This is a genomic window from Massilia sp. (genome assembly GCF_046293535.1).
GTDB lineage: Bacteria > Pseudomonadota > Gammaproteobacteria > Burkholderiales > Burkholderiaceae_D > Telluria.
This window is the reverse complement of the sequence record NZ_JBKBOV010000003.1, coordinates 57,672-169,859: the sequence shown is the minus strand read 5'-3', so window position 1 is coordinate 169,859 and position 112,188 is coordinate 57,672. Positions and strand designations below refer to the sequence as shown.

General features: G+C 66.6%; 102 protein-coding genes, 1 tRNA gene and 1 pseudogene (2 of these 104 running past the window's edge). 63 read left to right on the top strand and 41 right to left on the bottom strand.

Features of this window, described 5'->3' with window-relative positions; translation table 11 throughout:
• On the top strand, positions 1–1,223 hold the end of the coding sequence (locus ACK4S9_RS03240; RefSeq protein ID WP_409721352.1) for an EAL domain-containing protein. The gene continues 1,426 nt to the left of window position 1, outside the view; only the last 1,223 of its 2,649 coding nucleotides appear in the window; its start codon lies off the left edge, out of view; the stop codon is at positions 1,221–1,223.
• Positions 1,224–1,319: 96 nt separating this feature from the next.
• Here ACK4S9_RS03240 and thiL read toward each other — a convergent pair whose 3' ends face one another.
• Positions 1,320–2,282, bottom strand: coding sequence for a thiamine-phosphate kinase (gene thiL, locus ACK4S9_RS03235; RefSeq protein WP_409721349.1), 963 nt, complete (start codon positions 2,280–2,282; stop codon positions 1,320–1,322).
• Positions 2,283–2,452: 170 nt separating this feature from the next.
• Here thiL and ACK4S9_RS03230 point away from each other — a divergent pair, with 170 nt between their 5' ends.
• From ACK4S9_RS03230 to ACK4S9_RS03210, 5 genes are all read left to right on the top strand, one after another.
• Positions 2,453–4,765, top strand: coding sequence for an NADP-dependent malic enzyme (locus ACK4S9_RS03230; RefSeq protein WP_409721348.1), 2,313 nt, complete (start codon positions 2,453–2,455; stop codon positions 4,763–4,765).
• Positions 4,766–5,049: 284 nt separating this feature from the next.
• Positions 5,050–6,093 carry a GDP-mannose 4,6-dehydratase gene (gene gmd, locus ACK4S9_RS03225; protein ID WP_409721345.1) on the top strand — a complete coding sequence of 348 codons (1,044 nt, stop codon included), beginning with the start codon at positions 5,050–5,052 and terminating at the stop codon, positions 6,091–6,093.
• Between the two features lie 4 nt (positions 6,094–6,097).
• Positions 6,098–7,039, top strand: coding sequence for a GDP-mannose 4,6-dehydratase (locus ACK4S9_RS03220; protein ID WP_409721342.1), 942 nt, complete (start codon positions 6,098–6,100; stop codon positions 7,037–7,039).
• Positions 7,040–7,074: 35 nt separating this feature from the next.
• Complete coding sequence (locus ACK4S9_RS03215) at positions 7,075–8,175, top strand: glycosyltransferase family 4 protein (RefSeq protein WP_409721339.1); 1,101 nt, start codon at positions 7,075–7,077, stop codon at positions 8,173–8,175.
• Positions 8,176–8,184: 9 nt separating this feature from the next.
• A complete protein-coding gene (locus ACK4S9_RS03210; RefSeq protein WP_409721336.1) occupies positions 8,185–9,354 on the top strand; it encodes a glycosyltransferase family 4 protein in 1,170 nt (389 codons plus the stop codon).
• A 165-nt stretch (positions 9,355–9,519) separates the two neighbouring features.
• Here the strand turns inward: ACK4S9_RS03210 and ACK4S9_RS03205 are convergent, their stop codons facing one another.
• Complete coding sequence (locus tag ACK4S9_RS03205) at positions 9,520–10,512, bottom strand: two-component system response regulator (protein ID WP_409721333.1); 993 nt, start codon at positions 10,510–10,512, stop codon at positions 9,520–9,522.
• Between the two features lie 19 nt (positions 10,513–10,531).
• Entirely contained in the window at positions 10,532–13,855 is a 3,324-nt protein-coding gene (locus ACK4S9_RS03200; protein WP_409721330.1) for an MHYT domain-containing protein, read from the bottom strand.
• Between the two features lie 262 nt (positions 13,856–14,117).
• On the opposite strand from ACK4S9_RS03200, the gene ACK4S9_RS03195 reads away from it, so the two are divergent.
• A complete protein-coding gene (locus ACK4S9_RS03195; RefSeq protein ID WP_409721327.1) occupies positions 14,118–14,882 on the top strand; it encodes a substrate-binding periplasmic protein in 765 nt (254 codons plus the stop codon).
• Between the two features lie 113 nt (positions 14,883–14,995).
• Here ACK4S9_RS03195 and ACK4S9_RS03190 read toward each other — a convergent pair.
• From ACK4S9_RS03190 to hutC, 8 genes are all read right to left on the bottom strand, one after another.
• Positions 14,996–15,080: transfer RNA gene (locus ACK4S9_RS03190), tRNA-Leu, on the bottom strand.
• Positions 15,081–15,197: 117 nt separating this feature from the next.
• Entirely contained in the window at positions 15,198–15,665 is a 468-nt protein-coding gene (locus ACK4S9_RS03185; protein ID WP_409721324.1) for a hypothetical protein, read from the bottom strand.
• A gap of 249 nt (positions 15,666–15,914) precedes the next feature.
• Positions 15,915–17,636, bottom strand: coding sequence for an ArnT family glycosyltransferase (locus tag ACK4S9_RS03180; RefSeq protein WP_409721322.1), 1,722 nt, complete (start codon positions 17,634–17,636; stop codon positions 15,915–15,917).
• 126 nt (positions 17,637–17,762) lie between these two features.
• Positions 17,763–18,032 carry a type B 50S ribosomal protein L31 gene (locus ACK4S9_RS03175; protein ID WP_409721319.1) on the bottom strand — a complete coding sequence of 90 codons (270 nt, stop codon included), beginning with the start codon at positions 18,030–18,032 and terminating at the stop codon, positions 17,763–17,765.
• Between the two features lie 372 nt (positions 18,033–18,404).
• Positions 18,405–19,667: a transcription termination factor Rho gene (gene rho, locus ACK4S9_RS03170; protein ID WP_005665081.1), complete on the bottom strand. Its 1,263-nt coding sequence runs from the start codon at positions 19,665–19,667 to the stop codon at positions 18,405–18,407.
• Positions 19,668–19,811: 144 nt separating this feature from the next.
• On the bottom strand, positions 19,812–20,138 hold the full coding sequence (trxA, locus tag ACK4S9_RS03165; protein ID WP_409721316.1) for a thioredoxin TrxA: 327 nt from the start codon (positions 20,136–20,138) through the stop codon (positions 19,812–19,814).
• Between the two features lie 242 nt (positions 20,139–20,380).
• Complete coding sequence (locus ACK4S9_RS03160) at positions 20,381–20,800, bottom strand: response regulator (protein WP_409721313.1); 420 nt, start codon at positions 20,798–20,800, stop codon at positions 20,381–20,383.
• A gap of 82 nt (positions 20,801–20,882) precedes the next feature.
• A complete protein-coding gene (gene hutC / locus ACK4S9_RS03155) occupies positions 20,883–21,629 on the bottom strand; it encodes a histidine utilization repressor (protein ID WP_409721310.1) in 747 nt (248 codons plus the stop codon).
• A 111-nt stretch (positions 21,630–21,740) separates the two neighbouring features.
• Between hutC and ada the strand changes: the two genes are divergently transcribed.
• The 9 genes from ada (at position 21,741) to hutI (ending at position 32,746) form a co-directional block, all read left to right on the top strand.
• Positions 21,741–22,805 (top strand): bifunctional DNA-binding transcriptional regulator/O6-methylguanine-DNA methyltransferase Ada, encoded by a 1,065-nt coding sequence (gene ada, locus ACK4S9_RS03150; RefSeq protein ID WP_409721307.1) that lies wholly within the window; start codon positions 21,741–21,743, stop codon positions 22,803–22,805.
• A complete protein-coding gene (locus ACK4S9_RS03145; protein WP_409721304.1) occupies positions 22,805–23,503 on the top strand; it encodes a 2OG-Fe(II) oxygenase in 699 nt (232 codons plus the stop codon). Before ada ends, ACK4S9_RS03145 begins: the two co-directional genes overlap by 1 nt.
• Before the next feature lie 92 nt (positions 23,504–23,595).
• Positions 23,596–25,266: an amidohydrolase gene (locus tag ACK4S9_RS03140; protein WP_409721301.1), complete on the top strand. Its 1,671-nt coding sequence runs from the start codon at positions 23,596–23,598 to the stop codon at positions 25,264–25,266.
• A gap of 183 nt (positions 25,267–25,449) precedes the next feature.
• Positions 25,450–27,153 (top strand): urocanate hydratase, encoded by a 1,704-nt coding sequence (gene hutU, locus ACK4S9_RS03135; protein ID WP_409721298.1) that lies wholly within the window; start codon positions 25,450–25,452, stop codon positions 27,151–27,153.
• Positions 27,154–27,164: 11 nt separating this feature from the next.
• A complete protein-coding gene (hutH, locus tag ACK4S9_RS03130; protein WP_409721296.1) occupies positions 27,165–28,727 on the top strand; it encodes a histidine ammonia-lyase in 1,563 nt (520 codons plus the stop codon).
• 21 nt (positions 28,728–28,748) lie between these two features.
• The gene (hutG, locus tag ACK4S9_RS03125) at positions 28,749–29,537 is read left to right on the top strand and encodes an N-formylglutamate deformylase (protein WP_409721293.1); all 789 of its coding nucleotides are present in this window, start codon (positions 28,749–28,751) and stop codon (positions 29,535–29,537) included.
• Positions 29,534–30,919: a formimidoylglutamate deiminase gene (locus tag ACK4S9_RS03120; protein ID WP_409721290.1), complete on the top strand. Its 1,386-nt coding sequence runs from the start codon at positions 29,534–29,536 to the stop codon at positions 30,917–30,919. Before hutG ends, ACK4S9_RS03120 begins: the two co-directional genes overlap by 4 nt.
• The gene (locus tag ACK4S9_RS03115; protein WP_409721288.1) at positions 30,916–31,521 is read left to right on the top strand and encodes a HutD family protein; all 606 of its coding nucleotides are present in this window, start codon (positions 30,916–30,918) and stop codon (positions 31,519–31,521) included. Before ACK4S9_RS03120 ends, ACK4S9_RS03115 begins: the two co-directional genes overlap by 4 nt.
• The gene (gene hutI, locus ACK4S9_RS03110) at positions 31,514–32,746 is read left to right on the top strand and encodes an imidazolonepropionase (protein ID WP_409721285.1); all 1,233 of its coding nucleotides are present in this window, start codon (positions 31,514–31,516) and stop codon (positions 32,744–32,746) included. Before ACK4S9_RS03115 ends, hutI begins: the two co-directional genes overlap by 8 nt.
• 305 nt (positions 32,747–33,051) lie before the next feature.
• Here the strand turns inward: hutI and ACK4S9_RS03105 are convergent, their stop codons facing one another.
• The 4 genes from ACK4S9_RS03105 to ACK4S9_RS03090 form a co-directional block, all read right to left on the bottom strand.
• Entirely contained in the window at positions 33,052–33,540 is a 489-nt protein-coding gene (locus tag ACK4S9_RS03105) for an N-acetyltransferase family protein (RefSeq protein WP_409721282.1), read from the bottom strand.
• Entirely contained in the window at positions 33,537–34,475 is a 939-nt protein-coding gene (locus ACK4S9_RS03100; protein WP_409721279.1) for a DMT family transporter, read from the bottom strand. Before ACK4S9_RS03100 ends, ACK4S9_RS03105 begins: the two co-directional genes overlap by 4 nt.
• A 169-nt stretch (positions 34,476–34,644) precedes the next feature.
• Entirely contained in the window at positions 34,645–35,091 is a 447-nt protein-coding gene (locus tag ACK4S9_RS03095; protein ID WP_409721276.1) for a DUF962 domain-containing protein, read from the bottom strand.
• Between the two features lie 35 nt (positions 35,092–35,126).
• A complete protein-coding gene (locus ACK4S9_RS03090) occupies positions 35,127–36,077 on the bottom strand; it encodes a LysR substrate-binding domain-containing protein (RefSeq protein WP_409721273.1) in 951 nt (316 codons plus the stop codon).
• A 134-nt stretch (positions 36,078–36,211) separates the two neighbouring features.
• On the opposite strand from ACK4S9_RS03090, the gene ACK4S9_RS03085 reads away from it, so the two are divergent.
• The 8 genes and pseudogenes from ACK4S9_RS03085 (at position 36,212) to ACK4S9_RS03050 (ending at position 46,321) form a co-directional block, all read left to right on the top strand.
• Positions 36,212–36,439: a hypothetical protein gene (locus tag ACK4S9_RS03085; protein ID WP_409721271.1), complete on the top strand. Its 228-nt coding sequence runs from the start codon at positions 36,212–36,214 to the stop codon at positions 36,437–36,439.
• Complete coding sequence (locus ACK4S9_RS03080) at positions 36,436–37,290, top strand: alpha/beta hydrolase (RefSeq protein WP_409721268.1); 855 nt, start codon at positions 36,436–36,438, stop codon at positions 37,288–37,290. The genes ACK4S9_RS03085 and ACK4S9_RS03080 overlap by 4 nt, the downstream gene beginning before the upstream one ends.
• A 324-nt stretch (positions 37,291–37,614) precedes the next feature.
• Positions 37,615–38,814: pseudogene (locus ACK4S9_RS03075) on the top strand (efflux RND transporter periplasmic adaptor subunit).
• A gap of 4 nt (positions 38,815–38,818) precedes the next feature.
• Positions 38,819–42,004 (top strand): efflux RND transporter permease subunit, encoded by a 3,186-nt coding sequence (locus tag ACK4S9_RS03070; protein ID WP_409721265.1) that lies wholly within the window; start codon positions 38,819–38,821, stop codon positions 42,002–42,004.
• 1 nt (position 42,005) lies between these two features.
• Entirely contained in the window at positions 42,006–43,487 is a 1,482-nt protein-coding gene (locus tag ACK4S9_RS03065) for an efflux transporter outer membrane subunit (protein WP_409721263.1), read from the top strand.
• A gap of 273 nt (positions 43,488–43,760) precedes the next feature.
• The gene (locus ACK4S9_RS03060) at positions 43,761–45,035 is read left to right on the top strand and encodes a glucan 1,4-alpha-maltotetraohydrolase domain-containing protein (protein WP_409721259.1); all 1,275 of its coding nucleotides are present in this window, start codon (positions 43,761–43,763) and stop codon (positions 45,033–45,035) included.
• A gap of 52 nt (positions 45,036–45,087) precedes the next feature.
• Entirely contained in the window at positions 45,088–45,630 is a 543-nt protein-coding gene (locus ACK4S9_RS03055; RefSeq protein WP_409721256.1) for a DNA-deoxyinosine glycosylase, read from the top strand.
• A 124-nt stretch (positions 45,631–45,754) separates the two neighbouring features.
• The gene (locus ACK4S9_RS03050) at positions 45,755–46,321 is read left to right on the top strand and encodes a hypothetical protein (protein WP_409721254.1); all 567 of its coding nucleotides are present in this window, start codon (positions 45,755–45,757) and stop codon (positions 46,319–46,321) included.
• A gap of 34 nt (positions 46,322–46,355) precedes the next feature.
• Here ACK4S9_RS03050 and ACK4S9_RS03045 read toward each other — a convergent pair whose 3' ends face one another.
• Together ACK4S9_RS03045 and ACK4S9_RS03040 are read right to left on the bottom strand one after the other, a co-directional pair.
• Entirely contained in the window at positions 46,356–47,534 is a 1,179-nt protein-coding gene (locus ACK4S9_RS03045) for a tetratricopeptide repeat protein (protein ID WP_409721251.1), read from the bottom strand.
• An 85-nt stretch (positions 47,535–47,619) separates the two neighbouring features.
• On the bottom strand, positions 47,620–48,477 hold the full coding sequence (locus ACK4S9_RS03040; RefSeq protein ID WP_409721248.1) for an HDOD domain-containing protein: 858 nt from the start codon (positions 48,475–48,477) through the stop codon (positions 47,620–47,622).
• Between the two features lie 166 nt (positions 48,478–48,643).
• Here ACK4S9_RS03040 and ACK4S9_RS03035 point away from each other — a divergent pair, with 166 nt between their 5' ends.
• Entirely contained in the window at positions 48,644–49,216 is a 573-nt protein-coding gene (locus ACK4S9_RS03035) for a DNA-3-methyladenine glycosylase (RefSeq protein WP_409721245.1), read from the top strand.
• On the opposite strand, the gene ACK4S9_RS03030 is transcribed toward ACK4S9_RS03035, so the two are convergent.
• Together ACK4S9_RS03030 and ACK4S9_RS03025 are read right to left on the bottom strand one after the other, a co-directional pair.
• Positions 49,213–50,940 carry a methyl-accepting chemotaxis protein gene (locus ACK4S9_RS03030; RefSeq protein WP_409721242.1) on the bottom strand — a complete coding sequence of 576 codons (1,728 nt, stop codon included), beginning with the start codon at positions 50,938–50,940 and terminating at the stop codon, positions 49,213–49,215. The genes ACK4S9_RS03035 and ACK4S9_RS03030 overlap by 4 nt on opposite strands.
• Before the next feature lie 36 nt (positions 50,941–50,976).
• Positions 50,977–51,432, bottom strand: coding sequence for a cache domain-containing protein (locus ACK4S9_RS03025; protein WP_409721239.1), 456 nt, complete (start codon positions 51,430–51,432; stop codon positions 50,977–50,979).
• A gap of 276 nt (positions 51,433–51,708) precedes the next feature.
• Here ACK4S9_RS03025 and ACK4S9_RS03020 point away from each other — a divergent pair, with 276 nt between their 5' ends.
• From ACK4S9_RS03020 to ACK4S9_RS03005, 4 genes are all read left to right on the top strand, one after another.
• Positions 51,709–53,679, top strand: a complete 1,971-nt coding sequence (locus ACK4S9_RS03020) for an acyltransferase family protein (protein ID WP_409721237.1) — start codon at positions 51,709–51,711, stop codon at positions 53,677–53,679.
• A gap of 217 nt (positions 53,680–53,896) precedes the next feature.
• On the top strand, positions 53,897–55,288 hold the full coding sequence (locus tag ACK4S9_RS03015) for a KamA family radical SAM protein (protein ID WP_409721427.1): 1,392 nt from the start codon (positions 53,897–53,899) through the stop codon (positions 55,286–55,288).
• 44 nt (positions 55,289–55,332) lie between these two features.
• Positions 55,333–56,628: an MFS transporter gene (locus tag ACK4S9_RS03010; RefSeq protein WP_409721234.1), complete on the top strand. Its 1,296-nt coding sequence runs from the start codon at positions 55,333–55,335 to the stop codon at positions 56,626–56,628.
• 82 nt (positions 56,629–56,710) lie between these two features.
• Complete coding sequence (locus ACK4S9_RS03005; protein WP_409721231.1) at positions 56,711–58,027, top strand: PQQ-dependent sugar dehydrogenase; 1,317 nt, start codon at positions 56,711–56,713, stop codon at positions 58,025–58,027.
• Positions 58,028–58,041: 14 nt separating this feature from the next.
• On the opposite strand, the gene ACK4S9_RS03000 is transcribed toward ACK4S9_RS03005, so the two are convergent.
• The 4 genes from ACK4S9_RS03000 to ACK4S9_RS02985 are packed head-to-tail and all read right to left on the bottom strand — an operon-like array spanning position 58,042 to position 62,196.
• Positions 58,042–58,371, bottom strand: a complete 330-nt coding sequence (locus ACK4S9_RS03000) for a hypothetical protein (protein ID WP_409721229.1) — start codon at positions 58,369–58,371, stop codon at positions 58,042–58,044.
• A gap of 3 nt (positions 58,372–58,374) precedes the next feature.
• The gene (gene ctaD, locus ACK4S9_RS02995) at positions 58,375–60,903 is read right to left on the bottom strand and encodes a cytochrome c oxidase subunit I (protein ID WP_409721226.1); all 2,529 of its coding nucleotides are present in this window, start codon (positions 60,901–60,903) and stop codon (positions 58,375–58,377) included.
• On the bottom strand, positions 60,900–61,841 hold the full coding sequence (gene coxB / locus ACK4S9_RS02990; protein ID WP_409721223.1) for a cytochrome c oxidase subunit II: 942 nt from the start codon (positions 61,839–61,841) through the stop codon (positions 60,900–60,902). Before coxB ends, ctaD begins: the two co-directional genes overlap by 4 nt.
• A 4-nt stretch (positions 61,842–61,845) precedes the next feature.
• Positions 61,846–62,196 (bottom strand): c-type cytochrome, encoded by a 351-nt coding sequence (locus ACK4S9_RS02985; RefSeq protein ID WP_409721220.1) that lies wholly within the window; start codon positions 62,194–62,196, stop codon positions 61,846–61,848.
• A gap of 143 nt (positions 62,197–62,339) precedes the next feature.
• Here ACK4S9_RS02985 and ACK4S9_RS02980 point away from each other — a divergent pair, with 143 nt between their 5' ends.
• The 3 genes from ACK4S9_RS02980 (at position 62,340) to ACK4S9_RS02970 (ending at position 64,192) form a co-directional block, all read left to right on the top strand.
• Positions 62,340–62,906 carry a c-type cytochrome gene (locus tag ACK4S9_RS02980; protein ID WP_409721217.1) on the top strand — a complete coding sequence of 189 codons (567 nt, stop codon included), beginning with the start codon at positions 62,340–62,342 and terminating at the stop codon, positions 62,904–62,906.
• Entirely contained in the window at positions 62,903–63,262 is a 360-nt protein-coding gene (locus ACK4S9_RS02975; protein WP_409721215.1) for a c-type cytochrome, read from the top strand. Before ACK4S9_RS02980 ends, ACK4S9_RS02975 begins: the two co-directional genes overlap by 4 nt.
• A gap of 81 nt (positions 63,263–63,343) precedes the next feature.
• Entirely contained in the window at positions 63,344–64,192 is an 849-nt protein-coding gene (locus ACK4S9_RS02970) for a fumarylacetoacetate hydrolase family protein (RefSeq protein WP_409721213.1), read from the top strand.
• A gap of 162 nt (positions 64,193–64,354) precedes the next feature.
• Here the strand turns inward: ACK4S9_RS02970 and ACK4S9_RS02965 are convergent, their stop codons facing one another.
• Positions 64,355–64,909, bottom strand: a complete 555-nt coding sequence (locus ACK4S9_RS02965) for a carboxymuconolactone decarboxylase family protein (RefSeq protein WP_409721212.1) — start codon at positions 64,907–64,909, stop codon at positions 64,355–64,357.
• A gap of 126 nt (positions 64,910–65,035) precedes the next feature.
• Between ACK4S9_RS02965 and ACK4S9_RS02960 the strand changes: the two genes are divergently transcribed.
• Positions 65,036–66,361 (top strand): aspartate aminotransferase family protein, encoded by a 1,326-nt coding sequence (locus ACK4S9_RS02960; RefSeq protein WP_409721210.1) that lies wholly within the window; start codon positions 65,036–65,038, stop codon positions 66,359–66,361.
• Between the two features lie 152 nt (positions 66,362–66,513).
• Here the strand turns inward: ACK4S9_RS02960 and ACK4S9_RS02955 are convergent, their stop codons facing one another.
• Genes ACK4S9_RS02955 through yjgA form a run of 3 tightly spaced genes read right to left on the bottom strand, consistent with a single transcriptional unit; the run spans position 66,514 to position 68,403 of the window.
• On the bottom strand, positions 66,514–67,179 hold the full coding sequence (locus tag ACK4S9_RS02955; RefSeq protein WP_409721208.1) for an alpha/beta hydrolase: 666 nt from the start codon (positions 67,177–67,179) through the stop codon (positions 66,514–66,516).
• A gap of 26 nt (positions 67,180–67,205) precedes the next feature.
• Positions 67,206–67,826 carry a molybdopterin adenylyltransferase gene (gene mog, locus ACK4S9_RS02950; RefSeq protein ID WP_409721206.1) on the bottom strand — a complete coding sequence of 207 codons (621 nt, stop codon included), beginning with the start codon at positions 67,824–67,826 and terminating at the stop codon, positions 67,206–67,208.
• Complete coding sequence (yjgA, locus tag ACK4S9_RS02945) at positions 67,804–68,403, bottom strand: ribosome biogenesis factor YjgA (protein ID WP_409721204.1); 600 nt, start codon at positions 68,401–68,403, stop codon at positions 67,804–67,806. Before yjgA ends, mog begins: the two co-directional genes overlap by 23 nt.
• A 106-nt stretch (positions 68,404–68,509) precedes the next feature.
• On the opposite strand from yjgA, the gene pmbA reads away from it, so the two are divergent.
• Genes pmbA through ACK4S9_RS02925 form a run of 4 tightly spaced genes read left to right on the top strand, consistent with a single transcriptional unit; the run spans position 68,510 to position 71,525 of the window.
• A complete protein-coding gene (gene pmbA / locus ACK4S9_RS02940) occupies positions 68,510–69,874 on the top strand; it encodes a metalloprotease PmbA (protein ID WP_409721201.1) in 1,365 nt (454 codons plus the stop codon).
• A 17-nt stretch (positions 69,875–69,891) separates the two neighbouring features.
• Positions 69,892–70,131, top strand: a complete 240-nt coding sequence (locus tag ACK4S9_RS02935; protein ID WP_409721199.1) for a hypothetical protein — start codon at positions 69,892–69,894, stop codon at positions 70,129–70,131.
• A 16-nt stretch (positions 70,132–70,147) separates the two neighbouring features.
• The gene (locus ACK4S9_RS02930) at positions 70,148–71,116 is read left to right on the top strand and encodes a DUF4214 domain-containing protein (RefSeq protein WP_409721197.1); all 969 of its coding nucleotides are present in this window, start codon (positions 70,148–70,150) and stop codon (positions 71,114–71,116) included.
• Complete coding sequence (locus ACK4S9_RS02925; protein WP_409721195.1) at positions 71,109–71,525, top strand: DUF1801 domain-containing protein; 417 nt, start codon at positions 71,109–71,111, stop codon at positions 71,523–71,525. The genes ACK4S9_RS02930 and ACK4S9_RS02925 overlap by 8 nt, the downstream gene beginning before the upstream one ends.
• A gap of 54 nt (positions 71,526–71,579) precedes the next feature.
• On the opposite strand, the gene ACK4S9_RS02920 is transcribed toward ACK4S9_RS02925, so the two are convergent.
• The 3 genes from ACK4S9_RS02920 to paaX are packed head-to-tail and all read right to left on the bottom strand — an operon-like array spanning position 71,580 to position 73,935.
• Positions 71,580–71,816, bottom strand: coding sequence for a hypothetical protein (locus ACK4S9_RS02920; protein ID WP_409721193.1), 237 nt, complete (start codon positions 71,814–71,816; stop codon positions 71,580–71,582).
• A gap of 3 nt (positions 71,817–71,819) precedes the next feature.
• A complete protein-coding gene (locus tag ACK4S9_RS02915) occupies positions 71,820–72,965 on the bottom strand; it encodes a M14-type cytosolic carboxypeptidase (protein WP_409721191.1) in 1,146 nt (381 codons plus the stop codon).
• A 52-nt stretch (positions 72,966–73,017) separates the two neighbouring features.
• Positions 73,018–73,935, bottom strand: a complete 918-nt coding sequence (gene paaX, locus ACK4S9_RS02910; RefSeq protein WP_409721188.1) for a phenylacetic acid degradation operon negative regulatory protein PaaX — start codon at positions 73,933–73,935, stop codon at positions 73,018–73,020.
• A gap of 91 nt (positions 73,936–74,026) precedes the next feature.
• Between paaX and paaA the strand changes: the two genes are divergently transcribed.
• The 13 genes from paaA (at position 74,027) to ACK4S9_RS02845 (ending at position 86,549) form a co-directional block, all read left to right on the top strand.
• Positions 74,027–75,016 carry a 1,2-phenylacetyl-CoA epoxidase subunit PaaA gene (gene paaA / locus ACK4S9_RS02905; protein ID WP_409721185.1) on the top strand — a complete coding sequence of 330 codons (990 nt, stop codon included), beginning with the start codon at positions 74,027–74,029 and terminating at the stop codon, positions 75,014–75,016.
• An 84-nt stretch (positions 75,017–75,100) separates the two neighbouring features.
• Entirely contained in the window at positions 75,101–75,385 is a 285-nt protein-coding gene (paaB, locus tag ACK4S9_RS02900; protein ID WP_409721183.1) for a 1,2-phenylacetyl-CoA epoxidase subunit PaaB, read from the top strand.
• Positions 75,386–75,393: 8 nt separating this feature from the next.
• On the top strand, positions 75,394–76,146 hold the full coding sequence (gene paaC / locus ACK4S9_RS02895; protein WP_409721179.1) for a 1,2-phenylacetyl-CoA epoxidase subunit PaaC: 753 nt from the start codon (positions 75,394–75,396) through the stop codon (positions 76,144–76,146).
• Positions 76,146–76,658, top strand: a complete 513-nt coding sequence (gene paaD, locus ACK4S9_RS02890; protein WP_409721176.1) for a 1,2-phenylacetyl-CoA epoxidase subunit PaaD — start codon at positions 76,146–76,148, stop codon at positions 76,656–76,658. Before paaC ends, paaD begins: the two co-directional genes overlap by 1 nt.
• 1 nt (position 76,659) lies before the next feature.
• Positions 76,660–77,736 (top strand): 1,2-phenylacetyl-CoA epoxidase subunit PaaE, encoded by a 1,077-nt coding sequence (paaE, locus tag ACK4S9_RS02885; protein ID WP_409721173.1) that lies wholly within the window; start codon positions 76,660–76,662, stop codon positions 77,734–77,736.
• A gap of 156 nt (positions 77,737–77,892) precedes the next feature.
• Positions 77,893–78,684: a 2-(1,2-epoxy-1,2-dihydrophenyl)acetyl-CoA isomerase PaaG gene (paaG, locus tag ACK4S9_RS02880; protein WP_409721170.1), complete on the top strand. Its 792-nt coding sequence runs from the start codon at positions 77,893–77,895 to the stop codon at positions 78,682–78,684.
• Between the two features lie 4 nt (positions 78,685–78,688).
• On the top strand, positions 78,689–80,227 hold the full coding sequence (paaH, locus tag ACK4S9_RS02875) for a 3-hydroxyacyl-CoA dehydrogenase PaaH (RefSeq protein WP_409721168.1): 1,539 nt from the start codon (positions 78,689–78,691) through the stop codon (positions 80,225–80,227).
• Positions 80,220–80,663, top strand: coding sequence for a hydroxyphenylacetyl-CoA thioesterase PaaI (gene paaI / locus ACK4S9_RS02870; RefSeq protein ID WP_409721165.1), 444 nt, complete (start codon positions 80,220–80,222; stop codon positions 80,661–80,663). Before paaH ends, paaI begins: the two co-directional genes overlap by 8 nt.
• A 30-nt stretch (positions 80,664–80,693) precedes the next feature.
• Complete coding sequence (gene paaK, locus ACK4S9_RS02865; protein WP_409721163.1) at positions 80,694–82,007, top strand: phenylacetate--CoA ligase PaaK; 1,314 nt, start codon at positions 80,694–80,696, stop codon at positions 82,005–82,007.
• 16 nt (positions 82,008–82,023) lie between these two features.
• Positions 82,024–83,226 carry a 3-oxoadipyl-CoA thiolase gene (gene pcaF, locus ACK4S9_RS02860; protein ID WP_409721161.1) on the top strand — a complete coding sequence of 401 codons (1,203 nt, stop codon included), beginning with the start codon at positions 82,024–82,026 and terminating at the stop codon, positions 83,224–83,226.
• A gap of 2 nt (positions 83,227–83,228) precedes the next feature.
• Positions 83,229–83,828 carry a phenylacetic acid degradation protein PaaY gene (gene paaY, locus ACK4S9_RS02855; protein ID WP_409721158.1) on the top strand — a complete coding sequence of 200 codons (600 nt, stop codon included), beginning with the start codon at positions 83,229–83,231 and terminating at the stop codon, positions 83,826–83,828.
• A 152-nt stretch (positions 83,829–83,980) separates the two neighbouring features.
• Positions 83,981–86,032, top strand: coding sequence for a phenylacetic acid degradation bifunctional protein PaaZ (paaZ, locus tag ACK4S9_RS02850; protein ID WP_409721155.1), 2,052 nt, complete (start codon positions 83,981–83,983; stop codon positions 86,030–86,032).
• A 52-nt stretch (positions 86,033–86,084) separates the two neighbouring features.
• Entirely contained in the window at positions 86,085–86,549 is a 465-nt protein-coding gene (locus ACK4S9_RS02845; RefSeq protein ID WP_409721152.1) for a cupin domain-containing protein, read from the top strand.
• 3 nt (positions 86,550–86,552) lie between these two features.
• On the opposite strand, the gene ACK4S9_RS02840 is transcribed toward ACK4S9_RS02845, so the two are convergent.
• The 3 genes from ACK4S9_RS02840 to argH form a co-directional block, all read right to left on the bottom strand.
• On the bottom strand, positions 86,553–86,780 hold the full coding sequence (locus ACK4S9_RS02840) for a hypothetical protein (RefSeq protein WP_409721149.1): 228 nt from the start codon (positions 86,778–86,780) through the stop codon (positions 86,553–86,555).
• A 67-nt stretch (positions 86,781–86,847) separates the two neighbouring features.
• Positions 86,848–87,531 (bottom strand): HAD-IA family hydrolase, encoded by a 684-nt coding sequence (locus tag ACK4S9_RS02835; protein ID WP_409721146.1) that lies wholly within the window; start codon positions 87,529–87,531, stop codon positions 86,848–86,850.
• Positions 87,532–87,748: 217 nt separating this feature from the next.
• A complete protein-coding gene (gene argH / locus ACK4S9_RS02830) occupies positions 87,749–89,146 on the bottom strand; it encodes an argininosuccinate lyase (RefSeq protein WP_409721143.1) in 1,398 nt (465 codons plus the stop codon).
• A gap of 132 nt (positions 89,147–89,278) precedes the next feature.
• On the opposite strand from argH, the gene ACK4S9_RS02825 reads away from it, so the two are divergent.
• From ACK4S9_RS02825 to ACK4S9_RS02805, 5 genes are all read left to right on the top strand, one after another.
• Positions 89,279–89,866, top strand: coding sequence for a hypothetical protein (locus ACK4S9_RS02825; RefSeq protein ID WP_409721140.1), 588 nt, complete (start codon positions 89,279–89,281; stop codon positions 89,864–89,866).
• Positions 89,867–89,964: 98 nt separating this feature from the next.
• Complete coding sequence (locus ACK4S9_RS02820) at positions 89,965–90,402, top strand: GNAT family N-acetyltransferase (protein ID WP_409721138.1); 438 nt, start codon at positions 89,965–89,967, stop codon at positions 90,400–90,402.
• A gap of 67 nt (positions 90,403–90,469) precedes the next feature.
• On the top strand, positions 90,470–91,759 hold the full coding sequence (locus tag ACK4S9_RS02815; RefSeq protein WP_409721136.1) for a cyanophycinase: 1,290 nt from the start codon (positions 90,470–90,472) through the stop codon (positions 91,757–91,759).
• Positions 91,760–91,833: 74 nt separating this feature from the next.
• Complete coding sequence (locus ACK4S9_RS02810; RefSeq protein WP_409721133.1) at positions 91,834–93,261, top strand: M64 family metallopeptidase; 1,428 nt, start codon at positions 91,834–91,836, stop codon at positions 93,259–93,261.
• 143 nt (positions 93,262–93,404) lie between these two features.
• Positions 93,405–93,893, top strand: coding sequence for a hypothetical protein (locus ACK4S9_RS02805; RefSeq protein WP_409721130.1), 489 nt, complete (start codon positions 93,405–93,407; stop codon positions 93,891–93,893).
• Between the two features lie 242 nt (positions 93,894–94,135).
• Here ACK4S9_RS02805 and parC read toward each other — a convergent pair whose 3' ends face one another.
• Both parC and ACK4S9_RS02795 read right to left on the bottom strand, forming a co-directional pair.
• Positions 94,136–96,460: a DNA topoisomerase IV subunit A gene (gene parC / locus ACK4S9_RS02800; protein WP_409721127.1), complete on the bottom strand. Its 2,325-nt coding sequence runs from the start codon at positions 96,458–96,460 to the stop codon at positions 94,136–94,138.
• Between the two features lie 158 nt (positions 96,461–96,618).
• On the bottom strand, positions 96,619–98,616 hold the full coding sequence (locus ACK4S9_RS02795) for a DNA topoisomerase IV subunit B (RefSeq protein ID WP_409721124.1): 1,998 nt from the start codon (positions 98,614–98,616) through the stop codon (positions 96,619–96,621).
• A gap of 156 nt (positions 98,617–98,772) precedes the next feature.
• Here ACK4S9_RS02795 and ACK4S9_RS02790 point away from each other — a divergent pair, with 156 nt between their 5' ends.
• From ACK4S9_RS02790 to ACK4S9_RS02780, 3 genes are all read left to right on the top strand, one after another.
• Positions 98,773–99,708, top strand: a complete 936-nt coding sequence (locus tag ACK4S9_RS02790) for a two-component system response regulator (RefSeq protein WP_409721121.1) — start codon at positions 98,773–98,775, stop codon at positions 99,706–99,708.
• Between the two features lie 145 nt (positions 99,709–99,853).
• Positions 99,854–100,855, top strand: coding sequence for a gamma-glutamyl-gamma-aminobutyrate hydrolase family protein (locus ACK4S9_RS02785; RefSeq protein WP_409721118.1), 1,002 nt, complete (start codon positions 99,854–99,856; stop codon positions 100,853–100,855).
• An 81-nt stretch (positions 100,856–100,936) separates the two neighbouring features.
• Positions 100,937–101,254, top strand: a complete 318-nt coding sequence (locus ACK4S9_RS02780; protein ID WP_409721115.1) for a hypothetical protein — start codon at positions 100,937–100,939, stop codon at positions 101,252–101,254.
• Between the two features lie 253 nt (positions 101,255–101,507).
• Here ACK4S9_RS02780 and ACK4S9_RS02775 read toward each other — a convergent pair whose 3' ends face one another.
• The 5 genes from ACK4S9_RS02775 to ACK4S9_RS02755 all read right to left on the bottom strand — a co-directional run bounded on the left by ACK4S9_RS02775 (position 101,508) and on the right by ACK4S9_RS02755 (position 106,564).
• The gene (locus ACK4S9_RS02775) at positions 101,508–102,650 is read right to left on the bottom strand and encodes a YbdK family carboxylate-amine ligase (protein ID WP_409721112.1); all 1,143 of its coding nucleotides are present in this window, start codon (positions 102,648–102,650) and stop codon (positions 101,508–101,510) included.
• Positions 102,640–103,830 (bottom strand): cation:proton antiporter, encoded by a 1,191-nt coding sequence (locus ACK4S9_RS02770; RefSeq protein WP_409721109.1) that lies wholly within the window; start codon positions 103,828–103,830, stop codon positions 102,640–102,642. Before ACK4S9_RS02770 ends, ACK4S9_RS02775 begins: the two co-directional genes overlap by 11 nt.
• Positions 103,831–103,948: 118 nt before the next feature.
• Positions 103,949–105,118 (bottom strand): vWA domain-containing protein, encoded by a 1,170-nt coding sequence (locus ACK4S9_RS02765; protein ID WP_409721106.1) that lies wholly within the window; start codon positions 105,116–105,118, stop codon positions 103,949–103,951.
• A 4-nt stretch (positions 105,119–105,122) separates the two neighbouring features.
• On the bottom strand, positions 105,123–105,713 hold the full coding sequence (locus ACK4S9_RS02760) for a GNAT family N-acetyltransferase (RefSeq protein ID WP_409721104.1): 591 nt from the start codon (positions 105,711–105,713) through the stop codon (positions 105,123–105,125).
• Positions 105,710–106,564, bottom strand: a complete 855-nt coding sequence (locus ACK4S9_RS02755) for an AAA family ATPase (protein WP_409721101.1) — start codon at positions 106,562–106,564, stop codon at positions 105,710–105,712. The genes ACK4S9_RS02760 and ACK4S9_RS02755 overlap by 4 nt, the downstream gene beginning before the upstream one ends.
• Positions 106,565–106,743: 179 nt before the next feature.
• On the opposite strand from ACK4S9_RS02755, the gene ACK4S9_RS02750 reads away from it, so the two are divergent.
• From ACK4S9_RS02750 to ACK4S9_RS02730, 5 genes are all read left to right on the top strand, one after another.
• A complete protein-coding gene (locus ACK4S9_RS02750; protein WP_285374986.1) occupies positions 106,744–107,082 on the top strand; it encodes a c-type cytochrome in 339 nt (112 codons plus the stop codon).
• A gap of 10 nt (positions 107,083–107,092) precedes the next feature.
• On the top strand, positions 107,093–107,434 hold the full coding sequence (locus ACK4S9_RS02745; protein WP_409721098.1) for a c-type cytochrome: 342 nt from the start codon (positions 107,093–107,095) through the stop codon (positions 107,432–107,434).
• A gap of 274 nt (positions 107,435–107,708) precedes the next feature.
• Positions 107,709–109,229, top strand: coding sequence for a SulP family inorganic anion transporter (locus ACK4S9_RS02740; RefSeq protein ID WP_409721095.1), 1,521 nt, complete (start codon positions 107,709–107,711; stop codon positions 109,227–109,229).
• A 40-nt stretch (positions 109,230–109,269) separates the two neighbouring features.
• On the top strand, positions 109,270–110,388 hold the full coding sequence (locus tag ACK4S9_RS02735) for a helix-turn-helix domain-containing protein (protein WP_409721093.1): 1,119 nt from the start codon (positions 109,270–109,272) through the stop codon (positions 110,386–110,388).
• Positions 110,389–110,477: 89 nt separating this feature from the next.
• On the top strand, positions 110,478–111,950 hold the full coding sequence (locus ACK4S9_RS02730; protein ID WP_409721090.1) for an amidohydrolase family protein: 1,473 nt from the start codon (positions 110,478–110,480) through the stop codon (positions 111,948–111,950).
• Here ACK4S9_RS02730 and ACK4S9_RS02725 read toward each other — a convergent pair whose 3' ends face one another.
• Positions 111,951–112,188: the 3' end of an aspartyl protease family protein gene (locus tag ACK4S9_RS02725; RefSeq protein ID WP_409721088.1), read on the bottom strand. It continues 1,277 nt past the right edge of the window; the window shows 238 of its 1,515 coding nt (coding positions 1,278–1,515); its start codon lies off the right edge, out of view — the gene reads right to left on this strand; it ends in the stop codon at positions 111,951–111,953. It abuts the gene before it with no gap.

The following is a 112,188-nucleotide window of genomic DNA, read 5'->3' as shown; positions in this document are numbered from 1 at the left end:
AACTGGCGCTGCGCAGCGCGCTCGAGGGCAACCAGTTCGTGCTGTACTACCAGCCCAAGCTGGAGCTGAACACCGGCCGCATCTCGGGCGTGGAAGCGCTGCTGCGCTGGAACCGTCCCGGCTTCGGGCTGGTCTATCCGGCCGAATTCGTGCCGCTGATGGAGGAAACCGGGCTGGTGGTGCGGGTCGGCGAATGGATCGTCGACGAGGCCTGCCGCCAGATCGCGGCCTGGAATGCCAGTGGAGTGCGCGACGTGCGGGTGGCGGTGAACGTGTCGAGCCGCCAGTTCGTCGAGGGCGACCTGGAAGGCGTGATCCGCGCGGCGCTCGAGCGCCACGGGGTCGAGCCCGGCCTGCTGGAGCTGGAACTGACGGAAAGCGCGCTGATGTCGAATGCCGAGCACACCATCGCCGTGCTGGGGCGGCTGAAGGAACTCGGCATCCGCATCGCGATCGACGACTTCGGCACCGGCTATTCGAGCCTGGCCTACCTCAAGCGCTTCCCGATCGACAAGCTGAAGATCGACATCGCCTTCGTGCGCGACATCGTCACCAACCCGGACGACGCGGCGATCGCGCTGGCCATCATCAGCATGGCGCACAGCCTGCACATGCAGGTGATCGCGGAGGGCGTGGAGACGCGCGCCCAGATGGCCTACCTGCGGCGCAACCGCTGCGACGAGATCCAGGGCTTCCATTTCTCGCGCGCGCTACCCGCCGACGAGCTGGCGCGGCTGGTGCAGGACAACCGCGCCCAGCCCGACAAGCCGAAGGAGCAGGACGACAAGCTGCAAACGCTGCTCATCGTGGACGACGACGTCAACGTGCTGACCGCGTTGTACCGCCTGTTCAGGCGCGACAACTACCGGGTGCTGACGGCGTCCACCCCGAGCGAGGGTTTCGAATTGCTGGCGCTGTACCGGGTGCAGGTGATCCTGTGCGACCAGCGCATGCCCGTCATGAGCGGCACCGAGTTCCTCAGCAAGGTGAAGGAGATGTATCCGGAGACCATTCGCATCATCCTGTCGGGCGATACCGGCGTGGAGACGGTGCTCGATTCGATCAACCGCGGGGCGATCTACCGCTTCTATACCAAGCCGTGGAACGACTTGCAGCTGAGGGAGAACATCCGGCTGGCGTTCCGCCATTACTGGCTCACCTACGGGCCCTACGACGACCGCAAGACGCCGCGCGAGGATGCAGAAAAATCAAACGTCGCTTGACCGCGTGGGCGTAATTCCGGGCATTGCCCGAACTTACCCTGCCCACCCGACGAAAACCGGTCTATCGTAGGGTGGGCGGGTCTCCCGCCCACGCGGTCAGCTGAAATGATCCCAGCCGCTCAGCCTGAGGTCGAGCGGCGCGCCGTCCGCGCCGACGAAACGCAGGCCCGGCTCGGCCTCGATCCGTCCGACCCGGGTCACCGCCGTCCCGCTTTGTCGTCCGGCTTCCAGCACCGCTTCCCGGCTCGCCGCCGGCGCCGTGAAACACAGCTCGTAATCGTCGCCACCCGCCAGCGTGAACCTGCGCCGCAGTTCAAGCGATTGCCGCGCCAGCACCGGCCCGGCCGGCAGCGCGTCCACGTCCAGCGTGGCGCCGACCTTCGAGGCTGCCAGGATATGCCCCAGGTCTCCCACCAGCCCGTCCGAGATGTCGAGCGCCGCATGCGCGACCGGCCGCGCCGCCAGGGCCAGCCCCAGGGCCACGCGCGGTGCCGGCATGTGCATGCGTTGCCCGGCCTGCGCGAGTTCCGCGTCAGGCAGCGCCACTTCCTTGCAGTACCCGGCCAGGGCCAGGCGCGCATCGCCCAGCGTCCCCGAGACCCACAGGTCGTCCCCCGGGCGCGCGGCGTCGCGCCGCAAGGCGTGTCCCGGAGCGAGTTCGCCGAACACCGTGATGCAGATGTTCAGCGGCCCCTTGGTGGTGTCGCCGCCGACCAGCTCGCAGCCGTGCGCATCGGCCAGCGCGAACAGCCCGCGCGAGAAGCTTTCCAGCCAGACCGGGTCCGCGGCGGGCAGCGCCAGGGCCAGCGTGAAGGCCACCGGGCGGGCGCCCATCGCCGCCAGGTCGGACAGGTTCACCGCCAGGCTCTTGTGGCCAAGCATGAAAGGCTCGGCGCCGGCGAAGAAATGGCGGTCCTCGACCAGCATGTCGCTCGAGATCGCCAGCTGGCGGCCGGGGGCGATCGCCAGCAGCGCGCAGTCGTCGCCGATGCCGAGTTCGGCCCGGCCGGGACGGTCGCGCTTGAAGAATTGTTTGATCAGGTCGAATTCGGAAAGCATCCGCGCATTGTAAACCGCCGGCTTATTTAGAAGCCCGGCTAATAGCTGGTGTTAATTTATTGGCAAATCTTATAAATCATTCTACTGCTTGTTGAAAATACGTAGCCTTTGTCAACTGTTCGTCTGATAAAATTGGAGGTTCCCCTCTAGTTTCAGGAAGGCTGCCCGGCATGGACTCGTCATCGGACAAGAAAGAAGAATTGCGTCAACAACTGCGTGCAGCGGCACTCGAATACCACCAGATCCCTCGCCCCGGCAAGATCAGCGTCACCCCGACCAAGGGCCTGCTGAACCAGCGCGACCTGGCGCTGGCGTATTCGCCCGGCGTTGCCGCGCCTTGCGAGGAAATCGTTAAGGACCCGGCCAACTCGTACAAGTACACCGCGCGCGGCAACCTGGTCGCCGTGATCTCCAACGGCACCGCCGTGCTCGGGCTGGGCAACATCGGCCCGCTGGCCTCGAAGCCCGTCATGGAAGGCAAGGGCGTGCTGTTCAAGAAGTTCGCCGCGATCGACGTGTTCGACATCGAGATCAACGAGAACGACCCGGACAAGCTGGTCGACATCATCGCGTCGCTCGAGCCTACTTTTGGCGGCATCAACCTCGAGGACATCAAGGCGCCCGAGTGCTTCTACATCGAGCGCAAGTTGCGCGAGCGCATGAAGATCCCGGTCTTCCACGACGACCAGCACGGCACCGCCATCATCGTCGGCGCCGCCATCCTGAACGGCCTGAAGGTGGTCGGCAAGGATATTAAAAGCTGCAAGCTGGTGGTCTCGGGCGCCGGCGCGGCCGCGCTGGCCTGCCTCGACCTGATCGTCGACCTCGGCTTCCCGCTCGAGAACATTTTTGTCACCGACCTGGCCGGCGTGGTCTACAAGGGCCGCACCGAGCTGATGGACGAGGACAAGGCGCGCTTCGCCCAGGATACCGAGCACCGCTCGCTGCGCGACGTCATCCCCGGCGCCGACATCTTCCTGGGCCTGTCGGCAGGCGGCGTCCTGAAGCAGGACATGGTCGCCCAGATGGCGCCCAATCCCCTGATCCTGGCGCTGGCCAACCCGAACCCGGAAATCCTGCCGGAAGACGTCAAGGCGGTGCGCAGCGACGCCATCATCGCCACCGGCCGTTCGGACTACCCGAACCAGGTCAACAACGTCCTGTGCTTCCCCTACATGTTCCGCGGCGCGCTGGACTGCGGCGCGACCACCATCACCCGCGACATGGAAATCGCGGTGGTGCGTGCGATCGCCGACCTGGCCCACGCCGAGCAGTCGGACATCGTGGCCTCGGCCTACGGCATCGCCAACCTGTCCTTCGGCCCGGAATACCTGATCCCGATGCCTTTCGATCCGCGCCTGCTCACCCACATCGCCCCGGCGGTGGCCAAGGCGGCGCAGGACGGCGGCGTCGCCACCCGTCCGATCGAAGACCTGGCCGCCTACGCCGAGAGCCTGCAGCAGTTCGTGTACCGCAGCGGCACCTTCATGAAGCCGCTGTTCGCGGTGGCCAAGGCCGCGCCGCTGGAAGCCAAGCGCATCGTCTACGCCGAAGGCGAGGACGAACGCGTGCTGCGCGCGGTGCAGGTGGTGGTCGACGAGAAACTGGCGCGCCCGATCCTGGTCGGCCGTCCGGCGGTGCTGGAAAAGCGCATCGAGAAGTTCGGCCTGCGCCTGAAACTGGGCCAGAACGTCGACGTCATCAACCCCGACTTCGACGAGCGCTACCGCGACTACTGGCAGACCTACTACGAGATGGCCAAGCGCAAGGGCGTGACCATCGACCTGGCCAAGATCGAAATGCGCCGCCGCCATACCCTGATCGGCGCCATGATGGTCCACAAGGGCGACGCCGACGGCCTGATCTGCGGCACCTACGGCACCACCTGGATGCACCTGCACTACATCGACCAGGTGCTGGGCAAGCGCCCGGGCTCGAACGTGTACGCGGCGATGAACTTCCTGATCACCCCGGACCGCCAGCTGGCCATGGTCGACACCCACGTCAACGAGAACCCGAGCGCTGAGGAACTGGCCGAGATCACCGTCATGGCGGCCGAGGAGATGGAGCGCTTCGGCATGCATCCGCGCGCGGCCCTGCTGTCGCACTCGAACTTCGGGACCGCCAACAGCGCCTCGGCCCAGAAGATGCGCGCGGTCTTGCCGTTGGTGCAGCAGGCCAAGCCGAACCTGGAAATCGACGGCGAGATGCATGGCGACACCGCGATCGAAGCCAAGGTGCGCGCCAAGATCATGCCGAACTCGGCCCTGACCGGCGACGCCAACCTGCTGGTGATGCCGAACATCGATGCCGCCAACATCTCGTACAACCTGGTCAAGAGCGCCGCCGGCAACGGCATCGCGATCGGCCCGGTCCTGCTGGGCTGCGCACATCCAGTGCACATCCTGACGCCGTCGTCGACGGTGCGCCGCATCGTCAACATGACGGCCCTGTGCGTGGTGGACGCGGTGTCGCAACGCTAAGTAAGTACTAACGCACGTTGACATCCAAGCCTGACGCAGCCCCTTGAGCTGCGTCAGGCTTTTTTGTCTCGGAATTTCACAATTTGTCTTCGCACAAATACAACGGTAACAAACCGTAAGCGGGCACCGGTCGCTACCCTTTTCAGGGCATAATGTTGAGATAAAGTGTTGCAATTATTGCAGCAGCCTCTACCGTGTCAAGGTAGACAAGACCTCCTCTCTGATACAATCCCGGCTTTCCTGAGTCTGGCTGCCTGCAAGACCATCTTCAAGAACCCAAGAACATGCAAACAACGAAAAGAGCCCTGATCACTGGTATTACCGGCCAGGATGGCGCCTACTTAGCGCAGATTCTCCTGGAGAAGGGTTACCACGTGACCGGCACCTTCCGTCGCTCCAGTTCGGTCAACTTCTGGCGCATCGAAGAGCTCGGCATCGACAAGCACCCGAACCTGGCGCTGGTCGAGTACGATCTCACCGACCTGTCTTCGAGCATCCGCCTGGTCGAAAGCAGCCAGCCCGACGAGGTCTACAACCTGGCGGCGCAGAGCTTCGTCGGCGTGTCCTTCGAACAGCCGGTCACCACCGCCTCGATCACCGGCCTGGGCGCGGTCAACCTGCTCGAAGCCATCCGCATCGTCAATCCGAAGATCCGCTTCTACCAGGCATCCACCTCCGAAATGTTCGGCAAGGTGCAGTCCATCCCGCAGGTCGAGGAAACGCCTTTCTACCCGCGCAGCCCCTACGGCGTCGCCAAGCTGTACGCCCACTGGATGACCGTCAACTACCGCGAGTCCTACGGCATCTACGGTTCCTCGGGCATCCTGTTCAACCACGAGTCGCCGCTGCGCGGCCGCGAGTTCGTCACCCGCAAGATCACCGACTCGGTCGCCAAGATCGTGCTGAACAAGCTCGACGTGCTCGAACTGGGCAACCTCGACGCCAAGCGCGACTGGGGCTACGCCAAGGAATACGTCGAAGGCATGTGGCGCATCCTGCAGGCCGACGAGCCCGACACCTTCGTGCTGGCCACCAAGCGCACCGAGACCGTGCGCGACTTCGTCACCATGGCCTTCAAGGGTGCGAACATCGACATCGAGTTCAGCGGCGAAGGCGAGAACGAAGTCGGTCATTGCGCCCGTACCGGCAAGGCCCTGGTGCGCGTGTCGCCGAAGTTCTACCGCCCGGCCGAGGTCGACCTGCTCATCGGCGATCCGGCCAAGGCCAGGCGCGTGCTCGGCTGGGAGCCGAAGACCACGCTCGAGGAACTGTGCCAGATGATGGTCGACGCCGACCTGCGTCGCAACGAAATCGGATTCTCGTTCTAAGATCATGGAACGCATGGCCACGGACGACATCCCGGCCTTCATCGGCGGGAGGGAAGGCGAGGGACGCCGCGCGCTCATCACGGGCCTGCGCGGCTTCACCGGTCATTACATGGCGCAGGAGCTCACGGCGGCCGGTTACCGTGTCTACGGCACCGTGATGCCGGGCGAAGAGCTCGGTCCCGACATCCATCCGGTCGACCTGTGCGACCGCCAGGCCGTGGCGCGCATGGTCGACGAGGTCGCACCCGACGTGGTCGCCCACCTGGCCGGCATCGCCTTCGTGGCCCACTCCGATGTCGAACTGATGTACCGCGTCAACGTGGTCGGCACGCGCAACCTGCTCGAGGCGCTGGCCGCCGGCAAGCATCGCCCCACCAGCGTGCTGCTGGCCTCCTCGGCCAACATCTACGGCAATGCCAGCGTGCCCGTCATCGACGAGAACGTGGCGCCGTCCCCGGCCAACGACTATGCCGTCAGCAAGCTGGCCATGGAATACATGGCGCGCCTGTGGATGGACAAGCTGCCGATCACCATCGCGCGCCCGTTCAACTACACCGGCATCGGCCAGGCCGAGAACTTCCTGCTGCCGAAGATCGTCTCCCACTTCCGCCGCAACGAGAAGCGCATCGAACTGGGCAACCTGGCGATCGCGCGCGACTTCTCCGACGTGCGCATGGTGGCGCGCGCCTACCGCCGCCTGCTGGCCGTGGCGCCCGCCGGCGAAGCCTTCAATGTCTGCTCGGGCAGTTCGCACTCGCTGGCCAACCTGATCGACATGATGAGCGAGATCGCCGGCTACCACATCGACGTGCACGTCAACCCGGCGTTTGTCCGCGCCAACGACGTGCTCACGCTGTCGGGCAGCAACAGCAAGCTCACCGCAGTCATCGGCCAACTCGACCCGACGCCGCTGTCCGAGACGCTGCGCTGGATGTACCTGGCGTGAGGGCCGGCGGTCTCACCGTCGGGCTCGGAACGACCATGATCGAACCGGGCCTGACCGGCGGCCGCCTGGACGGCATCGGCGTCTATACCCGCGCACTGATGCGCCACCTGCCGCGTACCGGTTGCACCGTCGCGCCGTATTCCTGGCCGCGCATCCGTTCGCAGGGTCAGGGCATCAGCATCGGCCAGCCCATGCCGCAATCCTTCGAAACCGCCTCGCTGGTCGACCTGGCCACCCCTGCCGCGCACCGCGTCCACATGCCGGCGGACCTGTTCCACGCCACCGATTACCGCATCGTGCGCATGGACTGCCCGGTGGTGGCGACCCTGCACGACGCCCTGCCGATCAAGTACCCCGAGTGGTGCAACCCGCGCCTGCGCAGCCTCAAGAACTGGCTGCAGCGCAAGGCCGCCGCCAAGGCCGACCACGTCATCGCGCTGTCGCATTTCGCGATCGACGAACTGGTCGAATGCTTCGGCGTGAACCCGAACCGGGTTTCGGTCGTCCATTGCGGCGTGGACGAGGAATGGCTCGAGGCGCCCGACGGGGCGGCGCTGGCGGCCACGCTCGCGCAATACAAACTGCGCCCCGGCTACTTTCTCACGGTCGGCACCCTGCAGCCCCGCAAGAACGTCGGCCGCCTGCTCGATGCCTGGCTGACGCTGCCGAAGTCGTTGCGCGACGAGCGCGCGCTGGTGGTGGTCGGCGCGCGCGGCTGGCGCTGCGAAGCGCTGGTCGCCCAGCTCGAAGCGGCGCAGGCGAATGGCGAGAACGTGGTCTGGCTCGACAAGCTCACCGACGCGCAGCAGCTGCGCCACCTGTATGCGGGCGCCGGCGTGTTCGCCTTTCCTTCGCTGTATGAGGGCTTCGGCATCCCGGTGGTCGAGGCCTTCGCCTCGCGCGTGCCGGTGGTGGCCTCGAACGCCAGCTCGCTGCCCGAAGTGACGCAAGGCGCCGCACTCGAGGTCGATCCGCTCGACACCGGCCTGCTGGCCGAGGCGCTGCAGACCCTGGCTATGGATGCCCACGAGCGCGCGCGCTGCATCGCGGCCGGCCGCCAACGGGCCGAACAACTCACCTGGCACGCGACCGCACGGCAAACTGCCGAGGTGTACCGTGCGCTACTTTCGCAGTAAGCTTCCAACATGCGTGTCCTTCATTTCTACAAGACGTACTTCCCGGACTCGGTCGGCGGCATCGAACAGGTGATCCGCCAGCTGTGCGTCGGCACGTCGCGCCTGGGCGTGACCAATACCGTGCTGTCGCTGTCGCGCCAGAAGAACCTGGCCCCGATCCAGTTCGACGGCCACGTCGTGCACCGGGTGCCGCAGAACTTCGAGATCGCCTCGAACGCCTGCTCGCTGCAGGCGATCGGCGAACTGGCGCGCTTGGCGCGCGAGGCCGACGTGGTCCATTACCACTTCCCCTGGCCCTTCATGGACCTGGCGCACTTCATGGCGCGCGTGAACAAGCCGACCGTGGTCAGCTACCACGCCGACATCGTGCGCCAGAAGCGCTGGCTGCGCCTGTACCAGCCGCTCAAGTTCCGCTTCTTCGACAGCGTCGATACCGTGGTCGCGGCGTCGCCCAACTACCTGGCCTCCTCAAACGTGCTGCAGCGCTACCGCGACAAGACCCGCGTCATCACCTACGGCCTGGACAAATCCACCTATCCGCAGGTCGATCCATGCCGCCTGGCGCACTGGCGCGCCAGGGTCGGCCCGAAGTTCTTCCTGTTCGTCGGCGTGCTGCGCTATTACAAGGGCCTGCACGTGCTGCTCGAGGCGGCGCGGGGGCTCGACTATCCGATCGTGATCGTCGGCACCGGCCCGGAAGAGCAGGCATTGCGCGAGCAGGCGGCGCGCCTCGGCCTGAAGCACGTGATGTTCACCGGGGGAGTCGACGACGCCGACAAGGCGGCGCTCCTGAGCCTGTGCCATGCGATGGCCTTCCCCTCGCACCTGCGGGCCGAATCCTTCGGCATCTCGCTGCTCGAAGCGGCGATGTACGGCAAGCCGATGATCTCCTGCGAGATCGGCAGCGGCACCACCTACATCAACCAGCACGGCGAGACCGGGCTGGTGGTGCCGCCCTCCGACGCCGCGGCGCTGCGCGGCGCGCTGCAGGCGCTGTGGAACGATACCGACATGGCGCGCCGCATGGGCGCGCGCGCGGAACAGCGCTATCACGAGCTGTTCACGTCGGAGCAGATGGCGGCCAGCTACACCGACCTGTACAAGGAACTGGTGGCGCGCAAGGCCACCGCGAACGCGCCCGGCAGCGTGGGGCTGGCGGGCGTGCCGCCGACGCGATAATCGTAGGGTGGGCGGGGGAAAATAGTCCGGTGGACTATTTTCCCGCCCACGCGTTCAACTATCGCTTGAAATGACGTCGCGTTTGCTCGGCCATTGTTTGAACGCGTGGGCGGCAAAGCCGCCCACGCTACGGAAAGCCGGGCGAATTCGCATTAACGATAACCCTTACGCTTCCGCCCAGCGCTCCTGCACCGCCCGCACCGCCGGCATCTGCTCGATGAACAGGTCCACCAGCGCCGGATCGAAATGGCGCCCTTTCTGCTCGCGCAGGAAGTCCAGCGCTTCCTGCTCGGTCCAGGCCCGCTTGTAGGGCCGCTTCGAGGTCAGCGCGTCGAACACGTCGGCGATCGCCACGATGCGCCCCACCAGCGGGATCCCATCGCCGCGCAGGCCGCGCGGGTAGCCGCTGCCGTCGTACTTTTCGTGGTGGGTGAGCGCGATCTGCGCCGCCAGCGCCAGCATGCCGCCTTCATGCTCGCCGATGATCTCGGCGCCGATGGTCACGTGGCTCTGCATGATCTTCCATTCGTCCGGGTCGAGCGGCCCGGGCTTCTGCAGGATGCGGTCCGGGATGCCGATCTTGCCCACATCGTGCATCGGCGCGGCGTGCAGCAGGTCGTCCGCCTCCACCTCGCCCATGCCGGCGGCGATGCCGAGGATGCGCGAGAAGTGGCTCATGCGGATCACGTGCAGGCCGGTCTCGTTGTCCTTGTACTCGGCGGCCAGGCCGAGGCGCTGAACGATCTCCAAGCGCGTCGCGCGTAGCTCTTCCATGCGCACCAGCGACAGGTGGGTGCGCACGCGCGCACGCACGATCGGCGGGCTCACCGGCTTGGTGATGTAGTCGACCGCGCCGGCCTCGAAGCCTTCCAGCTCGTCGGCGGTGTCGGTGAGGGCGGTCACGAAGATCACGGGGATGGCCGCCGTGACCGGTTCCGCCTTGAGCGATGCGCACACTTCGTAGCCGGACATCCCCGGCATCATCACGTCCAGCAGCACCAGGTCGGGGCTTTCCTGGCGCGCCAGCTCGAGCGCGCGCGCGCCGTCCTTGGCGAACAGCAGGCGGTAGTGGTCTTGCAGGATCTGGCGCAGCAGCTGCAGGTTGCTGGCCTCGTCGTCGACCGCGAGGATCAGCGGCCGGTTGTTCGGTTGGGTCATGCTCGTGAATCCTGAAAAACTATTCCTGTTCGCCCAGCGTGGCCATCACGGCCTCCAGCTGTTCCAGGGCGGAGTCGAATTCGAAGTCGCCGATCGCGCCCTGGATCTGGGCCACGCGCGGCGCCACCGGATGGCCGGCCAGCGCCGCCGCCAGGCCGGACAGGGCGGCGTCGTCGAGGGCGCCGCGGCGCAGGGCCTGCAACAGCACGCCGCCGGCACGGCGCGCGCGCGCCAGGTCGAAGGGCGCGGCCTCGGGCGCCACGGTCGGCTGCGGGCTGCCGGCGCGGATCGCGGCCAGCGCAACGCCCAGCGCGGCGGTCGCGCTCTCCAGCGCCTGGGCGGCCTCGCGCTCGTCGGTCGGCACGGTGTTGGTGGCCTGCTCGAGCTTGGACAGCGCGTCCGACAGCTGTTCCAGGCCGACGTTGGCGGCCACGCCGCGCACCTTGTGCGCCAGCATGCGCAGTTGCTGGTGCGAGCCGCCCGCCGCGTGCATCTTCAGCGTGGTGGCGAGGTCGCCGTACTGGCGGCCGAAATGCTCGAGCGCCTCGGCGTACACGTCCGCCTTGTCGGCCCAGCGGTGCAGGCCGGCGCGCCGGTTCAGCACCTCGCGCGCCAGGGCCGGCACCGCGATCGCATCCTTGTCGGCCTGCTGCTGGTCCAGGCCCAGCACGCGGGCGATCTCGTGCGACAGCGTGAACCAGTCGACCGGCTTGGTGGCGAAGCCGTCCATGCCCACTTCCACGCTGGCGCGGCGGTGCTCGGCCAGCACGCTGGCGGTCATCGCGATCACCGGCGTGCGGCGTTTGCCGGTGGCCGCCTCGTGGGCGCGCAGCGCGCGCGTGGCGCTCAAACCGTCGAGCGTGGGCATCTGGAAGTCCATCAGCACCAGGTCGAAGTCGCCGTCCCTGGCCTGTTCCAGCACCGCGGCGCCATCCGCCACGGCGGTGAGCGAGTGGCCGCGGCGCGCCATCAGGAGCTGCAGCAGCTCCAGGTTCTGCGGCACGTCGTCGGCGGCCAGCACGCGCAGCGGCGGCAGCACGGCGGCGCTGCGCACGCGCGGCGCCTGCTGCGCGAAACGCGCCAGCACCAGCGGCAGGTGCACGTGGAAGCTGGTGCCCTTGCCGAGTTCGCTCTCGGCCCAGATCTTCCCGCCCATCAGCTCGACCAGTTGCTTGCTGATGGTGGTGCCCAGGCCGGTGCCGCCGAAGCGGCGCGTCATCGAGGCGTCGGCCTGGGTAAAGGGATCGAAGATCGCCTGCAGGCGCTCGGGGGCGATGCCGATGCCGGTGTCGCTGACGATGATGCACAGCTGGTCGCCCTCGGCGCGCACGCGCAGGGTGACCGTGCCTTTCTCGGTGAACTTGATCGCGTTGTCGAGCAGGTTGGTGAGCACCTGGCGCACGCGCAGCTCGTCGCCGCGCAGGCCGGTCGGCAGCGCCGGATCGTAGTGGATGTCGAGGTGCAGGCCCTTGGCGCGCGCATTCGCGGCCAGCGTGGAAGAGAGCTCGTCGATCAGCGACAGCAGGTTGTAGTCGTTCTGCTCCAGCTCCACCGCGCCCTTTTCCAGCTTGGCGGTGTCGAGGATCTCGTTGAGCAGGCGCAGCAGCGCGCGGCCGGCGCTGCGGATGGTGTCGAGGTGGCGCCGCTGTTCCTTGTTCAACTCGCCGTCGAGCAGGACGTCGGTGAAGCCGAGGATCGAATTCATCGGCGTGCGAATCTCGTGGCTCATGTTGGCGACAAAGGTCGCGCGCGCGGCGGCGGCCTGTTCGGCCTTGTCCTTGGCGTCGCGCAGCGCGTCTTCCATCTGGCGGCGTTCGGTGATGTCGAGGATGACGCCGTCGAGCCAGGTCACGGTGCCCTCCTCGTCGCGCACGCCGCTGCCGTTTTCCCACAGCCAGCGCACGCTGCCGTCCCGGTGCAGCAGGCGGTATTCGACCAGGTAGGGGCGGTCCTCGCGCAGCGCGGCTTCCAGTTCCTCGTTCACGCGCACGCGGTCGGTCGCATGGATCAGGGTGCCGAACAGGCGGCGTGGCTGGTCGCCCAGGAAGTCGGCGGCCGGGTAGCCGGTGACGCGTTCGACCGCGTCGCTGATGAAGACCATCGGCCATTGGCCGTCCAGCGTGCAGCGGAAGGAAATGCCGGGGATGTTGGCGATCAGGGAGCGGAACTGCGCTTCGCTGGCATGCAGCGCCTGCATGATCGCGCGGCGCTCGCTGATGTCGGTGATGAAGCAGACGAACAGGTCCTGCTTGTCCAGGCGCGCGTGTCCGATGGCGCGGCGGATCGGCACCAGGCTGCCGTCCTTGCGCTTGCCCATGATTTCGCTGCTGCCCGACATCGCCGGGGTGTAGCCTTCGGTGATCAGGCCCAGCAGGCCGTCGTGCGTGGCCGCGTCGTCATCGGCGACCAGCAGGCTGGCGCTGCGGCCGACGATCTCCTCGCGCCGCCAGCCGAAGATGCGCTCGGCCGAGGCGTTGAATTCGGTGATGGTGCCGTCGCGCGCGATCGTGATCACGCCGTCCACCGTGGTGGTGAGCAGGGCGCGCATCCAGGCTTCGCTGCGGCGCAGTTCGAGGAACATCATGCGGTAGCGCAGCAGGCCGTTGGCTGCGACCACCAGGCCGGTGAAGACCACGGTGGTGAGCGAGATGGCCAGGGCCAGGAAGTCGCTGTTCGAGGAAGCGACGCCTCCCGGCTCGACCTGGCCGACGAAGCGCGCGGCGGCCATGCCGGTGTAGTGCATGCCGGCGATGGCGCAGCCCATCACGATGGCGGCCAGTAGCAGGCGGCGCGATTCGCTCAGCGAGCGGAAGCGCTTCAGTCCGAAGCGTACGCCCAGCGCCAGCGTGGCCAGCACCACGGCCACCACGATAGACAGGGCGAACATGGCCGGGTCATAGCGCAACTGCAGGCCCATCTGCATGCCGGCCATGCCGGAATAATGCATGGCGCCGATGCCGGCGCCGACCAGCACGCCGCCGACCAGCAGGCCGACCGGGCCGAGGCGCTGGCGCGAGATCAGCGACAGTGCCACCGCCGAGGCGCCGATGCTGGGCAGCGCCGACAGGATGGTGGTCATCGGATCATAGGTGATCGGCGTGCACAGGTTAAACGCCAGCATGCCGATGAAGTGCATGGCCCAGACCCCGGCCCCCAGGGCGAGGCTGCCGCTGGCGAGCACGAGCGCCCGGTGGCTGCGGCTGGCGGCCGCCTGTCCTGCGATCTGCAGGCCCATCCAGGAAGAGAAAATCGCGATCAGGACCGAGAGCAGGACGAAGCGCGGTTCATAGGCGCCAAAGGTGAGCAGCGACGGATCGTCCGGAACTGAAAATAATTGCAGCATGGGGCGGCTTTTGCGGTGATTGGGCAGGGAAAAGCGCCCGAGAAAGGTCTCAGCAGTATCGCATTTTCGTAAGGGAAAGTCTCGTTGAAGGCAGGAATCATGCGGGTTTGACCCACTTTTCTGTCGCGCAGGCGCCACCCCGATCGCATGTGTAACGACATGCATTGCAGAAAAAATCCTTGTGATGCTACTCTGCATTGGTAAACCAACACGAAGCGCGTTTGGATAGCGCCAATGCAGGCGATCCAGCCAGGGAAGAACCTTGCGTACTAGAATTCTCGCGATCGCATTCGCTGCCGCCAGCGGCGTCGTCTGCGCGGCAGAGGCGGCGGCGCCCGCCGCCAGGCCGCGGCTCACCATCACGACCGAAACCTCGGCGCCGTCGAGCATGCTGGAGGGCACGCGCGTGACCGGCATCGCCACCGACAAAGTGCGCGAAGCCATGCAGCGCGCCGGCGTCGATTACAGCATCGAACTGCTGCCCTGGAAGCGCGCCTACCTTGCCGCGCAGCAGCGTCCGGATGCCTGCGTGTACTCGACCTCGCGGACGCCGGAACGGGAAAACTTGTTCAAATGGGTGGGGCCGACGGCGGTCGCCGAATGGGTGATGCTGGCGCGCGCCGACCGCAAGCTGCTACTACGCAGCCTCGAGGATGCGCGCGGCCTGCGCATCGGCACCTACAACGGCGACGCCCGCGACGCCTACCTGCGCTCACGCGGCTTTCGCGTCGACGCCGCCAATGAGGATCTGGCCAATGCCGGCAAGCTGCTGCTTGACCGCATCGACCTGTGGGCCGCCAGCCTGCGCACCGGCACCACCATCCTGAGCCGCTACGGCTACGACAAGAAGATCGTGCCGCTGCTGGTGTTCAACCGCATCGAGCTCTACCTGGCCTGCAACCCCGGGGTGCCGGATGCCGTGGTGGCGCGCCTGAACGCGGCTTTCGCATCGATGGAACGGGATGGGACGGCGCGGCGGATCGAGCGCCGTTACGAGAATTGGGGTGAGCGGCTCAGGCAGCCGTAATGCTCGCGTGCATGGACTGGCCAGCGCTAGAGGTGTTGGGGGGTGTAAATTATTCCGACGGAAATGTCGGGGCAAATCGAGGGGCAGATCAATGTCACTGCCATGCTGGTGGGTGGTGCCTCCGGCCGGAATCGAACCGGCACGCCTTTCGGCGCTTGATTTTGAGTCAAGTGCGTCTACCAATTCCGCCACAGAGGCCCAATAGCAGGCGCGCATCTTAGCACATCGATTGCACGGATGACCAGCACCGGTGAAAGTATTGCGCCGAAGACGCTTGTCACGGGCCGGCGAAGGCCCGTGTCGGCGCCGCCGCCTTCAGCAGGCGATGCGCTGCTGCAGTAGCCGCAGGCTGCCCACCGGGCCGATCACCTGCAGGATGTGCGGCTGCACCGCCACCTCGATCGAGCCCTCGCGGCCGCGCAGCCAGGGCAGCGGGCGGAAGTAGCTGATGCGGTCGGCATCGGACCTGGTGCGCCGGTAGCCCAGCGATACCAGCGCCTCGTCGAGCGTGGTGATCATGTGGTGGGCGTCGAAGCGGGTGCGCATCTCGAAGCTTCCCGGCCCCATCATGGCCACCGGCAGCAGGCCGCCGACCAGCGCCGGCAGCACGATGAAGGGCAGCGGGGTGCCCGGGTCGATGAGGTGCAGCGCCAGCATCAGCAGCGGCAGGCCGACTGCCATGGTGAGAGCCCAGGGAAACAGCTGCCGCCAGGTGCCGGGACGACGCAGGAAATAAGGCCGTTCTCGAACACGGACAATTTCCGAAAAGGTAACGCTTTTCATGGTATCTCCTCGCAGCGCTGCTCGATCGGTTGCGCCCGCATGGCAACAAAAAACGACCTGTTTTATTGTGCCGGTCTAGCTTACGGGGCAGTTGACTCCGCTCAAAGCGCGCTATCTTGCATACATAGGTTCTCACATCAGGCTGGTGTGCTGCGCACTGGTGAAAAATATGCAGGAATCGTGCCAGGACCAAAAAAGCCGCCGGCTGGGGTGCCGGCGGCCTGCGGAAATGGCGTCTGCGAGGAAAAATCAGCGGCTGCGCTGGAACAGCCGGAAGCGCTCGTCGCGGTCGGAGGCGCGCCGGCCTTCCCACAGCACTTTGCTGCCGCGCACGCCATAGCGGCGCGCCAGTTTGTCGTCGTCGCGGTTCCTGATGCTGTCCTGGAGCAGGACGTAGCGGCAAGTGCCGCCCGCCAGGGTGGTGAAGGGCAGACGGCCGAAGTAGGCGAACGAGGCGCGCTGGGCCGGGTTCACGTTGGTTTCGATGCAGTCGGCGTCATGCGGCAGCGTTGCGGCGATCTGCTGGGCCACGCCGGCGTAGCTCTTGCTGTAGTTCAGGTCCGGCAGGAACAGGGTCATCAGGAGCACCCACAGCAGGATCAGCCCGCCCGAAGACAGGACCACCGCGCGCCACAGCACCGAAGGCTGGCGCGACAGGCGCCAGTGGACCAGCATGATCCAGCCGATGCTGGCCGCGGCCGCCACCAGGAAGGCGATGATGCCGACTTCCGGCTTGAAGCCAGGCACCAGCTTGAGCGCATTCTTGGCCAACTGGGCCGGCCAGCCGGTGAGCTTGGCGATCCAGAACAGCCAGATCAGCGCGCCCAGCATGGTCAGCACCATCACCGAGAACCAGTCGATCGCATTGATCGCGCCGCGCTTCATGGTCGGCAAGCCAAAAGCGGCCATCAGCGCCAGCGGCGCCAGCATCTTGAGGAAGTCGCTGTTTTCCGGCTCCGGGTCGCACAGCAGCAGCAGCGCGAGGGCGACGAAGAACACCACCGGCATCACGATGTGCAGCAGGTGCTGCTGGCGGCGCCAGGCCCAGATCGCCCACAGGGCGAACGGCCAGGCCGGCCAGAAGAACCACACGCCGATGCGGAAGAAGCCCTTCAGCGACGCCAGGCCGGGCAGGGCGAGCTGGCCGGCATTCCAGTCCAGCCAGGTGCCGACCGGCGACAGGCCATAGGGCCGGACCGTTGCTGCCGGCACGACCCAGGCCAGGGTGATAAGAAATCCGACGCCGGCCGCGATGGCCACGTGGCGCAGGGTGTCGCGGGTGGTCAGCTTCAGGTAGCTGGTGCAGGCGTACAGGGCCAGCACCAGCACCGCCGGCACCACGATGCCGCGCGTGAGCGCCAGCGCGCCCAGCGACAGGCCGACCAGCACGGCATTGCGCGTCGAGGCGGTCTCGACATAACGCACCGCGCGGTACAGGAAATAGGCGAGCAGGGCGCCCTGCAGGGTAGCAGCGAGGGTCAGGTGGCTCTGCACCAACAGGCCCAGGCAGCCGAGGTAGATCAGCACCGCGGTGTCACCCAGGGTGCGGCCGTAGTCGTCGGGCTCGGGTTGGCCGCCGAAGGCCAGGCGCAGCGGCTGCGCCTCGGCGCGGCGTCCCAGGTGGAAGGCGGTGTACCAAAGCGACATGGCGCCGGTGACGAAGATGCCGATGGTGGAGACGCGCGCGGCCAGCACGTCGCCCAGGATCCAGCCGAACAGCTTGATGCACAGCGCCCCGAGCCAGAAGGCCAGCGGGCCTTCCTCGGCGGCCGGCAGGCCGGCGATGTTCGGGTACAGCCAGTCGTCGATGCCACCGTGCGCCATCGTCCACATGATACCGAAGGGGCCGGCGTCTTCCTTCCATGGGTGGCGGCCGATCAGGCCCGGCAGGATGTACAGCATGCCCAGCGCGAGCAGGGCCCAGCGGGGCAGCGCCAGTGTGGCGGCAGCGGGAAGGCGGACGGGTTTCATCGTTCAGTGCAGCGGGAAAGAATAGTCGCGTAGTATAGCCGCGAAAAAAAAGAAGCCGGGGAACCGGCTTCTTTTTCGGCAACTTCGGGCGCTGTGGGCCCGGAGCTTGCGTGGTGCCTGGGCGAATTAGCCGTTGGCGACCGAGGTCTTCGAGCCGACCGCGCCGAACTTCTGGCGGAACTTCTCGACGCGACCAGCGGTGTCGACGATCTTGTGCTTGCCGGTGTAGAACGGGTGCGATTCAGCCGAGACTTCGATCTTGACCAGCGGGTATTCCTTACCTTCGTAGGTAGCGGTTTCGCGGGTGTTGATGGTCGAACGGGTGATGAACTTGAAGTCGCAGGACACGTCGTGGAACAGGACTTCGCGGTAATCCGGATGGATATCGGTCTTCATGGTTTTGCTTTCTCTATATTGGTAGCCAAACGGCACTTCGTCGGTCGTCCTGCTTCTTGACCCGATTGCCGATCACTTGCCAGGGTTGGACTGAACCGGCGATTATAGAGTGGTTTGGCATGGGAGGCAACCTGGGTGTGGTGCAAGGACACCAAGAGGTGTGCATGGAAAATTGGTCCCGGCCTGCGCCGGGATGACGGGCTTAGGTGCGTTGTCGAAGTCGGGCTGCCTCTATTCCGGCACTCTAACCAACGTCGTCCCGACGTAGGCCGGGATCCAGGTTCCAAGCGCACTGACAGCTTCCTTTCCTCACCGGCCAAAAGAAAAGGCGGCCCGCAGGCCGCCTCATTCGCGCGATTGCAGCGTCGGCGATTAGCCGCCGCGGCGCATCATGTCAAAGAATTCGACATTGTTCTTGGTCGCGCGCATCTTGTCGAGGATGAACTCCATCGCCTCGATCTCGTCCATCGAGTACAAGAGCTTGCGCAGGATCCAGATTTTCTGCAGCTGGTCCGGCTTGATCAGGAGCTCTTCGCGGCGGGTGCCCGACTTGTTCAGGTTGATCGCCGGGTAGACGCGCTTCTCGGCCAGGCGGCGCTCGAGGTGCACTTCCATGTTGCCGGTGCCCTTGAATTCTTCGTAGATGACGTCGTCCATGCGCGAGCCGGTCTCGATCAGGGCGGTGGCGACGATGGTCAGCGAACCGCCTTCCTCGACGTTGCGCGCCGCGCCGAAGAAGCGCTTCGGGCGCTGCAGGGCGTTGGCATCCACGCCGCCGGTCAGCACCTTGCCCGAGGCCGGGATCACGGTGTTGTAGGCGCGCGCCAGGCGGGTGATCGAGTCCAGCAGGATCACGACGTCCTTCTTCATCTCGACCAGGCGCTTGGCCTTTTCCAGCACCATCTCGGCGACCTGCACGTGGCGGGTGGCCGGTTCGTCGAAGGTCGAGGCGACCACTTCGCCGCGCACCGAGCGCTGCATCTCGGTCACTTCTTCCGGACGCTCGTCGATCAGCAGGACGATCAGGGTCACGTCAGGGTGGTTGGCGGTGATCGCGTGGGCGATGTGCTGCAGCATGACCGACTTGCCCGACTTCGGCGAAGCGACCAGCAGGCCGCGCTGGCCCTTGCCGATCGGCGAGATCAGGTCGACGATGCGGCCGGTGATGTTCTCGGCGCCGTTCATGTCGCGCTCGAGACGCAGCGGCTCGTTCGGGTGCAGCGGGGTCAGGTTTTCGAACAGGATGCGGTGCTTCGAGGCTTCCGGCGATTCGCCGTTGACCTTGTCCACCTTCACCAGCGCGAAGTAGCGCTCGCCGTCCTTCGGCGTACGCACTTCGCCTTCGATCGAGTCACCCGTATGCAAGTTGAACCGGCGGATCTGCGACGGCGAGATGTAGATGTCGTCGGTCGAGGCCATGTAGCTGGCGTCCGGCGAGCGCAGGAAGCCGAAGCCGTCCGGCAGGACTTCGAGGGCGCCGTCGCCGAAGATTTGTTCGCCCTGCTTGGCGCGCTTCTTCAGGATCGCGAACATCAGTTCCTGTTTGCGCAGGCGGGCTGCGTTGTCGATGTCGAGGCCGATGGCCATCTCCAGCAGCGCGGAGACGTGCATTGCCTTCAGTTCAGATAAATGCATGTTTGTGTGGGTGTCCCGTGACGGGAAAGTAAAGGTAGGGGAGGGAACTACGTGGGTTTATGTAAGCTGGGAAGCACCGGAGCCGGTCAGCTTCCCGACAATGACGGCAACGCGGGCGCGCTGCCGTCGCTCATGTTAACGATATCAGATGTTGCCGTCGATAAACTGAACCAGCTGGCCCTTGGCCATGGCGCCGACTTTCTGCGCAGCCGCTTCACCGTTCTTGAACAGGATCAGGGTCGGGATGCCGCGGATACCGAACTGGGCCGGCACGGCCTGGTTGGCGTCGACGTCGACCTTGGCCACCACCAGCTTGCCAGCATATTGCTGGGCGACTTCTTCCAGGATCGGTGCAATCATCTTGCACGGGCCGCACCACTCAGCCCAGAAATCGACCAGGACCGGGAGCTCGGACTTGAGCACTTCGGCATCGAAGCTTGCATCGGTGATGTGTTTAATGTTTTCGCTCATTATGTTCCTCAAAAGAGGTAAGGATCAATTAACGCCTGTGACCAGTGCCAACACCTGCATGGTCCTGGCCGGTTTTTCGCGTACTGCGCATCGTGCAGTCTTATCAAATAATTAGCTGCTACACAATGGTGGAGGCACTGTGTGCAAAATTCAATATGGAAAGACGGCAGGGGGTGTCAGGCGGGGATGTGCCGAATAATACCCCATTTTTTCAAAAAGTGTGGACCGGCTTGTACAAAATCTCAACATTGCACCGCCAGGCGCAGCTGCTCGATCGCCAGCGGCTTGCGGAAAGTTCCCGCCACCCGCAGCCCGAGGGCGCGCGCCAGCTCGGTGGCGGCGTCGCGCACGCCGTCTTCCAGCGCCGACACCAGGATCACCCGGCCGCTGAAGCCCTGGCCGGCCGCGGCCTGCAGGAATTCGATGCCGTCCATCTCGGGCATCGCCAGGTCGCAGATCAGGAGATCGGGCGCATGGCGCGGCAGGGCCGCCAGCGCGCGCCGCGCGTCGGATTCGGCATGGACGTCGAAGCGGCCGCCGGCGCCGCTCTCGTCGACCATGTCGAGCATCTCGCGCAGCACGTCGAGCATGAAGCGGTCGTCGTCGAGCAGCAGCACGCGGCGGGGCGCGGCATGCGATGCGGGCGAGGAGGGCGGCTTCATGCGGGAAGAACGGGCAGCGTGTGGAAGGAAGCCATTATGGCGAAATTTTCCAGTTCCGTGCAGATATTGAACAGCTTCCGCGTCAAACGCTGCCGGTAAACCGCGCCAAGTGGCCAGGATGCCACATCGTGGCCACCGAGGCCACCTTCCCGCCCGAGGTGGTGCGGCGGTGCAGCACCAGGCAGGGCTGGCCTACGCCGATCGCCAGCATCGCCGCCGCTTCGCCCGGCGCCGGCTGGGCTTCGATGGTGTAGCTCGCGCCCTGCAGCGGCGCGGCGGCCATCAGGTGCTCGTTCGGGGTGATGGCGCTGAAGTCCTGGTCGAGGTAGTTCGGCGCACAGTCCGGGTTGACCCAGCGGTCTTCGACCTGGATCGGCACGTCGTTCTCGAAATGGACGATGATCGAATGGTAGAGCGTGGCGCCGGGCGCCAGCTCGAACTCGGCCGCCACCTCGTCGGTGGCGATCTCCGCGCGCAGCAGGCGCAGGTGGCTGCGGTGGGCGCGGCCGCGCGCGCGGATCTCGTCGGCGATGTTGCGGATCTCGACCAGGGTGGCCTGGTACTTCTGCGGCGCCACATAGGTGCCCGAGCCCTGGCGCCGGGTCAGCACCTGCTCGGCGGTGAGCTCGCGCACCGCGCGGTTGACGGTCATGCGCGAGACGCCGAACTGGCGCACCAGCGCCTGCTCGGAGGGCACCAGGTCGCCTTCCTTCCAGCGGCCGGAGGCGATCTCGCCGACCAGGTAATCCTTGATGCGCTGGAAAATGGGGGTGCTGTCTTGCGTGATCGGTTCTTCCAAACTACTCTCCGGGAAGGTTTGAAGCGGCATGCAGCCGCCGACACCAAATTCTAGCATCGCAATTCGAAAGCAATACCCGGAGTGCCCCGCGACCGCCAGGCGGCTAGGCTGGCCCTATACTTAACCAACGGGGATTTCATCATGACCGCCATGACCAGCATCTTTGATACCGACGAGGCGCGCTGGGCCGCCGTGCAGCGCCGCGACCGCGACGCCGACGGCCAGTTCACCTATTCCGTGCGCAGCACCGGGGTGTACTGCCGGCCCTCCTGCCCCTCGCGCGGCGCGCTGCGCGCCAACGTCGCCTTCCACGCCAGTGCGCTCGATGCCGAGGCCGCGGGCTTCCGTCCCTGCCGGCGCTGCCGGCCGGACGAGCCGCCGCTGGCGCAGCGCCAGGCGGCCGCGGTGGCGCAGGCCTGCCGCCTGATCGACGCGTCCGAAGAAGCGCCCGACCTCGACAGCCTGGCGCTGGCGGTGGGCATGAGCCGCTTCCATTTTCACCGCATCTTCAAGGCGCATACGGGCGTCACGCCGAAAGCCTATGCCAGCGCGCGCCGCGGCGCGCGCCTGCGGCAGGGGCTGGGGTCGGCGCCGAGCGTGACCGAGGCGCTGTACGAGGCCGGATTCAATTCGAGCGGGCGCTTCTACGACGCCAGTGCCGGGCTGCTGGGCATGACGCCCGGCCGCTACCGCGCGGGCGGGCAGGGCGAGCGCATCCGCTTCGCCGTCGCGCAGTGTTCGCTCGGCGCCATCCTGGTGGCGAGTACGGAGCGCGGCATCTGCGCGATCCTGATCGGCGACGAGCCGGAACCGCTGGTGCACGACCTCGAGGCGCGCTTCCCGCAGGCCGAACTGCTGGGCGCGCAAGCCGATTTCGAGCGCACCGTGGCCCAGGTGATCGGCTTCGTGGAAGCGCCGCGCCTGGGCCTGGACCTGCCGCTCGACGTGCGCGGCACGGCCTTCCAGCGCCGCGTATGGGAGGCGTTGCGCGCCATTCCCGCCGGCTCCACCGTCAGCTACAGCGAACTGGCCGAGCGCCTGGGCATGCCGACGGCCGCGCGCGCGGTCGCGGGGGCCTGCGCGGCCAACCCGGTGGCGGTGGCGATTCCCTGCCACCGCGTGGTGCGGACGGACGGCGCCCTGTCCGGCTACCGCTGGGGGATCGAGCGCAAGCGCACGCTGCTCGACCGCGAGGCGGCACAGTAATGCCGACCTCGAGCGAGATCGATTGGGAGCGTGTGGCCGCAGAGCTCGATGCCTTCGGCTGCGCCGTGCTTCCCGGCTTGCTGGCGCCACAGGACTGCGAGGCCGCCAGCGCGCTGTACGAGCGGCCGGCGCTGTTTCGCAGCCGCGTCCTGATGCAGCAGCACGGTTTCGGGCGCGGCGAGTACCGGTATTTCGCCTATCCGCTGCCGGCGCCGCTGGACGCCTTGCGCAGCGCCCTGTATCCGCCGCTGGCGGGCATCGCCAACCGCTGGCACGCCGTGCTCGGCATCGATACCCGTTTCCCGGCGCTGCACGCGGACTACCTGGCGCGCTGCCACGCGGCGGGCCAGGACAAACCCACGCCGCTGCTGCTGCGCTACCGCGAAGGCGACTACAACTGCCTGCACCAGGACCTGTACGGCGAACTGGTGTTCCCGCTGCAGGTGGCGGTGCTGCTGTCGCGGCCGGGCGTCGACTTCGAGGGCGGGGAGTTCGTATTGACGGAGCAGCGCCCGCGCATGCAGTCGCGGGCCGAGGTGGTGCCCCTGGGGCAGGGCGACGCGGTCGTGTTCGCGGTGAACCAGCGCCCGGTGCAGGGCACGCGCGGCGTGTACCGGGTGGCGATGCGCCATGGCGTGAGCCGGCTGCGGCGCGGCATGCGGCATACGCTGGGGATCATCTTCCACGACGCAGGCTAGGCGGCTATGCCCGTGCCTTGATTTTCTATACACTTCTCCGTGCCGCGGCCATCAGCTGCGGTCACCCATATAAAAACGGAGAAATCATCAGCATGCGCGCGCGCCAGATCCCCCTGTGTTCCATGATCGTCCTCGCCGGCCTCGGCGTCCTTTCGTCGGCCCACGCCGACACCGTCATCACCAACGCCAACGGCTACACCCTGAACGCCAAGGGCGACCTGGTGCAGTTCAGCGCGCTGGCCTTCGACGACCGCGGACGCATCCTTGCCGTCGGCAGCAATGCCGAGGTGGGCGCCAAGGTGAAAAACGCACGCCAGGTGGACATGCGGGGCCGCACCGTGCTGCCGGGCCTGATCGACGCCCACGGCCACGTGTTCGGCCTGGGCCAGCAGCTGACCCAGCTCGATTTGTCCGCCACCACCTCGCTCGACGGCGCCATCAAGGCGATCGCCGGCTATGCCAAGGCCAATGCCGACCACGCCTGGATCCGCGGGCGCGGCTGGAACCAGGAAAACTGGAAGCTGGGCCGCTTCCCGACCGCCGCCGAACTCGACGCCGTCGTGTCCGATCGTCCGGTCTGGCTGGAGCGCGTCGACGGCCACGCCGGCTGGGCCAACAGCCGCACGCTGGCGCTGGCCGGCATTACGAAGACGACGCCGGATCCGGCCGGCGGCAAGATCATGCGTGATGCAAATGGCGAAGCCACCGGCGTGCTGGTGGACGCGGCGCAGGAACTGGTGACCAAGGTCATGCCGGCCCAGACCGAGGCGGAAGGCCGCGCCATGCTCGATAAATCGCTGCAGGAGATCGCGCGCATGGGCCTGACCAGCGTGCACGACGCCGGCATCGGTGCGGCGGAAGATCGCCTGTACCGCGACTACGCGGACAAGAAGAAACTCACCACCCGTGTCTACGCCATGATCGGCGGCACCGGCGAGGATTTTGACCAGTTGGCAAAAAATGGCCCGCTGAAGGACTACGCGGACGGCATGTACGCGCTGCGCTCGGTCAAGCTGTACTCGGACGGCGCGCTGGGCAGCCGCGGCGCCGCCCTGCTCAAGCCCTACAGCGACGAGCCGCATTCGCACGGCCTGCTGTTCTTCAAGCAGGCGCAGATGGACGCCATGATGACCAAGGCCATGCGCAAGGGCTACCAGCTCAACGTGCACGCGATCGGCGACGCCGGCAACAAGCAGTTGCTGGACATCTACCAGAAGCGCGTCGCGGACACGAAGAGCGCAGGTCAGCGCCACCGCATCGAGCACGCGCAGGTCGTGGCGCCCGCCGACATCCCGCGCTTCAAGAGCATCGGCATCATTCCCTCGATGCAGCCGACCCACGCCACCTCGGACAAGAACATGGCCGAGACCCGCGTCGGCCCGGAGCGCATCAAGGGCGCCTACGCCTGGCGCAGCTTCCTGCACCAGGGCTCGCGCATCGCCTGCGGCTCGGACTTCCCGGTGGAGTCGCCGAATCCCTTCTTCGGCATCCACGCCGCCGTCACCCGCATGGACCATGCCGGCCAGCCGGTGGCGGGCTGGTATCCGAACCAGGCGATGTCGCTGAAGGAGGCCTTCCGCTGCTTCACCCTCGATGCGGCCTATGCCGGCCACCAGGAAAACAGCCTGGGTTCGCTGGAGCCGGGCAAGCACGCCGACTTCATCGTGATCGACCGCGACCTGTTCCGCATGCCGACCTACGACATCTTCAAGACCGGCGTGCTGGAGACCTGGGTGGGTGGCAAGCAGGTGTTCAAGAAATAAGGTGAATCGTAGGGTGGGCGGGTCTCCCGCCCGCGCGTTCAGAGTAGAGGCAGCGTGGCCGTTCACAACGAAGTTGAACGCGCGGACGGCGAAGCCGTCCACCCTACAAACGCAACATCAAAATTGGTTGACTTGGTTGTATAGACAACCTAGACTCATCGCAGATTCCAACCAGGAGCCGCCATGAACTCACCGATGCCCATTGATCCCCGCTTCGACCCCTCCCGCGTCATCCGCGCCCCGCGCGGCAGCGAACTCTCCTGCAAGAGCTGGCTCACCGAAGCCGCCTACCGCATGATCCAGAACAACCTCGACGCCGAGGTCGCGGAAAACCCGCAGGCGCTGGTCGTCTACGGCGGCATCGGGCGCGCGGCGCGCAACTGGGAGTGCTACGACCAGATCCTCGCCTCGCTGCGCGAACTGGAAGACGACCAGACCCTCCTGATCCAGTCCGGCAAGCCGGTCGGCGTGTTCCGCACCCATGCGGACGCCCCGCGCGTGCTGCTGGCGAACTCCAACTTGGTGCCGAAATGGGCCAACTGGGAACACTTCAATGAACTCGACCGCAAGGGCCTGTTCATGTACGGCCAGATGACCGCCGGCAGCTGGATCTACATCGGCACCCAGGGCATCGTGCAGGGCACCTACGAGACCTTCGCCGAAGCCGGGCGCCAGCACTTCGGCGGCGACATGGCCGGGCGCTGGATCCTCACCGCCGGCCTGGGCGGCATGGGTGGCGCCCAGCCGCTGGCCGCCACCTTCGCCGGCGCCGTGTCGCTCAACATCGAATGCCAGCAGAGCAGCATCGACTTCCGCCTGCGCACCCGCTACCTCGACAAGCAGGCACGCGATATCGACGAGGCGCTGGCGATGGTCAAGGAATACACCGCCAAGCGCGAAGCCGTCTCCATCGGCCTGCTCGGCAATGCCGCCGACGTGCTGCCGGAACTGGTGCGGCGTGCACGCGCGGGCGGCCTGGTGCCCGACATGGTCACCGACCAGACCTCGGCCCACGACCTGATCAACGGCTACCTGCCTTCCGGCTGGACGGTGGAAGAGTGGAAGGCCGCCCAGCAGGACCCGTCCCAGCACGCGCGCCTCAAGAGCGCGGCAGCCGCATCCTGCGCCGTGCACGTGCGCGCCATCCTCGACTTCAAGGCCATGGGTTCGTATGCTGTCGACTACGGCAACAACATCCGCCAGGTGGCCAAGGACGAGGGCGTCGCGGACGCCTTCGACTTCCCCGGCTTCGTGCCGGCCTACATCCGTCCCCAGTTCTGCGAGGGCCGCGGCCCGTTCCGCTGGGTGGCGCTGTCGGGCGACCCGGAAGACATCTATAAAACCGACGCCAAGATCAAGGAACTGTTCCCACAGCACGCACGGGTGCACCGCTGGCTCGACATGGCGCGCAGCAGGATCGCCTTCCAGGGCCTGCCGGCGCGCATCTGCTGGCTGGGCCTGGGCGAGCGCCACCTGGCGGGCCTGGCCTTCAACGAGATGGTGCGAACGGGCGAGCTGAAGGCGCCGATCGTCATTGGACGCGACCACCTCGATACCGGCTCGGTGGCCAGCCCCAACCGCGAGACCGAAGCCATGCGCGACGGCACCGACGCGGTGTCCGACTGGCCGCTGCTGAACGCCCTGCTGAACACGGCCGGCGGCGCCACCTGGGTCTCGCTGCACCATGGCGGCGGCGTGGGCATGGGCTACTCGCAGCACTCGGGCGTGGTCATCGTGGCCGACGGTACCGAGGCGGCAGCCAAGCGCCTGGCGCGCGTGCTGGTCAACGACAGCGGCTCGGGCGTGATGCGTCACGCCGACGCCGGCTATGAAAGCGCAATCGAGACGGCCAAGCGCAATGGCCTGAATCTTCCGATGATCAAATAAGGCAGTACATCATGAACGACTCGCATCACATTCTTACCCTGCAGCCGGGCGAACTGGCGCTCAGCGACCTGCGCGCCGTCTGGGCCGCCCACGTGCCCCTGCAACTGGCGCCGGAAGCCTGGCAGGCGGTGAACGCCTCCTGCGCCCTGGTCCAGCAAATCACCGCCAAGGGCGACCCGGCCTACGGCATCAACACCGGCTTCGGCATCCTGGCCAAGGCCCACATCCCGAACGACCAGCTGGAAGCGCTGCAGCGCAACCTGATCCTGTCGCACGCGGTGGGCACCGGCGAACTCATCGCCGATAACATCGTGCGCCTGATCGTGCTGACCAAGATCGGCAGCCTGGCGCGCGGCTATTCCGGCGTACGTCCCCTGATCATCGAGACCCTGATCGCCCTGTACAACGCGGGCATCATGCCGGCGATTCCCTCGCAAGGTTCGGTCGGCGCCTCGGGCGACCTGGCGCCGCTGGCCCACATGACCCTGGCCATGCTGGGCGTCGGCCCGGTGCGCTACAAAGGCGAACTGATGGATGCGAAGCAGGCCCTGGGCGCCGCCGGCATCGAGCCGGTGACCCTGGCGGCGAAAGAGGGCCTGGCCCTGATCAATGGCACCCAGGTCTCGACCGCGCTGGCCCTGCACGGCCTGTTCATGGCCGAGCGCGTGCTGGAAGCGGGCATGGTGGCCGGCGCCCTGTCGGTCGACGCCGCACGCGGCAGCGATGCGCCCTTCGATGCGCGCATCCACGCGGTGCGCGGCCAGCCGGGCCAGATCGCCGCCGCCGCCATCTACCGCGAGCTGGTGGCGGGCAGCGCCATCCGCGCCTCGCACCTGGTGGGCGACGAACGCGTGCAGGACCCGTACAGCCTGCGCTGCCAGCCGCAGGTGATGGGCGCGGCCATGGACCTGATCGCCAATGCCGGCCGTACCCTGCTGATCGAGGCGAACGCCGTCACCGACAACCCATTGCTGTTCCCCGCGGCGGGCGATCCCGACGACGGTGCGATCCTCTCGGGCGGTAACTTCCACGCCGAGCCGGTGGCCTTTGCCGCCGACACGCTGGCGCTGGCCATCGCCGAAGTCGGCGCGCTGTCGGAACGCCGCATCGCGCTGCTGATCGATGCCAACCTGTCCGGCTTGCCGGCCTTCCTGGTGAAGGAACCGGGCCTGAACTCGGGCTTCATGATCGCCCACGTCACCGCCGCCGCGCTGGCCTCGGAAAACAAGTCGCTGGCTCATCCGGCCAGCGTCGACAGCCTGCCGACCTCGGCCAACCAGGAAGACCACGTCAGCATGGCCACCTTCGCGGCGCGCCGTCTGGACCAGATGGCGCACAATACCTCGGTGATCGTCGGCATCGAGCTGCTGGCGGCGGCGCAGGGCATCGAATTCCACCGCCCCTTGAAGAGCTCCGAGCGCCTCGAGCACGTGCACGCCCAGCTGCGCGCACGGGTGGCGCCCTACGATGCGGACCGCTTCTTCGCCCCGGACATCGAGGCCGCGCGCCTGATGGTCGTGAACGGCGAGCTGTCGGCGTCGTGCAAGGAACTGTTCACCGTACTGCACCCTTAACAACTTCATTCAGGAGAGGCAATGGATTTCCGGTTCAAGGCAGGCAGGCTCCCCATGCTCGTGTCGATGCCCCATGCGGGCACCGACATCCCGGACGAGGTAGCAAGCACCATGGCGCCCTGCGCCGCGGCGCGCGCGGACACCGACTGGCACCTGCCGGAACTCTACGGCTTCCTGGAAGAGATGGGCGTGTCGACCATCTCGGCGCGCTGGTCGCGCTACCTGATCGACCTGAACCGTCCACCCGAGAACACCAACCTGTATCCCGGAATGGACACCACGGGGCTGTGCCCGGTCGACACCTTCGGCCGGGAAAGCCTCTACCTGCCTGGCCGCACGCCGGACGAAGCGGAAGTGCGGCGCCGCCTGGAGCGCTACTGGATGCCCTATCACGAGCAGCTGCGCGCGGAGCTGGATCGCCTGAAACGCGAGTTCGGCAGCGTGGTGCTGTGGGACGCGCATTCGATCGCCTCAAGCGTGCCGCGCTTTTTCGAGGGCCGCCTGCCGGACCTGAATTTCGGCACCGCCGACGGCAAGTCCTGCGCCCCCGGCCTGGAAGCGGCGGTGGTGGGCGTCGCCCGCGCCCAGGACCGGTTCAGCATCGCGGTCAACGGCCGCTTCAAGGGCGGCCACATCACGCGCAAGTACGGCCAGCCGGAGCAGGGCGTGCACGCGATCCAGCTCGAGATGTGCCAGTGCCTGTACATGAACGAACAGGCTCCGTTCGAATATCGCCCCGAGGTGGCGGCGCACGTCCAGCCGCTGCTGAAGGACATGATCGCTGTCTCGGTGAACTGGGTGCGCACATGAGAGCCCTGTTCGCCCGCCATGCGCTGCTGCCCGAGGGCTGGCGGCGCGACGTGCTGATCGAATGGGATGCGCAGGGCGACCTGAGCCGCGTCGAGGCGCAGGCCGCGCCGCCCCTGGGCGTGGCGCGCGCCGACTACGTGTTGCCGGGCATGGTTAACCTGCACTCGCACGCCTTCCAGCGCGCGCTGGGCGGACTGACCGAGCGCGCCGGTGAGGGCCCCGACAGCTTCTGGACCTGGCGCGACCTGATGTACCGCTTTGCCGCGCGCATCACGCCCGAACAGATCGAGGCCATCGCCGCCCAGCTGTTCGTGGAATGCCTGCGCCACGGCTATACCTCGCTGTGCGAGTTCCACTACCTGCAGCGCGCACCAAGCGGCGAAGCCTATGCGCGCCCGGCCGAAACCGCCGAGCGGGTGGCCGGCGCCGGTCACGCCACCGGCATGGGCCTGACCCTGCTGCCGGTGCTGTACAGCCATGCCGGCTTCGGCGAGCAGCCGCTGCGTCCCGAGCAGCGGCGCTTCCGCACCGGCGTCGACGATGTGTTCAAGATCGTCGAGGCGCTGCAGCCCCTGCGTGGCGGCCAGTTGGAAGTCGGCGCCGCGCCGCATTCGCTGCGCGCGGCCGGCGTCGCGCAGATACGCGAGCTGGCGGCCGCCCTGCCGGCCGGGCGGCCGCTGCACATCCACATCGCCGAGCAGATGCCCGAGGTCGAGCAGAGCATCGCGTTCAGCGGCCGGCGGCCGGTCGAGTACATGGCCGAGCAGGTCGGGCTCGACGAACGCTGGTGCCTGGTGCATGCGACCCACCTGAACGATGCCGAGGTGGCGGCGATCGCGAACAGCGGCGCCGTCGCCGGCCTGTGCCCGACCACCGAAGCCAATCTCGGCGACGGCCTGTTTCCCTTGCAGGCCTTTATCGAGCTGGGCGGCCGTTTCGGCATCGGCAGCGACAGCCACGTAGCGCAAAGCCCGGTCGAGGAACTGCGCTGGCTGGAATACGGCCAGCGGCTGGCCCACCAGCGCCGCAACATCGCTTTCACACGCCAACAGCGCGACGTCGGCCAGTACTTGTGGCAGACTGCCCTGCGCGGCGGCGCCCAGGCGGCCGGTCGCAAGGTGGGCGCGCTCGCGCAAGGACTGCGCGCCGACCTCCTGGTGCTGGACGGGAGCCATCCGAACCTGGACGGCGTGGCGGACGAGGATGTGCTCGGCCGCTTCCTGTTCTGCGGTAACGACAACCTGGTGCGCGACGTGCTGTGCGGCGGGCGCTGGGTGGTGCAGGGCGGACGCCACGTGGCGCAGGAGGCGGTTGCGCAGCGCTACCGCCAGGCCTTGAGTGAACTGCGCGAGTTGCGCGAATCGAGTGAGGTGGGCCAATGACCGTACTGATCCCATTCGCAGGACTGTCGCCGGTGCCGTGGAAGAACGGCACCGGCAGCACGACCGAAATCGCCATCGGCCCGCCGGACTCCGGCTTCGAGGACTTCGATTGGCGCGTGAGCCTGGCGACCATCGAAAAGGATGGCGCCTTTTCAAACTTCCCCGGCGTGGACCGCACGCTGGCCCTGGTCGAGGGCCACGGCATGCTGCTCGAGATCGACGGCGAGCCGACCCTGGTCACCGATGCCGAGCCGGTGGTGGCCTTCGACGGCAGCTCCGAGGTCATCGCGAAACTCAGCCGCGGCGGCAGCACCGACTTCAACGCCATGACGCGCAGCGAACGCTGCTACCACACCTTCGGCCGGCGCCGGCTGTCGGGCGATTCCACCTTTGTTGCGCGCGCCGACGTCACCGTGCTGTTCCTGGCCGAGGGCGACGCCCTCGAACTGCGCAACGAAAAGGAGCGCATCGGCATGGTGCGCTACGACGCGGTGGTGCTGGAGCCGGGCTCGGTGTGGAAGCTCGAGGCGGGGCAGGGCATGATCTACATCGTGGACGTCTGGTACCACGAGGACGAAGAGGACGAAGAAAGCGATGAGTGACGTGGCCGACCTGCTGTTCACCAACGTGAATCTGGCAACGATGGTGCCTACCGCCGCGGATGGCTACGGCGAGATGCTCGACGCCGCACTCAGCGTGAAGGATGGCCGCATCGCCTGGATCGGCGCGCGCCGCGACGCCCCGCCCGCCGCCGCGCAGCACGACTGCGGGGGCGCCTGGATGACGCCGGGCCTGGTGGATTGCCACACCCACGTCGTCCACGCCGGCAACCGCAGCAACGAGTGGGAGGCGCGCCTGAACGGCGCCAGCTACGAGGACATCGCGCGCCAGGGCGGCGGCATCATGTCCACCGTGCGCGCCACCCGCGAGGCCGACGTCGAGGCGCTGCTGGCGCAAAGCCTGCCGCGCGTGGCCAGGCTCTTGTCCGAGGGCGTGACAACGCTCGAGATCAAGTCCGGCTATGGCCTGGCGCTGGAAGCCGAGGCGCGCATGCTGCGCGCCGCGCGCGAGGTGGCACGCCGTCTGCCGGTGCGCGTCGCCACGACTTTTCTCGGCGCCCATGCGCTGCCGCCGGAATTCGCGGGCCGGGCCGACGACTACGTGGATGAAGTGTGCGAACGCATGCTGCCGCAACTGGCGCAAGAGGGGCTGGTCGATGCGGTGGACGCCTTCTGCGAACGGATCGGCTTCACCAATGCCCAGACCGAGCGCATCTTCCTTGCCGCGCGTCTGCTGAACCTGCCAGTCAAGCTGCATGCCGAACAGCTGTCGGACCAGCAGGGCGCCGAACTGGTGGCGCGCCATGGCGGCCTGTCGGCCGACCACCTCGAATACCTGAGCCAGGCCGGCATCGATGCGATGGCACGCGCGGGCACGGTGGCCGTGCTGCTGCCGGGCGCCTATTACTTCCTGCGCGAGACGAGGCAGCCGCCGACCGGCGCCCTGCGCGAAGCGAAGGTAGCGATGGCGGTGGCCACCGATTGCAATCCCGGCACCTCGCCGATGACTTCCCTGCTGCTGGCCATGAACATGGCCTGCACCCTGTGGCGCCTGACGCCCCAGGAAGCCTTGCTGGGCGCCACCCTCCACGCGGCGCGTGCCCTCGGCCTGCATGGCGAGATCGGGTCGCTGGAAGTGGGGAAACGGGCCGACCTGGCCCTGTGGGATATTGCCCGCCCGGCCGACCTGGCCTATGCGATGGGCTCGAATCCTTGCCGCACGGTGGTCAACGACGGTGTCCTGCGGCCGGCACACGTTCCAATGTGATGCGTAAGCGGTACAGCTTGGCCCCTTATTCCTTAGGCATGCACAAGCGACTCTGTTCTCAATCTCTTCTGCTTGACTAGCGTCAAACCGGCGAATTCCAGCTCGGGAATTATTACTGCAACGGCGGCAGAAACCAGCTTCGTAACAAGGGTAAGCGAATGTAAGCCCTAATTGAATATTAAGAATCCACACTTATAGTGCAAGCGTGTGATTCACCATCTCCCCTCCCCATTTGACGAAAATGGGTTCGCCCACGGCGCCTCCCGGCCCCGTGGGTTTTTCTTTGTGCGTGCTTGTCGAGCGCCTCAGGCGCGACGCTCGGCCAGTGCCGCCAGGGTGTCGCCGGTGAGGCGGCAGGTGCGCCAGTCGGGCAGGATGTCGGCGCCCATCTGCTGGTAGAACCGGATCGCCGGCTCGTTCCAGTCCAGCACCGACCACTCGAAGCGGCCGCAGTTGCGCTCGACCGCGATTTGCGCGAGGCGGGTCAGCATCCTGGTGCCATAGCCCTTGCCGCGGTGCGACTGGCGCACGTACAGGTCCTCCAGGTACAGGCCCTTTTTGGTCAGGAAGGTCGAGAAGTTATGGAAGAACAGCGCGAAGCAGACCACTTCGCCGTCCTCCTCGCCCATGATGGCTTCGCACGACGGGCGCGAGCCGAACAGGGCCTCGTGCAGCAGGTCTTCGGTGGCCACCACCAGGTGCTCGAGTTTCTCGAACACGGCCAGCTCCACGATCATGGCATGGATGTGGGTGACATCGGTTGGTTGGGCGGGACGGATGGTAAAAGTGCTCATGGCGTTTCGAGTGGATTGTTCAGGTTTGCGGATTGCACGGGTTTGGCCGCGGGCGCGCGCAAGGCCCAGGCCACGCTGGCCAGGCACAGGACCATGCCGGCGAATTCGACCGGGCCGGGACGGTAGCCTTCGAGCTTGATCGACAGCAGCACCGACAGCACCGGCGTGATCACGCCGATGTAGACGGTCTTCTGCGCGCCGATGCGCCCGATCAGGGTGAAGTAGGCGAAGAAGGCGATGACCGAGCCGAAGATCGACAGGTAGACCAGGCCGGCCCAGTAGGTGGCGCTGCTCGGGATGACGAAGCGGTCGCCGTTGGCCAGCGACCACACCGTGACCAGGCAGGCGCCCCAGAACATCGACCAGGCCATGGTCAGCGGCAGGTTCTCGCATTGTTCCTTCACCTTGGTGACCACGATGCTGCCGGCGGAACTGGCGATGGTCGCGGCCAGGGCGAGGACCACGCCGGCGATGAAGGCCGGGCTACCGCCGTTCTGGTAGTCGCGCCAGGCGGTGCCGATCGAATGCCAGAACAGCAGGGCGACGCCGGCGATCGCGACCACGCCGCAGGCGATGGTGCGGCGGCTGATCGTGGTGCCGAAGAACAGGCTGCTCAGGAGCGGCGTCCAGAACACCATCAGCGCGAACACCACCGCCACCAGTCCCGAGACCACGTACTGCTCCGATTGATAGGTGCAGAGGTAGGAGATGCAGAAGGTGAGCACGCCCTGCAGCGCCATCCAGCCATGGGTGCGTAGCGGCAGGCGCAGGCTGTCGCGGCGTACCAGGCAGATGAGGAACAGGGTGGCGGCCGCCAGGAAGAAGCGGTAGGCCACCGACACGGCGGGCGGGGCTTCGCCCAGCTGCAGGGTGATGGCGAAGAAGGTCGAACCCCAGATCAGGGAGGCGACGGTGAAGAGGACGGAAGAGGGCATCGCGCGAGTATACGTGCTCCGCCAATTTATTGCAGTGGTAGGGTGGACGGCTATGCCGTCCGCGCGTTCAAACCACCGTAAGGCTGCCCGCGCGACTATTCATACGCTAACTACCACCGCGTGGGGTTTTTTGGACCTGTGCACAAAAACACGAGCCGCCCACCCTACGTTAGTACGCGAGGTTCATGCGGCGGTACAGGAAAGACAGCACGAACAGCGGCCCAATCAGGAGGAAGCGCAGGTCCTCGAAGAAGGAGGGCTTCTTGCCCTCGATCTTGTGGCCGACGAACTGCCCGATCCAGGCCACCACGAAGATCGCGATCGACACCGGCAGCACCGTCATGTCGGGCATCAGCGCCAGAAGTCCCAGCATGACGGCGCTCATCACGCCCATGCCGACGGCGAAGCCGCGCGAAAGCTTGGCGTAGTAGTAGAGCGAGGCGAGGGTCGCCGCGATCGCCACCACCGGGTGGATCGCCCACAGGATGCCGAGCAAACTCAGGACGATCAGCGGGATGCACACGAAGTGGATGATCTCGTTGGTGTGGTTGCGGTGGCTTTCGGCGTAGCGCGCCAGCAGCAGGTCGATGTTGCGGGGGGAAGTGCTGTGGTCCATGTTTGTCTCCGTATGACCTGTTGTTTCGCCCGATTCTACACCGTCTCCAGCGCCTGTTGGACGCTCGGCCGCGGCGCCTGCAGGCGCAGGTGCGGATGGCCCGCGAACAGCTCGGAAATCCACTCGACGAACACGCGCACCTTGGCCGACAGGTGGCGGTTCTGCGGGTAGACCACGTGCACCGGCAGCGGGTCGCTGCTCCACTCGGGCAGCACCTGCAGCATGCGCCCGGCCGCGATGTGCTGCGTCAGCAGGTAGTCGGTCATCATGATGACGCCCAGTCCCGCCAGCCCCGCCTGCACGTAGGCATTCGAATCGTTCAGGGCGATCGACCCGGGCAGCGCCACCTCGATGCGCTCGCCGTCGCGCGAGAAGTCCCATTTCGACACCTTGCCGGTCTTGGCCGAGAAGTAGTTGACGCAGCGGTGGCGCTCGAGGTCGCGCGGGTGCTGGGGCGCGCCGAAGCGGTCGATATAGGCCGGGGCGGCGGCGGTGACGAAGTTGATCACGCCGATGCGGCGCGCGATCAGGTTCGGGTCCACCAGCTCGCCGCCGCGCACCGCGCAATCGACGCCTTCTTCGACCAGGTCGACCGGGCGGTCGGTGCTGCCGAGTTCGAGCGCGATGTCCGGGTAGCGTTCGAAGAAGGCGGGCAGGGCGGGGATCAGGATTTCCGAGGCCAGGCCGGTGGGCGTATCCACCCGCAGGCGCCCGCTCGGGCTCAGGCGGTGGCGCGACAGCGATTCCTCGGCGTCGCGCACGTCGGACAGGATCTGCACGCAGCGTTCGTAGTAGGCGGCGCCGTCCGAAGTGATCATCACCTGGCGCGTCGTGCGGTGCAGCAGCTTGACCGCCAGGGTCGATTCCAGTGTCTGCACCAGCGTCGAGACCGTCGCCTTGGGCAGGTTCAGCATGTCGGCCGCCTTGGTGAAGCTGCCGCAGTCGACCACCTGGATGAAAACTTCCATGGCCTGGAGCTTGTTCATGAGGGCACTCCCATTCTTTGGTCGATTGTTCGGCATTCTGAACAATCAATTCGTTATTGACATCTTTATCTGATTGTAGTTGAAGACTATAGTGTGTGCATCGCAACAAAATGTAAACACGAACGGAGCTGGTCATGAGCATGCGGGACGGAATCTTCACCACGGTAGCAGTGGCCCTGAGCGGGGTAGCGCTGGCAGGCCTGCTGGGGACCGACGCCTATTCGCAGGCTGCCGGCGCGGAAGCGCGCGGCCTGAAGGCACTCTCGATGCAGGTCGAAACGCAATCGCTACTGGCGTGCGGCGACTGTGCGGACGGCGAATCCGGCCGCTGGGCCGCGGCGCCGCAGGAAGGCCAACGATGAGCGCGGTACTCGAACGCGACGATGCCGCCACGGCGAGCGTGGATGTGCGCGAACTGGAAGTCAGCGGCGCGCAGGGAGCCCTGGCGGCCCGTCTCTACACCGCCGGCCAAGCAGTGGAGAAAGCGGCCAAACGCGACACGCTGATCGTGTTCTTCCATGGCGGCGGCTTCGTCTCGGGCGATCTGCAGGAAGCGGACGAGTTCCTGCGCCATATGGCCCAGTGCAACCAGGAGCGCGCGGTGCTCGCCTCGAACTACACGCTGGCCACGACCAGTCCCTTCCCGGCCGCGGTGGAAGATGCGCACGCGGTGCTGCTGTGGACCACGAAGAACAAGGCCAAGCTCGGCTGGTCCGGCAAGAAGCTGGTGGTGATGGGCATCGAGGCCGGCGCCAACCTGGCGGCCGTGTGCGCGCTGATGGCGCGCGACCGCGCCGCGCCCAAGCTGGCCGGCCAGGTCCTGATCATGCCGATGCTCGACCCCGGCCTGTCCACCTGCTCGATGCGCCAGATGAACCAGTGCCCGGACCGCGAAAAAGTCACCAGCGACTGCGCCGCCGCCTACCGCGGCTACCTGCCGCACGCCGCCGACCGCGCGCATCCGTACGCCTCGCCGCTGCGTTCGACCCGGCTGAAGAATCTTCCGCCGGCCCTGATCCTATCGGCCGAGGACGACCCATTGTGCGACGAGGCCGAACAATACGGCGCCAAACTGATCAACGCCGGCGTACGCACCACGGTGCGGCGCATGCCGCCGGCCCCGCTGCAGGACCCGGACGGGCGTAACGAATGTGCATGCAAGGTGCACGCGCTTGCCGAGATCGCAAGCTTCCTTGACGGACTGGATCGCTGACCGCTCAGCACCGGACATCAACCATCACCGCCTTCCGACGCCACGTGCCGCGCGCACGAGGAGGGCCCGTTTTTTCCCAAAAATCGTCGCTTCGGCGACGTGAGGGATCGTCTTCGAAAGAGGTGAGCCATGAAGATGCAGCACCTGCACCCCATGCGCTGTTGACGCCAGCGCCCCGGCCGCGCTGAGCGCGCGGCCCTCCAACCAGTAAGGAATCCGGCATCCACGCCTGCGGGCGCGGAGAGGCCCTCTTTTTCTCCGCATCCGGCTCGTACCCGGCTGCGGACAGGGAAGTTTTTGTCTCTTCAATAAGAAAGGTTGATCATGAATAAGCAACTAAGCAGCACGGGCAAGGTGAAAACACTCGTCGCACTGTTGGCCGCCGCAGGGCTCGCGGGCGCGGTGCTCACCGGCTGCGCCGACGCCAACAGCCAGGACGGCGCTGCCGCGGCGACGCCCGCCGCACCGCCGGTCTCCGCCGCAATCGTCATCGAAAAACCGGTGCTTGAAACCCAGGAATTCTCGGGCCGCCTGGAAGCCGTGGAAGAGGTCGAGATCCGTTCGCGCGTCAGCGGCTACATCACCGCCGTCAACTTCAAGCCGGGCGCCGAAGTGAAGAAGGGCGAGGTGCTGTTCGTGATCGACCCGCGCCCTTACCAGGCCGAAGCCGAGCGCGCCGGCGCCGCCGCCAGCGCGGCCCGCGCCCGTGCCGACCTGGCCCGACTGGAACTGGAGCGCGCCGAGCGCCTGCTGGCGGATAAAGCCATCGCCCAGCGCGAGTACGACGAAAAGGCGGCCGCCTAGAAGGAACTCGACGCCAACGCACGTGCCGCCCAGGCCCAGTACGAAGCGGCGCGCCTGAACCTGGCCTATACCCGCGTGACGGCGCCGATCGACGGCCGCGTCTCGAAGGCCGAAATCACCCTCGGCAACCTGGTCGACGCCAGCGCCGTGCTGACCTCGGTGGTCTCGCTGGAGCGCATCTATGCCAGCTTCGACGGCGACGAACAGACCTACCTGCGCGTCGGCGCCCGGCGCGACAGCGGCGCGGTGGTGAAAATCGGCCTGGCCAACGAAGAGGGCTTCCCGCACGAGGGCAGGCTCGAATTCGTCGACAACCAGCTGGATGCCCGCACCGGCAGCGTGCGCATGCGCGCCCTGCTGGCCAACCAGGACCGCAGCCTGGCGCCCGGCCTGTTCGCCCGCGTGCAGGTGGGCAGCGGCGTGGCCGAGAAAAGCATCGTGATCAACGACCGCGCGGTCGGCACCGACCAGAGCCGCAAGTTCGTGGTGGTGGTCGGCAGCGACGGCAAGGCCGAATATCGGCCGGTAGCACTTGGCCCCATGGTCGACGGCATGCGCGTGGTGCGCTCGGGCCTGAAGGCGGGCGAGAAGATCGTCGTGGGCGGCCTGCAGCGGGTGCGCCCCGGCGCGCCGGTGGCGGCGCAGATCGTGCCGATGGATGCCGCCATCGCGGCTGCCAGGAACGGCGCCAAGCTGGCCCTGAACACCGCCAAGGAGTGAGGCCATGAACTTCTCCCGCTTCTTCGTCGACAAGCCGATTTTCGCGGTCGTGCTGTCGGTGATCGTGTTTGTTGCCGGCCTGATCTCGATCTTCCAGCTGCCGGTGTCCGAGTATCCCGAGGTGGTGCCGCCGTCGGTGGTGGTGCGCGCCCAATATCCGGGGGCGAATCCGAAGGTGATCGCCGAAACCGTGGCCGCGCCGCTGGAAGAGCAGATCAACGGCATCGAGGACATGCTCTACATGAGCTCCCAGAACACCTCGGATGGCGCCCTGGCCCTGACCCTGACCTTCGCGATCGGCACCGACATCGACCGCGCCGAGAGCCAGGTGCAGAACCGGGTGCAGCGCGCGCTTCCGCGCCTGCCCGAGGAGGTGCGCCAGATCGGCGTCACCACGGTGAAAAGCTCGCCCAACCTGACCATGGTGGTGCACCTGCATTCGCCCGACGGCCGCTACGACGACCTGTACCTGCGCAACTACGCGGTGCTCAACATCAAGGACCAGCTGGCGCGCCTGAACGGCATGGGCGAGGTCCAGTTGTTCGGCTCGGGCGACTATGCCATGCGCGTCTGGCTCGACCCGCAGAAGGTCGCCGCGCGCAGCCTGACCGCCGGCGACGTCGTTGGCGCGATCCGCGAGCAGAACGTGCAGGTCGCGGCCGGCGTGGTGGGCCAGGGACCGAGCAAGGATGCCGACTTCCAGCTGACCGTCAACACCCAGGGCCGCTTATCAAACGTCGAGGAGTTCGGCGACATCGTGGTCAAGGCCGGCGAGGACGGCGCCGTGACGCGCCTGAAGGACGTGGCGCGCCTCGAGATGGGCTCCAGCTCCTACGCGCTGCGCTCGCTGCTGAACAACAAGTCGGCGGTGGCGATCCCGATCTTCGAAGCGCCCAACGCAAACGCGCTGCAACTGTCGCAGGACGTGCGCGCCACGATGGAAGAGCTTTCGAAAGACTTCCCGGAAGGCGTCGAGTACAGCATCGTGTACGACCCGACCCAGTTCGTGCGCGAGTCGATCGATTCGGTGATCAAGACCCTGCTCGAAGCGGTGGTTCTGGTCGCCCTGGTGGTGATTGTTTTCCTGCAGACCTGGCGCGCCTCGATCATCCCGCTGCTGGCGGTGCCGGTGTCGGTGGTGGGCACCTTTGCCGTGATGCTGATGTTCGGCTTCTCGATCAACACCCTGTCGCTGTTCGGCCTGGTGCTGGCGATCGGCATCGTGGTCGACGACGCCATCGTGGTGGTGGAAAACGTCGAGCGCAACATCGGCAACGGCCTGTCGCCGCACGACGCGACCATCCAGGCCATGAAGGAAGTGTCGGGCCCGATCATCGCCATCGCCCTGGTGCTGTGCGCCGTGTTCGTGCCGATCGCATTTGTTTCGGGCCTGACCGGCCAGTTCTACCGCCAGTTCGCGCTCACCATCGCGATCTCGACCGTGATCTCGGCCTTCGTTTCCCTGACGCTGGCGCCGGCCATGTCGGCCGCGCTGCTCAAAGCCCACGATGCGCCGAAGGATCGCCTGACGCGCGCCATGGACAAGGTGCTGGGCCGCTTCTTCGCCGCCTTTAACCGCTTCTTCGGCCGTGCCTCGCACGGCTACGAAGGCGGCGTGAAGACCGTGCTGCGCCGTAAAGCCGCGACGATGGGCGTCTATCTGGTGCTGGGCGTGGCCGCGGTCTTCATGTTCAAGGTGGTGCCGCCGGGCTTCGTGCCGGCCCAGGACAAGGGCTACCTGATCGGTTTCGCCCAACTGCCGGATGCCGCTTCGCTGGACCGCACCGATGAAGTGATCCGCAAGATGTCGGCCATCGCCAAGGACATCCCGGGCGTGGAATCCTCGATCGCCTTCCCGGGCCTGTCGATCAACGGTTTCACCAATGCCCCGAACGCCGGCATCGTGTTCACCGGCCTCAAGCCCTTCAGCGAGCGCAAGGGCAAGCCGGAGCAGTCGGCCGAGGCCATCGCCGCGGAGATCAACAAGCGCATGGGCGCGGTCGACGACGCCTTCGTGATGGTGCTGTCGCCGCCGCCGGTGAACGGCCTGGGCACCACCGGCGGCTTCAAGCTGATGCTGGAAGACCGCGGCAACCTCGGCTACGACGAACTGTACAAGGCCACCCAGGCGCTGCAGGCCAAGGCCTGGGGCACGCCGGAACTCGCGGGGGTGTTCTCGAGTTTCCAGATCAACGTGCCGCAGCTGTTCGCCGACGTCGACCGCGTCAAGGCCAAGCAGTTGGGCGTGCCGCTGGCGAGCATTTACCAGACCCTGCAGGTAAACCTCGGCTCGCTGTACGTGAACGACTTCAACCAGTTCGGCCGCACCTACCAGGTGCGGGTGCAGGCGGATGCCCAGTTCCGCTCGCAGCCGGAGCAGATCGCCCAACTGAAGGTGCGCAACGACAAGGGCGAGATGATCCCGCTGTCCTCGCTGATGCAGGTAAAGGACAGCTACGGACCGGACCGCGTCCAGCGCTACAACAACTACGTGGCGGCCGACATCAACGGCGGCCCGGCGCCTGGCGTGTCCTCCGGCCAGGCCCAGGCCATCATGGAGCAGCTGGCCAGGGAAACCCTGCCCAAGGGGATCGCCTATGAATGGACCGAGCTGACCTACCAGGAAATCCTGGCCGGTAACACCATGGTCTACGTGTTCCCGCTGTGCGTGCTGCTGGTGTTCCTGGTGCTGGCCGCGCAGTACGAGAGCTGGACCCTGCCGCTGGCGGTGATCCTGATCGTGCCGATGTCGATCCTGTGCGCGCTGGCGGGCGTCAAGCTCAGTGGGGGCGACAACAACATCTTCACCCAGATCGCCCTGTTCGTGCTGGTGGGACTGGCCTCGAAGAACGCGATCCTGATCGTGGAATTCGCCCGCGAACTGGAAGACCACGGCCGCAGCATCGTCGAGGCCGCGCTGGAAGCTTCCCGCCTGCGCCTGCGTCCGATCCTGATGACCTCGATCGCCTTCATCATGGGCGTGGTGCCGCTGGTGTTCTCGAGCGGCGCCGGCGCCGAGATGCGCCATGCGATGGGCGTTGCCGTGTTCGCCGGCATGCTGGGCGTGACCTTTTTCGGCCTGTTCCTGACGCCGCTGTTCTACGTCCTGCTGCGCACGTTCGCGAAGCGTTTCGAGAAAAAAGCGCCGGTGGCGAAAGCGCCGGCCCTGGACCTGGAAGGAGTGCATTGAGATGAACAGCATGATCGCAAGGGGCGTGGCTCCGCTGTTGGCAGCTCTGCTGCTGACGGCATGCGCCACCCCGGCATTCAGGCAGCCGGCCGTCGAGACGCCGGCGGCGTTTCGTGAGTCGCAGCCGGCGGAGGTGGAAGGCATCGAGGGGGCGCGCTGGAAGCGTGCGCAGCCGGCCGAGCAGCAGCCACGCGGCCAGTGGTGGCTGGCCTTCAAGGACGCGGCCCTGACTTCCCTGATCGAGGAAGCCGGCGCCAACAATGCCAACCTGGCGGTGGCGGCCAGCCGCGTCAAGCAGGCCAGGGCGATCGCCGGCATCGCGCAGGCGGCGCGGGTGCCGCAGGTCGGCATCGGCATCGGCGCCCAGCGCGCGCGCCCGTCGGCGTTCGACAGCGGCCTGCCGCAAGGCACTCCAACCCAGCCGGCGACCAGCTACACGGCGAACCTCAGCGCCAGCTACGAGGTCGACCTGTTCGGCCGCGTGGCGGCGAGCGTGGCGGCGGCGCAGGGCGACGCGGCCACAATCGAGGCGAACTACCGCTCGGTCTTGCTGGCCCTGCAGGCGGACGTGGCGCAGACCTACTTCCGCCTGCGCGCGCTGGATGCCGAACTGGACACCGTGGCGCAGACCGTGCGCCTGCGCGAGGAATCGGTGAAGGTGACGCAGCGCCGCTTCGACCTGGGCGACATCGGCGAATTCGACCTGTCGCGCGCCCGCACCGAACTGGCAACCGCCCGCGCCGAGGCGATCGGCCTGCAGCGCCAGCGCGCGAGCGCCGAGCATGCGTTGGCGGTCCTGCTGGGTAAACCAGCATCCCACTACGTGGCCGGCAAGAGCCCGCTGCTGGATGCCGCCGCGCTGCCCGCGATTCCGGCCGGCCTGCCATCCTCGCTGCTGGAGCGCCGCCCCGACATCAATGCCGCCCAGCGCGCGATGGAGGCCTCGAATGCCCGCATCGGCGTGGCGCGCGGTGCGATGTTCCCGGCCTTGAGCATCAGCGCGGCCGGGGGCGGCGTCGGCGGCGCCATGTCGGAAGTGTTCAAGTGGAGCAGCCGCTCCTGGGTGCTGGGTTTACTTACCTCGATGCCGCTCATCGACGGCGGCCGCAACCGCGCCAACGTCGAGGCCAGTTACGCGGTGCTGGAGGAATCGGTGGGCGCCTACCGCCAGAGCGTGCTCACGGCGTTTGCGGAGGTCGAGGACAACCTGGCCGGCCTGCGCATCCTCGCTGGCCAGGCCGAGCAGATCGATGCGGCGCTGTCGTCGGCGCGCCGTTCGGCCGAACTGGCGCAAAAGTTGTACGACGCGGGTCGTTCCAGTTATCTGGAACTGCTGGACGCCCAGCGCAACCTGGCGGCGGTGGAGCGCACGGCCGTCCAGCTGCGCGGCAACCGCGCGGTGACCACGGTGGCGCTGATCCGTTCCCTGGGCGGCGGCTGGGACGGCGCCAGCAACGGTGGCAAGGCCGTCGCCATGCGCTAGCACCTGTTCTACCTCTCCAGTGTTGCCCTTTGCGGCGGGTACCTGAGTGCTCGCCGCTTTTTTATGCATTGGTAGCAAAACTACAGAATATGTTCAGAATTCAATTGACATGGTAAGGGGCTGGGCAGAGAATTTCCCCGTCAATTCCATGTATGCATATCGGTGTCGATTGATTTGGTAGTTTAGCTACCAGCTCTGCATGGCCGTTGACGGTCTTACCCGCTTTCTTGAACCGCATTCATCACCCAGTCCGCCATACCAACCGGAGGAGACATGAAGAAGAAAGTCAGCGTTACAGCCTTGCTCGCAATGAGTGCCCTCACGATGTCGATGCATGCCGGCGCCGCCACGCCGCAGGCCCAGGCCGGCAACAGTTCCGCCGTCCTGTTGCAAGGTTTCCATTGGAATTCGGCGGGATACAACAATCCGAACTGGTACAACACCCTGGCCGGCAACGTGGCCGACCTGAAAGCCATGGGCTTCAGCCATGTCTGGTTCCCGCCGCCGTCCGACTCGGCGGCGAGAGAAGGCTACCTGCCGCGCCAACTGAACAATCTCAGCTCCAGCTACGGCAGTTCGGCCGAGCTGACCAACGTGGTGCGCGCCTTCACCAACAACGGCATCCGGGCGATCGCCGACGTCGTCGTCAACCACCGGGTCGGCTCGACCGGCTGGTCCGATTTCACCAATCCGAACTGGACCCGCTACACGATCGCCAACAACGACGAGTGCAACTGCGGGCTGGGGAACGGCGATACCGGTTCGGGCTTCAACGCCGGCCGCGACATCGACCACACCAACGTCGGCGAAACCCAGAACGGCATCATCAACTGGCTCAACTACACCATCAAGCCGGTCGGCTTCAGCGGGCTGCGCTTCGATTACGTGAAGGGCTTCGGCGCCCAGTATGCCGGGCAGTACGCGAATGCGTTCGGCGCCCAGTTCTGCGTGGGCGAGCTGTGGACCGACCTCAATCTGAACAACATCGACGCCCACCGCCAGCAAATCATGAACTGGATCAACGGCACCGGCAATAGCTGCGGCGCTTTCGACTTCACGACCAAGGGCCTGCTCAACGATGCGCTGGCCAATGGCAACTACTGGCGCCTGCGCGATTCCTCGGGCAAGCCGCAGGGCGCCGTCGGCTGGTGGCCGGCGATGGCCGTGACCTTCGTCGACAACCACGATACCGGCCCCTCGGAGAGCTGCGGCGTCGGCCAGAACCACTGGCCGGTGCCGTGCGGCGCGGTCATGCAGGGCTATGCCTATATCCTGAGCCATCCGGGCATCCCGACGGTCTACTACCCGCACATCTACAACTGGAACCTGAAGACGCCGATCAGCGCGCTGATGCAGGCGCGCCGGACCGCGGGCGTCCATTCCACCTCGCCGGTCGCGATCCAGGCCGCCACCCAGGGCCTGTACGCGGCCATCGTCACCGGCAGTTCGCGCCAGTTGGCGATGAAGATCGGCCCGAACAGCTGGAGCCCCGGCGCCGGCTGGACGCTGCAGACTTCGGGCAGCAACTACGCGGTGTGGATGAAATAAGCGGCACGGCAGGCAAGCGCGGCGCTTGCGGTGGCGCCGCTACAATGCCGGCATGACGACAGCAACATCCCCGACCCTGACCGGCCTTGCGCCGGTCATCGATGCCGACGTGCGCATCCTCGTACTCGGCAGCTTTCCCGGCGCCGCCTCGCTGGCCGCAGGGCGCTACTATGCCCACCCGCGAAACCAGTTCTGGCGCCTGATCTCGGCGGTGGTCAAGGAGGACCTGGCGAGCCTGCCGTATGAGGAGAGATTGCCGCGCTTGCTGGCGCACCGCTTCGGCCTGTGGGACGTGCTGGCCGGCTGCGAGCGCGAAGGCAGCCTCGACTCCGCTATCCGCAAGCCGGCCGCCAACGACTTCGAGCGCTTGAGGACGCTGTGTCCAAAGCTGGAAACAGTCGGTTTCAACGGACAGGCCTCGGGCAAGTTCGCGCCGCAGTTCGCGGCGGCCGGCTATCGCAGCGTCGTGCTGCCGTCGAGTTCACCGGCGCACATGGCGATGAAGTTCGAGCAGAAGCTAGAGGTGTGGGTGAAACTAAACCAGCCTGCGGATCCGAAATCAATGCCGGCGCCATTGCAGCAGTCATTCTTTTGATTCGGGCATGTGTACTCGTTCAGCTGAGCCTGAAGTGATGATTCTTGTCAGCGCACAAGTGAATTTAGGAATTTGCGTCGAATAATGGCCATTTCGGACATTTGTCACCTCAAAGGGGGATCACATGGCAAGCAACGTCGACCTGCAGATCAAGGATTCAAAGGCGGATCAGAAGATTCGTACAAGTACTAGATTGAACCCCAGAGCGAACCTTGAGCTCATCTCTGTCCTGTTGACGGTAATCTTCCTGACCACGACGGATGCGCTGGCTCAAACACGTGGGCTTGCGCCAGTTACCGAAACGCAGGCAGCGAAGATAGACGCAGCGCTGCAATTGAATTCCCCAAATACGGCGATTGGCCAGGCAATATCGGAAGCGAAGAGCACTATTGCGCCCTTCCTGAAAATCCATTCATGCTTGTCTGGTTACAACGCGAGCAGCCTAAATGTGTATGCGGCACCCGGCAAGCTTTATCCCAACAATAACTATCCGCATAGTTTGATTCCGCAGATGCGCGGACACGACAAATCCTCGTGTCTGACGGTACAGCGCATCCATGGCTGGACCATGCCATCCGCAAACACGCTGCGCTTCGAAGTCGTCTATCTATCAGACTCGAGTGGAGAAAGCGGAAAGAGCCATCACGAAGTGCAGAAACAAGCGAATGGAGAGTGGTTGTTCTCGCGCTGAATACTGCTTGCAGCATCAGTTCATCGGGACCGCATCAGCGGATCATCGTCCCCGTCGTCGCGCTTGCCCGCCGCAACATCGCCAGCTTGGCCGAATACAGCTGCCGCATCTCCTGCCGCGTGCTGTTGTCGACCGCCTTGGCGATCTGTTCGCGCGCGTGCTGGACGTCGCCCAGGCGCAGGTGGGTCACGCCCAGCCAGAACAGGAACTCGTCGTTGTAGGGCGCGCGTTTCAGCTCGCGCTCGAACAGGCTTCTCGCCTTGTCGAAGTCGCCCGCGCGCAGCGCCAGCATGCCCTGGTCGAAGTGGTAATAGGGCGGGAAAGGCTCGATGCTGGCGATGCGCCGCGCCAGCACCTGGGCTTCGGCGTGCTTGCCGAGCGTGCCCAGCACCGGCTGCAGGTTGCGCATGACCATCACGTTCTCGGGCTCGCGCAGCAAGGCCGCGCGGTAGGTCTGTTCGGCCAGCGCCAGCTCGCCGTGCCGGTTGTAGATCACGGCCAGGGTGTTGAGCGCCGCGATCAGGCCGGGGCGCTTGTCGACCGCGGCGCGCGCCCACCAGTAGGCGTCGTCGATGCGGCCCTGCACCAGCATCTCGGCCGCGCGATTGTTCATGTAGAGCGCGACGATGTCGTCTTCGTCCAGTTCGCGTGCGCGCAGGCGCCTCGCTTCGTCCTGCGGGATGAAATCGACCACCAGGAATTCGTTCAGGCCGTTACTGCGAAAGCCGCTGTCGACCGGTTCGCCGATGGCGACGTTGACGTGGGCGCTGCCCAGGTACAGGTCCGCCTGGCGGCTCCAGTCGTTGCCGACGTCCACGCTGCGAAAGCGCACCGGCATGCGCAACTCCCGCGCGAAGGCGGCGGTCATGATCACCAGCGACAGGCAGTTGCCGGAACGGTCCGCGTAGGTTTCCGCGGCGGTGCGGGTCTTCGAGGATTCGTATTCGAGCTTCAGGTCGGTCTTGCTGTAGAGCGCCTCGACCAGGCCGCGGCGCGGGCCGCTCTGGCGCAGGTGCCTGGTGAAGGCCGGGCTGTTCAGGTAGGACAGCATCGGCGGGCTGAGGGTGAACAGGTCCTTGGCGTCGACCGCTTCGCTTGGCGGCGCGAAGCGCGCGTCGGCGAAGGGAGGCAGGGGCGCGGTAACCGGCTGCACGCTGGCGCAACCCGTCAGCAGGGAAAGAAACAGCGACAGCAGGATGGCGAAGCGCTTCATGGCTCACTCCAGGTGTACTGCGTGTACTTACAGGCAGTATCCGCCTGTACAGGAGTGATGTAAAGATATGTACTAAGCCTTCCTTCTACTCTTCGTGGAAGGCTTCCACCAGTTCGTCCAGCAGCTCGGCCGTTTCCTCGTCGGACAGCCCGAGGTAGGCGCAGGCGGCGGCGCCGCCCTTGTTCCATTCGAGCGAGTCGGCATGGCCCTGGTAGCGGCAGATCGCGCTCTCGGCCAGCACCGACAGGGCGACCAGCGAGCGCACCGTGGCGGCGCTCGCGGCGTCATCGAGCACGGCGAAATCGTGGTGGTGCAGGATGGCCCAGCCGACGTCGCCCGACAGGCCCCAGTTGCGCGCCAGCAGGCAGCCGAGCGCCGCGTGGGAGGTGGAGTGGCGCTCCTCCTCGAGCATCGTGAACGCGCGCTGCGTTTCCAGCGAGGCTGCCGCATAGGTCGCGGCGTAGTCGGGGAAGCGCTCCATCAGCAGCGGCACGCCGGTGTCGCAGAACAGGCCGAAGGTGTGGGCCACGTCCGCCTCGCCGATGCGCAGGCGGCGCGACAGGAACACCATGGCCTGGGCGCGCCGGGTCGAGATGTCCCAGAAGCTGGCCAGCGCGGCGCTGTTGGCGGGAATCGCCTGGCGCGCCAGCAGGCCGGTCATCAGGGCCGCGACCTGGTTGATCCCCAGGAACAGGATCGCCTGCTCGATCGACTTGGCCTTGCGCCGGCCGCCGTAGATGGCCGAATTGGCCAGCTTGAGCAGCGCGCCGGACATGCCGACGTCGCTTGCCACGATCTTGCCGATCGCTTCGGGGGAGGGGTCTTCCGAGGCCAGTTCGCGCTGCATGTCGGCAAGCAGGCTCGGCCGCGGTGGGATGCGGATCGATTTGATCAGGGCATCGACCTGGTCGAGATGCGGGACGGGATCGGCGACGGTATTCATGAGCGCGGGCAGGAGGAATTGCGGAAGGGAGCGTACAACCGTGCCACTATACCCCAGCACTTATTTTATTGCAGCAAAGCAATGCAAAATGCTTGCCGTAAAGATCATATTTTGTGTCAATTTAACCAAAGCGACACCCTTGGACAGGCCGGGTTAGAATCCGCTCATGGCCATTTCGACAATAGCAGGAATCGATTTTTCCCAGCCGGCGGACATCGTGGCGCGCCAATTGATCGGTGTGACGGTGCTGGTGGACGGCGTCGGCGGCAGGATCGTCGAGACCGAAGCCTACGACCGCGAAGATCCGGCCTCGCATGCCTTTTCCGGCCCCACCGAGCGCAACGCCTCGATGTTCGGTCCGCCTGCCCATGCCTATGTCTATCGTTCCTACGGAATCCATTGGTGCCTGAACTTCGTGTGCCGTGAAGAGGGCCACGGCGCCGGGGTCCTGATCCGCGCGCTGGAGCCGCTGGCCGGCCTGGACGAGATGCGGCGGCGCCGCGATGCGATTGATGAGTGGCTGCTGTGCTCGGGGCCGGGCAAGCTGTGCCAGGCCCTGGGCGTCACCCGCGCCTTCAACGGCATGGCCATCTCGGAGGCGCCGTTCGAGATCCTGGCCGCGCCGCCCGGACTGGAGGTCGTGACCGGGCCGCGCATCGGGATTTCCAAGGCGATGGACGTGCCCTGGCGCTTCGGCCTGGCCGGCTCGCGCTTCGTCAGCCGCCCGTTCAAGCCTTAGGCGCTGCGCCTGCGCTGCGGCGCCTTCGTGCCGGCGGCGGGCAGCGCCGCCAGCGCACGTCCACGCATGGCACTGCCGGGCGCGCGCCGCTCGTGCAGGCCCTGGAAGCCCTCGTCGCCTTCTTCTGCGGCCTGCTCGTCCTCGGCCTGGACCGCCGCGATGCCGGCATCTTCACTGCCTTCGAACTTGAAGATCGACACCGCCTTGGCCAGGTTGACGGTCTGCTCGTGCAGGCTTTCCGCCGCGGCCGCGGCCTGCTCGACCAGCGCCGCGTTCTGCTGGGTCATGCCGTCCATCTGGCCGACCGCCTTGTTCACTTCGGCGATGCCGTCGGCCTGCTCGGTGCTGGCGATGCTGATGCGGCCGATGATGTCGTTCACCTGGCGCACCGAGGCGACGATGTCGCCCATGCTGGCGCCGGCTTCGCTCACCGAGGCGCTGCCGTCCTCGATGATCTTCACCGAGTCGGCGATCAGGCCCTTGATCTCGCGCGCCGCCGCCGCCGAACGCTGGGCCAGCGTGCGCACTTCGGCGGCCACCACCGCGAAGCCGCGTCCCTGCTCGCCGGCGCGCGCCGCTTCCACCGCGGCGTTCAGGGCCAGCAGGTTGGTCTGGAAGGAGATGCCGTCGATGACGCTGGTGATCTCGACGATCTTGCGCGAGCTCGCCTGGATCGATTCCATGGTCGCCACCGCGCGCCCGACCGCCTGGCCGCCGTTCGACGCCAACTGCTGCGCCTCGGCCGCGAGGCTCGAGGCCAGGCGCGCGTTGTTGGCGTTTTCCTTCACCGCCGTGGTCAGTTCTTCCATGGTGCTGGCGGTCTGCTCGAGCGAACCGGCCTGCAGTTCGGTGCGGGTCGACAGGTCCAGGTTGCCGCTCGCGATTTCCTTCGAGGCGGTGTCGATCGAGCGCACCGAGTGCAGGATGCTGTGCAGGGCGCCGTTCAGGCGCGAGATGGAGTGGTCGAGCGCGCGCGAGGTGTCGGCGATCTCGTCGCGCCCGGCGCCGGGCGTGCCGGACGGGCGCAGGCGGCCCTCGGCCAGGTCGTTCACCACCGTGGCGATCGAATGGATGTCGGCCAGCATCGCGCGCCGCACCAGCATCGTCACCACCAGGGACAAGGCGATCGACAGCAGCACCAGGCCGGCCATGCTCAGGCCAAGGGTGCGGAACTCGGCCTTGGCGGCGGCATGCGCTTCCACGCTCAGCTTCTTCTCCAGCGCCGCCAGGTTCTGCAGGCCGCTATCGAGGGCGAGGAACTGCTTCTCGGCCTTCTGCATCGAGTTGGTGGCGATCGACTGGTCGACCTGGGCCAGTTCAATGGTTTCGGCCACCAGCTTGCGGTAGCTCGCCAGCGCCGTGACGGCATTCTCGATCGGGGCGCGCTCGCTTGGCGCGGCGCCCTTCGACAGTTCGTCCAGCTTGCTCTTGACCGCCGCGTGCTTCTTGTGGATGTCGGCGGTCAGGGCGTCCAGGCGGTTCTTCGCGAAGCTGCCGTTCACCCAGGCCAGCAGCTGGTAGATGTTGGCATGCGCGAAGCGCGCTTCGCCCGCCACGTCGGCCACGGCCTGCAAGCGCGCGGCGCGCACCTGCACCATGTGCTCGAGCGAGGCGTTCTGGCGCACCATGCCGTAATAGGCGGCCGCCGACAGCAGCGTCAGCAGCACCAGCACCAGGCCCGGAGCCAGCAGGAGTTTCGGGCCGATTCGCAGTTTGTTCAGCATGCTTGACTCCGGGCGTGGACGAACGTTTGTCTCGAATCACTTCTTGTAGATGCCGGCTTCCAGCACCACGTCGTCGACGCGCTGGATGAAGGTCGTCTTCGGCTCGATCTTGCCGCTGGTCGGATTCTTGTACTGGTAGTCGACCCAGCCCTTGCCCTTGGCGGCGGCCAGTTCGATGATCTCGCGGCGATACTTCTTGCCGTTCGCATCCGGCACGTCGGTCAGGTCCTTGCCGACGATCGAGGGGTTGTAGGGGTGGGCCAGCACGATGCCGGTCTTCAGGTCACGCATGTCGATGTACAGCTCGCCCTGGACGTATTCCGCATCCTTCGCGTTAATCTTCTTCATCATCTCGTCCTTGCCCTTGGCCTTGACCAGGGCAACGCCGCGCTCGACCATCGCGATGGCATCCTTCTCGGTCGGGCCATTGGCGAGGGCTGGCGTGGCGGCGATGGCCAGGCACAGGGCGGCGGTGGTGGCGAACAGTTTCATGTTGACTCCTTGAGTGAATGTTCTGGGATCAATATTGCTAAAGTGCATTGGCAAATGTACCGGGCTGGGATAGCGGGGAATTGCGATCGCGCAATCGCATTGCGGAGTCGGGGTAGGAACGTTGCACATTGGTGTCAGTCGATGCTGATGGGCTGCGTCTACCCACCATGCATGCAAATCAACGCGCATGTTGTTTTCAGGCAGATAGCCTTGTTTCAATCGTTGTTTCAATGCAAACAGCTCATGTAGAATCGTCAGCTTTGTCGACGAGCCGGCATGAAGCTAGAGAAACAGATTCCCTTCGGTGCCCAACCGGGACAACCTGGCAATACGCAGGGGCACCTGGCCTACCGCCGTGACATCGACGGCCTGCGCGCCGTCGCGGTGCTGTCGGTGGTGCTGTTCCACGCCTTCCCGGCCGCGCTGCGCGGCGGTTTCGTCGGCGTCGACGTCTTCTTCGTCATTTCCGGCTTCCTGATCACCGGCATCCTGCTGCGCGAGCTGCAGCAGGGCAGCTTCAGCTTCGCCGGCTTCTACGCGCGCCGCGTGCGGCGCATCTTTCCGGCGCTGGCGCTGGTGCTCGCGTCCTGCCTGGCCTTCGGCTGGCTGGCCCTGTTCCCGGACGAATACCAGCAGCTCGGCAAGCACGTGGTGGGCGGCGCCGGCTTCGCGGCCAACTTCTTCTATTGGGCCCAGGTCGGCTACTTCGACACCGCGGCCGACACCAAGCCGCTGCTGCACCTGTGGTCGCTCGGCATCGAAGAGCAGTTCTATATCCTGTGGCCCGTCGTCCTCCTGCTGGGCTGGCGGCTGCGCACCAATCTGCTGGCGGTTGCCGCCGTGCTGGCGCTGGTCTCGTTCGCCGTCAACCTGGGCGGCATTGCAGCCCACCCCAGCGCCACCTTCTATTCCCCCGCCAGCCGCGCCTGGGAGCTGCTGCTGGGCGCCGGCCTGGCCTGCCTGCACGCGCGCCCCGGCGCGGCTGCGCGCCCGGCGCCGGCCCCGTACCTGGCGAACCTGCTCGCCTGGCTGGGCGCCGCCCTGCTGGCCGCCGGCCTGGCCCTGATCACGCGGGACGACCAGTTCCCCGGCTGGCGCGCGCTGTTGCCCGCGCTGGGCGCGCTCCTGCTCATCGGCGCCGGACCGCAGGCCTGGTTCAACCGCGTGTTGCTGTCGAACCGCCTCATGGTCTGGATCGGGCTGGTCAGCTATCCGCTCTATCTGTGGCATTGGCCGCTGCTGTCCTTTGCCCGGATCGTCGAGTCGGGCGAGCCGGCGCCCGCCATCCGCGCCGCTGCGGTGCTGCTGGCCCTGCTGCTGGCCTGGCTGACCTACCGGATGGTGGAGCGCCCGCTGCGCGCCGGCGCCGGCCGCGCCAAGGTCGCGGGCTTGAGCGTCGCGATGCTTGCCTGCGCCGCCGTCGGCGGCTACATCTACCTGAACCACGGCCTGCCGACGCGCAAGCCGGTCCAGGACAACCTGGCCAACCAGCAGGCCCTGGTGCTGGTCGAGGACAAGGCCAATGCCGAGGCCTGCAAGAAGCGCTACGGTTTCGATTCGCCCTACGAATACTGCCTGCAGGCCGACGTGGCGAAGGACCCGACCGTGGTGCTGGTGGGCGACAGCCACGCCTACCACGTCGTCGCCGGCCTGACGGAGTACTACAGCAGCATCGGCGAGAACCTCCTGATGCTCGGCACCCGCGTCCCTTACTGGGGCCTCGATCCGAAGGACGATCCCTTCCAGCAGGTGACCCAGCCGATGCTGGAGCAGGCGATCGGCACGCCTTCCGTGAAGACCATCGTGGTCTCGACCATCCGGCGCTTCTCCACCAAGCCCGACGAGATGGCGTTCTTCCCGGCGGCGCGCGAAACCTTCCGCCGCATGCTCGCCGCCGGCAAGCACGTGATCGTCATGAACGACGTTCCGGCGCTCGACTTCGACCCGCGCTCGTGCATCAAGCGCGCCGGCGTGGCCAGCTCGGCAACCCGGATGCCGTGCGCGATCACGCGCGCCGAATGGGAACGCGGATTGATCGAGCACCGGCAGTATGTGCGGCAACTGGCCACGGAATTCCCGCAAATCGCGTGGTTCGACGCGGCCGAGCCGTTGTGCGACGAGCGCCACTGCCACGCCATGGTCGACGGACGCCTGATGTACCGCGACACCCACCACCTGAGCTATGACGGCGACCTGCTGGTCGGCCGGCACTTCGCCGAATGGATGCGCCGCCGAGCGCCGCGATAAGCCTGCATGAACGGCCCGGAACGTGGTTTTCCGGGCCGACCTGTCCGGTGTTTGTCCCGTTTTGCCTCTCTCTTGTTTTAACCCCCACCGTAGGAACAATCCGATTGATTGGCGGCAATTCTCGCGGGTTTTCCGCAACGTAAGATGAATTCTTACCGGCAACGTTTTACCCACGCCGACTAATTCATTCCTCGTTTCCTGGAGAATTCCCGTGATCATGACCGAATCGACGCCCTCCAAGTTCAAGCCCTATACCCGCCAGACGATCCACACGGCGCGCCAATGGCAATGGCTGACGCCGGAGCTGCAGGAAGCCGTGCAGGTGGTGTCCCATGTGCTGCCGTTCCGGGTGAACGCCTACGTGCTGGAGGAGCTGATCGACTGGGACAAGGTGCCGGACGATCCGATCTACCGGCTGACCTTCCCGCACCGCGACATGCTGCCCGCCAGCGAATACGAACAGCTGCGCGACCTGGTGCTGTACAAGAAGGACGATGCGGCCATCGCCAAGCTGGTGCACGGCATCCGCATGCGCATGAACCCGCACCCGGCCGGCCAGATGACGCACAACGTCCCGCGCGTGAACGACGCGCCGCTCAAGGGCCTGCAGCACAAGTACAAGGAAACCGTGCTGTTCTTCCCGAGCTCGGGCCAGACCTGCCATGCCTACTGCACCTTCTGCTTCCGCTGGCCGCAGTTCGTCGGCATGGACGACATGAAGTTCGATGCGCGCGAATGCAGCGAGCTGGTGTCCTACCTCGAGACCCATAAAGACGTCACCGACGTCCTGATCACCGGCGGCGACCCGATGATCATGAACACGCGTTCGCTGGCCGAGTTCCTGGAACCGCTGCTCGAGCCGAACCTGGCCCACATCCAGAACATCCGCATCGGCACCAAGTCGGTGGCCTACTGGCCGCAGCGCTTCGTGTCGGACAAGGACAGCGACGACCTGATGCGCCTGTTCGAGAAGGTGGTCCGGTCCGGCAAGAACCTGGCGATCATGGGCCACTACAACCATGCGGTCGAGCTGCGCCATCCGATCGCCCAACAGGCGGTCAAGCGCATCGTCGGCACCGGCGCCACGCTGCGCATGCAGGGTCCCCTGATCCGCCACATCAACGAAGACCCGAAGAGCTGGGCCGAGCTGTGGACCACCGGCGTGCGCCTGGGCGCCATCCCGTACTACATGTTCGTCGAGCGCGACACCGGCCCGCGCGACTATTTCTCGCTGCCGCTGGCGCGCGCGCACCAGATCTTCCAGGAGGCCTACTCGATGGTGTCGGGCCTGTCGCGCACCGTGCGCGGCCCCTCGATGAGCGCCTTCCCGGGCAAGGTGGTGATCGACGGCGTGGTCACGATCAATGGCGAGAAGCTGTTCGCGCTGCAGTTCCTGCAGGCCCGCAACCCGGAATGGGTGCGCCGTCCCTTCTTCGCCAAGTACGATCCGGACGCCACCTGGCTCGACCACCTCAAGCCGGCCTTCGGGCGCGACAAGTTCTTCTTCGAGCAGGAAAACGAAGGCCCGCTGCGCGGGCCCGGCGGACGCGTCATTCCGCTGGTGCCGGCGGGGCAGCTACGCGGCGGCGCCACCCAGGACGCGGCCTGAATCCGACACGCGCATCCACGCAACCCCAAACCGGGACCTGGCCTATGCAGGAAACCGCCACCACGCCACGCCTGACCGGCGTGGCGGTTTTTTTCTACGTGTTCCTGCCGTTCGCGCTGGGACACTACCTGTCGACGCTGCTGCGCAACGTGAACGCGGTGCTCGCTCCCGACCTGATGGGGGCGCTCGCGCTCACCCCGGGGGAGCTGGGACTGCTCACCAGCGCCTTCTTCTTTGCCTTCGCGCTGGTCCAGTTGCCGGTCGGGATCGCCCTCGACCGCTGGGGGCCGCGCCGGGTGCAGCTGGCGATGATGCTGGTCGGCGCGCTCGGCGCGCTGCTGTTCGCGCGCGGCACCGGCTTCGGGCAGCTGCTGGTGGCGCGCGCCGTCATGGGCCTGGGCCTGGGCGGCTGCTTCATGGCGGCGGTGAAGGCGGTGTCCACCTGGATCACGCCGAGCAAGCTGCCTTCGGTGCACGGCTACCTGATCGCGGTGGGCGGGCTCGGCGCCGCCAGCGCGACCATGCCGGTGCGGCTGGTGCTCGACTATACCGATTGGCGCGGCCTGTTCGCCATCCTGGCCGGCCTGACGGCATGTTCGGGCCTGCTGATCGCGCTGGTGTACCCCCGCAAGGAGGAGGGTAAAAGCGGGACCGCGGGAAAGCGCGGACCGCTGGGGCAGGCGCTGCGCGAGGTGTTCCGCGCGCCGGTGTTCCGCACCACGGCCTCGCTGGTCCTGATCCCGCATGCGGTGTTCTTCGGCATCCAGGGACTGTGGATCGGGCGCTGGCTGTCGGACGTCGCGCGCTTCCCGGACGACGCGGTCGCCTACCTGCTCTACATGGGAATGGCGTCGGTGATCTTCGGCGCCATCGCGGTGGGCATGATCACCGAGTGGGCCGGCAGGCGCGGCATCGCCCCGCTGGACGTCGCCGCCGCCGGCATCGCCGTCTTCCTGCTGGTGCAGGCCGCCTTCGTGCTCAACTACAAGCCGAGCTTCCAGCTGCTGTCGGTGCTGTTCACGCTGGTCGGGACCATTACGGGAATCGAGTACGCCATCATCGCGCAGTCGATGCCGCGCGAGCTGACCGGGCGCGCCGCGACTTGCCTGAACCTCCTGATCTTCATCGGCGCCTTCGTGGTGCAGGCGGGCTTTGGCCTGCTGGTCGGCCTGTGGCCCCTGGACGATGCGGGAAATGTCCCGGCAATGGCCTACCGGATGGCCTTCGCGGTGCTGGTGCTGGTGCAGCTGCCGGGCCTGGTCGGCTTCGTGCGCCGGCGCCGGAGCCAGGCTGCCCGAGCGGCCGGGGAGGTCGAGGAGGTCCAGGCGGTGCCCACCTGAACGGCTTCTTTCCCTGGTAAAGGATGGCGCGATATTGCCGGATTGGCTAGTATCGTGCTGTCCGCCCCCACCGAGAAAAGCCATGCGCGACCACCTCCTGCCCCGCCTGTCCAGCGGCGCCATGCTCCTGTTGCTGGCCGCCTGCGGCGACCGCTCCACGCTGTCCCCCGGCGCCGACGTCGGGTCGCACCCGGTGCTGGTGTCGCCGGTCAGTTCCCTGATCCCGACCGTGGACATCGCCCCCGCGAAGGGCTGGCCGCAGGGCGCCAAGCCGGTGCCGGCGGCGGGGCTGGCGGTGCAGGCCTACGCTTCCGGCCTCGACCATCCGCGCTGGCTCCACGTGCTGCCCAATGGCGACGTGCTGGTCGCCGAGAGCAATGCGCCGCCGCAGCCGGCCAAGAAGGGCATCAAGGCCTGGGTCCAGAAAAAGGTGATGGAAAGGGCGGGCGCGGGCGTGCCCAGCGCCAACCGCATCACGCTGCTGCGCGACGCCGACGGCGATGGCGTGGCGGAACTGAAGACCGTGTTCCTGAAGGGCCTGAATTCGCCCTTCGGCATGGCGCTAGTCGGCGACAAGCTGTACGTGGCGAACACCGACGGCATCGTGCGCTTTCCCTACCGCGCCGGCGATACCGCGATCGGCGCGAAGGCAGAGCCGGTGGCGCCGCTGCCGGGCGGGCCGCTGAACCACCACTGGACCAAGAACATCGTCGCCAGCCAGGACGGGCGCAAGCTGTATGCGACGTCGGGTTCGAACAGCAACGTGGCCGAGAACGGCATGGACCAGGAAGCGGACCGCGCCGCCATCCTCGAAGTGGACATCGCCAGCGGCGAGCGCCGCCTGTTCGCCTCCGGCCTGCGCAATCCGAACGGCCTGGCCTGGCATCCGGAAACCGGGGTCTTGTGGACGGTGGTGAACGAACGCGACGAGATCGGCAGCGACCTGGTGCCGGACTACCTGACCTCCGTGAAGGAGGGCGGCTTCTACGGCTGGCCCTACAGCTGGTACGGGCGCCACGTGGACGCACGCGTCACGCCGCAGCGCCCGGACCTGGTGGCCAGGGCGATCGTGCCGGACTATGCACTGGGCGCCCACGTGGCGGCGCTGGGCCTGGCCTTCTACACCGGCACGCTGCTGCCGCAATTCGCGAATGGCGCCATCATCGGCCAGCACGGTTCCTGGAACCGCAGGCCGCTGTCGGGCTACAACGTGGTGTACGTGCCGTTCAAGGATGGCAAGCCGGCCGGCCAGCCGGTTGAGCTGCTCAGCGGTTTCGTCAACAAGGACGGCGAGGCGCAGGGGCGTCCGGTCGGGGTGGCGGTGGACGGGAAGGGGGCGATCCTGGTGGCGGACGACGTCGGCAACGTGGTCTGGCGCATCACGCCGGCCGTGCATTAATCAAGCATCCCCAATCACGCACACCCGCTCACGAGCAGGATCGGCATCCCGGTCCACAGAATCCCCACGAAGGCCAGCACCGCACCGAGCGCCGCCGCCCAGTCGAGCAGCGCGGCACCCTTCGCATCGCGCAGGATGCCGCGCTCGCGCCAGGCCAGCCACAGGCAGATGGCCAGCGCCGCCGCGGTCGCGATCCCCAGCAGCATCCGGTTCGGTCCGGCCGAGCGCATCGCCGCCGGGGTGCACTGCGCCGCCGCCAGCAGGTAGCAGAAGGTGAAGTGCGCCGCCCATACCAGCAGGGGCAGGATGCCGCGCAGGAGCTGCCTGAAGAAATGGTCTTGCATGGTTTACTCCATCAGCCACGGCATCAGCGCCGGCAGGCCATGCACCAGCGCCATGCCGGCCAGGCCCTGCAGCGTCGTGTAGTGCCAGAGCAGGGCGACGTTGTCGAGCGTCGCGCGGCTGCGCTCGCCCAGGTGGCCGCGCCAGGCGCGCAGCACCAGGTAGGGGCCGGCGATGGCCAGCACCACCACGTGCAGGCCCTGGTAGCCGAGCAGCCCGCCGATCGCGGCGCTCCAGGCGTTGGCCGTCGGGTCGAGGCCGGCGAACTGGTGGCCGCGCAGGTCGAACAGGAAGGAGGCGGTGGTAGCGCCCAGCGCCAGCAGCACCAGCCAGGGCAGGCGGCGCTTGCCGAGCGCGCGCACGGCAAGCAGCATCAGCACCGAACTGGACGCCAAGAGGCCGGCGGAGACCAGCTGCGAGGACAGTTCCGGCAGGGCCGCGCCCGGCGGCGGGCAGACCTGCAGCCGCATCGACACGTGGATATAGGCGTAGCCGAAGGACGCGAAGATGCAGGCGTCGACGACCAGCATCACCATCGTTCCCCACCACGACTGCGAGGCCGTGGTCTTGGCGTTCACCGGCAGCACCAGGTCGTCGGCGACCCGCGCCTGCTCGATCGGCGGCTTGCGGTCCGATTCCCACAGCCAGGCGATGGTGCCGCCCACCGCCATCACGCCGAAGATGAAAGCCGGCAGGATCGCCTTCACCGTCAGCAGCAGGAAGAAGCCGGCGGTGCCGAGGGCGGCGATGACCGGCAGCCAGCTGTCGCCCGGCAGCACCATCAGGTAGCGCGGCTCGGCCTTGACCGGGCTGGTGGCGATGGTCTCGCGCAGGCCGGTGGCGGTGCCGGGCAGGTAGTGCTGGCCGCGCTCGACCTCGTCCGACAACGTCGGCTGGTCCCACAGCGGATTGGTCGAGTGGATGCGCGGGATGCTGCGGTTGCCGTAGGATTCCGACGGCAGCCATTCGAGGGTGGGGGCGTTCCACGGATTGCCGACTTCCTTTTCCGGCCGGCGCAGCGCGCGCACGGCGTCGACGATGAACAGCAGGACGCCGAAGGCGAAGATGAAGGCGCCGACCGTCGACAGCATGTTCAGGAAATCCCAGCCGAGATGCGCGTCATAGGTGTAGACCCGGCGCGGCATGCCGTACAGGCCGGTGATGTGCATCGGGAAGAAGGCCAGGTTGAAGCCGCCGAACATCGTCCAGAACACCCAGCGCCCCAGCTTCTCGGACAGGGGCTGGCCCTTGACCAGCGGGAGCCAGTAGTACATGGCGGCGAACACCGGGAACACCATGCCGCCGATCAGGACGTAGTGCAGGTGGGCCACGATGAAGTAGGTGTCGTGCACCTGCCAGTCGAACGGAATCACCGCGACCATCACCCCGGTCAGGCCGCCCAGCACGAAGATGAACATGAAGCCCATCAGGAACAGCGCCGGAGACGTCATGCGCACCCGTCCGTTCCAGAGCGTGGCGATCCAGGCGAACACCTGGATGCCGGTCGGGATCGCCACCGCCATGCTGGCGGCCGAGATGAAGCTCATCTCCAGCACGCCCAGGCCGGAGGTGAACATGTGGTGGGCCCACAGCCCGAAGCTGAAGAAGCCGACGCCCACCAGGGCCACGATGATGGCGCGCCGGCCCACCAGCGGGGTGCCGGCGATGGTCGGGATCATGGTCGAGACCATGCCGGCGGCCGGCAGGAAGATGATGTAGACCTCGGGGTGCCCGAAGAACCAGAACAGGTGCTGCCACAGGATCGGGTCGCCGCCGCGCTCGGCGATGAAGAAGGGCCAGTCGAAGGCACGCTCCAGTTCCAGCAGGGCGGTGCCGGCGATCACGGCCGGGAAGGCGAACACGATCATCACCGCCACCACCAGCATGGCCCAGGCGTACACCGGCATCCGGCGCAGCGTCATGCCGGGTGCGCGCGTGAACAGGATGCCGATGATCAGCTCGATCGCGCCGGCGATCGCCGAGATCTCGATGAAGCCGATCCCCAGCAGCCAGAAGTCGGCGTTCAGGCCCGGCGAATAGGTGTTGCCGGTGTAGGGCGGGTACATGAACCAGCCGCCGTCCGGCGCCAGCCCCACGAAGATGGTGCAGAAGAAGGCCAGGCCGCCGAAGGCATAGGCCCAGTAGGCATAGGCGGACAGGCGCGGAAAGGGCAGGTCGCGCGCGCCCAGCATGTTGGGCAGCAGGTAGACGGCCAAGGCCTCGACGATCGGGATCGCGAACAGGAACATCATCACCGTGCCGTGCATGGTGAAGACCTGGTTGTAGGTGCCGGGGCTGAGCAGGGTATTGTCGGGCACCGCCAGCTGGACCCGCATGACGAGCGCCAGGATGCCGGCCAGGATGAAGAACAGCAGGGCGGTGCCGATGTAGAGCAGGCCGATGCTGGTGTTGTTCACCGAGGTGAAGAAGCGCCAGCCGGTGGGCGTGCGCCAGACTTCCTTCAGGCGCTCGAACTCGCCCTCGGGCCGGGGAAGGGTATTGGGCAGGGGCGTGGACACGGCGTGCTCGTTCATTTCAGGTGCTCGAGGTAGGTGGCCAGCGCGCGCAGCGTGTCGCGGTCGAGGTCTTGCGAGCCGGGCATGAAGACGCCGGGCTTGGCGGCCTGCGGGTCGGCGATCCAGCCGCCAAGCGTGTCGCGGTGATTGCGCAGGGCGCCGGCGCCGATGTGCATGCGGCTGCCGACGTGGGTCAGGTCCGGGCCCAGGCGCGATCCTTCGGCCACGCCGCGGATCGTGTGGCAGGCCTGGCAGCGCTGCGCCATGAAGGCGGCGCGGCCCTGCTCGAGGATCGCGTTGTCGGCGGGCCGGGCCGGCTGCGCCTGGCGCGCCAGCCAGGCCTCGAATTCCTGCGGCGCCAGGGCCACCACGTGCAGCGCCATCTTCGCATGCTGGGCGCCGCAGTATTCGGCGCACTGGCCGCGGTAGATGCCCGGCTTGTCGGCGCGCAGCGTCAGGCCGGTGACGCGTCCCGGAACCATGTCGCGCTTGCCGGCCAGCGAAGGCACCCACAGGCTGTGGATCACGTCGGCCGAGTTCAGGCCCAGGTAGACCTTGCGGCCGACCGGGATGTGGATTTCGTTGGCGGTGGCGATCTCGCGTCCGCTCGCCGGGTCGTGGTAGCGCACTTCCCACCACCACATCTTGGCGGTGACCGAGATGGTGAGCGCGTCGCGCGAAGTCTGCGGCGCCAGCTGGGCGCTGCGCCAGGTGCTCCACCCCAGGAGCGCGGTGAGCACCACCACCGGGAAGGCGATGCCCCCACCCCCGATCCACAGCAGCGCGCGTGCCGGCCGGCGTTGGCGTTCCCCTTGGCGCCGCAGGCTAAGGAACAGCAGCGCCATCACGGCGACGAAGATCAGGGCGCCGGCGCCGAACATCACCCAGGCGAACTGGCTGATGATGGCCGCGTCCCAGCCGGCCGGGTGCAGGACGGAATGCAGGGTGCCGCTCATCGGCTCACCTCAGGGTGTACAGGAAGGCGGCCATGTGGCGCGCTTCCTGTTCCGTGAGCCCCATGGGCGGCATCTCGGTGCCGGGCTTGACGGCATGCGGCACGCGCAGCCATTGCACCATGTTGGCGGGCTGGTTGGGGATGCCGCCGGCGATGTAGCTCAGGCGGCCGATATACTCGAGCGAAGGGCCGGCGTCGTCCGACTTGCCGTCCGCGCCCTGCACGCCCGGGATCACGTGGCAGGCGCCGCACTGGTACTGGGTGACCAGCCGCAATCCCAGCCGCACGTCGCCGCCGGGAACGACCGAGCGTGCGTCGTCCTTGCACCCGGCGAGCAAGACGGCACAAGCCAGCATCCATGCAGCCTGTGTGGCGCTGCGGAGAGATTCGCGGTAAGGACGGGGGCGCACGTTTGAAACTCGACATTGTGAAGTGGCTCTTATAATACATAAATAACAATGCATTTTTTTTAACGAATCCAATCGGACGCAGCTTTGACATGCTCTCCAACCGCCAACGGCTGATCGTGAAGACCGCTGCATTGACGCTGCTCGCGGCCGCCGCCGCCGCGGGTGCGGCCGGCCTCGCGGTGCTATACGGCGGCTGGTACAACATCGGCGCCACCGCCCAGCATTTCCCCTTCGTGTACCGGGTGCTGGAGGAGGGCATGGCGAATTCGGTGCGCCACCATGCGCGCGACGTGCGGGTGCCGCGCCTCGGGGGCGAGCAGCAACTGCGCCTCGGCGCCGCGGTCTACCGCGACAAATGCCTGCAATGCCATGGCGGCCCGGGCGTGGCCCAGTCCACCATCGGCATGAGCATGCAGCCGATTCCGGGGCCGCTCATGGACGCCACCCAGCACTGGGAAGCGCGCGAGCTGTACTGGATCACGAAGCACGGCATCAAGATGAGCGGCATGCCGGCCTGGGAATACCACCTGGGCGAGAACGAGATCTGGGCGGTGGTGGCCTTCGTGACGGCCATGCCGGCGATGCGCGCGCAGGATTTCCGCGCCAGCATGGCGCAGCCCGGCGCACAGGCGCTGGCGCAGGGAGGCGCGAAATGAGCTTCCTGCGCATTGCGGCAGTGCTGGTGCTGGCGGGCCTGGCCGCCTGCTCGCCCAAGCGGCCGCCGGTCGGCGTGCAGGGCGACCCGGAGCGCGGCAAGATCGCCGTGACGCAGTACGCCTGCCAGGCCTGCCATATGATCCCCGGCGTGCCCGGCTCGAAGGTCTATGTCGGCCGGCCGCTCGAAGGCATGGCCGAGCGCAAGGTGCTGGCGGGATCGGTGCCGAACGACCAGGCCGGCCTGGTGCGCTGGATCCGCGATCCGCAATCGATCGACCCGAATACCGCCATGCCGAACATGGGCGTGAGCGAACGTGATGCGCTCGACATCAGCGCCTATCTGCTCAGCCAATAACCTGGCTGCCCGATCCTTGGTATCATCGCCCGCAGGCCCATGCTGGGCGTGTTCGGCGTTTGATATACAAGGAAGACAAGAATGAGATTGGTGCGCTATGGCCGCCCGGGCAAGGAAAAGCCGGGCCTGTTCGACGAAGAGGGCCGCTTGCGCGACCTGTCCGGGATCATCGACGACATCGACGCGTCGCAGCTCTCGGACAAGGCGCTGCGCAAGTTGGCGAAGATCGACTGGAAGACGCTGCCGCTGGTGCGCGGCAATCCGCGTCTGGGCGTGCCGGTCAAGGGCGTCGGCAAGTTCATCGGCATCGGCATGAACTATGCCGACCACGCCGCCGAGACGGGCGCCGAGGTGCCGAAGGAGCCGATCTTCTTCAACAAGGCGATCAGCAGCCTGTCCGGCCCGGACGACCCGGTCCAGCTGCCCAAGGGCTCGAAGAAGACCGACTGGGAAGTCGAACTGGGCGTGGTGATCGGCGCCCGCGCGCAGTACGTGAGCGAAGACGAGGCGCTCAAGTACGTGGCCGGCTACTGCGTGGTCAACGACGTGTCCGAGCGCGCCTACCAGTTCGAGATGGGCTCGCAGTGGGACAAGGGCAAGGGCTGCGACACCTTCGGTCCGGTCGGCCCCTTCCTGGTGACGCGCGACGAAATCTACGACGTGCAGGACCTGGACCTCTACCTGGAACTGAACGGCAAGCGCATGCAGACCGGGAATACGGCGAACATGATCTTCACGGTGGCGCAAATCGTCAGCTACGTGTCGCGCTTCATGACGCTGGAACCAGGCGACATCATCACCACCGGCACGCCGCCGGGTGTGGGCATGGGGCGTTCGCCGCAGCGTTTCCTGAAGAAGGGCGACAAGCTCCGTCTCGGCATCGCCGGCCTGGGAGAGCAGCAACAGGAAGTGGTGGCGTTTCCTAAGTAATTGAAGCCGGCGGTATGCCTGCAATTGGATCCCGGCCTTCGCCGGGATGACGGTTTTTTGGGCCTGTGGCTTTAACGGATTCGGATTCCAGCGAACTAGAACAACGTCGTCCCGGCGCAGGCCGGGACCCAAGTTCGTGCCGCAGCCACCAGCGCCAAAACGCTAGTCCGGCAAGCGCGCCTCGCAGCCTGCCGGCACCGCCGTCCTGGCCGTGTTCATCACCATGGCCAGGAAGGTGTAATACCCGTTGATCCCCATGAGATCGACCACGCCGTGCTCGCCGAACAGCGCGAGCGCGTCGGCATACACCCGGTCCGACACCGATTTCCCCTCGTGCAGCTCGACACAGAAGTCGTGCACCACCGCTTCGTCCACCAGCATGTCGCCTGGTCTGCGCCGCTCGGCGATCGCATGGATCACCGAGGCCGGGATGCCCACCTGGGCCGCGATCGGCGCGTGGATCGCCCATTCGACCTGCTGGTTCCACTGGCGCGCCGTGACCAGGATCGCCAGCTCCGACAGCCGCACCCCGATCGCGCTGCGGTAGCGCAGGTACTCGCCCATGCGCTGGGCGTATTCCATCAGCTCCGGACTGCGCAGCAGCGGCACGAAGGGGCCGTACACCGCCCCGCGCGGCCCGTCGACGATGGCCTGCGCCGCGGCGCGCTGGTCCGGGGTCATGTCCGCGAGCGCAATCGGTCCGAGTCGGTCGGTCATGGCGTGGAAGCTGGCGAGAAAAGCGTGTTGTAATTGGAAAATAATTGCACAGCGTCCGTCGAAAATCAAAAGAACCGGCGCCGGGCACGCTTATTGTCAAACTCTTGTTCTGACCAAGGAGCCGCAATGAGCCATATCCTCCACCGCAACCTGCGCCAGGTGCCGCCGACCGCGGTGTCCGCCGACGGTATCCGCATGCGCGACAAGGCCGGGCGCATCTACATCGACGCCAGCGGCGGGGCCGCCGTGTCCTCGCTGGGCCACGGCCACCCGGACGTGATCGCCGCCATGCACCGCCAGATCGACCGCTGCGCCTATGCCCACACCGCCTTCTTCACCACCGACGCGGCCGAGGAGCTGGCCGACCGCCTGATTGCCGGGGCGCCGCAGGACATCGGCGGCGTCTATCTGGTCTCGGGCGGCTCGGAAGCGATGGAGACGGCGCTCAAGCTGGCGCGCCAGTACTGGGTGGAGGCGGGCGAGCCGCAGCGCCACCTGTTCATGGCGCGGCGCCAGAGCTACCACGGCAACACCCTGGGCGCGCTGGCGGTGGGCGGCAACGAGTGGCGCCGCAAGGCCTTCGCGCCGCTGCTGATGGACACCGTACGGGTGAGCGCCTGCTACGAATACCGCGGCCGCGCCGCCCACCAGAGCGTGGACGACTACACCGCCGGCCTGCTCGACGAGCTGGAGACCAACATCCTCAAGGCCGGCCCCGAGAACATCATCGCTTTCGTCGCCGAGCCGGTGGTGGGCGCCACCGGCGGCGCGATCCCACCAACGCCGGGCTACTTCCGGGGCGTGCGCGACATCTGCGACCGCTACCGCATCCTGTTCATCGCCGACGAGGTGATGTGCGGGATGGGCCGCACCGGCACCATGTACGCGATCGAGCAGGACGGCGTGGCGCCGGACATTATCGCGATCGCCAAGGGACTGGGCGCGGGCTACCAGCCGATCGGCGCGGTGCTGGCGCACCAGACCATCATCGACTGCCTGCGCAGCGGCAGCGGCATGTTCCAGCACGGGCACACCTACATCGGGCATCCGGTGGCCGCGGCGGCGGCGCTGGAAGTTCAGAAGGTGATCGAGCGCGACGACCTCCTCGGGCGGGTGCGCAGCCGCGGGGCCACGCTGCGGCGCATGCTGGGCGACGTGTTCGGCACCCATGAGCACGTGGGCGACATCCGCGGGCGCGGCATGTTCCTGGCGCTGGAGTTCGTGCAGGACCGCGTCACCAAGGCACCCTTCGCGCCGGAGCGCAAGCTGCACGCGGCGATCAAGGCCAAGGCGATGGAGAACGGGCTGATGGTCTACCCGATGGGCGGGACGATCGACGGGCAGTACGGCGACCACGTGCTGCTGGCGCCGCCCTTCATTGCGACGGCGGCGGATCTGTCGGAGATCGTGTCGCGGCTGGCCGATGCGGTGGAGGCCGCGTTGAAGCAGTAGGGTGGACGGCTCCACCCTGCAATTTGAACGATCGAGAGCGTAGATGCCGTCCGCGCGTTCAACTAGTGCAAGATCAGTGGTATCGACTGTTCAAGCGTGATTTGAACGCGCGTTCGGCAAAGCGTGATCTGGTCCACTGGACCAGATCACCCCTACGCGATCACTTTTCGAATCCACTTCGAAATATCCTGCACCTCTTCCAGGCACAGCGAGTGCTGCATGGTGTACTCGTGCCACTCGACCTGGTAACCGAGCGACACCAGCACCTCCTTCGACTCGCGCGCACGCGCGAAGGGCACCACGTTGTCGTGGGTGCCGTGGGCCATGAAGATCGGCGTGGCCAGGCTTTCCTCGGTGCGTTCATTGATGACCACGTTGGCCAGCGGCAGGTAGCCCGACAGGCACAGCATGCCCGCCAGCTTCTCCGGATGGCGCATGCCGGTCTGCAGGGTCATCGCGCAGCCTTGCGAGAAGCCGGCCAGGATAATGCGCGAGGCCGGGATGCCGCGCGCCTTTTCGCGCGCGATCAGGGCTTCCACGTCGCGCTGCGAGGCGCGCAGGCCGCCTTCGTCCTCGCGGCGGGTCAGCTCGGCGCCGGTGATGTCGTACCAGGCGCGCATCACGTAGCCGCCGTTGATCGTCACCGGCATGGTCTTCGCATGCGGGAAAACGAAACGAATGCCCGGCAGGCCGGAAAGATCCAGCTCGTTCACGAGCGGCACGAAGTCGTTGCCGTCGGCGCCCAGGCCGTGCAGCCAGATGACCGCCACTTGCGGGTTGGGCGCGGTTTCGATCTCGATGTTTTGCAGCAGTTCCATGGGTTCCTTGGGAATGACAATGCGGTTCAGGCAGCAGGGGGACGCAGCGCCGACTTCGGGCGGAAGGTCTTGCTGATTGCCGGGTTGGTTTCGATGTAGGGTCCCTTGATGAGGTCGATGCAGTAGGGGACGGCGGCAAAGATCCCGCCGACGACCGTGTTGCCGGCATCGTCCTTCAGGCCTTCGAGCGTTTCCTTGATCGACTTGGGCTGGCCCGGCAGGTTCATGATCAGGGCCGCGTGATCGAGCGTCTCGCGGATCACCGCGGTCTGGCGCGACAGGATCGCGGTCGGCACGAAGCGCAGGCTGATCTGGCGCATCTGCTCGCCGAAGCCGGGCATCTCCTTGGTGGCCACGGCCAGCGTCGCCTCGGGCGTCACGTCGCGGCGCGCCGGGCCGGTGCCGCCGGTGGTGAGCACCAGGTGGCAGCGCGCGTTGTCGACCAGGTCGACCAGGGTGCGCTCGATCTCGGCGCGCTCGTCGGGGATCAGGCGGGTTTCGACGCGAAACGGCGTGGTGATCGCCTGCGCCAGCCACTCGTGCAAGGCCGGGATGCCCTTGTCCTCATAGACGCCGCCGCTGGCGCGGTCCGAGACCGACACCAGGCCGATCACCAGCGCCTGCTCACTCGTCGTCGGATTCGTCATCGCCGGCTTCTTCCTCGGTGTCCGCGGCCTGCTTCTGCTTCTTGCCCAGATCCTTCAGGATCTGGAAGATCTCGCGGTAGGCCTTGGGCGGCTTGTTCTCCGCCTGTTCCTTGCGCGCGTTGCGGATCAGGGTGCGCAGGTGCTGCGCGTCCAGTTCCGGGTTCTCTTCCAGCAGCTGGGTCAGGGCCTTGTCGTCGCCAAGGAGCTTTTCGCGGCGGCGCTCGAGGGCGTGCAGCGCGGCGGTCTCGGCCTTCGAGGCGCCTTTCCAGCCCTCGATGGTGCGCTTGATCACCTCGACTTCTTCCTCGTCCAGGGTGCGCATCTTCTTGCCCACGAATTGCAGGGCGCGGCGGCGGCCTTCGTGGTTGGTGATGGTCTGGCAGGTGAGGATGGCTTCCTTGACGTCTTCCGGCATCTCGACGCGCTTGACGCGGTCGCGCGGCGCCTCGACCAGCTGTTCGCCGAGCTTTTGCAGCTCGTTCGACTGGCGCTTGGCTTCGGACTTGGAGGGACGTTCGTATTCTTGCTCGAACTCGTTGGACTGGAAGCCCACGGAGCCGCGGTTTGGATTAGGCATGATCTATGGATTGACCCGGATCGATCCGATTGGCGTAGAGCCGGTCAGTGAAAATAGTAAACGGCTGCTATGATAACTGTTTTAGGGCGAGCTACGAAAACACGATATGAACGACTCCGCGATCACTTCTACGTTTACCCATACCCAGGACCAGCTGAAACAGCTCGCCCGCGACGTGCTGGCTTTCGCGAAAGAGCAGGGCGCCACCGATGCATCGGTCGAAATCAGCGAAGGCAGCGGCCTGTCGGTTTCCGTGCGTAAAGGCAAGATCGAGACCATCGAGCAGAACAAGGACAAGGGCATCGGCGTCACCGTCTACTACGGCCAGCGGCGCGGCAATGCCAACACCTCCGACTTCTCCACCAAGTCCCTGAAGGACACCGTGGAAGCGGCCTGGAACATCGCCCGCTTCACCGCCGAAGACGACTGCGCCGGCCTGCCCGACGCCGAGCTGCTGGAAACGAACCCGCGCGACCTGCGCCTGTTCTACCCCTGGCAGATCAGTACCGAGGAAGCGGTCGAACTCGCCCAGCGCTGCGAGAACGCGGCTTTCGAAGTCGACCCGCGCATCAGCAACAGCGAAGGCGCCAGCGTCTACGTGCAGCAGTCGCATTTCGTCGGCGCCAATTCGCGCGGCTTCATCGGCGGCTATCCGTTCTCGCGCCACACGATTTCGGTCGCGCCCATCGCCGGCAAGGGCAACAAGATGCAGCGCGACGACTGGTATACCTCGGCGCGCGACCCCATGAAGCTGGCCAGGCCGGAAGCGGTGGGCCGCTACGCCGCCGAGCGCGCGCTGGCACGCCTGAACGCGCGCAAGCTGGACACCCGCACCTGCCCGGTGCTGTTCGAGGCGCCGCTGGCCGCCGGCCTGCTCGGCGCCTTCGTGCAGGCCGTCTCGGGCGGCGCGCTGTACCGCAAGTCGAGCTTCCTGCTCGATTCGCTGGGCAAGCAGGTCTTTCCCGAACACATCAGCATCGTCGAAGACCCGCACCTGATCGGCGCGGTCGGCTCCGCGCCCTTCGACGAGGAAGGCGTGCGCACCACCCGCCGCAAGGTGGTGGAGAATGGGGTATTGCAGGGCTACTTCCTGTCCTCGTACTCGGCGCGCAAGCTGGGCATGCAGACCACGGGCAATGCCGGCGGCTCGCACAACCTCGACATCGTCTCGACGGGAACCCGCCGCGCCGACGACTTCGAAGGCATGCTGCGCAAGATGGGCACGGGCCTCCTGGTCACGGAACTGATGGGCCAGGGCGTCAACTACGTCACCGGCGACTATTCGCGCGGCGCGTCCGGCTATTGGGTCGAGAACGGCGTGATCCAGTATCCGGTGGAAGAGATCACCATCGCGGGCAATATGCGCGAGATGTTCCAGCAAATCGTGGCGATCGGCAACGATGTGCTGGCACGCGGCAACAAATCGACTGGTTCGATCCTGATCGAGAAGATGGTTGTTGCCGGCAGTTGATATAACCGGAGAAGAATATGAGCAAGTTCGTTCGCATCGACAAGGAAAACAGCCAGAAGAGCGTCCTGCTCAACCTCGACCTCGTGGCCACCGTCGAGCTGTCGCAGCCGTCCGACCTGCTCAGTTCGGGCAACGAGGCGCGCAAGGCCTACGTGAGCTTCCTGGCGCCCGACAAGACCACCATCGCCACCCTGCATTTCGACGCGCTCGAGGACGCCAATGCCTGGGTCCACAAGCACCTGGGCGTGGAACTCTAAGAAAAGCGGAGGCGCCATGGCCAAGGTCGACCTGTCGCAAGCCTTCGATTTCCGCAGCGCCCAGGCCTGGACCTGGATGCTGCGGGAAACCAACTCCAACCGCATCTCGATCGCGGACACTACCAACCGCCAGACCTTCCTCGGCGATTTTCCGCTGGCCTCGGACAGCAGCCTGAGCGGCAGAATCGCCAGCACCTCCTTTTCCATCAAGGATGCGCTGGTCTACACCATCAGCGGACTCGACCATGCCGCCATCCTGCTGGCGCCCTACGTCGAGCGCAAGGGCGACCTGCGCGGCCTGTACGAGCCTTTCCTGGCCGGCGACGATACAATCGAGGGCAGCGCTGGCGCCGACGGCCTGATGGGCTTCGGCGGCAACGACCGCATCCGCGGCGGCGGCGGGGACGACTGGATCTCGGGCGGCGCCGGCTTCGATTTCGCCCTGTACGCGGGTAGCCGCGCCGCCTACGCCGTCACCCGCACGACCAGCGGCTTCACGGTGGCCGACAGCACCGGCGCGGAAGGCACGGACAGCCTGGAGGGCATCGAGCGCCTGGTCTTTGCCGACACCAACGTGGCGCTCGACGTCGGCGCCGGCGAAACGGGCGGCCGCGCCTACCGCCTGTACGAGGCCGCCTTCAACCGCACGCCGGATGCGGCGGGCGTCGGCTTCTGGATCGGCAAGCTCGATGCGGGCGTGTCGGTGGCGGCGGTGGCGCAGGGCTTCATCGACTCGCAGGAATACCGCGACGCATATGGTTCCGCTGCGGGTTCAGCCCTATCGCACCGCGAGCTGGTCACGCGCTACTACACCAACATCCTCGACCGCGCGCCGGAGCAGGCGGGCCTGGACTTCTGGGTGCAGAAACTCGACAGCGGCGTGGCGCGCGCCGACGTGCTGGCCGGGATCAGCGAGAGTCCGGAAAACATCAACGGCTCGGCGGCGATCATCGCCAACGGCTTTGCCTACACCCCCTATGGCTGAGAGCAAGACCACGGCCAATGACGCCAGCGTGCGCGCCTACCTCGATGCGATTCCCGACGCCGCGCGCCGCCAGGACTGCGAAGCGATCGTGGCGATGATGAGCAGGGTGACGGGAGCGCCTCCCGTCATGTGGGGCGGCAGCATCGTCGGATTCGACAGCTACCACTACAAGTACGCCAGCGGCCGCGAAGGCGACGCCCCGCTCGCCGGCTTCTCGTCGCGCACGGGCGACATCAGCATCTACCTGTCCTGCGAGCTGCCGCCGACGGACGCGCTGCGCGAGCGCCTGGGCCGGCACAAGATGGGCAAGGCCTGCCTCTACGTGCGCCGGCTGGAGGACGTCGACGCGCGCGTGCTGGAGCAGTTGGTGGCCGAGGCCGTCGCCGCGACCCGGGCGCGCTACGGCTGATAAAAAGCCCACCGGACCGCATGGTCGGGTGGGCTTTGCCGAGGCTGGCGACGCTCAGCCGGCCTGCTCGATGCGGCTCAGGCGCTGCCCGTAGATGCCCCAGGTAACCGGCTCGCCATCGACCACGGCCTTGAGCGCCCAGCCGGTGCCGATCTTCTCGACCGTCACCTCGACTTCGAGCTCCTTCGCCACTTTCTCGGCCCAGGTCTGGGCCGCGCCGCGGCCCTTGAACAGCTCCTGGCCTTCGAACACGACGGTGGCGTCGAACACGGGGGCGGAGAAGATGCTCATTGCTTACTCCTGGCTGGCACGCAGCGCGCGCACCGCGTTCAGCACCGGCTGCAGCACCGCCGCGCCCAGGCGCGCGCTGCGGGCGCCGTCCCAGCCCACCTGCGGGTCCGGATCGTTGGCGTTGTCCTTGAACGGCAGTTCCAGGGTCAGGGACAGGCAGCCGAAGGCGTGGGTGATGTGCGAGGAGCCCATGGTGAGCGTTTCGTCGGTGAACGGGGTCTTGCCGTAGCCGTGCACGTCCTGGAAGTCCGGGCTGGCGATCTTGAAGTCCTCGATGAAGCGCTGCTGCTGCGCGGCCTGGGCCTCGGTCCAGGTCGGGAGCGATTCGCTGCCGGCCACGAACACGTAGGGCAGGCCCTCGTCGCCGTGCACGTCCAGGCACAGGTCGACGCCGGTCTCGTGCATCTTCTTGAGCACCAGGAAGACTTCCGGGCTGCGCTCCATCGACGGGTTCATCCACTCGCGATTCAGGTTGGCGCCGGCCGCGTTGGTGCGCAGGTTGCCGCGCACCGAGCCGTCCGGGTTCATGTTCGGCACCACGTAGAACACCGATTCCTTCAGCAGCTGGCGCCCGAACGGGTGGGCCGGGTCGAGCAGGGCGTCGAGCATGCCTTCGACGAACCACTCGGCCATGGTTTCGCCCGGGTGCTGGCGTGCGATCACCCAGACCTTTTTCTTTTCAGGCGAGGGTTCGCCGATCACCAGCATGTTCAGGTCGCGGCCGTCGATGGTGGAGCCGAGGTCCAGCATGCGCACGTGCTCGGACATCTGGGCGCGGTCGAGCAGCTCCAGGTGGCGCTCCCACGAATAAGGCTCGAAGTAGGCGTAGTAGACGCTGTCCATGCCCGGGGTGTGCTCGATGCTCAGCACCTTGCCGTCGTAGGAAGTCGGCACGCGGAACCAGTTGACGCGGTCGTAGCTCGCCATCGCCTGGTAGCCTTCCCAGCCGGCCGGATAGGCGGCCTGGCCCGCATTCAGCAGGCGGATGGTGCAGGCCTGGCCTTGCGCGCCTTGCAGGCGGAAGTAGAACCATTGCACGATGTCGGCGTGCGAATCCTTGCGGATGTTCAGGTCGATGGCGCTGGCGCTTGTGGCGTTGACGACTTCGATGGCGCCAGCGTCGAACTGGCTGCTGATCTTGATAGACATGGTGTGTCCTGGATTATCGGTGTTGGGTAAAACGCTAATAATACTGCACGAATCAGGCGAGACCGCCGAATCGGTCATGGAAGTCCTGGTCCGCTTCCGGCGTGGATGCGTCTTCCTTGCGCAGCATCGTCATGATGTGTTCCTCGGCCCGCGCATAGATATGGCGGTAGATGCGCTTGGCCAGTTCATAGGCGTCGCTGCCCGGCCACGGGGCGGGCAACAGGCCGAGCGGCAGCATCGGGTCGTGCAGCTGCACGCGGCGGTAGGCGTGGATCAGCAGCGTACGAATGGCGAACGCGTCCTGCGGGGCGATGTCCGCGTCCAAGTCCGCTAGCTGTGCGAAGCCGTCGATGAAACCGCGGTAGCCGGCCACCACGCCCGACAGGTCCCAGGCGTCGCCCACCAGTTCGGGCAGCGGACGCGCGCCGACGCCGGGCAGTTCGGCCGCATCGCACACGAACACCTTGCCGTCCGCGCCGGCGCGCGCCAGGATCTCGCGCAGGGTGTCGCGATCCGGCGCCGGGTGGGTCATCACGCCGCTGGCCAGCATCGCGAAGCCTTCCCAGGCCAGCTCCTTGCGCAGCAGCGCGCGCAGGTCGCCGTCGATGCTGCCGTTGGAGGCCAGCACGAAGGTCCAGCGGCCATCCCAGTCCAGTCCCGGCGGCGAATAGATGCGGCGGTTGGCGCGCTCGAAGCGCGGCAGGGCCTTCGGTTCGAGCGCATAGCGGCTGCGCCGGCCCTCGCGGCTGGCGGTCAGCCAGCCCTCCTGCACCAGGCGGAACACGCTGGTGCGCACCAGCCGCTCCGACACGCCCAGCGGGCCCAGGAGTTCGATCATGCTGCCCAGCCAGAAGGCACCGCCGTGCGGAGCGATGGCGTCGCCGCACAGGGTCATTACCAGCGATTTATGGCGCGGCGGGTCGTTCGTCAGGAAACGGTCTATCCACTCCCCGCTGGTGAGTTGTGTCATTGATAATGCCTCAATATGATTCAAAATTTTGGTGTACATCCGATTTTTTGTATCGTATTATGGATTGAAGAAGTTCGCAACGGAGACCAGCATGTACGCACAAATGGTGGAGACCGGACTCAAGAAAGTCCGAACCGAGGAAGACATGAGCGCTGAGGAAGCGGCGTTCCAGGCGCGCATCGACGCCGGCATCAAGATCGAGCCGAAGGACTGGATGCCCGAGGCGTATCGTAAAACCCTGATCCGCCAGATCTCGCAGCACGCGCACAGCGAGATCGTCGGCCAGCTGCCGGAAGGCAACTGGGTCACGCGCGCGCCGACCCTGCAGCGCAAGTCGGTGCTGTTGGCCAAGATCCAAGACGAGGCCGGCCACGGCCTGTACCTGTACAGCGCCGCCGAGACGCTGGGCGTGTCGCGCGACGAGCTGCTGCAGGCACTGCACTCGGGCAAGGCAAAATACTCGAGCATCTTCAACTACCCGACCTTGACGTGGGCCGACATGGGCGCCATCGGCTGGCTGGTGGACGGCTCGGCCATCATCAACCAGATTCCGCTGTGCCGCTGCTCGTACGGCCCGTACGCGCGCGCCATGATCCGCGTCTGCAAGGAAGAGTCCTTCCACGCGCGCCAGGGCTACGACATCATGATGGCCCTGTGCAAGGGCACGCCCGAGCAGAGGGCGATGGCCCAGGATGCGCTGAACCGCTGGTGGTGGCCGTCCTTGATGATGTTCGGTCCGTCGGACGCCGAGTCGGTGAACAGCGCGCAGTCGAGCGCCTGGCGCATCAAGCTGTTCTCCAACGACGAACTGCGCCAGCGCATGGTCGACCAGACCGTGCCGCAGGCCGAGTACCTGGGCTTGAGCATTCCCGACCCCGACCTGAAATGGAACGAGGAACGCGGCCACTACGACTTCGGCGAGATCGACTGGAGCGAGTTCCACAACGTCCTGAAGGGCAACGGCCCCTGCAACCGCGAGCGCCTGCGAACCCGCGTGAAAGCGTATGAAGACGGCGAATGGTTCCGCGACGCGCTGGTCGCCCACGCCGAGAAAAAAGCCGCGCGCAAAGCAGCCGCATAATCGCCTTTCGTAGGGTGGGCGGGTCTCCCGCCCACGCGTTCAACCAGCTTACGCATGGCCGCACAAGAATTACGGAGATACAAGATGAGCAAAGAATGGCCCCTGTGGGAAGTCTTCATCCGCAGCCAGCACGGCCTGGCCCACAAGCACGTCGGCAGCCTGCACGCGCCTGACGCCGAGATGGCGATCAACAACGCGCGCGACGTCTACACCCGCCGCAACGAAGGCGTGTCCATCTGGGTCGCGCGCGCCCAGGACATCGTGGCCAGCAGCCCGAACGACAAGGAAGCCCTGTTCGAACCGGCCAACAGCAAGGTCTACCGCCACCCGACCTTCTTCCCGATGCCGGAAGAAGTCAAGAACCTGTGAGTACCGCCGTGGACGCAAAGATCGAGTATCTGCTTCGTCAAGGCGACAACGCCCTGATCCTGTCGCAGCAGCTGTGCCAGCTGTGCGGCAAGGGCCCGGCGCTGGAAGAAGACATGGCGCTGTCGAACGTCGCGCTCGACCTGCTGGGCCAGACCCGCATGTGGCTGAGCTATGCCGGCGAGCTGGAAGGCAAGGGCCGCGACGAAGACCGCCTGGCCTTCCTGCGCGACGCCCACGACTACCGCAACTGCCTGCTGGTCGAGCAGCCGAACGGCAGCTACGCCGAGGTCATGATGCGCCAGTTCCTGTTCGATACCTGGCACTACTTCCTGATGGACGGCCTGACCAGGTCAAACGATGCGCGCATCGCCGAGATCGCGCAGAAGTCGATCAAGGAAGTCACCTACCACCTGCGCCGTTCGGGCGACCTGGTAGTGCGCCTCGGCGACGGCACCGATGTCAGCCACGCCAAGATGCAGGCGGCGCTGGACGAGCTGTGGATGTACAGCGGCGAGATGTTCCTCTACGACGCCGTCGACGATGCGATGGTGGCGCAGGGCGTGGCTCCGGCGGTTGAACCGCTGCGCAAGAGCTGCCTCGACCACATGGCGGAAGTCTTCGCGGAAGCGACGCTCGCCATGCCATCGCCGCAAGCCTGGATGCAGCGCGGCGGCAAGCAGGGCCGGCACAGCGAGCGCCTGGGCTACATCCTGGCCGAGATGCAGTTCCTGCAGCGCGCCTATCCGGGAGCGCAGTGGTAATGAGCGCGGTGGGCGTCAGCCTGGAGCAGGTGTGGAGCTGGCTCGGCGAGGTCGCCGATCCGGAGATCCCGGTCATCTCGGTGGTGGACCTCGGCATCGTGCGCGACGTCGCTTTCGATGGCGACACCTGCGTGGTGACGATCACGCCGACCTACTCGGGATGCCCGGCGATGGGGGTGATTGCGGACGCGGTGAAGGAAGCGCTGCAGGCGCACGGTCTGGAGGATGTGCGCATCGTCAGCCGCCTGGCGCCCGCCTGGACCACCGACTGGATGAGCGAAGCCGGCAAGGCCGCCCTGAAGGGCTACGGCATCGCGCCGCCAGTACAGCAGGCGATCGACATCAGCGGCCTGCACGCCGGCATCCGCCGTCGCGCCGCGCCCGAGGTGGCATGCCCGCACTGCGGCTCGCCGCATACCCAGCTGACCAGCGAGTTCGGCTCGACGCCCTGCAAGGCGCTGTACAAGTGCCTCGATTGCCGCGAGCCTTTCGACTATTTCAAGTGTCACTAAGATGAGCAAATTCTATCCATTGACCGTGGCGAAGGTGAAGCAGGAGACCCGCGACGCCATCGCCGTCACCTTCGACGTCCCCGCGGAACTGAAAGCCCAATTCGCCTACCAGCAGGGCCAGCACCTGACCCTGCGCGCGATGATCGACGGCGAGGACGTGCGCCGCTCCTACTCGATCTGCTCGGCGGTGCAGGACGAGAGCTTACGCGTGGCGATCAAGCGGGTGGCCGGCGGCCAGTTCTCGAGCTGGGCCAACGAACACCTGAAACCGGGCGCCACCCTGGAGGTGATGCCGCCGATGGGCCACTTCAACGTACCGCTCGACCCAGGCAGTGCACGCCACTACCTGGCCTTCGCCGCCGGCAGCGGCATCACGCCGATCCTGTCGATCGTGAAGACGACCCTGCAGGCCGAGCCGAAGAGCCGCTTCACCATCGTCTACGGCAACCGCGCCTCGTCGAGCGTGATCTTCCGCGATGAGCTGACCGACCTCAAGGACACCTACATGGACCGGCTCAAGCTGGTGTATGTGATGAGCCGCGAGCAGCAGGACATCGAACTCTTCAACGGCCGCATCACCGAAGAAAAGTGCGGCCTGTTCCTGCGCCACTGGATCGATATCAAGGACATCGACGTCGCCTTCATCTGCGGGCCGGAAGACATGATGCACGGCGTGTCGCGTTCGCTGCAGGCGGCCGGGCTGGCAAAGGAAAAGATCCGCATCGAGCTGTTCGCCGCCAGCATCCCGAAGCACGAGCACAAGCCGCGCAAAATCGAAGCAGGGCAGCAGCACCACACCGAAGTCACCGTCATCATGGACGGCAACGCGGCCAGCTTCACGATGGACAAGGACAAGGAGTCCTTGCTGGACGCCGGCCTGCGCGCGGGCATCGACATGCGCTATTCGTGCAAGGGCGGCGTGTGCTCGACCTGCCGCTGCAAGGTGCTCGACGGGCAGGTGGAGATGGACGTGAACTACGCGCTCGAAGACTACGAAGTGGCGCGCGGCTTCGTGCTCAGCTGCCAGAGCTTCCCGATCACCGACAAGGTCGTGGTCGACTTCGACATCGCCGAGTAAGCGCAGCCGCAAGGCAAATTTGTACCACCAGCCCAAAGACCGTCGTTCCGGCGAAGGCCGGAACCCAATTTGACGTTCGTAGCGAATTACCGAACTTGGATACCCGCCTTCGCGGGAATGACGGAGCATAGGCAACAATAAAAATTGGAGACAAGCATGACCTACGAATCCATCCAGTTCAAGATCGAGAACGGCATCGCCCTCCTGACCCTGAACCGCCCCGACCGCCTGAACAGCTTCACGCAGGCCATGCACCTCGAAGTGCGCGACGCCCTGGATACACTCCAGGCCGACAAATCCGTGCGCGTGCTGGTCCTCACCGGCGCCGGCCGCGGCTTCTGCGCCGGCCAGGACCTGCAGGACCGCGCCGTGGCGCCGGGCGCCCCCGGCGTCGACCTCGGCGAATCGGTCGAGAAGTTCTACGCTCCCCTGGTGCTGACCCTGAAGTCGCTGCCGATGCCGGTCATCTGCGCCGTCAACGGCGTGGCCGCCGGCGCCGGCGCCAACCTGGCGCTGGCCTGCGACATCGTGCTGGCCGCCAAATCGGCCAGCTTCATCGAAGCCTTCTGCAAGCTGGGCCTGATCCCCGACACCGGCGGCACCTGGCACCTGCCGCGCCTGATCGGCCCGGCGCGCGCCGCGGGCCTGGCCATGCTGGGCGAGAAACTCAGCGCCGAGAAAGCCGAGCAGTGGGGCCTGATCTGGGCCTGCGTGCCGGACGAAGCCCTGATGGACCAGGCCATGGCCATGGCCGAGCACTTCGCCGCCGCGCCCACCAAGGGTCTGGCCTTCACCAAGAAAGCCCTGCAGGCCAGCTGGTCGAACACCCTGCCGGAACAGCTCAAGCTGGAAGGCGAGATGATGCGCGAACTCGGCTACAGCCATGACTACCGCGAAGGCGTCGCCGCCTTCATCGCCAAGCGCCCGGCGCACTTCAAGGGAGAGTAAGACCATGCAAGCACTCCCGAAAGACGCCATCGTCGCCGTCATCGGCAGCGGCGCCATGGGCAGCGGCATCGCCCAGGTGGCGGCCAGCGCCGGCCACCAGGTCCTGCTGTACGACACCCGCCCGGACGCCGCCGACAAGGCCATCGCGGACATCGGCAAGACCTACGCCAGGCTGGTCGAGAAGGGCCGCATGGAAGCGGGCCAGGCCGACCAGGCCCGCGCGCGCCTGACGCGCATCGGCAGCCTGCAGGAGGCGGGCGGGGCGGCCCTGGTGGTCGAAGCCATCGTCGAGAACCTGGACGCCAAGCGCGCCCTGTTCTCCGAGCTGGAAGGCATCGTGGCGGATAGCTGCATCCTGGCCACCAACACCTCGTCGATCTCCGTCACCGCCATCGCGGCAAAGCTGCGCCGCCCGGAACGCGTGGTCGGCATGCACTTCTTCAATCCGGTGCCCCTGATGGCGCTGGTCGAAGTCATCAGCGGCGTCGCCACCGACAAGGCGGCAGCAGACACCACCTACGCCACCGCCGAAGCCTGGGGCAAGAATCCGGTGCACGCCAAGTCGACGCCGGGCTTCATCGTCAACCGTGTCGCCCGTCCCTACTACGCCGAAGCGCTGCGCCTGCTGCTCGAGCAGGCCGCCGAGCCGGCCACCATCGACGCCGTGCTGCGCGACTGCGGCGGTTTTCGCATGGGCCCCTTCGAGCTGATGGACCTGATCGGCCACGACGTCAACTTCTCGGTCACGAATTCCGTTTATAACGCCTACTTCGGCGACCCGCGCTTCACGCCCTCGATCCTGCAGCAGGAACTGGTCAATGCCGGCTTCCTGGGCCGCAAGACCGGGCGCGGCTTCTACCGCTACGGCGAGGGCGTCGAGAAGCCTGCGGTGCAGCTGGAGGCGCCGCAGGCGAAGCCGGAATCGGTGTCGATCGTCGGCAATGAATCCGACGCGATCGCGGCGCTGGCGGCGCGCCTCGCCGCTGCCGGCTACGCGCTGCCGCGCGAGGAAACCCTGGACGCGTCCCCCGGCTTCGTCTGCAACGGCGCGGCGGTCTATCTCACCGACGGCCGCAGCGCCACCGAGCGTGCCGCCGAGAGCTGGCATGACGACACCGTCGTCTACGACCTGCTGCTGGACGCGGCCGGCGCCACCCGCATCGCGCTGGCTAAAGCCGACCAGTGCGGCACTGAAGCCTACAACGCCGTCGTCGGCATGTTCCAGGCCGCCGGCTTTGCCGTCACGCGCCTGGACGACGTGCCCGGGATGGCCGTGATGCGCACCGTCGCCATGCTGGCCAACGAGGCCGCCGATGCCGTCAACCAGGGCGTGTGCAGTGCGCAGGCCGTCGACATCGCGATGCAAAAAGGCGTCAACTATCCGCGCGGTCCGCTGGCGTGGGCCGACAGCGTCGGGCTGGAGCACGTCGTGGCAGTGCTGACCAACCTCGCCGCAAGCTATGGCGAAGACCGCTACCGCGTTTCGCCGCTGCTGCGCCGGAAGATCGCCGCCAATCCGCACGGAGCGAAGTTCCATGCATAGCGATCGGAACGTGGAGCCACAAGCCCTGGCCGAACTGGCCGGCAAGACCATGTACGAGCGCGACCCGGCCAGCCAGGCCCTGGGCATGCTGCTCGACGAGATCCGCCCCGGCTACGCGCGCATGTCGATGCGCGTGCGCGCCGACATGCTCAACGGGCACGCCACCTGCCACGGCGGCTACATCTTCATGCTGGCCGACAGCGCCTTCGCCTTTGCCTGCAACTCGCACAACTTCAATACCGTGGGCGCCGGCTGCAGCATCGATTACCTGGCGCCGGGCTTTGAGGGCGACCTGCTGGTGGCCGAGGCGGTCGAGCAGGCCCTGCAGGGCAAGACCGGCGTGTACGACATCAAGGTCACCAACCAGGACGGGCGCACCGTGGCGCTGTTTCGCGGCAAGTCGCACCGCGTCAGCGGCATGGTGGCAGAGGTTTGAGGTTTTTCGCAAGACGACGAGGAGGTCGAGATGGTCCAACGTAACCCGGTTGCAGAAGAACTGGAACCGATCGAGCGCGCCAGCCGCGACGAACTGCAGGCCCTGCAGCTGGAGCGCCTGAAGTGGTCGCTGCACCACGCCTACGAGAACGTGCCGCACTACCGCGCCGCGTTCGACGCGGCCGGCGTGCACCCCAGCGACCTGAAGTCCCTGGGCGACCTCGCCAAGTTCCCGTTCACCGACAAGAAGACCCTGCGCGACAACTACCCCTTCGGCCTGTTCGCCGTGCCGCGCGAACAGGTGGTGCGCATCCACGCCTCGAGCGGCATTACCGGCAAGGCGACCGTGGTCGGCTACACCCGGCGCGACATCGACACCTGGGCCGGCGTGGTGGCGCGCTCGATCCGCGCGGCCGGCGGCCGTGCCGGCGACATGGTCCACATCTCCTACGGCTACGGCCTGTTCACCGGCGGCCTGGGCGCCCACTACGGCGCCGAGAAGCTCGGCTGCACGGTGATCCCGATGTCCGGCGGGCAGACCGAAAAGCAGGTGCAGCTGATCCAGGACTTCAAGCCTTCGATCATCATGGTCACGCCTTCCTACATGCTGAACATCGTCGAGGAATTCACGCGCCAGGGGATCGATCCGGCCACGTCCTCCCTGAAGGTCGGCATCTTCGGCGCCGAGCCCTGGACCGACGCCATGCGCCGCGAAATCGAGGCCCGCGCCGGCATCGACGCGGTCGACATCTACGGCCTGTCGGAAGTGATGGGCCCGGGCGTGGCCAGCGAATGCATCGAGAGCAAGGACGGTCCTGTCATCTGGGAAGACCATTTCTACCCCGAGATCATCGACCCGGACACCGGCGAAGTGCTGCCCGACGGCGCGGAGGGCGAACTGGTGTTCACCTCGCTCTCCAAGGAAGCGCTGCCGATCATCCGCTACCGCACGCGCGACCTGACGCGCCTGTTGCCGCCGACCTCGCGCGCGATGCGCCGCATGGGCCGCATCACCGGCCGCTCGGACGACATGCTGATCATCCGGGGCGTGAACGTGTTCCCGAGCCAGATCGAAGAAATCATCCTGAAGATGCCGGCGCTGGCGCCGCAATACCAGCTGGTGGTGGCGCGCGACGGCCACCTCGACACGCTGGAAGTGCTGGGCGAGCTGCGCGACGCGTCGCTCTCTTCGAGCGACGTCGAGCTGCTCAGCCGGGAACTCCAGCACTGCATCAAGACCCATGTGGGCGTGAGCACGCGCGTCACCCTGAACCCGCCCGGCGGGATCGAGCGTACGCTGACCGGCAAGGCCAGGCGCGTGGTCGACAAGCGTCCAAAAAACTAGAACCCGAGGAGACACCATGACTGACGCATTCATCTGCGACGCCATCCGCACCCCCTTCGGCCGCTACGGCGGCTCGCTGTCGAGCGTGCGCGCCGACGACCTGGGCGCGCTGCCCATCGCCGCGCTCATCGCCCGCAACAAGGACGTGGACTGGGGCGCGGTGGACGACCTGTTCTACGGCTGCGCCAACCAGGCCGGCGAGGACAACCGCAACGTCGGCCGCATGGCCGCGCTGCTGGCCGGACTGCCCTCAGCGGTACCGGCCAATACCATCAACCGCCTGTGCGGCTCCGGCATGGACGCGGTCGGCACCGCCGCGCGTGCGATCCGCGCCGGCGAGGCGAGCCTGATCATCGCCGGCGGCGTCGAGAGCATGACCCGCGCGCCCTTCGTCATGGCCAAGGCCGACAGCGCCTTCTCGCGCGCGGCAAAAATCGAGGACACCACCCTCGGCTGGCGCTTCGTCAATCCGCTCATGAAGGCGAACTACGGCATCGACTCGATGCCGGAAACGGCGGAGAACGTGGCGGTGGAATTCAACATCAACCGCCAGGACCAGGATGCGTTCGCGCTGCGCAGCCAGCAGCGCTGGGCGCGTGCCCATGCCGAGGGTTTCTTCAGGGACGAGATCGTCCCTGTGACGATCCATGGCAAGAAAGGCGAGTCGCGCGTGTTCGACACCGACGAGCAGCCGCGCGAGACCAGCATGGAAGCGCTGGCCAAGCTGAAGGGCGTGGTGAAGCCCGACGGGACGGTCAGCGCCGGCAATGCCTCGAGCCTGAACGACGGCGCCTGCGCGCTGCTGCTGGCCTCGGAAACGACCGCGGTGCGCAACGGCCTGGTGCCGCGCGCGCGCGTGGTGGGCATGGCCACCGCCGGCCTGGCGCCGCGCATCATGGGCTTCGGTCCGTCGCCGGCCGTGAAGAAACTGCTGGCGCAGACCGGCCTGCGCCTCGACCAGATGGACGTGATCGAGTTGAACGAAGCCTTCGCCGCGCAGGGCCTGGCCGTGATGCGCGACCTCGGCCTGCCCGACGACGCGGCCCACGTGAACCCGAACGGCGGCGCGATCGCCCTCGGCCATCCGCTGGGCGCCTCCGGCGCGCGCCTGGTGACCACCGCGGTCAACCAGCTGCACCGCACCAAGGGCCGCTATGCGCTGTGCACCATGTGCATCGGCGTGGGCCAGGGCATCGCCCTGATCGTCGAGCGGGTGTAGGCATGGTCAAGGTGTACGAGATCGACGGCGTACGGCCGGTGGTCCATCCCACCGCCTACGTGCACCCGAGCGCCGTCCTGATCGGCGACGTGATCGTCGGCCCGCGCTGCTACATCGGCCCGCTGGCCTCGCTGCGCGGCGACTTCGGGCGCCTGATCCTGGAAGAGGGCGCCAACCTGCAGGACACCTGCGTGATGCACGGCTTCCCGGGCGAGGACACGGTGGTCGAGGTCGACGGCCACATCGGCCATGGCGCGGTGCTGCACGGCTGCCGCATCCGGCGCAATGCCATGGTGGGCATGAATGCGGTGGTGATGGACAAGGCGGTCGTGGGCGAAGAGTCGATCGTGGCCGCGATGAGTTTCGTGAAGGCGGGGATGATCATTCCGCCGCGCAGCATGGTGATGGGCACGCCGGCCAAGGTCATGCGCGAGCTCACTGACGACGACGTGAAGTGGAAGAGTTTCGGCACGCGCCAGTATCACGAACTGAACCTACGCTCGCTGCAGACCATGCGCGAGGTCGAGGCCTTGACGGAAGTGGAAGCGGACCGCAGACGCATCGAGTTCGCGCCTGACGGGATGCATAAACCGAAAGCTTGATTGCGCCGCCATTCCGTCGTTCCCGCGAAGGCGGGAACCCAATTTTGCATGCGTAGTGCAAGCATGTTTCGCGTCAGCGCTACATGAACCTGGATTCCCGCCTGCGCGGGAATGACGTTGGTGGGAAGAGATAACTGAACGGAGACAAACAAATGGGCAACATCGCAACCCTGCAAAGCCTGATCGCCGGACGCTGGCATGGCCTTGAGGCGCATACCCCGCTGCACAGCGCGCTGGACAACCAGCTGATCTATCACACCCACGCCGAGAAAATCGACTTCGACGAAGCCGTCACTTACGGCCGCAAGACCGGCATCCCGGCGCTGATGGGGCTCGACTTCCAGAAGCGCGCCCAGCGCCTGAAGGCCCTGGCCCTCTACATGATGGAGCGCAAGGAAGAGCTGTACGAAATCTCGCACCTGACCGGCGCTACCCGCCCCGACAGCTGGGTCGACGTCGAAGGCGGCATCGGCACCCTGTTCGCCTACGCCAGCATGGGCTCGCGCGAGCTGCCTTCTTCGAATGTTCTGCACGAAGGACCGGCGATCGCCCTGGGCAAGCGCGGCGGCTTCGCCGGCACCCACATCCTGGTGCCGCGCGGCGGCCTGGCGGTGCACATCAATGCCTTCAACTTCCCGATCTGGGGCATGCTGGAAAAATTCGCGCCGAGCTTCCTGGCCGCGATGCCCTGCATCGTCAAGCCGGCCACCGCCACCAGCTACCTGACCCACGCCACCGTCCGGATGATGATGGACTCCGGCCTGCTGCCGGAAGGCGCGCTGCAGCTGGTCATCGGCTCGACCGGCGACCTGCTGGATCGCCTGGGCGGTTTCGATGCCGTCACCTTCACCGGCTCGGCCGACACCGCCGCCAAGCTGAAGGCCAACCAGAACCTGATCCGCGCATCGGTCCCGTTCACGGCCGAAGCCGACTCGCTCAACTGCGCCATCCTGGCGCCGGACGTCAGCCCGGACGATCCGGAGTTCGACCTGTTCGTGAAGGAAGTCGCGCGCGAGATGACCGGCAAGGCCGGCCAGAAGTGCACCGCGATCCGCCGCGTCATCGTGCCCGAGCAGCATGCCGAGGCGGTAGGCAGCCGCCTGCGCGAGCGCCTGGCCAAGATCACCGTCGGCAACCCGAAGGTCGAGGGCGTGCGCATGGGGGCGCTGGCCTCGATGGACCAGCACCGCGACGTGTCCGAACGCGTCGAGATGCTGGCGCGCGGCAATGAAGTTTTGTATAGCGCCCGCGACGGTTTCAATCCGGTAGGTGAAGGTTGCGCGAACGGCGCCTTCTTCGCGCCGACCCTGCTGCTGTGCCGTAACGCGATGGATAACGAGGACGTGCACGACGTCGAGGCCTTCGGCCCGGTCAGCACGCTGATGACCTACCGCGACATCGACGAAGCCTTGCACTTGGCTGCACGCGGCAAGGGCAGCCTGGTGACGACGCTCGTGACCAAGGACCCGGCCATCGCCGCCCATGCGGTGCCGGTGGCCGCCGCCTCGCACGGCCGCGTGCACATCCTCGAGCGCGAATCGGCCGTGGATTCCACCGGCCACGGCTCGCCGCTGCCGCAGCTCAAGCATGGCGGCCCGGGCCGCGCCGGCGGCGGCGAGGAACTGGGCGGCATCCGCGCCGTCAAGCACTTCCTGCAGCGCGCCGCGGTGCAGGGCTCGCCGACCATGCTGGGCGCCGTCACCGGCGAATACGTGCGTGGCGGCGCGGTCAAGGAAACGGAAGTCCACCCGTTCCGCCGCTGGTTCGAAGACCTGGAGGTCGGCCACTCGCTGCTGACCCACCGCCGCACCGTGAGCGAAGCGGACATCGTCAACTTCGGCGGCGTCTCGGGCGACTACTTCTACATGCACTTCGACGAGATCGCGGCCAAGGACACCCAGTTCGGCAAGCGCATCGCCCACGGCTACTTCGTGCTGTCGGCGGCGGCCGGCCTGTTCGTGTCGCCGGCCCCGGGCCCGGTGCTGGCCAACTACGGCCTGGACAACCTGCGCTTCGTGGCGCCGGTGGCGATCGGCGACACCATCCGCGCAAGGCTGACCTGCAAGCGCAAGGTCGACCGCAACCGTACCGACGAGCAGGGGCGCGGCCAGGGCGTGGTGGCCTGGGACGTCCAGGTGACGAATCAACACGACGAACTCGTGGCGAGTTACGATATCCTGACGCTGGTACAAAAGCGCGGCTGAGCGCGGCCGGGATGGTCCCGTCGCCGCGGCAAGCAAGCATGGAGACCTTCACATGTCGAGACTGGACCTGAGCAGCATTCCCGTACTGAAAGGCACGGGCTATCCCGAGCCTTTTGCCGAGCTGGTGGACGGACGTAGCAAGCAGGCCCTCGGCGACGCCGGCGGCCTGACCCAGTTCGGCGTCAATCTTGTCGAGCTGCAGCCGGGCGCGGCGTCCTCGCAGCGCCACTGGCACTCGCACGAGGACGAATTCGTGATGGTGGTGTCGGGGGAACTGGTGCTGGTGACCGACGAAGGCGAGACCCTGATGCGCGCAGGCGACTGCGCGGCCTTCCCGGCAGGAAAGCCGAACGGGCACCACCTGGTCAACCGCAGTTGGGGACAGGGCGTGTTCCTGTGCGTCGGCTCGCGTGTCCCGGGCGATTCGGCGACCTATCCCGACATTGACCTGCACTATGACGGCGCCACCGATACCTATTCACACAAGGACGGCACGCCCTATCCGCCGCGCGGCTGAGGCCTAGTTCAGTTTGCGCGCGTAGCGGCTGCGGATGTGCTGGCTCACAAAAGTAGACAGCCCACGCCCCTCGCGCGCTAGTTCCTGCATCCGGGCAATGTTCTCTGCCCCGGCGCTGCGCTCGGTATACAGATAGCGGTCGCCGCCGGTGAATTGGATGATGATCGAGTCGGTGTCGATGTCGTAGGCGACCACGCCGGATTCGCCGCTCGTGTTGCGATAGCGGTGCATGCGCACCTCCACTGGTTGTCGTGATACCTGTAATGTGGGTATCGATCGCCCCAGGACAAGCGGCAGCTCAGTGGCCGATCTTGCGCCGCACCTTCAGCAGCCCACTTTCTGTACGCACAGCAACGAGGTCCATGTAATCCGCCACCGGAGCCGAGCGCGTCTCGACCGGATGCGTGTGCGTAGCGGTCACGACAATGCTGTCCATGCCCGCGCTTTCCGCGGCGGCCAGGCCGATCGTCGTATCCTCGAACACCAGGCAATCCTGCGGCGCCACGCCCAGTTTCTGCGCGCCCAGCAGGAAAGGATCGGGGTGGGGCTTGCCGCGCTTGACGTCGTCGGCCGACACCAGCAGGGGCGGCAGGGGCAGGCCGGCCGCCGCGATGCGCGCCGTCGCCAGTGCGCGCGAGGCCGAGGTGACGATGGCCCAGCGCTCCGTCGGCAGGCTGGCCAGGAAGCGGCCCACGCCGGCGATTTCCTCGATGTCGCCCACGTCCTCGATTTCCGCCAGTGCGATGCCGAGCGCCTCCGCTACCGGATCGACGCCGGGCAGGCCGAGGTGGCGGATGGTGTCCTCGGTGCGTTTGCCGTGCACGGTCGGCACGAAGCTCACCGGGTCGAGTCCATGCCGGAGCGCCCATGCGCTCCAGACCCGCTCGGCGGACTTGATCGAGGTCAGGATGGTGCCGTCCATGTCGAACAGGAAGGCGGCGTATTCGCGCGAAGGCAGGACGGAAGGGTTGGTCGGGCTCACGGATGCATGCTCGTTGTGGAATCGGACCGTCCAGCATAGCGCAAAATCCCTGAAGGCTACGCCTGCCTTGACGCCTGGACGGCGCTGGAGCGTATTGCCGAGGGAAGTAGGGTGGACGGCTTCGCCGTCCGCGCGTTCACATCCCGGGGGAGCAGATATTACGTCTGTTCTCGCGCTGGTTGAACGCGCGGCCGGCATGGCCGGCCACCCTGCAACATCATTCTTCCAGCTGCTTGCGCACGCGCGCGATCGCCGCCCGCACCTGGTTCGGCGCCGTGCCGCCCACGTGGTCACGCGCCGCCACCGAGCCTTCCAGCGTCAGCACCGCGAACACGTCCTGCTCGATCAGCGGCGAGAACTCGCGCAGCTGCTCCAGCGACATCTCCGACAGGTCACACTTGGCGATGTCGCAGGCGCGCACCGCATGCGCCACGGCTTCGTGCGCGTCGCGGAAGGGCAGGCCCTTCTTGACCAGGTAGTCGGCCAGGTCGGTGGCGGTGGCGTAGCCCTGCAGCGCCGCGGCGCGCATGTTCTCGGCCTTGACGGTGATGCCGCCCGCCATGTCGGCGAAGATGCGCAGCGTGTCGGTGAGGGTGTCGATGGTGTCGAATAGCGGCTCCTTGTCTTCCTGGTTGTCCTTGTTGTAGGCCAGCGGCTGGCCTTTCATCAGGGTCAGGAGGCCGTTCAGGTGGCCGTAGACGCGACCGGTCTTGCCGCGCGCCAGTTCCGGCACGTCCGGGTTCTTCTTCTGCGGCATGATCGACGAGCCGGTGCAGAAGCGGTCGGCGATGTCGATGAAGCCGATGCGCGGACTCATCCACATGACCAGCTCTTCCGAGAAGCGCGACACGTGCATCATGATGAGCGCGGCCGCCGCCGTGAATTCGATCGCGAAGTCGCGGTCCGACACGGCGTCCAGCGAGTTGTGGCACACGTCTTCGAAGCCCAGGGTTTTCGCCACGCGCAGGCGGTCGATCGGGAAGGTGGTGCCGGCCAGCGCGGCCGCGCCCAGCGGCAGGCGGTTCACGCGGCGGCGCGCGTCCTGCATGCGCTCGGCGTCGCGGCCGAACATCTCGACGTAGGCCAGCATGTGGTGTCCAAACGTGATGGGCTGGGCCACCTGCAGGTGGGTGAAGCCCGGCATGATGGTGTCCGCATGGCGTTCGGCCAGGTCGAGCAGGGCGCCGCGCAGGCTGGCGAGCAGGCCGAGGATGTCGTCGATCGCCGCACGCACGTACAGGCGGATGTCGGTCGCCACCTGGTCGTTCCGGGAGCGCCCGGTATGCAGGCGCTTGCCGGCGTCGCCCACCAGTTCGGTCAGGCGCTTCTCGATGTTCAGGTGCACGTCTTCGAGGTCGAGCAGCCACTCGAAGCTGCCGGCCTCGATCTCGCCCTTGATCTGGGCCATGCCGCGCTCGATCTCCGCACGGTCCTGTTCACTGATGATGCCTTGCGCGGCCAGCATCTCGGCGTGGGCGAGCGAGCCCTGGATGTCGAAGGGCGCCAGGCGCTTGTCGAAGAACACCGAGGCGGTGTAGCGCTTGACGAGGTCGGAAACGGGTTCGGTGAAGCGCGCGGACCAGGCTTCGGCTTTCTTGGAGAATTGATCGGTCATGGTGGGATCCCTGTTAGGTATCCCACGATTATAACTGGCCCGCCACACCCCCACCGAGGGTGGATGACAAGCGCCCGGAAATGCATGATGATGGTTTCACTATTCATCAAATGACAATAACAAGGGGGATGCATGAACCGTTTGGCCCGACTCGGCCTGGCACTCGCATTCGCCGCACCCGCGGCACAGGCACAGCAGGCCGCACCGGCCACGCCCACCGCGATCGCCGCACCGGCGGCGCCGGCTGCCGCCGCCATGCCGGCAGCGAGGGCGGCGGACGTCGTCTCGATCGACGCCATCGTCGCCGCGCTCTACGACGTGATCTCGGGTCCGGCCGGCGCGCCGCGCGACTGGGACCGCATGCGCTCGCTGTTCGCGCCCGAGGGCCGCATGGGCGCGATGGCCGCGCGTCCGGACGGCAGCCATGTGTTGCGCGCCATGACTCCGGACGACTACATCGCCCGCAACACCAAGGCCTTCGCCAGCATGGGGTTCTTCGAGACCGAAAAGGCGCGCACCCTTGAGGTCTTCGGCCAGATCGCCCACGTGTTCAGCACCTACGAGGCGCGCCGCGCCAAGGAGGACGCCCAGCCCTTCATGCGCGGGATCAACAGCATCCAGCTCATCCACGACGGCAAGCGCTGGCACGTGCTGAGCCTGATCTGGCAGGCCGAGGACGCCAAGCTGCAGCTGCCCGAGCGCTACCTGCGCAACGGCTGAGCGGTAGCTGGGAATTGTCGGGGAACGCCGTCCAATTGAAACTTATGCATCGAGAGAACGGCGCTAGAATTGGTTTTTAAGCCATATTCACTGCTTCCATGATTACCAACGATTCGAGCTTCCAGGTCAGTACCGACCAGTCGCGGCTGGACATCCCGATGATCTACCGCTTCCTGAGCGAACAATCCACCTGGGCGGTCGGCATCGGGCGTCCGGTGGTCGAGCGCGCCATCGAGAATTCGCTGTGTTTCGGCGGCTATCTCGACGGGCGCCAGATCGCTTTCGCACGCGTCATCACCGACTTCGCGACCTTCGCCAACCTGGTGGACGTGTTCGTGGTGCCCGAGTACCGCGGGCGCGGCTACGGCAAGCAGCTGATCGGCGCGGTGCTGCGCCACCCCAGCCTGCAGAAGCTGCGCCGTTTCACGCTCCATACGAACGATTCGCACAGCCTGTACGAACGCTTCGGCTTCACCGCGCCCCAGCGCCCCGAGACGATCATGGAGCGTTACTTTCCGAACATATATTTGTCCTGAGCATACTCAACACGGCGACGCCCTTCTGGAATCAGGCTTACGATAGTCTGAACCGGGAGGAAGTCGAATGCTTCGCGCCGTCGTCCGTGCACTTGTCCGTGCCCTGCTTGCCCTGGCCTTGCTGGGAAGCCAGCCGCTCGTAGCGGCCGAGGCCGGGCAACCGAAGGGCTCGCTGGTCATCATCGGCGGCGCACTGCGCGCCGACAATGCCGCCGTGTGGGAACGCATGGTCCAGCTGGCGGGCGGCAAGGGCGCCCGCATCGCTGTGTTCGCCTCGGCCTCGGCCAGCCCCGAAAAAGCCGGCAAGTTCCTGGTCGACCGCTTCAACCACTATGGCGCCAGGGCCTTCTTCGTGCCGGTGGCGGTGCGCCTGTCCGGCATCGACTACCAGGCGGCCGCCGAGGATCCGGCCCTGGTGGCCGCGGTACGCGCGGCCGGCGGCGCCTATTTCGCCGGCGGCGACCAGGGCCGCATCACGCGTGCGTTGCGGCGCGAGGACGGCAGCAATACCCGCATGCTCGACGCCCTGTGGGACATGTACCGGCGCGGCGGCATGATCGCCGGATCGAGCGCCGGCGCCGCCATCATGAGCAGCACCATGTTCGGCCGCCCCAAGACGGTGCTCGCCACCCTCAAGCTCGGCATCGATGAAGGCAAGGAGATCGCCCCTGGCCTCGGCTTCATCGGCGACGACGTCTTCATCGACCAGCACCTCCTGGTGCGCGGCCGCTTCGCGCGCATGGTGCCGGCCATGCTCAAGAAGGGCTACAAGCTGGGCCTGGGCGTGGACGAGAACACCGCCATGGTGGTGGGCCCGGGCCGCGAGGTCGAGGTGCTCGGCTACCGCGGCGCGCTGCTGGTCGATCTGTCGAAGGCGGCGCCGCAGGAAGGTCCGAAGGGAGGGCCGCTGAGCGTCAGCAACGTGCGCCTGAGCTACCTGGACAATGGCGACCGCTTCAACTTGGCTACCCAGACCTTCACGCCCGCACCCGACAAGCTGGACAACCGGATCGACCCGGCCCGGCCCTATTACCGCGAACCGCTGTTCTCGGCCGACATTCTCGGCAACAGCACCGTGGTCGACCTGATGGGCAAGCTGATCGACAGCGACCAACTCGACGCCATCGGCCTCTCGCTCGACAGCCCCCACGGCGTCCAGCCCGACCTCGGTTTCGAATTCAAGCTCACCCGCACCGGCGACAGCGTAGGCTACCAATCCTCGTTCACCGAGCAGTACTCGGTCTACAACGTGCGGCTCGACATCCGGCCGATCGTGGTGCAGCGGCCGCTGTACCAGTACCGCCAGCCCGAGAGCGCGGCAGGGGTGGAGGCCGGCCGGGTCGATGCCGCCAGGTGAGGCCGCTACCTGGCATACCGGAGACGCGGCGGCCGGCATTACAATGGATGACATTCCTTCAACGAGGACCATCCATGACCCGTTTCGCATTCATCCTCCTTGCCGCGCTATGGACGCTTGCCGATGCGGCCCACGCGGCCCAGCCGGCCACCGTGCGCGTCGACTACACCCACAGCGGCAATGCCTTGTCCGACCAATACGCTCTCGAGCGCGTCGTCATCGAACCGCTGCCGTGGCCAGGCAACATGGCGCGCAACGTCGACGAGACCAACCGCGGTCAGAACCGGGTCGAGGTGGTGGACGCCAGGACCGGCGACCTGCTGTACTCGCGCGGCTTCTCGACCGTCTTCGGCGAGTGGCGCACGACCGAAGAAGCCAACAAGATCAGCCGCAGCTTCCAGGAATCGGTGCGCTTTCCCAAGCCGGACCGTCCGGTGCGCGTGCGCATCCTCGAGCGCGACGAGCGCAACCAGTTTTCGGTGGCCTGGAGCGTCGAGGTGGACAGCGACGCGCCGGAGGTCGTGAAGAAGCAGCCGGAGCTACCCGCGAAGCCGATCCCGATCCACGTGAGCGGTCCGTCCGCCGACAAGGTCGACCTGCTGGTCATGGGCGACGGCTACACTGGCGCGGAGATGAAGAAGTTCGAGGCGGATGCGCGCCGCCTGACCCAGTACCTGTTCTCGGTCTCGCCCTTCAAGGAGCGCGCCAAGGATTTCAACGTGTGGGCGCTGGCCGTGCCCACCAGCGAGTCGGGCATCAGCCGTCCGTCCCAAGGGGTGCACCATGCCTCGCCCCTGGGCACCCGCTACGACATCTTCGGCAGCGAGCGCTACGTGCTTACCCTGGACAACCGCGCGCTGCGCGACATCGCCCAGCATGCGCCCTACGAGTTCATCGAGATCCTGGTCAACAACGAGACCTATGGCGGCGGCGGCATCTTCGGCCAGTTCAGCACCGCGGCGGCCGGCAGCGGCTGGGCCAACTACCTGTTCGTGCACGAATTCGGCCACCACTTCGCCGGCCTGGCCGACGAGTACTACACCTCGCCGGTCGCCTACGCCGCCGCCAGCACGCGCATGGAACCGTGGGAGCCGAACGTCACCGCGTTGCGCGACCCGGCCAACATCAAGTGGAAGCGCCACGTGAAGGCCGGCACCCCGCTGCCGACACCCTGGCCCAAGGCCGAGTATGAAGAGGCGTCGCGCGCCTTCCAGAAAAAGCGTGCGGCGCTGCGTGCGGCGAACCGGCCGGAGAGCGAGATGAACGCGCTGTTCGTGGAGGACCTGAAGGCGACCAACGCGCTGTTCGCAGGCAAGCCTGGTCGGCCACTGCCGCATCGCCACGAGGTCGGCGCCTTCGAGGGCGCGAACTACGAAGCCACGGGTTACTACCGGCCGACAATGCAGTGCCTGATGTTCGACCGCAGCGAGGCCTTCTGCCCGGTGTGCCGGGACGGCGTGAACGACATCATCGACCTGTATGCAGGGGCAACCCGGCAGTAAAGATTGCTTACAAAAATGTCAAATGTCTAAGTGGGTTGGCTAACAGACCCGGCGAGTGGGGAGTCCGTATTCTGGACTCGTCGTCACAACAATTATTTGCGCAAGAGCTGCACTGCGCGACCACTCACCGGAAAGGATTCACCATGAACAAACTGATCGCCACCCTCATCGCCGGCCTGTTCGCCACCGCCGCCCACGCCCAGACCACCACCACCCCGGCCGCCGACAGCGCGGTGGCGAAAGCCGAAGCCAAGGCCGAGAAGGACATCGTCAAGGCCGAAGCGAAGGAAGTGAAGACCGCGGCCAAGGCCGACGAAAAAGTGAACAAGGCGGTCGCCAAGGTCAGCGAGAAGAGGGCCGAAGCCCATGCCGACGCCGTGAAGGCGCATGCCGACGCCGTCGAGAAGGTCGCCAAGGCCGATCCGGAAGACCGTGCCAAGGCGGTGGCCAAGGCCGAAGAGAAGATCGCCGACGCCAACCTGAAGGCCGACAAGAAGATGATCAAGGCGGAGGAGAAGCTGCTCAAGACCCAGGTCGATGCGGCGGCCGACAAGGCCACCGCCGCGGCCAAGACCGAGCAAGCGCGCGTCGAAGCGACCGCCGACGTGCACAAGGCGGCTGCCAAGCACTAAGCGATGCCGTTCAACAAAAGCGCCGGCTGATGCCGGCGCTTTTGTTTCTGCGCGCGCTATCGGCCCTCATGCAAACTTGGATTCCCGCCTGCGCGGGAATGACGCTCTTTGGTATGTTGCTTAAAAACCGTCGTTCCGGCGAAGGCCGGAACCCAAGTCCGCTGCACATAACGAACGTTAGCGTACACCATAATAAAAACGCCGGCTATAAGCCGGCGTTCTTCATTACCCGATCAGAACGATCAAACGTCGGTCGCCCGCATCGCCAGGTCCTGCGCCTTGAGCTTGGCCGACAGCGGCTTGCCCTTGCGCGCGCGCTTGCCGAAGTGCGGCTCCAGGCCGGACGCGAACAGCTCCACCGTGCGCGGTTTCGAGCCGGCCCAGGTGCCGATCACGTTCACGCCCTTCTGGTTGATCGGCTGCGCCGCCAGCAGGGTTTCCTTCGGCTCCAGTTCCATCAGCGTCACGCCGCGGCCGCCGTTGGTCAGCACCTTCATCTCGTCGATGCCGAACACCAGCACGCGGCCCTTCTCGGACAGGCAGGCGATCGCGCCGGCACTGTCGCTGACGATGCGCGGCGCCAGCGGCACGGCGCCGTCGTCCAGCGTGATGAAGGACTTGCCGCCCTTCAGTCGGCTGATCATGTCGCCGGCCTTGGCGATGAAGCCGAAGCCGTTCGAGGAAGCCAGCAGCAGGCGCGTCTCCGGGTTGCCCGCGAAGTAGTGCAGGATGCGCACGCCGCCCGACAGGTCGACCAGGGTGGTGATCGGCACGCCGTCGCCGCGCGCTCCCGGCAGCGCGGCCACCGGCACCGAGAAGCTCTTGCCGTTGCTGCCGATGCCGATCAGGGAGTCGACCGTGCGGCACTCGAAGGCCTGGAGCAGCGAGTCGCCCGCCTTGAAGGTGAACTGCGCCGGGTCGTGGCCGATGCCGGTGCGCGCGCGCACCCAGCCCTTCTCGGACACGATCACCGTCACCGGCTCGTCGATGACCTTCTGCTCGGCCACGGCGCGCTCGGCTTCCTCGATCAGGGTGCGGCGCTCGTCGCCGTACTGCTTGGCGTCCTGCTCGATCTCGCGGATGATCAGGCGCTTCATGCTGGATGGATTCTCGAGGATGTCCTCGAGCTTCTCTTTCTCGCCCCGCAGCTCGGCCAGCTCCTGCTGGATCTTGATCGCTTCCAGGCGCGCCAGCTGGCGCAGGCGGATCTCGAGGATGTCCTCGGCCTGGCGTTCCGACAGGCGGAAGCGCTCGATCAGCGCGGCCTTCGGCTCGTCCGAATTACGGATGATGGCGATGACTTCGTCGATGTTCAGCAGGACGGTCTCGCGGCCTTCCAGGATGTGGATGCGGTCGTTGACCTTGCTCAGCCTGAACTCGGTGCGGCGGCGGATGGTAGCGAAGCGGAAGTCGATCCACTCCTGCAGGATCTCCAGCAGGCCCTTCTGGCGCGGGCGGCCGTCGCCGCCGATCATCACCAGGTTCATCGGGCTGGAGGTCTCGAGCGAGGTATGCGCGAGCAGCATCAGCATGAACTCGTTCTGGTCCTGGTTCTTCGACTTCGGCTCGAACACGATGCGCACCGCTGCTTCGCGGCCCGATTCGTCGCGCACGGTGTCGAGCGCGCCGAGGATGGTCTGCTTCAGCGCCAGCTGTTCCGGCAGCAGGGTCTTTTTGCCGGCCTTGATCTTCGGGTTGGTGAGTTCTTCGATCTCTTCCAGCACGCGCTGGGCCGAGCAGCCCGGCGGCAGTTCGGTGACCACCGCCTGCCACTGGCCGCGCGCCAGCTCCTCGATCTTCCAGCGCGCGCGCACCTTCATCGAGCCGCGCCCGGTCGCATACATGTCGGCGATGTTCGAGGCCGGGGTGATGATCTGGCCGCCGCCCGGGAAGTCCGGACCGGTGATCAGGGTCATCAGCTCGGCGTGGGTGATCTTCGGGTTGCGGATCAGGGCCACCGCGGCCGAGGCGACTTCGCGCAGGTTGTGCGAAGGGATCTCGGTGGCCATGCCGACCGCGATGCCGGAGGCGCCGTTGAGCAGCACCATCGGCAGGCGCGCCGGCAGCTGGCGCGGCTCGGTGGTGGAGCCGTCGTAGTTCGGCTGGAAGTCCACCGTGCCCATGTCGAGCTCGTCGAGCAGCAGGCGCGACACCGGCGTCAGGCGCGCTTCGGTGTAGCGCATCGCCGCCGCGCCGTCGCCGTCGCGCGAGCCGAAGTTGCCCTGGCCGTCGATCAGCGGGTAGCGCAGCGAGAAGTCCTGGGCCATGCGCACCAGCGCGTCGTACACCGATTGGTCGCCGTGCGGGTGCAGTTTACCGAGCACGTCGCCGACCACGGTGGCGGATTTGCGCGGCTTGGCGCTGTGTCCCAGGCCCAGTTCGTGCATCGAGAACAGGATGCGGCGCTGGACCGGCTTCTGGCCGTCCGAGACGTCCGGCAGGGCGCGGCCCTTGACCACCGAGACGGCGTAGTCGAGGTAGGCGCGCTCGGCGAAGGTGGAAAGGGTGAGCGTTTCGGAGTCGTCCGAAGGCGCGTTTTGTTGTTCGAAGAGGCTTGCTTGCGTCATGATTGTTTGTTCGTTTCCTGGCGGGGCAGGTGGCTGTTCGGAGAAACTTGGGCCCCGGCCCGCGCCGGGGCGACGGTCTTCAGGCCAGCGGCTCTAACACCGTCGTTCCGGCGCAGGCCGGAACCCAAGTTTGCGTGCAGACTGCTCACGTATCTCGCTTAGATATCCGCTTCCGTTTCGTTCCCGTGTTCCTCCAGCCACGCCCGGCGGGCGGCGGCTTCGCCTTTCCCCATCAGCATGTTGAAGCGCGATGCCGATTCGGGCAGGCTGTACTGGCCGAAGGCCACCGGCAGCAGGCGGCGGGTGTCCGGGTTCATGGTGGTTTCCCACAGCTGTTCCGCGTTCATCTCGCCCAGGCCCTTGAAGCGCGAGATGCTCCACACGCCTTCCTTCAGGCCTTCTTTTTTCAGCTTGTCCTCGATCGCCAGCAGTTCGCCGTCGTCGAGCGCATACAGCTTCTGCAGCGGCTTCTTGCCGCGCGCCGGCACGTCGACGCGATACAAGGGAGGACGCGCCACGCAGATGTGGCCATTCCTGAACAGGGCGGGGAAGTGCTTGAAGAAGAGGGTCAGCAGCAGCACCTGGATGTGCGAGCCGTCCACGTCCGCATCGGACAGGATGCAGATCTTCCCGTAGCGCAGGCCGGTCAGGTCCGGGTTGTCGTCGACGCCGTGCGGATCGACGCCGATCGCCACCGCGATGTCGTGGATCTCGTTGTTCGCGAACAGGCGGTCGCGCTCGGTCTCCCAGGAGTTCAGCACCTTGCCGCGCAGCGGCAGGATGGCCTGGAATTCCTTGTCGCGACCCATCTTGGCCGAGCCGCCGGCCGAGTCGCCCTCGACCAGGAACAGCTCGTTGCGTGTGATGTCGGTCGATTCGCAATCGGTCAGCTTGCCCGGCAACACCGCCACGCCCGAGGACTTCTTCTTCTCGACCTTCTGCAGCGAGCGCAGGCGCGATTGGGCCTGCTTGATGACGAGTTCGGCCAGCTTCTTGCCGTATTCGACGTGCTGGTTCAGCCACAGTTCGAGCGGCGGCTTGGTGAAGGTGGAGACCAGCTTGACGGCGTCGCGCGAATTCAGGCGCTCCTTGGTCTGGCCCTGGAACTGCGGGTCCAGCACCTTGGCGGACAACACGAAGGAGACGCGCGCGAACACGTCTTCCGGCAGCAGCTTGACGCCTTTCGGGAGCAGCGAGTGCATCTCGACGAAGCCCTTGACGGCGCCGAACAGGCCGTCGCGCAGGCCGGATTCATGGGTGCCGCCGCTGACGGTCGGGATCAGGTTGACGTAGGACTCGCGCACCACGCTGCCTTCCTCGGTCCAGGCCACCACCCAGGCCGCGCCTTCGCCCTCCGCGAAGCCTTCGTCGCCCGCGGCCGCGTACTGCGCGCCCTCGAACAGCGGGATCAGGGTCTGGCCGTTCGAGCTTTGCGCCAGCGCCTCGGTCAGGTAGCCGCGCAGGCCCTCGTCGTAGCGCCAGGTCTGGACATCGCCGGTCTTGGCGTTGGTGAGCGTGACGGTCACGCCCGGCAGCAGCACGGCCTTCGAGCGCAGCAGGCGCTGCATGTCGCTAAGGGGAATGTTCGGCGAATCGAAATACTTCGGGTCGGGGCGGGCGGTGACGCGGGTGCCGTTCTTCTTGCCGCCACGCTCCGCCGGGCGCGAGCTCAGGGGCTCGACCAGGTCGCCGTTCTCGAAGGCGATGTCGTGCACGCCGTTGCCGTTCTCGTCCTTGCGCCAGACGGTGATTTCCAGGCGCGTCGACAGCGCATTGGTGACCGATACGCCGACGCCGTGCAGGCCGCCCGAGAAGGCATAGGCGCCGCCCGAGCCCTTGTCGAACTTGCCGCCCGCGTGCAGGCGGGTGAAGACGATCTCGACGGTCGGCACGTTTTCTTCCGGATGCAGTCCAACCGGGATGCCGCGGCCGTCGTCTTCGACCGTGACCGAGCCGTCCGTATTCAGCGTGACGGCGATGTTCTTGCAGTGCCCGCCCAGCGCTTCGTCGGAGGCGTTGTCGATCACTTCCTGGATGATGTGCAGCGGGTTTTCGGTCCGGGTGTACATGCCCGGACGTTGTTTCACGGGCTCGAGTCCTTTGAGGACGCGGATGGATGATTCGCTGTAGTCAGTTGCGGGTTTCTTGGAAGCCATGCTGATATGTGTGGTGTTCAATGCTTGCGCATTCTATCTCTTGTCACGTGGAAAGTTGGGCCTTTTCGAGATCCCAAACGTGCTTGTTAGTCTGCACCATTGTGCTAGATTAAGATGATGTGACCCGGAAGTGCCACTGGAAAGGCTGGAAAAGCGATGCCCGCAACCAGATATCCATTTACCGTCCGCCTGGTCGGTTTCGCGCCCCCTGAATGCGCCCAGATCGAGAGCCTGCTGGCGCAAGCCCCGCTGCCGGGGCCGTCGTATTTTTGCCTGCACGACGACAGTTTGCAAGAACCCGACCTGTACATCGCCGATGGCGCCAACCCCGCCGCCCTGGCGCGCCTGGCCTGCCTGCCGCCCGGCGCGCTGCAGCCCATCCTGGTGATCGGCGGCGACGGCGCCCATGGCGAGACCGGCCGGCGTACCCTGGCGCGTCCCGTCGCCCCTGCCAGCCTGTACGAAGCGCTGGCCGAACTGCTCGATACCCGCGTGCAGGCGCTGGCCGCCCTGGCCGCGCGCGGCCAACCCTGCCTGCCCGAGCGGCGCCGAAGGCCGCGACTGGCGCCGGATACCGAGACGCCGGACTACTACGCCCGCCTGCGCCAGGGACCGCCCGACGGCGCCGTACTCATCATCGACAAGGGCGGCGCCTTCCGCGACCACGTGGCACGCGTCGTAGCCAACACCTACGCCAACACCATGGCCAAGATGCTGGCCAGTCCGTCGAGCACGGCGCCCGGCAATCCTGCCGCCACGGACAGCCTTGCTCCTGCCAGCACCGCCCGGCCGGTCGAATGGACCGACAGCAGCCGCGCCGCCGTACGCCTGTGCGACGAGACGCCGGTATCGCTCGTCATGATCAATACCTGTGCACCGGGCATCGAACCGTACAGCCTGAGCAGTGCCATCAAGTCCCAGGAAGGGGCGGGGCGTACCGCCGTGCTGTTTCTTGTCGGGCAATCGTTCAAGTACGACAGCCTGCGCGCCCGCGATGCCGGCGTGCGGGGACTGCTCGACAAGCCGGTCGCCGACCGCCACCTGCTGGCCACCTTCCAGAAGCTGCTGGCACTGCCGCTGACCAAACCTTGATAAAAACTACTGTAATTGCATACAGTATCAACCGAAACGGGAAATCCTGCAAGCTGCCGCTTTTGCAACACCATTCCAGGGCGCGATGAATTTTTTGTAACAACTTCAAATCGTGCGCGTGCGTGACGCGGCTATATTGGTAGTCATGGCGCAAGACGAACCCACACCACCTCCGGAAGTACCCGGCCCCCCGATCGAGAAACGTCCCGAAGCCCCGGTGCGGGTGCCGGACCGGCGCGCGACCCAGGGACAGACCATGCGCGGGCATGCCAAGTACCAGCGCGACGGCGACACGCCCCTCGCCCTGGCCGGGCGCGTGATCAGCTCGCGCTGGCGCACTTTCCGTGAACGCTTCAGCCGCGATTTCATGAATCGCACCCTGCACATCGGGGTGTCGGCGCGCATCTTCCATCCGGAACCGGGCGCCCGCGGCCTGCTCAGCAAGAACCTGCAATACCTCGAAGAGTCGATCGCCCAGTGGGTGATGTCGCGCGACGTGCTGGTGGTCATGATCCCCACCGTGAACACCAACGGCCTGCTCCACCCCAGCAACATCACCTTGCGCCACTATGCGCGCCACCTCGACGGGCTGGTGCTGCAGGGCGGGGCGGACGTGGCGCCACAGACCTATTCCGAGGTGCCGACCCGTCCCGAATGGGGCGGCGACCGCGCCCGCGACGTCTACGAGCTCGAGCTCCTGCACGAATTCGTCGACGCCGGCAAGCCCGTGCTGGGCGTATGCCGCGGCTGCCAGCTGATCAACGTCGCCTTCGGCGGAACGCTCTACCAGGACGTGCTCACCAACGTGCCCGAAGCGCTGGCCCACGTGCAGGACATCTACGACGCGCATCGCCATGCGATCCGCTTCCCGCCCGGCTCCTCGCTCGGCAAGATGTTCCAGGGCGTCGAGCGCCCGATCGTCAATTCGATCCACCACCAGGCGGTCAAGGAACTGGGGCGCGACATTCGCGTCGAGGCCTATTCCGAACCGGACGGCATCGTCGAGGCGATCCGCTACGAGCGCGCCGACTTCGTCATGGGACTGCAATGGCACCCGGAATTCCACCGCGCCGGCGGGGTCGAGCTGCTCGACTGCACACCGGTGCTCGACGAATTCCTGCGGGCGGCGCGCGAGACCCGGCTGTAATCAAGGCTTGCTTTCCACTCCCGGCTGGACAATAATGAATGAGAATCATTCTCATTCATTATTGTTTCTTGGGAGGTGTGCATGAGTATTCCTGTCGCAGACCCGGCACGCAGCCAGGACGTGCTGCTGGTGGCATCGCTGCTGCACCTGATGTCGCACTACACCGCGCGCGGCGACGGCGAGCAGCCATGCGTGAAGCTGGCCTCTGTGATCGAGCGCCACCTGTGCGCGCTGGCGCGGCTGCCGGACGCCGATCCGGTGCTGCGCGCCACCTGCGAACAGCTGGCCGAGCGCTGGGCCGGGCTGGTGGACGCGCAGTTGCCGCGGCCGGTGAAGCAGCCGCTGCTGGCCAGGTTCATGAAGGGGAGCCGGGGTGGGAAGGCGGTAGCGGCGCAGTGAGGTCTTTTTGCGTTAATCCACCACATAGCTACTGTTATTGTTGGCGGAAGCACGTCATGCGCGCCACTGGCGCCCATGACTTCCGGCGAAGGCCGGTATCCAATTTCTTCGACTAGCCATCTACGTAGAACTTGGGCACCGGCCTTCGCCGGTGCGACGGTCTTCAAGTTGCCGTGTATGGTCGAGATAGCGCGACACTCGCCGAATTGGGCTCCCGCCTTCGCGGGAGCGACGGATCGGCAGCCGCGGGCCATCATCCCCGCCGCCAGCGCATCCGCCGCTCGCCCCTGAAGCGCTGGATCGCCCCGTTCACCATGCCTTCCACGCTGCCTTCGCGCTCGTACACGCGTCGCAGCTGGGCCGCGTCGCTGCCTTCGCGCGCCGCCTCGGCCAGATGCTGCAGCGCCTCCACGCTGCCCAGCGCCTCGGCATGCGGCATCATTCTGTCGAGGGTGGCCAGGATGTCCTCGCGCATCGGCACGTTGGCATAGGTCTTCGGATGCGTGATCGCGCCTTCCAGTCCGAAGCGGCAGGCCTGGAAGCGGTTGTAGTTGTAGACCAGGTAGTCGTCTTCGACCGGCGGCGCGTCGACGCGCTGGAGCAGGTGGCGGCACAGGGCCTGCAGGTAGGCCGCCAGCGCCGCCGCGCGCTCCACCGTGAGCGGCGTGTCGCACACGCGCAGCTCGATGGTGCCGTATTCGGGCTTGGGCCGCAGGTCCCAATAAAAATCCTTCATGCTCTTGATGATGTTGGTGCGCTCCATCTTGGCGAAGTACACGTCGGTGAACTCCTGCCAGCTCAGGACGAAAGGCGCGCGCCCGCTCATCGGGAAGGCGAACACGGAATTCAGGCGCGCCGAATCGAAGCCGGAATCGACGCCCTGCACGAAGGGCGAGGAGCTCGACAAGGCGATGAAGTGCGGCAGGTACCGGTTCAGCGCGTGCAGCAGGTACAGGGCATCGTCGCCGTTGGCGCAGCCGATGTGCACGTGCTGGCCAAAGACGGTGAACTGCTTGGCCAGGTAGCCGTACAGCTGCGACAGGTATTCGTAGCGCGGCTTGCTCGAGATCTTCTGTTCCGACCAGTGCTGGAAGGGGTGGGTGCCGCCGCCCGCGATGCCGATGTTGAGCATGTCGCCGGCCGCCACCAGGGTGTCGCGGATGGCGCGCAGCTCGGCCAGCAGCGGCTCGTAGGACGCGTGCACGCTCGAGTTAATCTCGATCATGCTCTCGGTGATCTCGGGCGTCACGTTGCCCGGGAAGGGCTTGCGCTTCAGGAGGTGCAGCAGGTCGGGGGCGGCCGCGGTTAAATTGAAATCCGACAGGCTGACCAACTGCAGTTCGAGTTCGACGCCGAAGGTGAGCGGCTGCGAGGAGGTGAAGGCTTCAAGCGGCATCGGGACGCTCCGGGGCTTCGCGTGCCCACACCAGGGCGCGCTGGATGATGACGGGACCGAACACTTCGAGCAGCATCGTCACCGCGGCCATCGCGCGCAGTTCCTCGACGACGTGCACGCCCGCATGGCGCGCATGTTCGATCAGCAGGATCACGAACACCGACAAGGGCGCCAGCCCCAGGCTGGTGAGGGCGCCCTTGCGCCACGATACGCCGGACAGGCGGGCAAAGGCGGTCACCCCGACGGTCTTGGCCACCTGGCGCACCAGCACCACGATCACCGCCAGCGTGGCGCCGGTAGCGACCTGGCGCCAGTCGAGGGTGGAGGCGGCGTAGAGGAACAGCAGCACGGTCAGCACTTCGCCCAGCGGCCCGAAGTTGCGCTGCGCCTGGCTGAAGGCGATACGGCGATGGCGCGCCGTCAGGCCGAACGCCAGGGCGGCGATGTAGGGCGAGAGCGAGCCGGCGTCGCAGATCGCCACCAGCAGCACGATGGCGAGCGCGAAGGCCGCGGTGGCATCGTGGCGCGGGTTGCGGATGGCGCGCAGCAGGGCGGGGACGGCGATCCCGAACAGCGCGCCGACCAGGGCCGACCCGGCCAGCGTGACCAGGCTCTGCCACAGGGCTTCGCCCACCGCGTCGAAGGTGTGGAAGATCCAGAAGCCGATGATCGCGTTGAAGGCGAACACCGCCAGCACGCAGTTCAGCGCCGTCAGGTGCAGCACGCGCTCGGTGACCTGGCCCGAGCTGCGGTATTCGTTGATGACGCGGACGATGGTGGCGGGCGAGGTGCCCATCGACAGCGCGGCCATCATGAGGGCCACCAGTTGCGAACTGCCGAAGGCCAGCGCGACCAGGTAGACCAGCACGAAGGTCAGCAGGCTCTCGGCCAGCCCGGCCACGCCGATCCAGGGATTGTGGCGCAGCCAGCGCAGGTTGATGCGGTAGCCCAGTTCGAACAGGATCAGGCCGAAGGCGATGTCGGCCAGCAGCGCCACCGGGCCGGCGTCGGGCGCGGGCAGCACGCCGATCTGGGTGCTGCCCAGCGCGAAGCCGACCAGGCCATAGAAGCTGATGCGGGGCAGTCCCGTGAAGCGCTGGCCGAATTCGCCGGCCAGCCAGGCGATGGCGAGCGCGATCGGCCACGCAAGGCTGGTCAGGATGGGCAGCAGGTCGGGCATCGGTTCTCCCACTCGAAAGGATGATCGAATTCGTAGGGTGGACGGCGAAGCCGTCCACCCTACGGTGTTGACAATTCTACAAGAGGCTTTCACGCGCACGATTGATGTGCGAAAGGTCCTACTTGCTGAGCAGCCGCATGGCCCGCTCCAGCCCCTCGAGGGTGATCGGGAACATCCGATTATTCATGATCTGCCGGATGACGGCGATCGATTGCCGGTATTCCCACAGGTGTTCCGGCTCGGGATTGAGCCAGGCGAACTTGGGGAAGGCGCCCGTGAAGCGCGCCAGCCAGGCCGCGCCGGCTTCCTCGTTGTTGTACTCGACCGAGCCGCCCGGCGCCAGCACCTCGTAGGGGCTCATGGTGGCGTCGCCCACGAAGATCACGCGGGTGTCGTTGGGGTAGGTGCGCAGCACGTCCCAGGTCGGGAAGCGCTCGCTGTGGCGGCGCCGGTTGTTCTTCCACAGGTAGTCGTAGACGCAGTTGTGGAAGTAGTAGAACTCCATGTTCTTGAATTCGCTCTTGGCCGCCGAGAACAGTTCTTCCACGCGTTCGATGTGGTCGTCCATCGAGCCGCCGACGTCCAGCAGCATCACCACCTTGATGCGGTTCTTGCGCTCCGGTTGCATGCGGATGTCGAGGTAGCCCGCGTTGCTGGCGGTGGCGCGGATGGTGTCGTCCAGCGCCAGTTCCTCGGCCGCACCTAGGCGGGCGAAGCGGCGCAGGCGGCGCAGCGCCACCTTGATGTTGCGGGTGCCCAGTTCGCGCTCGTCGTCGTAGTCGCGGTAGCTGCGCTGCTCCCACACCTTGACGGCCGTGCGGTTGCGGCTTTGGCCGCCGATGCGGATGCCTTCCGGGTTGGTGCCGCCGTTGCCGAAAGGCGAGGTGCCGCCGGTGCCGATCCACTTGTTGCCGCCTTCGTGGCGCCCTTTCTGTTCCTTCAGCAGTTCCTGCAGGCGCTGCTGCAGCTTGTCGTAGCCGAGCTTTTCCAGCGCCGTCTTTTGTTCGGGCGTGAGCTCGCGCTCGAAGCGCTTGAGCAGCCAGTCGAGGGGAATGTCGGCCTTCTCGTCGAACACCGCGTCGACGCCCTTGAAGTAGGCGCCGAAGGCGCGGTCGAATTTGTCGAAGTGGGCTTCGTCCTTCACCAGCGTCAGGCGCGCCAGGTAATAGAACTCGTCGAGCGAAGGCGCGGTCACGCCCTGCTGCAGGGCTTCCAGCAGGGTCAGGAATTCCTTGATCGTGACCGGGACCTTGGCGTCACGCAGGGTGTAGAAGAAGTCGATCAGCATGGTGTCAAACCTTGGCGTGCCGCTCCAGCCGCGCGTGCAGGGCGCGCTTGATCCCGGGCCACTCGGCGCGCAGGATGCTGTACATGACCGTGTCGCGCACGGTGCCGTCGCGGCGCAGGGCGTGGTGGCGGATGACGCCATCCTTCTTCGCGCCCAGGCCTTCGATGGCGGCCTGCGAGGCGACGTTTTCGCAGTCGGTGCGCAGCCCGACCACCCCGCAGCCGAGGGTATCGAAGGCATGCGACAGCAGGAGCAGCTTGCAGCTGGTGTTCACGTGGGTGCGCTGGACGCGCCTGGCGTACCAGGTGTAGCCGATCTCGACGCGGCCGACCTGGGGAAGGACGTCGTGGAAGCTGGTCGTGCCCAGCACGGTGCCGCTGCGCGCGTCGAGCACGGCGAAGGCGAGGCGGTCGCGCGTGTCGAGCGCGGCGCCGATGTACTGCGCCGCGTTGTGCGGCTCCGGCACGCTGGTCACGCGCAGCTTCCACAACTCGCCATCGCTGGCGGCGGCGCGCAGGCCGTCCTCGTGGTGCGGCGCGAGCGGTTCCAGGCGCAGGCCATTGAACTCGAGCGTGGCAGGCAGCACCTTGATCATCGGTTCATCCTCGACATGGTGACCAGGCGCTCGAACAGGTGCACGTCCTGTTCGTTTTTCAGCAGGGCCCCGTGCAGCGGCGGCACGATCGCCTTGCTATCCTGGCTGCGCAGGGCTTCGGCCGGGATGTCCTCGGCCAGCAGGAGTTTCAACCAGTCGAGGAATTCCGAGGTCGAGGGCTTCTTCTTGATGCCGGCGACCTCGCGCAGCTCGTAGAAGCTCTGCAGGGCGGCGGCCAGGAGGTCCTGCTTCAGGGTCGGGAAGTGCACCTTGACGATGTCGGCCATGGTGTCCCGGTCCGGGAATTTGATGTAGTGGAAGAAGCAGCGGCGCAGGAAAGCGTCCGGCAGTTCCTTCTCGTTGTTCGAGGTGATGATCACCAGCGGGCGGTGCTTGGCCACCACCATCTCGCGCGTCTCGTAGACGTAGAACTCCATGCGGTCCAGTTCGCGCAGCAGGTCGTTCGGGAACTCGATGTCGGCCTTGTCGATCTCGTCGATCAGCAGGACCACCGGTTCCGGGGCCGTGAAGGCTTGCCACAGCACGCCCTTGACGATGTAGTTGTGGATGTCGCGCACGCGCTCGTCGCCCAGCTGCGAGTCGCGCAGGCGCGACACGGCGTCGTACTCGTACAGGCCCTGCTGGGCCTTGGTGGTCGACTTCACGTGCCACTGCAGCAGCGGCATGCCGAGGCTTGCCGCCACCTCTTCGGCCAGCATGGTCTTGCCCGTGCCCGGCTCGCCCTTGATCAGGAGCGGACGACCGAGCGTGAGCGCGGCGTTGACGGCCAGTTTCAGGTCGGCGGTGGCGACGTAGTTGTCGCTGCCTTCGAAGCGTGGAGAAGCGTGCATGGGCGTTGTCGGAATGGAGTGAAATGAAGGCGAGTATATGCTAGAACCCGGGTGCGGACAGGGCCGCGCGCGTTTGTAGACTGGTGACAACTCTTCAGATAGAATCGACAGGTTGGTAGTCCATTTGCTAACTTTTTGTGCGTTTGCGGTATTCGAATTACAACTAACGAGCCACACCCATGAAAAAATCTTTAGCACTACTGGTATTGGCAGCGTTTGCTGGTACCGCAGCCGCGGCGGAAGTTGTCGGCAATCCGAAAGCAGCACCGGCCAAGATCGAAATGTGCATCGGCTGCCACGGCATCCCGGGCTACAAATCGGGCTTCCCCGAGGTCTACCGCGTTCCCATGATCGGCGGCCAGTCGGCCAAGTACATCGAAAGCGCCCTCAAGGCCTACCGCAAGGGCGAGCGCAAGAACCCGTCGATGATGGGCATCGCCGCCTCGCTGAGCGACCAGGACATCGCCGACGTCGCCGCCTACTACGCGCAGCAGACTCCCGCCACCGCCAAACGCTAAGGACCAGCCAATGAAAAAACTGTTCTCCGCGCTGCTTGCCGGCGCATTCTGCATGGGCAGCGCCGCCGCTGCCGACGTCGCGAAAGGCGAGGCGCTCGTCAAGAAGTACAACTGCGCCTCCTGCCATGGCGCCGACTACAACAAGCCGATCGACCCGAGCTATCCGAAGCTGGCCGGCCAGCACGCCGACTACCTGGCGCACTCCCTGCGCGCCTACAAGCGCGGCGCCGGCTCGAACGGCCGCATCAATCCGATCATGGCAGGGCAGGTGCAGCCGCTGTCGAACAAGGACATGGCCGACATCGGCGCCTACCTGGCCAGCCTGCCCTCGCAGCTCGTGGTCAGCAAGTAAGGGTATTCCAGCGGTATTCCAGCGGTTCCAGCCCCGAGCTGGTAAACTGTCGATCCCCCCGACCGGGCAGCCGGCGGGGGATTTTGTTTTTGGGTGTGCTGTGGCTGGCGGTGCAAGGACGCGAAGTGGCTGTGCGGGGAAACTTGGGTCCCGGCCTGCGCCGGGACGACGTGCATGAGCTGGCAACTAGCGGTAAACCGTCGTTCCGGCGAAGGCCGGAACCCAATTTTTGCACGCATGCCACCTGCTTACCTTGCCAGTTCTTACCAAACCAATGCCGTCTCTCTCCCCCACCCACCTCAAATCCAACCTGCTCAGCGGCCTGACCGTCGCCCTCGCCCTCGTCCCCGAGGCCATCGCTTTTGCCCTGGTGGCCCAGGTCTCGCCGCTCACCGGCCTGTACGCGGCGGTGCTGGTCTGCTTCATCACCTCCAGCTTCGGCGGCCGCCCCGGCATGATCTCGGCCGCGGCCGGATCGCTGGCGGTGGTGATGGTGGCGCTGGTGGTGCAGCACGGGGCGCAATACCTGTTCGCGGCCGTGGTGCTGATGGGCGTGCTGCAACTGCTGTTCGCGGCCGCGCGCCTGGGCAAGTTCATCCGCATGGTGCCGCACCCGGTCATGCTCGGCTTCGTCAACGGCCTGGCACTGGTGATCTTCGTGGCCCAATTCGGCCACTTCAAGACGCCGGGCCCGGACGGCGGCATGCAATGGATGGGCGGCCTTGAGCTGGCCACCATGCTGGCGATCGTCGCCGCCACCCTGGCGGTGATCTACCTCACGCCGCGCTTCACCAAGGCGGTGCCGAGCACCCTGGTCGGCATCCTGGCGGCCAGCGCAGGCTGCGCGCTGCTGGGCATCGACACCAAGACCGTGGGCGACCTCGGCTCGATCGCCGGCGGCCTGCCCAGCTTCGCGGTCCCGGAGGTGCCGTGGAACCTGGAGACCCTGCGCATCGTCTTCCCGTATGCGCTGGTGCTGGCCGGCGTCGGCCTGATCGAGTCGCTGCTCACGCTGACCCTGATCGACGAGATCACCGACACCCGCGGCCAGCCGAACCGCGAATGCCTGGCGCTGGGCGCATCCAACGTCGTCACCGGCTTCTTCGGGGGCATGGGCGGCTGCGCCCTGATCGGCCAGAGCATGATCAACGTGAACAGCGGCGGCATCGGGCGCCTGTCGGGCATCGTGGCATCGCTGTGCCTGCTCGCATTCATCCTGGTCGGTTCAAGCTGGATCGAGCAGATCCCGCTGGCGGCATTGATCGGCGTGATGTTCTTCGTGTGCGAAAAGACCTTCGAGTGGGGCACCTTCCGCCTGTTCGGCAAGGTGCCGCGCGCCGACGCGCTGGTGATCGTGCTGGTGGCCGGCATCACCCTGGCCTTCGACCTGGCGGTGGCGGTGCTGGCCGGCGTGATCGTGTCGGCGCTGGTGTTCGCCTGGCAGCACGCCAAGCAGATCCGCGTCACTGCCGGCATCGACGAACAGGGGTGCAAGGTCTACGAGCTGGAAGGCACGCTGTTCTTCGCCTCGGTGAGCGGCTTCCAGGCCCTGTTCACGCCGAAGGAGGATCCCCAGGACGTGGTCGTCGAGTTCTTGCGCGCGCGCGTGGCCGACCATTCGGCGATCCAGGCCATCGACGCCCTGGCCGAGCGCTACCGCCTGCTCGGCAAGCGCCTGCACCTGCGCCACCTGAGCCCGGACTGCCGCGAGCTGCTGGAGAAGGCGAAGGACATGATCGAAGTGAACCTGCCGGAAGACCCGCGCTACCACGTCGCCGACGACAAGCTGGGCTGATTCGGGCAGAATGGCGGGATTGACAAGCATGTAGCCATACATGTCGACGACCATCCTGTCCGTACTCTTCCTGCTGGCGATCGGCCAGGGCCTGTTCCTGGCCGCCGTGCTCCTGCTGCTGGGCGCGCGCCGGCCGGAAGTGCGCGCCGCCAACGGGCTGCTGGCCGCCCTCATGCTCCTGTGCGTGCTCGTGGTCGGCCATGCCTGGCTCGGGCTCGCCGGGCTGTACCGGGAATGGCCGCACAGTGCGCTGGCGGTGCTGCCGCTGGGCTTTGCCACCGGGCCGCTGCTCTACCTGTACTTCTCCCGCATCCTGCACGACCGGCCATGGGGCCGATCCCAGGCGCTGCATTTTCTGCCCTTTATTCTGGCCACGCTGGCGCTGCTGCCTTTCTACCTGCAGCCGGCCGCGGCCAAGCTGGCCTGGATGCGCGGCCTGGACGGTCCGCCCTGGTATGTGGCGGCGGCGGCGCTGGCCAAGCTGATCCTGTTCCTGACGTATGTCCGCGCCTGCTACACGCTGGTCGGCCGTGCCGCGGCCCATCCGCTGGCGGCCGGCCTGCGCCGCCTGCTGGCGATCTGGCTGTTCGGCGGCGTGCTCAGCATGCTGGCGCTCGCCCTCGAGTTCGCGCCCGTCGCGCTGCCCCTGTCCGCGGACGTGGCCGGCGCGCTGGTGCTGCTGTATTTCCTGTACGCGACCGGCTACCTGGCGATCCGCCAGCCGCTCGGCTACCGCCTGCCCCCGGCCGAACCGGCAGCGCCGCCCAGGCCGCGCTACGGCGAGCGCGCCCTGGCCGACGCCGACCGCGGCGCCTTCCTGGCGCGGCTGGAAGCCTGCATGAGAGACGAGCAGCCCTGGCGCGACGGCGAACTGAAACTGGAAGCGCTGGCCGGGCGGCTGGCGCTGACGCCGCACGAGCTGTCGCAGCTGATCAACGGCGCCTGCGGCGCCAACTTCCAGGATTACCTGAACCGCCACCGGGTCGAGGCGCTCAAGGAGGCGCTGCACGACCCGGGCAGGTCGGACTCCACCATCCTCGACCTGGCCCTGGCGTCGGGCTTCAACAGCAAGAGCGCGCTGAACCGGGTATTCAAGGCGCATACGGGGATGACGCCGGGCGAGTTCCGGCGCCGGGAAGGGGCGCTTCCGAGCGTGTAAACAGGTCCCGGATCATGATCCGGGACGCCCGAACCCCTGTGTCAAACCACACTCCAGGCTCGTTTCAACGCGTTCACTGGAGTTCACGCATGAAGTTCAAGGCATTGCTCGCCGGGCTGCTGGCCCTGGCCCTCGTTCCCACCGCCGCGGCCGAGGCGATCTGGATCACCAACGTCAAACTGGTCTCGCCCGAGCGGCTCGAGCGCATCGAAGCCGGCAGCGTGCTGGTGGAAAACGGCCGCATCGCCGCCGTCCACCGCGGCCCCGGCGCGCGCATGCCGGCCGGGGCCCGGCGCGTCGACGGCAAGGGCGGCTACCTGACGCCCGGCCTGATCGATTCGCACGTGCATCTGCATGCGGTGCCGGGGATGAGCCTGGAGCAGGCGCAGGAGGAGCGCGCGCTAACCGAGGCCTACCAGCGGCAGCTGCCCCGTTCCTTCCTCTACTACGGTTACACCACCGTGGTCGACCTGGCCGTGGCCGACATGGGGGTGATCGAACGCTTCCGCGCCGCGCCGCTGCATCCCGAGGTGGTCCATTGCGGCCCGCCGCTGCCGATGGCGAACGGCTACCCGATGTCCTTCCTCCCCGAAGCCAAGCGCTTCGCGGCCTTCCCGAACTCGGTCTACGATCCGGCCCGGCCCACCAGCGTGCCGCCCGGCTACCGTCCGGAGGAACACACGCCGCAGGCCGGCGTGGCACGGGCGAAGGCGGCGGGCGGGGTGTGCGTGAAGACCCATTTCGAGCGCGGCTTCGGCCGCGAGCGCAATCTGCCGGTATGGAGCCCGGCCCTGTTCGCCGAGGTGCGCGGCGCCGCCCGCGCCAACCGGATGGCCCTGGTCACCCACGCCAATTCCTTCGAGGGCCAGCGCTTCGCGGTGGAGAACGGGGCCGACGTGCTGGCACACGGCATGTGGCACTGGGGTAGCCTGAACGGCAGCAAGGAGCTGCCGGACGAGATTCGCGCGCTGCTCGACCGGATCGTCGCCGCCGGTATCGGCTACCAGCCGACCATGCGCGTGCTGGTGGGCCTGGACGCCTATTTCGACCGCGGCTACCTGCGCCATCCGGGCGTGCGCAAGGTGGTGCCGAAGGCGCTGGCCGACTGGTATGCCACCCCGGGAGGCCAATGGTTCGGCGAAGAGCTGGCGGAAGGGCACAGCCATGAGGAGATGCTGGAGGCGGGCCAGGCGCCGCTGCGCCGCCTGCGCCAGGTGATCGCTTACCTGGCCGCGCGCGACGCCAACCTCCTGTTCGCCACCGATACGCCGTCCTCGCCGACCTACGGCAACCTGCCGGGCCTGAACGGCTTCCTGGAGATGCAGCACCTGGCCGATGCCGGCATGAGCCCGGCCCAGGTGCTGCGGGCCGCGACCATCGGCAATGCGCGCGCCTTCGGCCTGCTCGACCGGCTTGGCAGCATCGAGCCGGGCAAGGACGCCAACCTGCTGCTGCTGCGCGATTCGCCGCTGGCGAGCGTGCAGGCCTGGGACAGCATCGTCACGCTGTGGGTGGGCGGCCGGCAGGTCGAGCGCGCGCGGCTGGCGGCCGGCGCGCGCTGATCAGCCGCCCAGTTTGGCGTAGGTCAGCTCGGGGGTGGTGCAGCTGGCCGCGATCCGGGCGTCGATGGCCTTCTCCTGCTCGGCCTGGGCATGCGCTCGGTACCAGTCGCCCATCGCCGCCAGCGCTTCGCAGCGGCGCTCCTGGCCCTTGCTGCGCGCGTCGCCGGCTTGTGCCAGCAGCTTGTCGGCCGACAGGGTGCCGAGGTAGAACTCGCCGATCGGTTTCGGCCATTCGTCG

Bases quoted from the DNA above. Each gene is read 5' to 3' on its own strand.
- ACK4S9_RS02925 (WP_409721195.1), top strand. From the start codon at position 71,109: ATGGCTGAGAGCAAGACCACGGCCAATGACGCCAGCGTGCGCGCCTAC.
- ACK4S9_RS03065 (WP_409721263.1), top strand. From the start codon at position 42,006: ATGAACAGCATGATCGCAAGGGGCGTGGCTCCGCTGTTGGCAGCTCTG.
- ACK4S9_RS03160 (WP_409721313.1), bottom strand. From the start codon at position 20,800: ATGAAGCCGCCCTCCTCGCCCGCATCGCATGCCGCGCCCCGCCGCGTG.
- hutI (WP_409721285.1), top strand. From the start codon at position 31,514: ATGAGTGACGTGGCCGACCTGCTGTTCACCAACGTGAATCTGGCAACG.
- ACK4S9_RS02730 (WP_409721090.1), top strand. From the start codon at position 110,478: ATGAAGTTCAAGGCATTGCTCGCCGGGCTGCTGGCCCTGGCCCTCGTT.
- paaH (WP_409721168.1), top strand. From the start codon at position 78,689: ATGCAAGCACTCCCGAAAGACGCCATCGTCGCCGTCATCGGCAGCGGC.
- ACK4S9_RS03145 (WP_409721304.1), top strand. From the start codon at position 22,805: ATGCCGACCTCGAGCGAGATCGATTGGGAGCGTGTGGCCGCAGAGCTC.
- ACK4S9_RS03010 (WP_409721234.1), top strand. From the start codon at position 55,333: ATGCAGGAAACCGCCACCACGCCACGCCTGACCGGCGTGGCGGTTTTT.
- ACK4S9_RS02745 (WP_409721098.1), top strand. From the start codon at position 107,093: ATGAAAAAACTGTTCTCCGCGCTGCTTGCCGGCGCATTCTGCATGGGC.
- hutU (WP_409721298.1), top strand. From the start codon at position 25,450: ATGAACTCACCGATGCCCATTGATCCCCGCTTCGACCCCTCCCGCGTC.
- paaY (WP_409721158.1), top strand. From the start codon at position 83,229: ATGGTCAAGGTGTACGAGATCGACGGCGTACGGCCGGTGGTCCATCCC.
- ACK4S9_RS03200 (WP_409721330.1), bottom strand. From the start codon at position 13,855: ATGCTGCAATTATTTTCAGTTCCGGACGATCCGTCGCTGCTCACCTTT.
- ACK4S9_RS02985 (WP_409721220.1), bottom strand. From the start codon at position 62,196: ATGCTGGCTTGTGCCGTCTTGCTCGCCGGGTGCAAGGACGACGCACGC.
- ACK4S9_RS02760 (WP_409721104.1), bottom strand. From the start codon at position 105,713: ATGATCAAGGTGCTGCCTGCCACGCTCGAGTTCAATGGCCTGCGCCTG.
- thiL (WP_409721349.1), bottom strand. From the start codon at position 2,282: ATGCTTTCCGAATTCGACCTGATCAAACAATTCTTCAAGCGCGACCGT.
- hutC (WP_409721310.1), bottom strand. From the start codon at position 21,629: ATGCCGCTTCAAACCTTCCCGGAGAGTAGTTTGGAAGAACCGATCACG.
- ACK4S9_RS03055 (WP_409721256.1), top strand. From the start codon at position 45,088: ATGACGACAGCAACATCCCCGACCCTGACCGGCCTTGCGCCGGTCATC.
- yjgA (WP_409721204.1), bottom strand. From the start codon at position 68,403: ATGCCTAATCCAAACCGCGGCTCCGTGGGCTTCCAGTCCAACGAGTTC.
- mog (WP_409721206.1), bottom strand. From the start codon at position 67,826: ATGACGAATCCGACGACGAGTGAGCAGGCGCTGGTGATCGGCCTGGTG.
- ACK4S9_RS03000 (WP_409721229.1), bottom strand. From the start codon at position 58,371: ATGCAAGACCATTTCTTCAGGCAGCTCCTGCGCGGCATCCTGCCCCTG.
- ACK4S9_RS03210 (WP_409721336.1), top strand. From the start codon at position 8,185: ATGCGTGTCCTTCATTTCTACAAGACGTACTTCCCGGACTCGGTCGGC.
- paaZ (WP_409721155.1), top strand. From the start codon at position 83,981: ATGGGCAACATCGCAACCCTGCAAAGCCTGATCGCCGGACGCTGGCAT.
- ACK4S9_RS03175 (WP_409721319.1), bottom strand. From the start codon at position 18,032: ATGAAGACCGATATCCATCCGGATTACCGCGAAGTCCTGTTCCACGAC.
- gmd (WP_409721345.1), top strand. From the start codon at position 5,050: ATGCAAACAACGAAAAGAGCCCTGATCACTGGTATTACCGGCCAGGAT.
- ACK4S9_RS02795 (WP_409721124.1), bottom strand. From the start codon at position 98,616: ATGGCTTCCAAGAAACCCGCAACTGACTACAGCGAATCATCCATCCGC.
- paaB (WP_409721183.1), top strand. From the start codon at position 75,101: ATGAGCAAAGAATGGCCCCTGTGGGAAGTCTTCATCCGCAGCCAGCAC.
- ACK4S9_RS02920 (WP_409721193.1), bottom strand. From the start codon at position 71,816: ATGAGCATCTTCTCCGCCCCCGTGTTCGACGCCACCGTCGTGTTCGAA.
- paaX (WP_409721188.1), bottom strand. From the start codon at position 73,935: ATGACACAACTCACCAGCGGGGAGTGGATAGACCGTTTCCTGACGAAC.
- ACK4S9_RS03180 (WP_409721322.1), bottom strand. From the start codon at position 17,636: ATGAAACCCGTCCGCCTTCCCGCTGCCGCCACACTGGCGCTGCCCCGC.
- ACK4S9_RS02770 (WP_409721109.1), bottom strand. From the start codon at position 103,830: ATGCCCGACCTGCTGCCCATCCTGACCAGCCTTGCGTGGCCGATCGCG.
- argH (WP_409721143.1), bottom strand. From the start codon at position 89,146: ATGACCGATCAATTCTCCAAGAAAGCCGAAGCCTGGTCCGCGCGCTTC.
- ACK4S9_RS02755 (WP_409721101.1), bottom strand. From the start codon at position 106,564: ATGCACGCTTCTCCACGCTTCGAAGGCAGCGACAACTACGTCGCCACC.
- ACK4S9_RS03030 (WP_409721242.1), bottom strand. From the start codon at position 50,940: ATGCTGAACAAACTGCGAATCGGCCCGAAACTCCTGCTGGCTCCGGGC.
- ACK4S9_RS03015 (WP_409721427.1), top strand. From the start codon at position 53,897: ATGACCGAATCGACGCCCTCCAAGTTCAAGCCCTATACCCGCCAGACG.
- ACK4S9_RS02955 (WP_409721208.1), bottom strand. From the start codon at position 67,179: ATGGAACTGCTGCAAAACATCGAGATCGAAACCGCGCCCAACCCGCAA.
- ACK4S9_RS02750 (WP_285374986.1), top strand. From the start codon at position 106,744: ATGAAAAAATCTTTAGCACTACTGGTATTGGCAGCGTTTGCTGGTACC.
- coxB (WP_409721223.1), bottom strand. From the start codon at position 61,841: ATGAGCGGCACCCTGCATTCCGTCCTGCACCCGGCCGGCTGGGACGCG.
- ACK4S9_RS02935 (WP_409721199.1), top strand. From the start codon at position 69,892: ATGAGCAAGTTCGTTCGCATCGACAAGGAAAACAGCCAGAAGAGCGTC.
- ACK4S9_RS02780 (WP_409721115.1), top strand. From the start codon at position 100,937: ATGAGTATTCCTGTCGCAGACCCGGCACGCAGCCAGGACGTGCTGCTG.
- ACK4S9_RS02980 (WP_409721217.1), top strand. From the start codon at position 62,340: ATGCTCTCCAACCGCCAACGGCTGATCGTGAAGACCGCTGCATTGACG.
- ACK4S9_RS02775 (WP_409721112.1), bottom strand. From the start codon at position 102,650: ATGCCGCTTGAAGCCTTCACCTCCTCGCAGCCGCTCACCTTCGGCGTC.
- ACK4S9_RS02815 (WP_409721136.1), top strand. From the start codon at position 90,470: ATGCTTCGCGCCGTCGTCCGTGCACTTGTCCGTGCCCTGCTTGCCCTG.
- ACK4S9_RS03070 (WP_409721265.1), top strand. From the start codon at position 38,819: ATGAACTTCTCCCGCTTCTTCGTCGACAAGCCGATTTTCGCGGTCGTG.
- ACK4S9_RS02735 (WP_409721093.1), top strand. From the start codon at position 109,270: ATGTCGACGACCATCCTGTCCGTACTCTTCCTGCTGGCGATCGGCCAG.
- ACK4S9_RS02915 (WP_409721191.1), bottom strand. From the start codon at position 72,965: ATGTCTATCAAGATCAGCAGCCAGTTCGACGCTGGCGCCATCGAAGTC.
- hutH (WP_409721296.1), top strand. From the start codon at position 27,165: ATGAACGACTCGCATCACATTCTTACCCTGCAGCCGGGCGAACTGGCG.
- ACK4S9_RS02965 (WP_409721212.1), bottom strand. From the start codon at position 64,909: ATGACCGACCGACTCGGACCGATTGCGCTCGCGGACATGACCCCGGAC.
- ACK4S9_RS03025 (WP_409721239.1), bottom strand. From the start codon at position 51,432: ATGAAACTGTTCGCCACCACCGCCGCCCTGTGCCTGGCCATCGCCGCC.
- ACK4S9_RS02840 (WP_409721149.1), bottom strand. From the start codon at position 86,780: ATGCACCGCTATCGCAACACGAGCGGCGAATCCGGCGTGGTCGCCTAC.
- trxA (WP_409721316.1), bottom strand. From the start codon at position 20,138: ATGAGCGAAAACATTAAACACATCACCGATGCAAGCTTCGATGCCGAA.
- ACK4S9_RS02845 (WP_409721152.1), top strand. From the start codon at position 86,085: ATGTCGAGACTGGACCTGAGCAGCATTCCCGTACTGAAAGGCACGGGC.
- ACK4S9_RS03035 (WP_409721245.1), top strand. From the start codon at position 48,644: ATGGCCATTTCGACAATAGCAGGAATCGATTTTTCCCAGCCGGCGGAC.
- ACK4S9_RS03120 (WP_409721290.1), top strand. From the start codon at position 29,534: ATGAGAGCCCTGTTCGCCCGCCATGCGCTGCTGCCCGAGGGCTGGCGG.
- ACK4S9_RS02820 (WP_409721138.1), top strand. From the start codon at position 89,965: ATGATTACCAACGATTCGAGCTTCCAGGTCAGTACCGACCAGTCGCGG.
- paaG (WP_409721170.1), top strand. From the start codon at position 77,893: ATGACCTACGAATCCATCCAGTTCAAGATCGAGAACGGCATCGCCCTC.
- ACK4S9_RS02960 (WP_409721210.1), top strand. From the start codon at position 65,036: ATGAGCCATATCCTCCACCGCAACCTGCGCCAGGTGCCGCCGACCGCG.
- ACK4S9_RS02740 (WP_409721095.1), top strand. From the start codon at position 107,709: ATGCCGTCTCTCTCCCCCACCCACCTCAAATCCAACCTGCTCAGCGGC.
- ACK4S9_RS03085 (WP_409721271.1), top strand. From the start codon at position 36,212: ATGAGCATGCGGGACGGAATCTTCACCACGGTAGCAGTGGCCCTGAGC.
- ACK4S9_RS03230 (WP_409721348.1), top strand. From the start codon at position 2,453: ATGGACTCGTCATCGGACAAGAAAGAAGAATTGCGTCAACAACTGCGT.
- ACK4S9_RS03050 (WP_409721254.1), top strand. From the start codon at position 45,755: ATGGCAAGCAACGTCGACCTGCAGATCAAGGATTCAAAGGCGGATCAG.
- paaK (WP_409721163.1), top strand. From the start codon at position 80,694: ATGGTCCAACGTAACCCGGTTGCAGAAGAACTGGAACCGATCGAGCGC.
- ACK4S9_RS03060 (WP_409721259.1), top strand. From the start codon at position 43,761: ATGAAGAAGAAAGTCAGCGTTACAGCCTTGCTCGCAATGAGTGCCCTC.
- ACK4S9_RS02785 (WP_409721118.1), top strand. From the start codon at position 99,854: ATGGCGCAAGACGAACCCACACCACCTCCGGAAGTACCCGGCCCCCCG.
- ACK4S9_RS02790 (WP_409721121.1), top strand. From the start codon at position 98,773: ATGCCCGCAACCAGATATCCATTTACCGTCCGCCTGGTCGGTTTCGCG.
- ACK4S9_RS02765 (WP_409721106.1), bottom strand. From the start codon at position 105,118: ATGCTGATCGACTTCTTCTACACCCTGCGTGACGCCAAGGTCCCGGTC.
- ACK4S9_RS02970 (WP_409721213.1), top strand. From the start codon at position 63,344: ATGAGATTGGTGCGCTATGGCCGCCCGGGCAAGGAAAAGCCGGGCCTG.
- ACK4S9_RS03080 (WP_409721268.1), top strand. From the start codon at position 36,436: ATGAGCGCGGTACTCGAACGCGACGATGCCGCCACGGCGAGCGTGGAT.
- pmbA (WP_409721201.1), top strand. From the start codon at position 68,510: ATGAACGACTCCGCGATCACTTCTACGTTTACCCATACCCAGGACCAG.
- ACK4S9_RS03005 (WP_409721231.1), top strand. From the start codon at position 56,711: ATGCGCGACCACCTCCTGCCCCGCCTGTCCAGCGGCGCCATGCTCCTG.
- ACK4S9_RS03185 (WP_409721324.1), bottom strand. From the start codon at position 15,665: ATGAAAAGCGTTACCTTTTCGGAAATTGTCCGTGTTCGAGAACGGCCT.
- ada (WP_409721307.1), top strand. From the start codon at position 21,741: ATGACCGCCATGACCAGCATCTTTGATACCGACGAGGCGCGCTGGGCC.
- paaA (WP_409721185.1), top strand. From the start codon at position 74,027: ATGTACGCACAAATGGTGGAGACCGGACTCAAGAAAGTCCGAACCGAG.
- ACK4S9_RS03020 (WP_409721237.1), top strand. From the start codon at position 51,709: ATGAAGCTAGAGAAACAGATTCCCTTCGGTGCCCAACCGGGACAACCT.
- pcaF (WP_409721161.1), top strand. From the start codon at position 82,024: ATGACTGACGCATTCATCTGCGACGCCATCCGCACCCCCTTCGGCCGC.
- hutG (WP_409721293.1), top strand. From the start codon at position 28,749: ATGGATTTCCGGTTCAAGGCAGGCAGGCTCCCCATGCTCGTGTCGATG.
- ACK4S9_RS02930 (WP_409721197.1), top strand. From the start codon at position 70,148: ATGGCCAAGGTCGACCTGTCGCAAGCCTTCGATTTCCGCAGCGCCCAG.
- paaE (WP_409721173.1), top strand. From the start codon at position 76,660: ATGAGCAAATTCTATCCATTGACCGTGGCGAAGGTGAAGCAGGAGACC.
- ACK4S9_RS03095 (WP_409721276.1), bottom strand. From the start codon at position 35,091: ATGGACCACAGCACTTCCCCCCGCAACATCGACCTGCTGCTGGCGCGC.
- ACK4S9_RS03140 (WP_409721301.1), top strand. From the start codon at position 23,596: ATGCGCGCGCGCCAGATCCCCCTGTGTTCCATGATCGTCCTCGCCGGC.
- ACK4S9_RS03215 (WP_409721339.1), top strand. From the start codon at position 7,075: ATGATCGAACCGGGCCTGACCGGCGGCCGCCTGGACGGCATCGGCGTC.
- ACK4S9_RS03100 (WP_409721279.1), bottom strand. From the start codon at position 34,475: ATGCCCTCTTCCGTCCTCTTCACCGTCGCCTCCCTGATCTGGGGTTCG.
- ACK4S9_RS02805 (WP_409721130.1), top strand. From the start codon at position 93,405: ATGAACAAACTGATCGCCACCCTCATCGCCGGCCTGTTCGCCACCGCC.
- ACK4S9_RS02975 (WP_409721215.1), top strand. From the start codon at position 62,903: ATGAGCTTCCTGCGCATTGCGGCAGTGCTGGTGCTGGCGGGCCTGGCC.
- ACK4S9_RS03105 (WP_409721282.1), bottom strand. From the start codon at position 33,540: ATGAGCACTTTTACCATCCGTCCCGCCCAACCAACCGATGTCACCCAC.
- ACK4S9_RS02825 (WP_409721140.1), top strand. From the start codon at position 89,279: ATGAACCGTTTGGCCCGACTCGGCCTGGCACTCGCATTCGCCGCACCC.
- paaI (WP_409721165.1), top strand. From the start codon at position 80,220: ATGCATAGCGATCGGAACGTGGAGCCACAAGCCCTGGCCGAACTGGCC.
- ACK4S9_RS03045 (WP_409721251.1), bottom strand. From the start codon at position 47,534: ATGAAGCGCTTCGCCATCCTGCTGTCGCTGTTTCTTTCCCTGCTGACG.
- ACK4S9_RS03205 (WP_409721333.1), bottom strand. From the start codon at position 10,512: ATGACCCAACCGAACAACCGGCCGCTGATCCTCGCGGTCGACGACGAG.
- parC (WP_409721127.1), bottom strand. From the start codon at position 96,460: ATGACGCAAGCAAGCCTCTTCGAACAACAAAACGCGCCTTCGGACGAC.
- ACK4S9_RS03040 (WP_409721248.1), bottom strand. From the start codon at position 48,477: ATGAATACCGTCGCCGATCCCGTCCCGCATCTCGACCAGGTCGATGCC.
- ACK4S9_RS02810 (WP_409721133.1), top strand. From the start codon at position 91,834: ATGACCCGTTTCGCATTCATCCTCCTTGCCGCGCTATGGACGCTTGCC.
- ctaD (WP_409721226.1), bottom strand. From the start codon at position 60,903: ATGAACGAGCACGCCGTGTCCACGCCCCTGCCCAATACCCTTCCCCGG.
- rho (WP_005665081.1), bottom strand. From the start codon at position 19,667: ATGCATTTATCTGAACTGAAGGCAATGCACGTCTCCGCGCTGCTGGAG.
- paaD (WP_409721176.1), top strand. From the start codon at position 76,146: ATGAGCGCGGTGGGCGTCAGCCTGGAGCAGGTGTGGAGCTGGCTCGGC.
- ACK4S9_RS03115 (WP_409721288.1), top strand. From the start codon at position 30,916: ATGACCGTACTGATCCCATTCGCAGGACTGTCGCCGGTGCCGTGGAAG.
- ACK4S9_RS03090 (WP_409721273.1), bottom strand. From the start codon at position 36,077: ATGAACAAGCTCCAGGCCATGGAAGTTTTCATCCAGGTGGTCGACTGC.
- ACK4S9_RS03220 (WP_409721342.1), top strand. From the start codon at position 6,098: ATGGAACGCATGGCCACGGACGACATCCCGGCCTTCATCGGCGGGAGG.